Source organism: Rathayibacter sp. AC451, assembly GCF_979253095.1.
In genome coordinates this window covers 170,256-285,041 of record NZ_CEEDBD010000001.1, presented here as the reverse complement: position 1 = coordinate 285,041, position 114,786 = coordinate 170,256, and the positions used below count along the sequence as shown (strand labels likewise).

Below are 114,786 nucleotides of genomic sequence, written 5' to 3'. Positions count from 1 at the left end.
CCACGTGCCGGTTGGAGGCGTTCGCGACGACCATGAAGCGGTCCTCGCCCGTGCGGTAGACGACGAGGTCGTCGATGACGCCTCCGGTGCGGTCGAGCAGCAGGGTGTACTTCGCCCGGCCGACGGCGACGGCGCTCAGATCGCTCGCGAGGGCGTAGTCGAGCGCGTCCACCGCCTCGGGGCCGACGACCAGGATCTCGCCCATGTGGGAGAGGTCGAAGAGGCCGGCGGCGGTGCGCACCGCGTGGTGCTCGGCCAGATCGCCGGAGTAGCGCACCGGCATCCACCAGCCGGCGAAGTCGGTGAAGGAGGCGCCTGCCGCCGCGTGCACGTCGTGCAGCGGGGAGTAGCGCGGTTCGGGGGTCTCCGCGGGAGGGGTCGTTCGGTTCTCGGACATGAGTTCTCCAATTCGTCGCAGTGCTGCGCACGCGCCCGCACAGGTCGATGGTGCGAGGCACAGCAGTGCCGTGGGAACTCCCCCTCTGTCGGGATGCCTGAGAGGTTCACGTCGCTCGGAGCGGCGCTTTCACCGTGGGCTGCCTCGTCGGAGTGATCGCACCGCGCAGGCGGCTCGTCGCTCCGCGACGCATTTCCAGAGTGGCCAGTTCGACGCGGTACAAGACCTGAGAGATTGGCGGGGAGGCTTGCTCCTTCGGTGCCGACGGAGTCGGCTCTCCCGCGTCGCGTATGCGGCCCGGTATTCGGTTGTCCGCTCACCCTAGCGGGGTGCTGCTTGCGCTGTCCCCTCCCCCCCGAGATGCCACTCCGGTTCGGCTCCCTCGGCGTGTCCCGTTCCGGAGTGGCATCTCCCGGAGACCGACCTGGGGTTTGGTGTTCGGGTCGGAGTGACACTAAGCTCGGCGCAGCACTTACAGTCAGTGTGACTCTTAGTAGGGATCCGCCATGGATGCAGCCGTACCGCAGCTCGCGGTCTCGACCGTCATCTTCGCGCTGCGCCCGCATCCCGAGACCGGGGCGAGCACCGTCTGGATCCCGGTCGTCCGCCGGATCCGGGAGCCGTTCGAGGGCCTGTGGGCCCTGCCGGGCGGGCCGCTGCGCCCGGACGAGGACCTGGCCGAGGCCGCCCGTCGGACGCTCCGAGAGACCACCGGACTCGCTCCGCGCTACCTCGAGCAGCTCTACGCCGTGGGCGGGCCCGACCGCTCCCCCGGCGAGCGCCGAGTCGTCTCGATCGTCTACTGGGCGCTCGTGCGCACCTCAGAGGCCGACGAGGCGATCGTGGGCGAGAACGTCACCTGGCTGTGCACCGACCTGCCGCTCGAGCTGGCCTTCGATCACGGGCTGATCGTCGACTACGCCCTGTGGCGCCTGCGCAACAAGATGGAGTACTCCCGCATCGCGCAGGCCTTCCTCGGCGGGACCTTCACCCTCGCCCAGCTGCGCGAGGTGCACGAGGCCGTTCTGCAGAAGCCCCTCGATCCGGCGAACTTCCGCCGCTCGATCGAGGCGTCCAAGACCGTGGTACCCACCGAGCAGCGCCTGGCGGGCACCCGCCACCGCCCTCCGCGGCTGTACCGCTACGACGAGTCCGTGGCACTCGTCGACAACGGGCCGCTGCCGGTCTGAGCACCGGCACCGCCCGTCCGTCCGCACCATCCGAGGAGAGACACGTGACATCCGTCGACAGCACCATCCAGCTCATCGAGCGCGGAGCCCCGGGCGAGACCTGCGCCCCCGAGCTCGCCGACGCGCCCTGGTCGTTCGACCTCGGGTTCCCCGCCTACGGCCCCGGCGCGTCCCAGGCCGATCCGATCCCCGCCGAGGCTCCCGTCCAGGGCCGCCTGCCCGACGCGTACACCGCGGCGAGCGCCGACGAGCTGCACCACCGCATCCTCGCTGCGAAGCAGACGCTCGGCGAGCGGGTCGTCGTGCTGGGGCACTTCTACCAGCGCGACGAGGTCGTGCAGTACGCCGACTTCGTGGGCGACTCCTTCCAACTCGCGAAGGCGGTCGCGAGCCGTCCCGACGCTGAGGCGATCGTCTTCTGCGGCGTGCACTTCATGGCCGAGACCGCCGACATCCTGTCGCGGCCCGACCAGGCAGTGATCCTGCCGAACCTCGCTGCGGGCTGCTCGATGGCCGACATGGCCGACATCGACTCCGTCGAGGACGCGTGGGCCGAGCTCACCGAGCTCTACGGCACCGAGCCGGACGCCGATGGGCGCGTCCCGCTGATCCCGGTCACGTACATGAACTCCTCCGCCGCGCTCAAGGCGTTCTGCGGGCGCAACGGTGGAGTGGTCTGCACGTCCTCCAATGCGGCGACCGTGCTCGAGGACGCGTTCGCGCGCGGGCAGAGGGTGCTCTTCTTCCCCGACCAGCACCTCGGTCGCAACACGGCGAAGGCGATGGGGGTGCCGCTCGAACGCATGCCCATGTGGAACCCGCGGAAGGCGCAGGGCGGCTCGGACGTGCAGACCCTCCTGGACGCGCAGGTGATCCTCTGGCACGGCTTCTGCTCGGTGCACAAGCGCTTCACCGTCGGGCAGATCGAGAAGGCGCGCGCCGAGCACCCCGGTGTCCGTGTGATCGTGCACCCCGAGTGCCCGATGGCGGTCGTCGACGCCGCCGACGAGTACGGATCCACGGACTACATCGTGAAGGCGATCCAGGCGGCCCCCGCGGGAACGACCTTCGCGATCGGCACCGAGATCAACCTCGTGCAGCGCCTCGCCGCGCAGTACCCGCAGCACACGATCTTCTGCCTCGACGACGTCGTCTGCCCGTGCTCGACCATGTACCGCATCCACCCCGGCTACCTCGCCTGGGTGCTCGAGGGGCTGGTCGAGGGCACCGTCCACAACCGCATCTCGGTCGACGACTCGGTCCAGGCCGAGGCCAAGGTCGCCCTCGAGCGGATGCTCGCGGCCGTCCCGCCCACCGGCCCGACGGCTCCGACGGCGGCCTGACGTGTCGCGCGTCGTCGTCGTGGGCAGCGGCATCGCCGGGCTCGTGACCGCCCTGCTCGCCTCCCGCCGCCACGAGGTGGTCCTGGTCACCAAGGGCGCGATCGAGGAGTCGAGCACGCGCTGGGCGCAGGGCGGGATCGCCGCGGTCACAGCCGCGGACGACTCCGTCGCCCTGCACGTCGAGGACACCCTGACCGCCGGTGCCGGGCTCTGCTCGCGCTCGGCCGTCGAGGTGCTCTGCTCCGAGGGTCCCGCCGCCGTGGCCGCGCTGCTGGCCTGGGGGGTCGCGTTCGACCGCGACGGCGGCGACCTCGCGCGCGGACTCGAGGCGGCGCACTCGCGCTCGCGCATCCTCCACGCCGGCGGTGACGCGACCGGCGCCGCGATCGAGGGGGCGCTCGTGTCCGCGGTGCGCGCCGCCTCCGTCACGGTGATGGAGCGGACCGCGCTCGTGGATCTGGTGCGCCGGGGTGCCGCGATCGTAGGGGCCGACGTGCTGCGGGGCGGCTCCGTCGAGCGGATCGACGCCGACGCCGTCGTCCTCGCGACCGGCGGCGCGGGCCGGCTGTTCAGCCACACCACGAACCCCGAGGTCGCCACCGGCGACGGGCTCGCCGCCGCTCTGCGCGCGGGAGCCGAAGCCGCGGACCTGGAGTTCTACCAGTTCCACCCGACCGCCCTCGCGCTGCCCGGCGGCTTCCTCGTCTCGGAGGCCGTCCGCGGCGAGGGAGCGGTGCTGCGCGACGCCGCGGGCGAGCGCTTCATGACCGCCGTGCACCCCGACGCCGAGCTCGCTCCCCGCGACGTCGTCGCCCGGGCGATCGCCGAGCGGATGCGGCAGCAGGGCGGACTGCCCGTGCACCTCGACGCCCGGCACCTCGACCCCGCGGTGCTCGCGAAGCGGTTCCCGAGCATCTCGGCCGCCTGCCGGGCGAACGGCCTCTCGCTCGCCGAGGACCTCGTGCCCGTGACGCCTGCCGCGCACTACTGGATGGGCGGCATCGCGACCGATCTCGACGGACGCACGAGCCTCCCGGGGCTCTTCGCCGTCGGCGAGATCGCCTGCACCGGCGTCCACGGCGCGAACCGGCTGGCCTCGAACAGCCTGCTCGAGGGCGTGGTGTTCGCCCGGCGGGTGGCCCGGGCCCTGGACGCGCCCGCCCCGGCGACTGCTCCCGCGACGGAACCCCGCCCCGTCACTCCGCTCTCCCTCGACCGCTCGGCGCTGCAGGCGGCCCTGTGGGCGGGCGCCGGGGTGTCGCGCGACGCGGCGGGGCTCCTGGCGGCTCGCTCCGCGCTCGTCGGAGTCGCCGCCCCCCTCTCGCTCCGCACCCTCGAGGACGCGAACCTCGTCGAGTGCGGCCTGGCCCTGATCGACGCGGCCCTCGCGCGCTCGGAGTCCCGCGGCGCCCACCACCGCACCGACCACCCCGGAACCGAGGCGACCGCTTACCGCGTCGCCGGAAGAAGAAAGGTCGCCGTCCCGTGCTGACCCGTCAGAGCATCGAACGCCTCGTCACCCTCGCGCTGGAGGAGGACGCCCCCTGGGGCGACATCACGACCGAGACGCTGATCCCGGCCGACGCCACCGCCTCGGCGCGCCTGGTCGCGCGCGAGCCCGGCGTCTTCAGCGGCGGGGCCGTCCTCGTCGGCACGATGCTGCAGGCCGACTCCCGCATCCGGACGAGCGTCCTCGTCGAGGACGGGGCCTCGTTCACCGCCGGCGCCCTGCTCGCCGAGATCTCGGGCCCCGCCGCGGGCGTGCTGCGCGGCGAGCGCGTCGCGCTGAACCTGGTGCAGCGGATGAGCGGCATCGCCACCCTGACCGCCCAATACGTGAAGGCGGTCGAGGGCACGCGGGCGCGGATCGTCGACACCCGCAAGACCACCCCCGGGCTCCGTGCCCTCGAGCGGCACGCGGTGCGCAGCGGCGGCGGACGCAACCACCGGTTCTCCCTGTCGGACGCGATCCTCGCGAAGGACAACCACCTCGCGATCCTCGCCCAGCGCGGGATCGACCTCACCGCCGCGCTCCGGGCCGCCCGCGCGGCCGTGCCGCACACCACGCACATCGAGGTCGAGGTCGACCGCTTCGACCAGATCGAGCCGGCGCTGGCGGGCGGGGCGGACACGATCATGCTCGACAACTTCACCCCGGAGCAGCTCGCCCAGGGTGTCGCGCTGATCGGCGGCCGCGCGGTCGTCGAGGCCAGCGGCGGCGTGAACCTCGAGACGGTGCGCGCGATCGCCGAGTCCGGCGTCGACGTGATCTCGGTCGGTGCGCTGACCCACAGCGTCCGCTCGCTCGACCTGGGGCTCGACATCGAGGTCGAGGCGCCGCGTCCGTGATCTACCTCGACCACGCCGCCACGTCGCCGGTGCGCCGCGAGGTGCTCGAGGCGATGTGGCCGTTCCTGACCGGCGAGTTCGGCAACCCGTCCAGCAGCCACGCGCTGGGCGACGCCGCGGCGCGCGCGCTCGAGCAGGCGCGCGGCCGCGTCGCCCGGTTCCTCGGCGGGCGCGCCTCCGAGACGCTCTTCACCTCGGGCGGCACGGAGTCGATCAACACCGCGGTGAAGGGCATCGCCCTCGGCGATCCGCGCGGGCGGAGGATCGTGATCTCGGCGATCGAGCACGAGGCCACGGTGGAGTCGGCCGAATTCCTGCGCCGTCTGCACGGGTTCGAGGTCGCCGTCGCCCCTGTCGACTCCGACGGACGCCTCGATCTCGAGGCGCTCGCAGAGCTGCTGACGCCGGAGACGGCACTGGTGTCGGTCCTGGCGGCCAGCAACGAGATCGGGACCGTGCAGGACGTGCCGGCGGTCGCCGCGATCTGCCGCGAGCGGCGCATCCCGCTCCACGTCGACGCGGTGCAGGCGGCGGGCTGGGTCGACCTGCCCGCGATGGGAGCCGACGCGGTGTCGATCTCGGGGCACAAGCTCGGCGCCCCGAAGGGCGTCGGCGCGCTGATGCTGCGCAGCCGCCTCGCCTTCGAGCCGCTGGTGCACGGCGGGGGGCAGGAGCGCTCGCGGCGCTCCGGGACCGAGAACGTGGCGTCCGCCGTCGCGCTCGGCACGGCGGTGACGCTGCTCGATCCGCTCAGGTCCGAGCGCGTCGCCGCGGTGCGCGACGCGTTCGCCGGGCGCGTCGCCTCGCTCGTGCCGCGGGCAGTGCCGACGGGGTCGGTGCAGCACCGGCTGCCGTCCATCGCGTCCTACGTGGTGCCCGGTCGCAGCGGCGAGTCGATCCTGCTGGCGCTGGAGGAGCGCGGGGTGGTCGTGTCGAGCGGCTCGGCCTGCGCGGCGGGCCGCGACGAGCCGTCCGAGGTGCTGCTGGCGCTGGGGATCGAGCCCGCTGTCGCCCAGACGGCCGTGCGGTTCAGCTTCGGAGCGGAGTCGTCCGCCGAGGACGCCGAGCGGGCCGCATCGGCGTTCGCCGAGGTCGTCGAGCGGACCTGATCGCACGGATCCGCGACGGATGTCGCAGGATCGGGAATGTCGGGGGCACCTGGGAGAGTTCTGACACCTCGAACCTCCGCATCCGGTTCCGACGGCGCCGCCGCGATGCGTACCCGCTCCTGAGCCCTTCAGGAGCCTTCACGACACGACGCACGACCGGAGAACCGCCTGTGACCGAGCGCACCCTTCCCGAGACGCGGGAGTCCGCCGCACCCCGAGACCGCACGCCGGCGCCGTCGGCCGTGCTCGAGCCGCGCAGCCGCCTCGTCATCAGCCTGCTGCTGGTGTCGGCGTTCGTCGTGATCCTCAACGAGACGATCATGAGCGTGGCCCTGCCCGACCTCATGGCCGACTTCGGCGTCGAGGCGCACGTCGGCCAGTGGCTGTCGACGGCGTTCATGCTGACGATGGCCGTCGTGATCCCGATCACCGGCTACCTGATCCAGCGCCTGCACACCCGCACCCTCTTCGCGGCCGCGATGTCGCTCTTCAGCCTCGGCACGCTCAGCGCCGCGCTCGCCCCCACCTTCGAGGTGCTGCTCGCCGCCCGCGTCGTGCAGGCGAGCGGCACGGCGATCATGATGCCGCTGCTCATGACCACGGTGATGACGCTCGTCCCGCCGTCGATCCGCGGACGGATGATGGGCAACATCTCGATCGTCATCTCCGTCGCCCCCGCGGTCGGCCCGACCATCTCCGGCGTCATCCTCAACTTCCTCAGCTGGCGCTGGATGTTCTGGATCGTCCTCCCCATCGCCGTCGGCGCGCTGCTCCTGGGCCTCCGCAAGGTCGAGAACGTGACGGAGCCGAGGAAGATCCCGATCGACGGTCTCTCGATCGTGCTCTCGGTGCTCGGATTCGGCGGACTCGTCTACGGTCTCAGCTCGCTCGGCGAGGGCGGCGAGGCGGTCGTCGCTCCGTGGGTGCCGTTCGTCGTCGCGGCGATCGGCCTCGCGGGCTTCATCGCGCGCCAGCTCTCCCTGCAGAAGACCGATCGCGCGCTGCTCGATCTCCGCACCTTCACCTCCGGCGGCTTCACGATCGCGATCGTGATGATGGCCGTCAGCATGTCGGCGCTCTTCGGCACTCTGATCCTCCTGCCGCTCTACACTCAGAACGTCCTGGGCCTGACGCCGCTCGAGACCGGGCTGCTGCTGCTCCCGGGCGGCCTGCTGATGGGACTGCTCGCGCCGTTCGTCGGCCGCGGCTACGACCGCTTCGGCCCGCGCGTGCTGCTGGTGCCCGGCTCCGTGATCGTCGCCGCCGCGCTGTATGGCTTCACCGCCCTCGACGAGAACTCGTCGTCCTGGTTCATCCTGACGCTGCACATCGTCCTCAGCCTCGGACTCGCCTTCGTCTTCACTCCGCTGTTCACAGCGGGACTGGGCTCCGTGAAGCCCCGGTTCTACTCGCACGGCAGCGCCATCATCGGCACCGTGCAGCAGCTCGGAGGCGCGGCCGGCACGGCGCTGTTCGTCACGGTGCTCTCGATCCAGTCGGCCGCGCTCGCCCGCGAGGGCGCCGACCAGGTCGCCGCGTCGGCGGGCGGCATCCACGCGGCCTTCGTCTGCGGTGCGTCCATCGCCACCCTCGCGATCGTCGCGGCGTTCTTCGTCCGTCGTCCGACGGAGTCCGACGCGCCGCTGCCCGTCGGTCACTGATCCGCCTCCCCCGCCGTGCCCGGCGGCCGCCCGCACGCCGGGTCGGCTGCCGGGCACGACGTGTTCACCCGCCGGACACCCGGTGGTCCTACCGTGACGCCCCGGCCGTGGCGATCACTCCGCTCGGCCGGAACGGAGACCGGACGTGGAGACGACCCTCGCGCAGGACCACCTCGACGCCGGCGCCCTCGCGGCGCCGCCTCGGACGCTCATCGATGTCCTCCGCGAGACGGCCCGACTGCACCCCGACGCGTCCGCGCTCGAGGACGCGGCCGGAGCGCTCAGCTACCGGGAGCTCCTCGCCCGCGTCGTCGGCGCGGCCGGCGAGCTGACCGCGGCGGGAGTCCAGCGCGGCGACCGCGTCGGCGTCCGCATGCCGAGCGGATCGCGCGAGCTCTACCTCTCGATCCTGGCAATCCTCGCGGCCGGCGCCGCCTACGTCCCCGTCGACGCCGACGACCCCGAGGAGCGCGCGCAGCTGGTGTTCGGCGAGGCGCGCGTGCGGGGCGTCGTGACCAGATCCGGCCGCTTCGAGCGGATAGACGACGGCGTCGACGCACCGGCGCGCCTCTTCGCCCCCACCGCCCCGCACCCCAGCACCGCCTCGATCCCGCTGCTCCAGCCCCCCGCGCTCGAGGACGACGCGTGGATCATCTTCACCTCCGGCTCCACGGGCACTCCCAAGGGCGTCGCCGTCAGCCACCGCTCCGCCGCCGCGTTCGTCGACGCGGAGGCGCGGGTGTTCCTGCAGAAGGAGCCGCTGGGTCCGGGGGACCGAGTGCTCGCGGGCCTCTCGGTGGCGTTCGACGCCTCCTGCGAGGAGATGTGGCTGGCGTGGGGTCACGGGGCCTGCCTCGTGCCGGCTCCCCGGTCCCTCGTGCGCAGCGGCATGGACCTCGGCCCCTGGCTCACCACCCACGGCATCACCGTGGTCTCGACCGTGCCGACGCTCGCCGCGCTCTGGCCCGCCGAGTCGCTCGAGAACGTGCGCCTGCTCATCTTCGGCGGCGAGGCCTGCCCGCCCGAGCTCGCCGAGCGCCTGGCCGTCGACGGCCGCGAGGTGTGGAACACGTACGGGCCCACCGAGGCCACCGTCGTCGCCTGCGCGGCCCCGCTCGGCGGCCCGGGACCGGTGCGCATCGGCCTCCCGCTCGACGGCTGGCGGCTCGCGGTCGTCGACGCCGACGGCCACCGGGTGGAGGAGGGCGGCGTGGGCGAGCTCGTCATCGGCGGAGTCGGCCTCGCGCGCTACCTCGACGCCGCGAAGGACGCCGAGAAGTACGCTCCCGCGCCGCTGCTCGGCTGGGAGCGCGCCTACCGCTCGGGCGACCTCGTCCGCTACGAGGCCGAGGGCCTCGTCTTCCAGGGGCGCGCCGACGACCAGGTCAAGCTCGGCGGCCGTCGCATCGAGCTCGGCGAGGTCGAGGCCGCACTGCAGGGGCTCCCCGGCGTCTCCGGAGCGGCGGCGGCCGTCCGCACGACGTCGGCCGGCAACCAGGTCCTGGTCGGCTACCTCGCCCTGGCCGCGGGACGGCCGCTCGACCGCGATGCCGCCCTCGCCCGACTGCGCGAGGAGCTCCCGGCGGCGCTGGTGCCCCTCCTGGCCGTGGTCGACGAGCTGCCCACCCGCACGTCCGGCAAGGTCGACCGGGCAGCGCTGCCCTGGCCGCTCGAGGACACCGCACCGGCCGACGACGCGCTCGACCCCGAGACGGCCTGGCTCGCCACCCGCTGGCGCGAGGTCCTGGGCGTCCCGGTCGACGAGAGCGCCAATTTCTTCGACCTCGGCGGCGGTTCGCTGGCCGCCGCGCAGCTCGTCGCCCGGATCCGGGAGCGCGACCCGGAGTTCACCGTCGCCGACGTCTACGCCCACCCCCGTCTCGCTGCGATGGCGGCCGAGATCGCGAGCCGTGGTGCCGGCCCGGGTGCCGTGTCCGATCACCGCATCGCACCCGTCCCCCGGCGGATGCAGGTGCTGCAGACCGTGCTCGGCGCACCCCTCCTGATCCTCGGTGGCACGCGCTGGCTCGTCGCGCTGCTCACCGTCTGCTCCCTCCTCGACCTGCTCCCGGGCTTCGGGTTCCTGCCGACCGTCGAGCTGCCGGTGCTCGTGCCCGCGTTCGTGCTGTTCTGCACGCCGTTCGGACGGATGGGCCTCACGGTCGTCGCGGCACGCCTGCTCCTGCGCGGCGTCCGCGCGGGCGACCACCCGCGGGGCGGAGGGGTCCACCTGCGGCTGTGGCTCGCCGAGCAGGTCGCGCACCAGCTCGGCGCCGTCAGCCTCGCGGGCGCGCCCTGGGTGTCCTACTACGCCCGCGCGCTGGGCGCCCGCATCGCCGACGACGTCGACCTGCACTCCCTGCCCCCGCTCACCGGCATGCTCACGCTGGGCCGTGGCGCGGCGGTCGAGCCCGAGGTCGACCTCTCGGGCTACTGGATCGACGGCGACGTGGTGCGCATCGGCGCGGTGCGCGTCGGAGCCGGCAGCACCGTCGGTGCCCGCAGCACGCTCCTCCCCGGCGCGAGGATCGGCAAGAACGCGCAGATCGAGCCGGGCTCCGCCGTCTTCGGACGCGTGCCCGCCGGTCAGCGCTGGGGCGGCTCGCCCGCCCAGCGCCTGGGCAAGGCGAACGCCGGCTTCCCCGCCGAGCGCCCTCCGAAGGCGACCGGGTGGGTCTGGGCCTACGGACTGGCCGCCGTGGGTCTCGCGGCCGTCCCGATCCTCTCCTTCGGCGCGGGGGTCGGAGTGATCGCCGTCGCCGTGCAGGGCTCCCCGGGTCTGGGCGACGCCGTCGGGCGCGCGCTCGCCGCGCTGGTCCCCGCTGTCGCCCTCACGGGAGCAGCTCTCGCGGGTCTCGTGGTCCTCCTCGTCCGCCTGCTCGGCCGGGGCGTCGTGCCGGGCACGCACGCGGTCCGCGGACGGATCGGCTGGCAGGTCTGGTCGACGGAGCGCCTGCTCGATCAGGCCCGCACGCTGCTGTTCCCCCTCTACTCCGGCCTCTTCACCCCGGTCTGGCTCCGGCTGCTCGGTGCGCGGGTCGGCCGCGACGTGGAGGCGTCCACCGTGCTCCTCCTGCCCGCGATGACGACGATCCGCGACGGGGCGTTCCTCGCCGACGACACCCTCGTCGCCTCCTACACCCTCGGCCGCGGCTGGATGCGGCTCGCCCGCGCCGAGATCGGCGAGCGCGCGTTCCTCGGCAACTCCGGCATGGCCGCACCGGGGCACACAGTGCCGGCCGGCGGTCTCGTCGCGGTGCTCTCCTCGGCCCCGCGCAAGTCCAAGCCGGGGTCGTCCTGGCTCGGCTCGCCGCCCGTGCGGCTGCGGCGCACCGTCGTCGAGGCGGAGTCGGCGCGCACCTTCCGCCCGCCGACGCGGCTGCGGGTCGCGCGCATCGTCTGGGAGCTGTTCCGCTTCGTCCCCGTCGTCGTCTCGGTCGCGCTCGGCTTCGGCGTCGTCGTCGCCCTGCTCGCGCTGGTCGGGACGTTCGGCGCGATCGTCACCGCGCTGCTGAGCGGAGTCGTCCTGCTGGCCGCCGGCGCGGTCGCCGCCACCGTCAGCACCGCGGCGAAGTGGCTCCTGATCGGGCGCGTGCGCGCGGGCGATCATCCGCTCTGGTCGTCCTTCATCTGGCGCAGCGAGCTCGCCGACACGTTCACCGAGATGGTCGCGGCGCCCTGGTTCGCGCATGCGGCGGCGGGGACCCCGCGCTCGTCTGGTGGCTCCGGAGCCTCGGCGCCCGCATCGGGCGGGGCGTCTGGTGCGAGAGCTACTGGCTCCCCGAGGCGGATCTGGTGGATCTGGGCGACGGAGCGGCCGTCAACCGCGGGTGCGTCGTGCAGACCCACCTGTTCCATGATCGAATCATGAGCATGGATGCCGTCAGCCTGGACACCGGAGCGACCCTCGGACCGCACAGCGTGATCCTGCCCGCGGCCCGCATCGCCGCGCACGGCACGGTCGGCCCCTCCTCGCTCGTCATGCGCGGCGAGCTGGTGCCCGCAGGGAGCCGCTGGAGCGGCAATCCGATCGGCCCGTGGCGCGAGGTGCGCGTCGCCGATTACCACGCGCCCGTCGCGTGAGCCCCGCCCAGCTCGGTCTCGAGACCGCCGGCGACACCTACGTCCCCGGGATCGGGAACGGCGGCTACCGCGTCGAGTCCTACGAGCTCGAGCTCGACTACCGCGTGTCGAGCAACCGCCTGGCCGCACGCGCACTGATCCGCGCCGTCGCCCTCCAGCCGCTGCGCCGCTTCACCCTCGACCTCAGCCGGCTCAGGGTCGGCCGGGTCCGGGTCGACGGACGCCGGGCCCAGTACGCGCAGACGCCGCACAAACTCCGCGTCACCCCGGAGACCCTGCTGCGCCCCGGCGAGCCGTTCGTCGTCGAGGTCGAGTACAGCGGGCATCCCGGGCCCCGCGGGAGCCACTGGGGCGAGCTCGGCTGGGAGGAGCTCACCGACGGCGTGCTCGTGGCGTCGCAGCCGACCGGAGCGTCGACCTGGTTCCCCTGCAACGACGACCAGGCCGACAAGGCCGCGTACCTCGTCCGCGTCACGGCGGAGGAGGGCTACACGGTCGTCGCGAACGGGGTGCTGGTCGGGTCGAGTGCCCGGTCGGGCCGGCGCACCTGGGTGTACGAGCAGCGCGAGCCCACGGCGACCTACCTCGCGTCGGTGCAGATCGGGCGCTACGCCCTCGAGGATCTCGTGCTCGCCGGGGTGCCCGTGACCATCGCCCGTCCGGCCGCGCTCGCCACACGCGCCCGCCACGATTTCGCCCGGCTCGGCGCGATGCTGGAGCTCTTCGTGCGCCTCTTCGGCCCCTATCCGTTCGCGCGGTACTCCGTGGTCGTCACAGCCGATGTGCTCGAGATCCCACTCGAGGCGCAGGCCATGGCGGTGTTCGGCGCCAACCACGTCGACGGCCGCGGCGGCTCGGAGCGGCTGATCGCCCACGAGCTCGCGCACCAGTGGTTCGGCAACAGCGTCGGCGTCGCCCGCTGGCGGCACATCTGGCTCAACGAGGGCTTCGCCTGCTACGCCGAGTGGCTCTGGTCGGAGCACGCGGGCGGACCCTCCGCCGACTCGCTCGCCCGGCGCCACCACGCTCTGCTGCAGGTCCAGCCCGAGGACCTCGTCCTCGCCGACCCCGGTCCCGTGTCGCTCTTCGACGACCGCGTCTACAAGCGCGGTGCGCTCACGTTGCACGCGCTGCGGCTGAGGGTCGGCGACGACGCGTTCTTCGACCTCGTGCGCGAGTGGACCCGGCGGTTCGCCTCCGCCGCGGTCACCGACGAGGACTTCCGCGAGCTCTGCACCGAGCTGCTCGACGACCCGGTCGACGAGCTGCTCGACACGTGGCTCCTCGACGAGGAGCTGCCGGAGCTACCGGCCCGCTGAGACGAGGGACTCGGCGAGCGTGTCGGAGTGCTCGCGGCGCCAGCCGATGATGGGCCCGGTGCCACGACCCTGAACCGGACCGAGCGCGACGCTGACGCGGAACGCCGGGTCGAGCCGCGGCTCGGCGAGGCGGAACCGGACGCCGTCGAGGCGCGCCTCGGCGGCGATCCGCGACTCGTGGACGAGGACGCGGTGCGGATCGACCTCGAGGCCGCGCCCGTCGGCCTTCAGCACCGCCTCGATCCGGGTCCAGTGCAGGATCGGATCGGCGGGTCGCGCCGCGCCGACCCAGAAGGGCGCCCCGGCGACCCGGGTGATCTGCGCGCTGCGCTCTGCGGACCCGGCCGTCGGCTCGATGTCGACCCCGACCGTCCCCGCGGTGCTGGCCGCGACGACCACAGCGCCCGCGCAGTGCGCGATGCTGACCGACAGGCTCGCGAGGAGCGGATCCGCTCCCTCCAGCCGCGGGCGCCCGTGCGGACCGGAGCAGCCGGCGCAGTTCGCCACCACGTCGATCGCGGCCGCGTCGCCGCCGGTGAGCTCGGCCGCGAGCATCCGCAAAAGCACGCGTCCGAAGACGAAGCGCTCGGCGACGGACGCGGCCGGAGTGCTCGCGTAGCGCTCGCGCTCCGCTCCGGTGAGCAGCGGGAGCAGCCGCTCCGCGTCCAGGCTCTGCTCGTCGAGTGAGAGCCAGCGCAGATGCACTCCGGGCAGATCGTGCCCGCCGTCCCTCGTGGCCGCCCCCGGCGCCGTCCCCCGCACGCCCGTCCCCCTCAGAACCGTCTCGGGGCGGTGATGTGCTCGCCCCGCTCGTAGACCTCGCCCGCCGGGCCCACGATGAGCGGGTCCGGTCCGTGAGCGCCGACGACCTCGTCGTCGCGGCCGTCGTACTCGTGCAGGCTCAGCACGTGGCGCATCGCCTCGAGGCGGGCGCGCTTCTTGTCGTTGCTCTTCACGACCGTCCAGGGAGCGTCGTCGGTGTCGGTCGCTGCGAGCATCGCCTCCTTCGCCGCGGTGTAGTCGTCCCACTTGTCGAGCGAGGCGAGGTCCATCGGCGAGAGCTTCCACTGGCGCACCGGATCGATCATGCGGATCGTGAAGCGCGTGCGCTGCTCCTCCGCCGACACCGAGAACCAGAGCTTGACCAGGTCGATGCCGTCGCCGGTGAGCATGCTCTCGAAGAGCGGCGTCTGGCGGATGAACTCGTCGTACTGAGCCGGGGTGCAGAACCCCATCACGCGCTCGACTCCGGCGCGGTTGTACCAGGAGCGGTCGAACAGCACGATCTCGCCCGCGGCGGGCAGGTGCGAGACGTAGCGCTGGAAGTACCACTGCGACGCCTCGCGCTCGGTGGGCTTCTCCAGCGCGACCACGCGCGCGCCACGGGGGTTCAGGTGCTCCGTGAAGCGCTTGATCGTGCCGCCCTTGCCTGCGGCGTCGCGGCCCTCGAAGACGACGACCAGGCGGCGCCCGTGCTTCTTGATCCAGTTCTGCAGCTTCAGCAGCTCGATCTGCAGGAGGCGCTTGCCCGCCTCGTACTCCTCGCGCGACATCCGCTCGTCGTAGGGGTAGCCCTCGCGCCAGGTGTCGATGCGCGTGCCGTCGCGGCGCAGGAGCACCGGGTCGTCGTCGTCCTCGTCGAGCACCACGAGATCGCGGGCGTCGTCGGGGGTCAGGGTGCGGAGGAGCTCGGGGTCGACGCGAGCGGTCTCGGAGGCGGCGGTCACGCGCCGACGGTAGAGGGCTCGGGCGACGCGGGAGTGAACAGCCGGTGTCCTGGCGCGGGGCCCGTGCCGGACGTACCCTCGTCGCATGTGCCGGAACATCCACACGCTCCACAACTTCGAGCCCGCCGCCACCGACGACGAGGTCCAGGCCGCCGCGCTCCAGTACGTCCGCAAGATCAGCGGGACCACGAAGCCCTCGAAGGCCAATCAGGAGGCGTTCGACCACGCCGTCGCCGAGATCGCCCACATCACGGGGCACCTCCTCGAGGACCTCGTGTCGGCCGCTCCGCCGAAGGACCGCGAGGTCGAGGCGGCGAAGGCGCGCGAGCGCTCGGCGAAGCGGTTCGCGACGGCCTGAGAGTCAGGCGCCGAACGCGGCGGGCGGCAGGTCCGTCTCGCCCGACTCGAGCGCGTCCACGATCCGCTTCGCGACGGCGTCCGGAGCGAGCCCGGCCCCGAAGCGAGGGGCCTCGCCCGCCAGCGGATGCTGCGACAGCTCGGTCTCGGTGTGGCCAGGTCGTGCGTCCAGGAGCAGGATGCCCGCCTTCCTGTACTCGCGCGCGGAGGCCTTGACGAAGGAGTGCAGTGCCGCCTTGGACGCGGAGTACGCGGCGAGACCGGCGGTCGGCGCCTCGGCGACGACTCCGCTGATCGTGACGGCGAACGGCTCCCGGCCCTCGGAGGCCGAGGCCGCCAGCGGGGCGAAGGCGGCGGTCAGCACGCGGATCGGCGCCAGGGCGTTCACCTCCACGAGCTCCTCGAGCACGGTCTCGTCCAGTTCGGCCGACGGCCCGAAGGCGACGACGCCCGCGGCGATCACGACGCCGTCGAGACGCCCGTGGCGCTCGAGAGCCTCCGCGATCAGCCGGCGGGGCGCGTCCTCCCCGCGGAGATCGGCGACCAGCGGTCGCCCGCCCAGGGCGTCGGCGTCACGGCCGGACCGGACGGTGCGGGCTCCCCGGCTCTCGAGCTCGTCGGCGATCAGCCGGCCGAGCCCTCCCGAGGCGCCGAGGACGAGGACGACAGCGTCGTCGAATCTGCTCATGGCCGGAGCCTATCCGGGCGCTCTGGCGCGGATCGCTACTTCCGCGTCGACTCCCTCGCCCTTACCCTGGGCGCCATGCCGCGACCCGAGACACGTACCGTGCTGCGGAGCCTCGTCGACGTCCTCGAGGATCCCGCCCCGATCAACGCCGGCCACGCCCGCCACGTCGCGGAGCTGATCGAGGACGTCCTCGAGGAGTCCGTGCACACCGGCAGCACCCCCGTGGCTCTCGCCGCGATCGTCCTCGAGGACGAGTCCGCGGAGGACCCCGGGCGCTGAGCGCGGCGGCGCACCTGCACAGCTGAGGCTGCGAGCCGCGATGCACGGGCGAACTCCGCATTCCTGCCGCTGAGCCTCACTTCCGCGGGCCTCGCTCCGCAGACCCGCGCCGGCGGGCCTCTCCATCCCCGGGCCCTCCTCACCGCGCCGGTAGACTCGTCGGGCTGAGACGAGGGGGGCTCCGGTGCAGCAGGACTCGACGGCCGCGGCCGGCTGGTATCCCGACGGTGTCGGCGCGTTGCGCTGGTGGGACGGCGAGCGCTGGATCGGGGACCGGAAGTCGGCGAGCGACCACTCCCCCGCCCGGATCGTCGACGGAGAGGCACCCCGCTACCGGCTCCCGAACGCCGACGGCACTCCCATTGTCGACGTCGTCGGCGAGTCGGACCGCCTCGAGGAGATCGCTTCGCTCCTCGGCCGCGCCCTGAAGAAGGACGAGCGGCACGAGCAGCGGATCGACGTGCAGCTGGTGCCGGAGCCCGACCGCCCCGGCGACCCCACCTCCGTCTCCGTCCGCGCGCAGGGCCGTGTGATCGGCTACCTCCCCGACTCCGCGGCGTACCAGCCCGCTCTGGCCCGGATCACGGCCAGCGGCCTCGTGCCGACGACCGGCGCGCACCTCAGCGCGACGCGGACGACTCGCGGACTGCGCGCCTCCGTCCGCCTCGCGCTGGTCGACCCGGAGCTGCTGACCCCCGTCAACGCCCTGCCGACCGGCCCGTACTCGCTCATCCCCTGGGGCCGCGGCCTGCAGGTGCTGCGCGAGGACGAGCACTTCGCCCGGCTCGTCGACGTCCTGCCCGGCGGTGGCCGCGGACTCGTCATCGTGACGCTGCATGCTCTCGACGACCGCATCGAGGTGCTTCTGGACGGCGCCCGCGTCGGCGAGCTCTCCCCCGCCGTCTCGCAGCAGTTCGCGCCGACCGTGCGGCACCTGACGAGTCTCGGCCTGACCACGGCCGCGTACGCCGCGCTGCGCAGCTCCCCGCTGCAGGCCGAGCTGACCCTGCAGGCGGCTCGCGCCTCCGAGCTGCCCGAGCACTGGGTCGACGGGCCTCCCGTGACCCTTCCACCGCTGCTGCCGCGCACCTCCGCCTACGACCTGCCCGCCGCATACGTGAAGCCGCTTCGCCCCACTCCACTGACCTCGGAGGAGGCCGCACGCGCGACCCGGAGGCTGGTCGCGTGGATCGTCGTCGGCACCTCGCTGCTGGTAGGCCTCTCGAGCTGGATCCTCGGCGACCTGCTGAACTGAGGCGATTGGCCGCGTCATCGGCCAAGCTACAGCTACGACCGAAGCCGTCGCCGTTACGTCAATGTCCGAATGAGCGCGCGACCCTGAGAGAAGGACGGCCTTGCGTGCGGTGCCGTGCCGAGCGACATTAGGACCCGCACGAGTCGGACGTAAACGTTCTTCTAGGTCGCTAGCGTGGGCCGTAAGCGCGAGGTGGCGCGCTAAACCGCAGAACGGTCGAGCAATGCCGCATACCATTCCGCCCACTTGTTGTGAAATCTGCCCTCCGCATACCGCCGTCGGTAGCCTCAGGAGTCGGTCGCACCGTCGCCTCTTATTTGCTGACCCTGCGCGAGTCGGTAACGGTCGCCAGAGTGCGCGCTTCTTCGATCAGTCGAATCTTTATCGCCATCCTTTAACGGCGACGGAAGGACGGCACCTTGCCAAGCAAACGCGAACTGCCTCACGGCTTCGCCCGCAACACCAAGCAATGAGCCCGCTAGTCACGAATGGCGAGTCGGCCGGACTCTTTCAGAATGGCCCCAGGAGTTCCCATCGGCCCTCGATTAAAATAATCAAAATTGTCCTCCGTCTTTTCGAAAGCACGAAAATTGGTACATTCACGGAGCGGGTGACTAGGAAACGCTCTTGCAGCATATTCAAAGCAAAACTTCGACATCAGGGGCCCACGTTGGGCGCAGCGTTGACAGTCTTACTTGCCGTAAAATCTGATGCACGCCTTACGGCAGAGTCGCTCAACGTCCTAGTCCTGCCACACGGTACTGATTAGCCGACCTGGCGAATCCAGTCGCGCAGGTAAAGGGTAATCCGGCCGACTTCGTGCATTTCCAACAGGTTGTTGTGCGCTACTATATTCCGGCTCTTCTCCAACTCGTCGAATCGACTTACGACCCAATTGATATCGGGGAAAAGGTCCTCAAACTCCTCCCAATTGTTTCGGATGAGCGAGGCGAGGTCACCAAAGTCAGTGTAATAGATTTCAGTCGCACCACGACGCATGTGCCACCGGTCCTTGCCTTCCGCCTCCTGCCGCTTCTCGACCTTCGCTTTCAGTCCGCTGGTGGCGGAACGATCCCACCATTCGGACCCGCGCCGCTCGGACAGCCTCTCGCTAACGACCTCGCGAACCGAGTTCTCAAAAACAAAAAAAGCGAGGTACGCCGGGAGCGCCTTCATTGCCGAAGCGCGAAGCTCGGCAGAGTAGTCCTCCAAAGGCATCACCCGCTGAAGTGCCAGCGGATCGGTGGCGGCGCGAACTGCGATGCCGTCAGACTCGAGATCGTTCAGAGCGGACTCAACGGTGAGTCCCGCAAAAAGCCATTCTCTCAATGACGACTCGGTCACATCAATTCCGCCCTAATCGCTTGAAAGATTGCGCGATAAACGCTGACATCATTGGTTGGAGGAAGATGTATGTGGATGTCATGGTGCAATTGAAATGACTCGACACCAACCCCGTTCCCGATGCTACGACCTTGACCGATGAATTCGCCACCGCCGTTTCGATTTCCTCCGCTACCACTCTGATCGCCCGCATTCTCCGGCACCGCAGAGTCCTCAACTTCAACAGCTACGGGATCCTGGAGAGACGGGGCCCAGTCTGCTTTTGCCGCGAGAGCGTGAAATGTCGACGCCATTTTCGCCGCTACCGAGTCGCCCGCTCCTGTGAGGTTCTTGGCGATAGCTTGAATCTGCCCTTTAGATTTCTCGTACACCCGTTCGTCTGCAAGGAACAATTCCGGCCACCCGTCCCGCAGTCCCTGCGCCAATACTCTCCTAGGCTGTGTGCCCCGGTAATCGTTGTAGCGCTGAGTTGGCGATCCGTCAGCCGTCAGGAACCCGAGTTGCCGCAGAACTTTGATGAACGGTCGATCGTTTGACGACCCGAACCCGAGAGTCGACTTCAGGAAATCGTGCGTGAATTTAGGTGGAGTCCCAGCAGTCTGAATTTTGTCAAGAATTGCATTAACATTCACAACCGACGGCATGTACGGTATTTCGGCAGGCACTTGTTCCTCTTCGATTTTCGCAGGCGAGATGCATCAACTGTGCCAGACAACTTGCGAGGGCGGAAGGCTCGAAAATAGGTCGAGTCTTGATTGCGGCCCGTTGCGAACCGGTCCTCACGACGGCGACCCGTCATGCCGTGGGGTTGGTCGCGTGGGCGAGCGAGAGCAAAGTAGGGAGGACGCAGTCAGCTCTATGGTGGAAGATCGAGTAGCCCAGGGGCGATTTTTGCGCCCTCGCAAGCGGTCCTACCGAGGTCTCACGTTCGAGGTCACGTCCCGGCCGTACGCGACAGTCGCGGGAACCGGCACCCGCTGGCGACTCACGCTGGCATCTCTAAGTACCTGCGTAGGGGCTACAGATATCTTTCGCGTTGGCCCCAGACGGCGGCGACGTGAGTGACGCAGTTCATCCCGCCACGTCGGTAACCTCGCAGGGGTCTCGCCTCTACTGACGCCCGACGTCCGTTCGAGCCTGCTCGTGATGCAGCATTCGCCCGCACGACGGGCGAAATTGACCTGAACCACGACGAGCAGGACCGTAGTTGGCCGCGACAAGCATTGCCCACTGATCGCGGACCGACCAATCTACTGAGACCGGCGAACGCTCCTGAGACCGACGAACGGCCCTATCGGTAGCGCAAGTTCGCAAGCACGGACTCGAGCGTGGTTGACGACGCTCCCGCGCATGAAGTAGATTCCAAGAGCGCGCGTGGCACTCCGGCTGAGTGTAGGCCTTAGGTCTGGACGAGGACATCGCTCCTCTCCCTGGGTTCGACTCCCTCGCGTGAGTACTTACGGAGTTAGCGCCGTCGGTAGTCACGCGAGGGGGTCATCGACTACATTCGCCATTTCTCGAGGTAACACGTGATGAGCCGACCGAAACGCGGGAGCTTCCCTCGCTCCGAGGACTATTCTCGGCACTCGGAAAACCTCCGCGCCATCCGCGCGACCTGGCGGCAGCTAGACCGGCTGCACAAAGCCGCTATCCGACGCAATGCTCAACCCGAGATCCATGCACTGGCCGAATGTCAGTACCTTTACTTGGGTATCGAAGCCGAAGCGCGCTTGCGAAAGACCCTTTTCGACCCGACTGGATTCACTGAAGCGCAAAGACAATTGGTCCTCGGTGAAAAAACGCAAATAGATCGCTGGTTGCGCGCCGTAAAGGTCGCCTTTGGGATTCATTACCACAAAGCAGCTGTCGTAGAGTTCGACCGAAAACTGCTTGATTCGGTTGCTCAACATCGATACGACCAAATCGCAAGTATTTTGAATTCAGAACTTCGGCCCGTCATCGAAAATCGGAATAAGATCGCTCACGCTCAGAGCGTATGGCAATTGAAGTCGATGTCAGACGGAAATTTCAAAGCAGGAAGTACTCGGATAGACTTCGGCGACTATTGGGATCTGAAGAATCTCCGCAATGCCCTTGAGGCGATCGGAGAGATCGTCCTTACTTTGGTCGTGTCGCTTCCGACATTTGAACGCGATTTCGATAGTCACTACACCAGACTTACACTCGCCCGAGCGAACATAGACGCAAACTTGAATGGTTCCGAGTACCAAAAGTTTGCACTGGAGTTGGCCCGCACCATAGTGCGCACTGGCGCAGCCGACTAGCGCTCGAAATATCGGTATTGCAGCGACTCATCTAGTCGCGACGGGTGGAAATAGAAACTTCTCTACGGAAGTTGAGAACGATGACAGGCTCAGCGGACGTGTTGGCAGGAAAGATCGGGTATCCCCGGGATACCGATACAAGTCACACGTTGAAGCGGAACTCCACCACGTCGCCGTCCTGCATCACGTAGTCCTTGCCCTCGATGCGGGCCTTGCCCTTCGAGCGGGCTTCGGCGATCGAGCCGGTCTCGACCAGGTCGTCGAACGAGATGATCTCGGCCTTGATGAAGCCCTTCTGGAAGTCGGTGTGGATCACGCCGGCCGCCTGCGGAGCGGTCCAGCCCTTCCCGATCGTCCAGGCGCGGGTCTCCTTCGGGCCGGCCGTGAGGTAGGTCTGCAGGCCCAGCGTGTCGAAGCCGATGCGCGCGAGCTGGTTGAGGCCCGACTCCGTCTGACCGGTCGACTCGAGCATCTCGGCCGCGTCGGCCTCGTCGAGGTCGATCAGCTCGGACTCGATCTTGGCGTCGAGGAAGATCGCCTGAGCGGGAGCGACGAGTGCCGAGAGCTCGGCCTTACGGGCGTCGTCGGTGAGCACGGCCTCGTCGACGTTGAAGACGTAGATGAAGGGCTTGGCGGTCAGGAGCCCGAGCTCGCGGATCGGCTCGAGGTCGATCGTGGTCGCCGAGAGCGGCTTGCCGGAGTCGAGGAACTCGCGCGCCTTCTTCGCGGTCTCGAGCACGATCGGCTCGATCTTGCGGCCCTTGAGCTCCTTCTCGTACCGCGCCTCGGCCTTCTCGAGGGTCTGCAGATCGGCGAGGATCAGCTCGGTGTTGATCGTCTCCATGTCGCTCGCGGCGTCGACCTTGCCGTCGACGTGCACGACGTCCGAGTCCTCGAAGCCGCGGATGACCTGCGCGATCGCGTCGGCCTCGCGGATGTTGGCGAGGAACTTGTTGCCGAGACCCTCCCCCTCGGACGCGCCGCGGACGATGCCGGCGATGTCGACGAACGAGACGGGCGCGGGCAGGATGCGCTCCGAGCCGAAGATGCCGGCGAGCACCTCGAGGCGCGGGTCGGGCAGGTTCACGACTCCGACGTTCGGCTCGATCGTCGCGAACGGGTAGTTCGCCGCGAGCACCGTGTTCTTGGTCAGCGCGTTGAAGAGCGTCGACTTGCCGACGTTGGGGAGACCGACGATTGCGATAGTGAGAGCCACGGGCATCCATCCTACGGCGTGGCGGAGCGGGACCCGCGTGCCGCTCGCGGACGGCGTCGGAGGTGCGTGAGAGGGTGAAGAGGTGCCCATCGACTTCACCGCCATCGACTTCGAGACCGCCAACTCGCACGGAGCGTCCGCCTGCTCGGTCGGGCTCGTGAAGGTCCGCGACGGCCGGGTCGTCGACCGGGCGGGCTGGCTCATCCGCCCGCCGCTCGGCTACGACGACTTCCTCGAGTGGAACACCCGGATCCACGGCATCCGCAAGGCGGACGTGCGCGACGCACTCGGCTGGAGCGACCAGTTCGCCGATCTCGCCGCCTTCGCCGACGGCGACGTCTTCGTCGCGCACAACGCCGGCTTCGACATGGGCGTCATCCGCGCCGCCTGCGCCGCGACGGCGCTCGAGCACGCCGAGTACGACTACCTCTGCTCGCTGCAGCTCGCTCGCAGAACGTACGAGCTCGAGTCCTACCGCCTGCCGTTCGTCGCGCGGGCCGCCGGCTTCGACGAGTTTCGCCACCACGACGCGTCCGCCGATGCCGAGGCGTGCGCCGCGATCGTCGTGCACGCCGCCCGGCGCCACGGCGCGGGAAGCATGGCCGAACTCGGAGAGCTGGCCGGAGTCGCGCTCAAGCGCCTGCGCCCGGCCGCGCCCGTCGCCGCCTGACCGGGGTCAGGCCCCGGCACGCGGGTCGCCGAACCAGTTGCTGAACAGGCGCCAGAAGTTGCGGTTGCCGTACGCCGAGCACGCATCGCCCTCGCCGTACAGGTTCGCGAGCGCCGCCTCGTTCGGCTGGTAGGGCGTGTAGTAGTAGAGACCCGCCGTCGCCGCGTTCTCGATCAGCACCGGGGCGGTGCCGCACGAGGCGTCCGGCGAGTACTGCACCTCGCTCGTCTCCCCTACGGGGTACCAGTCGAAGCTACTGTCCGGGTTCGCGTAGCGCTGGAACTGCCACGCCGCTCCGTAGACCTGCCCGAAGAAGCCGAAGTAGTCGCTGTCGCAATCGGCCGTGTCGGGGCAGCCGTAGCCCGTGGCGCTGCGGAACTGCCGCTCACTCGGGGCGCTGTCCGTGACCAGCGACTGCTCCTTCTGCAGGAGCACCAGGAGCACTGCCGGGCTCACGTCGCAGGCGGCGGCGACACCGCCGATGATCTCGGCGGCGGACTGCGACGCTCCGCCCGCGTAGTCAGCGCACTGCTCGTCCGCGGCGAGGTCGCCCGTGTCCTCCGCGTAGTCGCGGAGACACGGCACGCTCTCACCCGCGCACTCGAGGACCCGGGCGTCGAGGAACGCCTGGATCGCGGTCGGCGCCAGCGCATCGCCGTCGAAGAAGACGGCGTCCGAGACGATCTCGCCCGGATCGAACCCCGATCCGTCGACTCCTCCCGAGAGGTCCGTCCACATCCGCACGCTCGCGGCCCGGACGGGCCCAGCGGCGCTCGCCCCGAGATCGCTGGACCCGGTCAGCAGCACCGCCGCGACGAGGGCCGCGAGGATCGCCGCCCCTCCCCGCCGACGTCGCACGTCGCGCGGGGAGGGATCGGCCGAGCTCATCCCTCCACGCTAGCGGGCACCCTCGACGCGCTCAGCCGCAGGACGTGAGGCGCGCCACGGAGTCGGAGAGCGTGCCGGGTCCGCCGAGCAGGACGACCTTCTTCGTGCCGAAGCGCGTGAGATCGTCGAGCACCGCCTGGGGCACGCAGTCCTTCCGGACCGCGAAGAGCGGGCTCGAGGTGTAACCGGCCGCGGTGGCGCCCGCGAGGGCGTCCGGGAAGTTCTCCCCCGTGGCGAAGTACACCGTGCGCGCGGTGCCGAAAGCGGCCCGGTTGAGCTTCTCGGAGGTGTCGTAGCGGTCGCTGCCGCCGATCCGCGTCGAGGCGATCGGGAGGGAGTTCTTGATCCCCTCGCTGACCGAGAGGGCGCTGCCCGCGATCGTGAGCGTCTTCACGCCGAGCCTCGTGATGAGGCTCTTCGTCGTCGCGTCCGCGGCGGGCAGGCCGCCGTTGACCAGGATCACCGGCGCCTTCGCCGAGCCGGCCGCGGCTCCGGCACTGAGAGCGTCGGGGAAATTCTCGCCCGTCGCCATCCACGCCTTCGACGAGCCCTGCGGGAAGGCGTACTCGATGATCTTCCGCGAGGTGTCGTAGCGGTCGCTGCCGCCGATGCGCTGGATCGAGCCGGTGTAGCGGGCGAGGTCGTTCTTGAGAGCCTCGCTCACGCTCAGCGGCGAGCCGACGACGACGATCTTCGCGGGCTTGAGGCGCGACAGCTCGTCGCGGACCGGCTGCGTCATGGAGTCGCGGTCGACCAGGAGCAGGGGGCCACCCTGCTTCGCGGCAGCGGGTCCCGCGCTCAGCGCGTCCGGCGCGGAGGCCCCGGTCGCGATGTAGACGACCGGGACTCCGGCCGCGAACGTGGACTGCGAGACCTTGACCGCCGTCTCCTGGCGGTCCTTGCCCGCGAGGCGGTCGACCTGGATCGAGCCCTGGCTGCTGGCCGTCGAGCAGCCGAGATCCTTCGAGCCGGGGCCGCGGGCGTCGCCCGTGCCCACCCAGCGGTTCCACTCCACGGAGGCCGCGCTGACGCAGACCGTGTACGTGCCGGCGGCCGACGCCGGTGCGCTGACGGTGAAGCCGTGGTTCGGACCGGCGGCGGGGTACTCGCCCGGGATGTCGCTGCGAGCACCGTTCGCCGTCGCCGTGCGGACCGTCTTCGACCCGTCGGGCGCGGTGATGGTGACGGTCGTCGCGAGGGCGGCGCGCTGGGTCGTGGGGTCGACGGTCCAGCCGGCGGCGGTGAGCACGCCGCCCGAGATGCGGGGCGTGTCGACGCGACCGGCGGGCGCGACTCCGGCGTTCGCGAGGGAGCCGTTCCAGTCGCTGAAGATGTACCAGAAGTTGATGTTGCCGTAGGTGGCGCAGGCCTGGTTGCCCGTGTTCGTCAGTGCGTAGTCGTTGGGCTGGTAGGGCGTGTAGTAATAGAGGTTCGCCGTGGCCTGGTTGCGGATGGCGACCTCCGTCGAGCCGCACGAGGTGTCGGGGTTGAACTGGATGCGGGGAGAGGTCCCCGCCGCGTAGGCGGTGAACCTCTGGTCCGAGCCGGGCGGGTTCGCGTACTTCTTGAACTGGCGCGCCGCTCCGTAGACCTGGGTGAAGAATCCGGCGGAGCCGTTGTCGCACCCGGTCCCGTCCGGGCAGTTGAAGCCGGTGGCGCGGTTGTAGAGGCGCTCCGTGGGGCTCGTGGTCGAGACGAGGCTCGTCTCCTTCTGCACGAGCACCGCGAGGACCAGCGGATTGATGCCGCAGGCCTCGCCGACGCGGACGAAGATCGTCGCCGCCGACTCGCGCGCGCTGCCGCGGTACTCCTTGCACATCGGGTCGGCGGCCTTCGTCGGCGTCGCCTGGCTGAACGCCTTCAGGCACGGGACCCCGTTGGGCGTGCCGGAGCAGTTGCGCCCCTTGTCGTCCAGCGTCGCCTGGATCTGCGCGACGGTCTTCGCGTCGCTGTCGAAGAAGTTCGCGTCGCTGAAGATGAAGCCCGCGCGGAAGCTCTTCGTGCTCTCGGCGGCGTACTGCACCTTCACGTCGCCCGGATCCTCGTCGGCGACCGCCACGGAGGCGTCGACCGTGCCGGGCTCGACGAGCACCGAGGCGGGAGGCAGGACGTCCTCCGCCGCGGAGGCCGCGGTGACCGGGACGAGAACGGTGCCGAGCCCGACGGCGACGGCGAGGACGGCGGTGAGCAGGCGCGATGGACGGCGGTGATTCCCCATGATTGCGAAGCCTATTGGCACCGGGAGGCCCCCTTTGGCCCTCGTCCGGGCGCCGCGCCGCTGACGTCCCGCTCGGATGTCGGACGTCCGTGGTGTCATCGCCGCATGGACACCTCCTTCCTCGTCGGGCTCGTCATCGGCGCCCTGCTGGCCGGTCTCGCCGTCGCCCTGTGGGCCCGCTCCCGCACGCCCGATCAGGCGATCGCCCTCGAGCTCGCCACCGCGAGCGCCCGGGCCGACGGCCTGGAGGAGCGCCACGAGGCCGTGGTGGAGCAGTACCGCGAGCAGCTGGGCGGCGCCCGCGACCAGGTGCGCGAGCTCCAGGAGCAGCTGCGCGCGGTCGCCGAGCGCGAGCGGCACGACGCCCGCATCCTGCAGACCCTCTCCCCCGTCGCCGAGAGCCTGCGCGGCATGCAGGAGGCGGTCCGCCGGCTCGAGAGCGAGCGGGCCGAGCAGTTCGGAGCGATCACCGAGCAGCTCGAGGGCCAGCGGGCGGCGGGCGAGCGGCTGCGCTCCACGACCGAGACCCTCGCGTCGGCCCTGCGCTCGAACTCCAGCCGGGGCGCCTGGGGCGAGACGCAGCTGCGCAACGTCGTCGAAGCGGCCGGTCTCGTGCAGCGGGTCGACTTCGACGTGCAGTTCGGCCTCGAGGGCGAGGCGGGCCGCGGCCGGGCCGACATGGTGGTGAGGCTCCCCGGGGGCAAGGCGATCGCCGTCGATGCGAAGGTGCCGTTCGACGCCTACCTCGAGGCGAGCGCGATCCCGGCGGGAGCCGGCGCCGACGAGGAGGCGCGCCGTGCCGCCCTCCTCCGGGCGCACGTGCGTGCGCTCCGGGGCCACGTCGACGCCCTCGCCGCGCGGTCCTACTGGTCGGGCCTGCCCGCCAGTCCCGAGTTCGTCATCGCCTTCGTGCCGAGCGAGCCCCTGCTCGCGAGCGCTCTCGACGCCGATCCGACCCTGCTCGAGTACGCGTTCCGCAAGCGGGTCGCCCTCGCCTCCCCCGTCACGCTCTGGTCGGTGCTCAAGACCGTCGCGTACACGTGGCAGCAGGACGTCCTGACGGACGACGCGAAGCGCCTGCTCGATCTCGGCAAGACGCTGTACTCGCGGCTGAGCACGCTCGCCGATCACGCGGAGGGACTGCGCCGCTCGATCGAGAAGACGGTCGACTCCTACAACGCCTTCGCCGGCTCCCTCGAGTCGCGCGTGCTCGTCACCGCCCGGCAGTTCGACTCCCTCGACGAGACGCGCGTGATCGCTCCCGCCCAGGGCGTGAGCTCCTCGCCCAGGCGCCTCACGGCCGTCGAGCTCGTCGAGTCGGAGAGCCTCTCGGACGAGCGCACCGCCTGAGGTCCGCACCGCGGACGACGGAGGGGCCCGGCGCCGCAGCGCCGAGCCCCTCCGGAGGGAACTGCCCCGAGTCCTAGATCCACTTCTCCGCGAGGTGCTGCGCGGTGACGCGGCGGATGGTGCCCGAGCGCGAGCGCAGGACGATCGACTCCGTCGTGATGACGTGGCCCTCCTTGCGCACGCCCTTCACGAGCCCGCCGTTGGTCACGCCCGTCGCCACGAAGTAGGTGTTGTCACTGCGGACGAGGTCGTTCGCGTGCAGGACGCGGTCGAGGTCGTGTCCGGCGTCGAGTGCGCGCTGGCGCTCGTCGTCGTCCTTCGGCCGCAGGATGCCCTGGATCACGCCGCCGAGAGCTCGGATGGCGCAGGCGGTGATGATGCCCTCCGGCGTCCCTCCGATGCCGACGCACATGTCCAGTCGCGAGTCGTGCCGGGCCGCATTGATGCCGCCCGCGACGTCGCCGTCGAGCAGCAGTCGCGTCCCCGCGCCCGCGGCGCGGATGTCCTCGATCAGCTTGGCGTGGCGCGGGCGATCGAGGACCGCGATGCGCATCTCGTCGACCGGCTTCCGCTTGGCGCGGGCCAGCGCCCGGATGTTCTCGCCGATCGGTCGCTCGATGTCGATGATCCCGACGCCCTCGGGCCCGGTGACGATCTTCTCCATGTAGAAGACGGCCGACGGATCGAACATGGCGCCGCGGTCGGCGACGGCGATCATCGAGAGCGCGTTCTGGCGGCCGGCCGCGGTGAGCGACGTGCCGTCGATCGGGTCGACGGCGATGTCGGCCGCCGGTCCCGAGCCGTTGCCCACGTGCTCGCCGTTGTAGAGCATGGGCGCGTTGTCCTTCTCGCCCTCGCCGATCACGACGACCCCGTCGAAGTTGACGGTTCCGAGGAAGGTGCGCATGGCGTCGACGGCGGCGCCGTCGGCGGCGTTCTTGTCGCCCTTGCCGATGAACGGCACGGCGCGGATGGCCGCGGCCTCGGTGGCCCGGACGAGCTCCATGCCGAGGTTGCGATCAGGGTGGAGGTAGAGCGAGTCGTTGTCGGTATCGGTCACAGCGCGGAGTCCTTCGCGTTCGATGTTCGTGCAGACGGCGTCGTCGCAGGACCCGCGAGAGCGGGTCCCCATCCCGCTCGAAGCCTAGCGGAGGCACCGCTCGGCGCCCCGGGGGAAGGCCCGCACCGGCCTCGCTAGACTCGACCGCGACGCGGGCCTCGCCCGACCCCCTCCCGTTCATCCGTCAAAGGAGATGCCATGCCCGTCGCTACCCCGGACCAGTACGCAGAGATGCTCGACAAGGCGAAGGCCGGCGGTTTCGCCTACCCCGCCTTCAACGTGTCGTCGTCGCAGACGATCAACTCGGTCCTGCAGGGCCTCACCGAGGCGGGCTCGGACGGCATCATCCAGGTCACCACGGGAGGCGCCGACTACTTCGCCGGCCACACCGTGAAGAACCGCGCGGCCGGAGCGATCGCCTTCGCGAAGTTCGCCACCGAGGTCGCCAAGAACTACCCGGTCACGGTGGCGCTGCACACCGACCACTGCCCGCAGAACGCGCTCGAGGGCTTCGTCTACCCGCTGATCGCCGCCTCCGAGGAGGAGGTCAAGGCCGGTCGCGAGCCCCTGTTCCAGTCGCACATGTGGGACGGATCGGCCGTGCCCCTCGACGAGAACCTGGCCATCGCCAAGGAGATCCTCCCCCGCGTGAAGAACATCAACGCGATCCTCGAGGTCGAGATCGGCGTCGTCGGCGGCGAGGAGGACGGCGTCTCCCACGACATCAACGAGCACCTGTACACCACGCTCGACGACGCGATCGCGACCGTCGAGGCGCTCGGCTTCGGCGAGCAGGGCCGCTACATGGCCGCTCTCACCTTTGGCAACGTGCACGGCGTCTACAAGCCCGGCAACGTGCGTCTGCGCCCCGAGCTCCTCCGCGAGATCCAGGACGGCCTGCAGGCGAAGTACGGCACCGCGGCCCTGCCGCTCGACCTCGTCTTCCACGGCGGGTCGGGCTCGACCGACGAGGAGATCGCCGAGGCGGTCCGCAACGGCGTCGTGAAGATGAACATCGACACCGACACCCAGTACGCCTTCAGCCGCTCGATCGCCGACACCGTGCTGAAGAACTACGACGGCTTCCTCAAGGTCGACGGCGAGGTGGGCAACAAGAAGATCTACGACCCGCGCGCCTGGGGCAAGATCGCCGAGACCGCCATGGCCGCCCGTGTCGCCGAGGCGACCCGTCAGCTCGGCTCCGCCGGCAACTCCGGGAAGTAGGACTCCGCTCCGTGACGAACGCACACGACCAGTCGGGCGGCTCCGAGCGCCCGAAGCCGCAGTACGGCGAGTACGCGCCTCCCGGCTGGTCGTGGAACCCTCCGGCCGACACGGTGGTCCCGGATCCCCGCGGCTCCGAGACCGAGCCCCGTCCCGCCACGGCTCCGTCCAAGCCCACGGCCGCGCACCCGGTCGACCGGCTGCTGACGATCGTCCTGCTGGCGCTCGGCGTCTTCTTCGCCGTGCCGACGCTGCTCGATCCCTCGAGCTTCGCCACGACGCTCGAGGACCTCTACACGAGTCAGGGCATCGGCACGTACGCGTCCCCGGATCTGGCCCGCACGCTCGGAGTGGCGATCGCGCTCGCGCAGTCGCTCATCGTGGCCTTCGCCGTCTGGATCTCGATCCGCCGTCTCCGCGCGGGCAAGCGCGCTGTACTCGTCCCGATCCTCGGGATCGTGGCCACGGTGGTCCTCTCGATGATCGTCGCCGGCATCGCGATCCTGGGCGACCCGACGTTCGCCGACTACGTCTCGCGCATGTCGAGCCAGGGCGCCGCCGGCCTCGACGCCTGAGCCCCGCGCACGGAAGAGGCCGCCCTCCCCTCGGGGAAGGCGGCCTCTCGTACGTGAGGGAGCGGTCAGCCGCGGACCGGCGCCGTGGTGCGGCCACCGATCGCACGGGCGTCGCGCTTGCCTGCGACGTCCTTCCGGAGCTCCTTGGGCAGCGAGAACATGAGGTCCTCCTCCGCCGTCTTGACCTCCTCGACGTCGCCGTAGCCCGCGGCCGCGAGGTCGTCGAGGACCTCGCGCACGAGGACCTCGGGCACCGAGGCGCCGCTGGTGACGCCGACGGTGCGGATGCCCTCGAGCCACTCCTGCTTGATCTCGCTCGCGTAGTCGACGCGGTACGCGGCCTTGGCGCCGTACTCGAGGGCGACCTCGACGAGGCGCACGGAGTTGGAGGAGTTGGCGGATCCGACGACGATCACGAGCTCGGCGTCGGCGGCGACCTTCTTGATCGCGACCTGGCGGTTCTGCGTGGCGTAGCAGATGTCGTCGCTCGGCGGGTCCTGCAGGTTCGGGAAGCGCTCGCGGAGGCGGCGGACCGTCTCCATCGTCTCGTCGACCGAGAGCGTTGTCTGCGAGAGCCAGACGACCTTGTCCGGGTCCTTCACGACGATGGTGTCGACCTCGTCGGGGCTGCCGACCAGGGTCACGTGATCGGGGGCCTCTCCGGCGGTGCCCTCGACCTCCTCGTGGCCCTCGTGGCCGATCAGGAGGATCTCGAAGTCGTCGCGGGCGAAGCGGACGGCCTCGCGGTGCACCTTGGTGACGAGCGGGCAGGTGGCGTCGATCGCCTGCAGACCGCGGTCGGCCGCTCCCTGCACGACGGCGGGCGACACCCCGTGCGCGCTGAAGACGATGTGGGAGCCCTCGGGGACCTCGTCGACCTCGTCGACGAAGATCGCCCCCTGGCTCTCGAGCGTCGAGACGACGTGCACGTTGTGCACGATCTGCTTGCGCACGTAGACCGGGGCGCCGTAGTGCTCGATGGCCTTCTCGACGGCGACGACCGCGCGGTCGACTCCGGCGCAGTAGCCGCGCGGAGCGGCGAGGAGCACGCGCTTCGCGCCGTCGACGGGGACGTCGCGGAGGCGCCCGGTGGCGCGGGGCATGCGCGGCATGGGCAGGCTGATCGAGACTTGACTCACCCCCTGATTCTATGCGCTCGCAGCTGAGCAGGGGCCGATGCGCTGTCGGAGGCATCCCGTACGGTGGTCGACGCGGGAGCGCCCCCGCTCCCCACCGCCCGCCCGAGCGAAGGCACCGATGACAGACGCCCCTCCCACCGCAGAGAACCCCTGGCCGGTCGGCCTGCTCGCGAGCAAGCTCAAGGGCTGGATCGAGCGCCTGGGCACGGCGTGGGTCGAGGGCGAGATCACCCAGTGGGGCGTCTCGGGCGGGAACGTCTACGGCAAGCTGAAGGACGTCTCGGGCGATGCCACTGTCGGCTTCACGATCTGGTCCTCCGTGCGCTCGCGCATCCCGGCCGATCTCGCGCAGGGTGCGCGCGTGATCGCGCTCGTCAAGCCGAACTACTGGCTCAAGGGCGGCACGCTCACCATGCAGGTGTTCGAGATGCGCCACGTCGGCCTCGGCGACCTGCTCGAGAAGCTCGAGCGCCTGCGCCGGCAGCTCGCCTCCGAGGGGCTGTTCGAGCCGGGGCGCAAGAAGCGGCTCCCCTTCCTCCCCCACGGCGTGGGCCTCATCACCGGCAAGGACTCGGACGCCGAGAAGGACGTGCTGCGGAACGCCCAGCTGCGCTGGCCCGCCGTCCGCTTCCGCGTCGTGCACGCGGCGGTGCAGGGCGAGCGCACGGTGGCCGAGGTCACCGCCGCTCTGCGCGTGCTCGACGCCGACGAGGGGATCGACGTCATCGTGATCGCCCGCGGCGGCGGCGATTTCCAGAACCTCCTCGGCTTCAGCGACGAGTCGCTCGTGCGGGCCGTCGCCGCCTGCGCGACCCCCGTCGTGAGCGCGATCGGCCACGAGGCCGACCGCCCGCTGCTGGACGACGTCGCCGACCTGCGCGCCTCCACGCCGACCGACGCGGCCAAGCGCGTGGTCCCGGACGTCTCCGACGAGCTCCTCCGGGTGCAGCAGGCGCGACTGCGGATGACCACCCGGGTGAGCGGTCTCGTCTCGCACGAGGTCGACCGGCTCTCGCAGCTGCGCTCCCGGCCCGTCCTCGCGAATCCCCGGGTCCTCGTGGACCAGCGCTCCGAGGAGCTCACCCGCTGGGTCGCCCGCGGGGCCGAGCTCGTGGAGCGGCGGATCGAGCGCGCCCACCTCGAGGTCGAGCGCCTGCACGGGCACCTGCGCGCCCTGTCGCCGCAGCACACGCTCGACCGCGGCTACGCGATCGTGCAGAACGCGTCTGGCCACGTCGTCCGGTCGCCCGGCGACGCCGAGGCGGGCCAGGCGCTCGTCCTGACCCTCGCCGAGGGAGCCGTCGCAGTCCGCTCGGAGGGCCCAGCGGACGATCCCGCCGGTCGCGGCTGACCCCTCGCCGACCTCCTGCACCGCGCCTCCCCCGCATGCCCCGATCGATAGGATCAACACCATGGCCGACGCCCGCACCGACTCCCCCGCTCCCGAGGGACTCGACTCCGACGTCTCCGAGTTCAGCTACGAGCAGGCCCGCGACGAGCTCGTGCGCGTCGTGTCCGAGCTCGAGCAGGGCAGTTCCACCCTGGAGCGCTCCCTGGCGCTCTGGGAGCGCGGCGAGGCTCTCGCGGCGCGGTGCGAGGAGTGGCTGATCGGCGCACGCGCCCGCCTCGAGGCCGCCCGCTCCGGATCGAGTGCCGGATGAGCCGCCGCAAGGAGCCGCGCGTCGTCGCCGAGCTCGGCCGTCCCGAGACGCCCGCCGAGATCGCCGCCCGCAAGGCCGAGAACTCCCGGCTCTACCGCCAGCGCAAGACGGTGAACAACCTCGTCTTCTCGCTTCTCGCCACCGTCGGAGTCGTCGCTCTGATCGTCCTGATCGTCCCGCGCGGCGACGGCACGGAGCGTCCGGCCATCGACGTCCCGCTCGTCGCCTCGCAGCTCCAGCTCGGCGAGACCGAGACGCTCGCCGTGCCCGACATGCCGGAGGGCTGGTCGGCCAACGCCGCCGAGCTCCGCACCGACGGCGGCATCGACTACTGGTACGTCGGCCTGCTGACCCCCGCTCCCGACTCCGGCTACATCGGCGTCAGCCAGGGCTTCGACGCCGACGAGGCGTGGGTCGCCCGCCAGCTCGACCGCGCCGGAGCGACCGGGGTCGAGCAGATCGACGGCCGGGAGTGGACGGTCTACGACCGCCGCGACTCCGGCCAGGACACCGGCAACACCCCGTACGCGCTCGAGACGACCGAGGGCGCCAGCACGTACCTCGTCTACGGCACGGCACCCGTGGAGCGCATCCGCGAGGTCGTCGACGCCGTCTCGCCCCAGATCGGCCAGGAGGAACAGTGACGAACCACGACGACAGCCTCGAGAGCGGCGCTCCGCAGACCATCCCGGTGCCGCGCGAGTCGCGCCCGCCCGCCTGGGTGTGGAAGGAGATGCTGCGCGGCAATCAGCGCTTCGTCGCCGGCGAGCCCCGTCACCCCCGCCAGGACGTCGAGCGCCGTGCGGAGCTCGCCTCCGAGCAGCGCCCGCTGGCCGCTCTCTTCGGCTGCAGCGACTCCCGCCTCGCAGCCGAGATCATCTTCGACCTCGGTCTCGGCGACCTCTTCGTCGTCCGCAACGCCGGCCAGGTCATCGCCGACTCGATCCTCGGCTCCCTCGAGTACGCGGTCGCCGTGCTCGGAGTGAAGCTGATCCTCGTCCTCGGGCACGACGAGTGCGGAGCGGTGAAGGCCGCGATCGAGTCGCAGGCACCGGGCGCCCAGCGCCTCCCCCCGCACATCGAGCACCTCATCGAGCCGATCATCCCCGCAGTGCGCCGCGTCGTCGGGCCGCAGCCCGACGGTCGCGTGCTCGTCGACCCCTCGGCCACCGACACCCTCGTGGTCGGCCGTGAGCACCTGCGCGACACGGTCGCCGAGATGCTGCAGCGCTCCCCCCTCATCGCCGATGCGGTCGCCACGGGCGCCCTGGCCGTGGTCGGAGCGAACTACCGGCTGTCGGACGGCACCGTCGTCTCGGACGTCGTGCTCGGCATCGACCCGCCGCAGTTGAGCCCCTACCTCTCGGAGCAGGAGCGAACGCTCAGCCCCCTCCAGTCCGCCGCGTCCTCCGACGCGGCGGTGCCCGGCGCCGAATGACCGGCTCCGGCGAACCGCACCGACGATCAGACAAGGACGAACACAGCGTGGTGGATCACCTCCCGACCGACTCCGGCGAATTCCGCATCGAGCACGACACGATGGGCGAGGTGCGCGTCCCGCGCGATGCCCTCTACGCCGCGCAGACCCAGCGCGCCGTCGAGAACTTCCCGATCTCGGGGGCCGGACTCGAGTCCGCCCAGATCAAGGCGCTCGCGCGGATCAAGAAGGCGGCGGCGCTCGCCAACGCCGAGCTGGGCGTGCTCGACGCGGACATCGCCCAGGCGATCGCCGAGGCGGCCGACCTGATCGTGGCCGGCGGCTACGACGAGCACTTCCCGATCGACGTCTACCAGACCGGCTCGGGCACGTCCTCGAACATGAACATGAACGAGGTGCTGAGCAGCCTCGCGACGACGGCGCTGGGCCGCCAGGTCCACCCGAACGACCACGTGAACGCCTCGCAGTCCTCGAACGACGTCTTCCCGACCTCGGTGCACGTCGCCGTCACCGGTGCGCTCATCGAGAGCCTCATCCCCTCGCTCGAGCACCTCGCCGAGGCGCTCGAGGCCAAGGCCGAGCTCTGGAGCGAAGCGGTCAAGTCCGGACGCACGCACCTGATGGACGCCACGCCCGTCACCCTCGGCCAGGAGTTCGGCGGCTACGCCGCGCAGATCCGCCTCGGCATCGAGCGGGTGCAGTCGGCACTCCCCCGCGTCGCGGAGGTCCCGCTCGGCGGCACCGCCGTCGGCACCGGCATCAACACGCCTGCCGGATTCCCGCAGAAGGTCATCGCGCGCCTCGCGGAGGAGACCGGGCTGCCCGTCACCGAGGCCCGCAACCACTTCGAGGCCCAGGGCGCCCGCGACTCGCTCGTCGAGGCGTCCGGCGCGCTGCGTGTGCTCGCCGTCAGCCTCACCAAGATCAACAACGACCTGCGCTGGATGGGCTCCGGACCCAACACCGGTCTCGGCGAGCTGCACATCCCCGACCTCCAGCCCGGCTCCTCGATCATGCCCGGGAAGGTGAACCCCGTGATCCCCGAGGCGGTGCTCATGGTCTGCGCCCGGGTCATCGGCAACGACGCCACCATCGCGTGGGCGGGCGCCTCGGGCGCCTTCGAGCTCAACGTCGCCATCCCCGTCATGGGCACGGCGCTCCTGGAATCGATCCGCCTGCTCTCCACGTCGTCCGTCCTGCTCGCGGACAAGACCGTCGACGGGCTCGAGGCGAACCTCGAGCGCGCTCGTGCCCTGGCCGAGTCGTCGCCGTCGATCGTCACTCCGCTGAACAAGGTGATCGGCTACGAGGCCGCCGCCAAGGTCGCGAAGAACTCCGTCGCCAAGGGCATCACGGTCCGCGAGTCCGTCGTCGACCTCGGCTTCGTCGAGCGCGGCGAGGTCACCGAGGAGCAGCTGGATGCGCTGCTGAACGTGATGAGCATGACCCACCCCGGCTGAGTTGTTTGGTCGGCTTTCCGAGGTGGGCGCGTTCCGTAGAGCGTCCTCCGTTCGGCTAGCGCGAAACGCTGGCACGCGCCGGCGTTCTCTTGGTCGTCCCGCGCCCGTGGCGCAGGACGACCCGCAGTCGGCCCTCCGAGGTGGCCGCGTTCCGTAGAGCGTCCTCCGTTCGGCTAGCGCGAAACGCTGGCACGCGTTCCGCACGTTCGCCTCGCGGACCGTCGGCTGGTCGTCCACTGATCTGGGGAATCAGTGGAGGGCGAGGACGAGCCAGAAGGCGGTGAGCTGGAAGGGGCCGAAGGGGATCCGGGAGGAGTCGCCGTGGAGCAGGAACGGCAGGGTCCAGGCGCCGGCCAGGAGGAACGGGAGCAGCACTCCTACGATGACCGCCTCCGGCGGGAGCGCGGAGAGAGGTAGCGCGAGTGCGCTCCCCAGCTTCACATCGCCCATACCCAGGCCGCCCCCCATGTGCAGGGCCCCGAGCACGACGGACGCCGTCAGAGCGGCGAGTGCCGACCGATCCCCGCGCCCCGACAGCATGTCCCCGACCACCGAGGCGGCACCCGCCGCGAGCAGCGGCAGGGTCAGCGCGTTCGGCAGGCGGTGCTCTCGGACATCCCCGAGGACGAGCGGGACCGAGATCGCCGCGATGAGCACCGCGACGGCGAGCGACCCCACGGGCAGAGGCGAGGTCACCGCGACCGCGATCAGCGCACTCGCTCCGAGGGCTGTCGCGGTGAGATCGCGCAGGGGAAGGGTCGCCGACAGCATCCGCAGACCGTAGCCGCCCGCGGACCGATCCCGTCGGCACTCTCCACAGGCGCCGGGTCACTCCGGCGCGGGCACCGGTCCGAGCCAGGCGTTCGCGAAGGTCGAGTGGGCGGACTCGTCGTCGGACGGGTGGAACAGCCCGGCGAGCACGTCCCGGTACAGGCGCGACAGCTCCGAGCTCCGCGAGTAGGCCGAGCCGCCCGCGACCCGCACGGCGCTCTCCACGATCCGCAGCGCTGCCTCCGTCGTGCGGATCTTCACGCCGACGAGGGAGGGTAACCACGCGGCACCGCGGTCGACGAGGGCGTCGACGTCGGCCGCGGCCGAGCGCAGCGGAGCATCCAGGCCGTCGAGCAGGATCGCCGCGTCCGCGATGCGCCAGCGGATGTCCGGGTCGTGCGCGAGGGCGCGTCCGCCCGCTTTCAGCGACGTGCGGCGGTGGGCCGCCTCGACGGCCAGGGCGAGCGCGCGCTGCGCGATGCCGAGGTAGACCGAGGCGATCAGCAGCTCGAACGCCGAGAAGATCGCGAACACCAGCGGATCCGCGTTCGGCCCGACGGGCAGCGAGCGCACCATCCGAGACGCCGGGATGCGCACCCCGTCCAGCACCGTGGTGCGGCTCTGGGTGGCCCGCATGCCGAGCGTGTCCCAGTCGTCGCGCACGCTCAGACCGGCGACGGGGTCCGACGGAGCGTCCCGGTCGATGAAGCCGTGCACGAGCCGGGGCTCGGCTCCGCTGTCGTCCCTGCCGAAGACCCCGAGTCGCGTCCACGCCGGCGAGAGGGAGGTGAAGATCTTGGTGCCCGTGAAGCGATATCCGCCGTCGGGCTGCCGATCCGCGCGGACGAGGGAGTCGAAGAGGACGAGGTCGTTGCCCGGCTCGCTGTTGCCGAAGGCGAAGACGTGCCCCGCGGCGGCGTCCGCGAGCACGTGCTCGAGGGAGGCATCGCCCCGATCGCGGAGAGCCTTCGCCACCCCGGTCCAGACGAGGTGCATGTTCACGGCGAGCGCCGTCGCCGGAGCGGCGGTCGCGAGCCGGGTCTGCTCGGCCGCCGCCTGCTCGAGGCCGAGGCCGCGCCCGCCCAGCTCCTCGGGCACGAGCAGCGCCAGGTAGCCGATCGCGCGGAGCTCCTCGAGGTCGTCGGCGAAGAAGACGTTGCGCTCGTCGTAGTCGGCGGCGCGTAGGCGGAAGCGCTCGAGGAGCGCGTCATCGAGGATGCTCACCCGGGCCACGCTACGCCCGTCGGCCGGCGCTCCCCTCCTCGTGTCGTCCTCGGCTCGCAGAACCGCGTCCGGCGCGCAGGAACCCGAGGATCCTGCGCGCCGGACGCGGCTGAGAGATCGGCTCCTACGCCAGCTCGTTCGACTCCAGCATCTCGGTCACCAGTGCCGCGATCGCCGAGCGCTCGGAGCGCGTGAGCGTGACGTGCGCGAACAGCGGGTGCCCCTTCAGCGTCTCGATCACCGACGCGACTCCGTCGTGCCGGCCGACCCGCAGGTTGTCGCGCTGGGCGACGTCGTGGGTCAACACGACCCGCGAGTTCTGCCCGACCCGCGAGAGGACTGTCAGCAGCACGTTCCGCTCGAGCGACTGGGCCTCGTCCACGATCACGAACGCGTCGTGCAGCGAACGACCGCGGATGTGCGTGAGCGGCAGCACCTCGAGCATCCCGCGCTCGATCACCTCGTCGAGCACGTTCTGCGAGACCAGCGCGCCGAGCGTGTCGAAGACCGCCTGCGCCCACGGGTTCATCTTCTCGGCGGCGTCGCCGGGCAGGAAGCCGAGGTCCTGGCCGCCGACCGCGTACAGCGGACGGAAGACCATGATCTTCTTGTGCTGGCGCTTCTCGAGCACCGCTTCCAGCCCGGCGCAGAGCGCGAGAGCCGACTTGCCGGTGCCGGCGCGGCCGCCGAGCGAGACGATCCCCACCTCCTGGTCGAGGAGCAGGTCGATCGCGAGCCGCTGCTCGGCCGAACGGCCGTGCAGCCCGAAGACGTCGCGGTCCCCGCGCACCAGCGTGATCTGCCGCTTGCCGGTCACCCGAGCGAGAGCGGAGCCCCGGTCCGAGTGGACCACCAGTCCCGTGTTGATGGGGATGCCCTCGACCGCGTCGGTGAAGAGGCGCTCCCGGTCGTAGAACTCGCTCATCGCACCGCCCTCGAGCGTGATGTCGTCCATCCCGGTCCAGCCCGACTCCGGCGCGAGCTCGGCGAGGTACTCCTCGGCGGCGAGACCGATCGACGCGGCCTTCACGCGCATCGGCATGTCCTTGGAGACGACGGTGACGGTCGAGCCCTCGTTCGCCAGGTTCATCGCGACGGCGAGGATCCGAGCGTCGTTGTCGCCCAGCTGCAGCCCGCTGGGCAGGACCGACATGTTCGAGTGGTTGAGCTCGACCCGCAGCGTGCCCCCGTTGCCGACGGCGATCGGGAAGTCGAGGCGCTCGTGCTTGACGCGCAGCTCGTCGAGGTGCCGCAGCGCCTGGCGGGCGAAGTAGCCGATCTCGGGATCGTGGCGCTTGCCCTCGAGCTCGCCGATCACGACGATCGGCAGGACGACCGCGTGCTCCGCGAAGCGGAACATGGCCATCGGGTCCGACAGCAGCACCGACGTGTCGAGCACGTACGTGCGCAGGAGCTGATCGGAGGAGCCGGCGGACCCGTGCTGCGCTCGGCGGTGGATGCCGCCCTGCGCTCCGGCCTGCTGGTCCATACCCTGGGGAACTGTCACGACGACTCTCCACACCCCGGGGGCTTCGACACCCCCGGCTCACTGTGCGAGCCGGCCATCGGTGCGTTCCCGCACCGCGCAGTTCCCTTCACTGGTCTGCGCGATATCGAGCCGTACTTGTGTGGCCGTCTCGACCAGGCGCTTCACCTGATGTCTCGAACATAACCCCGCGAATGACATCCGTGTGCTTCCCACCGCTACGAATGTGTAACCAGTGTGTGAACGCGCGGCTCCGCTCAGAACGCGGCGCCCGTGCCCGCCGAGACGAGAGCGGCCCGCAGTGCCGCGAGCGTCTCGTCGGTGGTGCCGGCGTGAGCGCTGAAGCGCACGGTTCCGGGGCGCAGCCGCGCCGTCACTCCGTGGACGTCGAGGGACGCGCTCAGGGGTGCGAGCTCCTCGGCGGCCGGCTCGACCACGACGATGCCCGCGCGCTCCCTCTCGTCTCGAGAGCTGATGAGGGCGAGCCCGAACTCGTCGGCGAGGTCGACGATCGCGCTGACCCGCTCGGCGATCCGCGCGGCGATGGCCGTCACTCCCACTGCGGCGATGTCCTCGAGCGCGCCGGCGAAACGCGCCTGGGCGATCGGATCGGGGTTGGTCACGCTGAACGCGCCCGCGCCGGATCGGGGCGGTGCCACCTCGTCCCACGGCTCGACGGCGTCCGCTCCGGTCCATCCGGAGAGCACCGGCGAGAGCCGCTCGAGCGCGCGCTCGCTCAGCGCGAGGAAGCCCGTGCCCCAGCCCGCCCGCACCCACTTCTGCCCGCCGGACACGACGACGTCGGCCGCGGACCAGGGTGCGTCGACGACGCCGAACCCCTGGATGGCGTCGACGATCAGGAGGCGATCGCCGATGACGTCGCGCAGGCCCTCGAGATCGGCGAGATGACCCGTGCGGGAGTCGACGAGGCTGACCGCGACCGCCGTCACCTCCGGGGTGAGGTGCTCGCGCACCGCGTCGGGAGTCACCCGGCCCGGCCCGCCCGGCAGCCACACCGGCGTCACGGCTCCCAGCGCCTGCTGGGCGCGCACCGCGGCGAAGGGCAGGCTCGGGAACTCCCCCGCCGACAGCAGCACTCCCCCGGTGGCGCCGAACATCGTGTGCAGAAGGCCCGTCGAGGTGTTCGGCTGGAAGACGATCTGCTCGGCCGGGAGGCCGACGAGTCCCGACACGGCGGAGCGGACGCGCGCGTCCTGTGCCGCCAGCTCGCCGAGCGCCCGCCCTGTCTGCAGCAGCCGGGTCGCGGCGTCCTGCTCGGCGACGGCGGTGGCCGAGATCGGACCGATGCGGGCGAAGTCGAGGTATCCCGTCTGCTCCGAGAAGGTGCCGAGGAAGTCGTCGATGCCCAGGGTGCTCGTCGTGCTCATGCCGGCCCTTCCGATGAGTGGTGCAGCGGTGATCAGCTGCCGAAGCGGCGGTGCCGCCCCGCGTAGTCGCGCAGAGCGCGGAGGAAGTCGACCTCGCGGATGTCGGGGCCGAGCGCCTCCATGAAGTAGAACTCGCTGTGCGCGCTCTGCCAGAGCATGAAGTCCGAGAGGCGCTGCTCCCCGGAGGTCCGGATCACGAGGTCCGGATCGGGCTGACCGCTGGTGTAGAGGTGCTCGCCGATGAGCTCGGGGGTGAGCAGCTCGGCGACGTCCTCGATGGAGGACCCGCGCTTGCCGTGCTCGTCGAGGATACTGCGCACGGCCTGGGCGATCTCGTGGCGACCGCCGTAGCCGACCGCGAGGTTCACGTGCAGGCCGGTGTGCCGCGCCGTCCGCTCCTCGGCCGTGTCGAGCGCGGTGATCAGCGACTCCGGCAGACCGTCGTCGGAGCCGACGTGCTGCACCCGCCAGTCGGGCTGCTGCGAGACCTCCTCGGCGAGATCGGCGATGATCGCGATCAGCTCGGTGAGCTCGGAGCTCTCACGGCCGACGAGGTTGTCCTGCGAGAGCAGGTAGAGGGTGACGTGCCGGATGCCGAGCTCGTCGCACCACTGCAGGAACTCGTGCACCTTCGCAGCCCCCGCGCGGTGCCCGTGCGCGGCGGTCTCGAGCGCCCGCTGACGTGCCCACCGACGGTTGCCGTCGATGATCATCGCGACGTGGTTCGGCAGCGTCCCAGGAACGAGGCTCGACCGCAGGCGCTTCTTGTAGACGCCGTAGAGGAGGTCCCTCCCCACAGGCAGTCTCGGCTTCGGCACATCGCTACGGTAGTCGATGCCCGGGGCGCCGAAGGGTCACCGCGTACCGAGCGGCGCTCGGCGGGGTCACCGGAGCGAGCCGTATCCTGAGCCGTATGAGCCACCGGCCGACGCCCCCCGCCCCCGATCCGGCTCGCCGGTCCTCGCCCGCCGGGGACGACGCGGTGGCGCGGGACGACGCCTCAGGACCGGATCTCCCGAACGTCCCGCTCGTCGACGACGAGATCGAGAACGGCGCGGTCCTCGACGCGAAGCCCACCTGGCGCGGCTGGATCCACGCGGGACTGTTCCCGCTCGCGATCGTCGCGGGCGCCGTCCTCGTCGGGGTGGCGGACGGCGCGGCGGCCAAGTGGGCGGCGGTCGTGTTCGCGACCTCCTCGCTGCTCCTCTTCGGGAACTCGGCGCTGTACCACCGCTTCGACTGGCGGCCGAGGACGAAGATGATCCTGAAGCGGATCGATCACGCCAACATCTTCCTGCTCATCGCGGGCACCTACACGCCGCTCGCCGTGCTCGCCCTGCCGCCCGAGCAGGGCACGCTGCTCCTCGTGCTCGTCTGGTCGGGCGCGCTGCTGGGGATCGGCTTCCGGGTCTTCTGGATCTCGGCACCGCGCTGGCTCTACGTGCCGCTCTACCTCCTCCTGGGCTGGGCGGCCGTGATGTACCTCGGACCCCTGCTCGAAGCGAGCGCGACGATGATGGTCCTCGTCATCGTCGGCGGGCTCTGCTACACGGTCGGAGCCGTCGTCTACGGGATCAAGCGGCCCAACCCCGTTCCCGGGGTCTTCGGCTTCCACGAGATCTTCCACGCTCTCACCGCGGTGGCGTTCCTGTGCCACTGGACCGCGGCGCTGCTGATCTCGATCGACCCCGCGTACAACGGGGGCTGAGTCCGCGTCAGCGGTCGGAGGAAGAGCCCTCGGGTCGCTCCCGGGCCGCTGCGGCGTCGCGCTCGCGCTCCTCGGCGTCGAGCCGCTCCGCCACCTGCTCGCGGTAGGTCGTCCGGCGCACGCGGCGCACCATGTCCAGGGCGAGGAGCACCGCGGCCACGGCGATCACGAGCATCGTGATGAAGCCGAAGAGACCGGGCGTCACCGTGTCCTCGTTGAAGTCCGGAGCCGGGGACGGGGTCGCGGCGGCGACGCGGGCCAGCGCGAGACCGGCCGCGTCGACGACGGTGGAGACGGCGGCGGGGATCATGCGGGTCCCTCCTTCTGCTCATCGACGGGGTAGGCGACGTCGACTCCGGCGAAGAGATCGGTCTCGGGGGTCGGCGCCTCCACGCGCGACTGCACGAGCTGGAAGTCGTCGGTGGGCCACGCGGCGTCGATCGCCTCGTGCGGGAGGAAGAAGAACGCGTTGTCGGGAGCGACCTGGCTGGCGTGCGCGCGCAGCGCGGCGTCCCTCCGGTCGTGGAACCCCGAGATCAACACCTGGGTCGTCGCGAGGTAGGGCGCGTCGTCCGTCCAGCGCTTCATCTCCTCGAAGGTCGCCAGGCGCGGGTCCTCGGGGTCGAGGGAGCGCAGGTGCTCGGCGATCGCCCGCAGCTTCTGACCGCTGAAGACGCGGTCGTAGTAGAGCTTCGCGACCGACCACGGCTCGCCGAGCCCCGGGTACTCGTCGGGCTCCCCGGCGGCGCGGAACGCCTCCATCGCGACCTGGTGCGCCCGGATGTGGTCCGGGTGCGGGTAGCCGCCGTTCTCGTCGTAGCTGATGATCACGTGCGGCTTGAAGCGGCGGACGAGTCGCACGAGCGGAGCGGACGCCGTCTCGAGCGGGAGCGCCGCGAAGCTCGACGGCGGCACGGAGCCGTCCTCCTCCATGCCGGAGTCGACGAAGCCGAGCCAGGTGTGCTGGACGCCGAGGATCCGCTGAGCCTCGGCCATCTCGAGGCGGCGCAGGCCGCCCATGTCCCGCTCGGCGTGCGCGCGGGCGGCGAGCGCCTCGTTGAGCACGGAGCCGGCCTCGCCCCCGGTGCAGGAGACGACCATCACCTCGGCGCCCCGGTCGGCGTAGGCCGCGAGGGTCGCGGCGCCCTTGCTCGACTCGTCGTCGGGGTGGGCGTGCACGGCGAGGAGGCGCGGGACCTCCCGCACCTCCGAATCGACGGAGACCTCGGCGGCCTGGGACACGATCGCTCGATTCCTCGGGGTTTAATGGGGTCGACGCGGCGGCTCTTCGAGCGCGCGTCGTCCGTCAAGAGTAGACGCAACATCCAGGGAGTTCCGTGGTCGCCCGCACGTCCGACAGCTCCGAGCGGAGCGACGAGATCGCGGAGGGCGCCGAGGGCACCGCTCCCGAGCCGGACGGGTTCCCCGAGGCCGGTCCCCTCGCCTCGCGTTACGGACGCACGCCCCGCACCCGCCGCGGAAACCGCTGGCTGTTCGGCGCCGTCGCTCTGGCCTTCGTCGCCGTCTTCGCCGCCTGGGTGGTCTGGGCGGGTCTGGACAGCGGACGCGACGGCGTCGACGTCCAGGACACGGCGCACCAGGTCGTCGACGACCGCACCGTGACCGTCTCCTTCGACCTCACCGCGCCGGTCGGCACGGAGGTCGCGTGCGCCGTCCAGGCGCTCAACGAGCAGTCCGCCGTAGTGGGCTGGCTCGTCGTCGAATACCCCGCCTCGGACGACCGCTTCCGCTCCTTCACCGAGACCGTGCGCACCACCGAGCTCGCGAACACAGGTTTGATCTCGTCCTGCTGGCTCCCGTAGGGTTGCCGGGTGCCCTGACGGACTCGTCGGGGCCTTGTCTTTTTCCCGCCGCCGCCGGGCGCCGGGCGGAACGGACGACGGGGTGCGAGCTCCTCGGCCCGCCGCTCGGACGCGCTGCACGCGGCAGTCACGTGAGGAGCCCACCATGGCCGACCAGCCTCAGGTCACCTGGATGACCCAGGAGTCGTACGACCGCCTCCAGGCGGAGCTGAACGAGCTGTCCACCGCCGGACGCGAGGAGATCGCGAAGCGGATCGAGGTCGCTCGCGAGGAGGGCGATCTCAAGGAGAACGGCGGCTACCACGCCGCCAAGGACGAGCAGGGCAAGATCGAGGCGCGCATCAGGCAGCTGACCTCGCTGCTGCGCGAGGCCGAGATCGGCACGCCCCCCGAGAGCCACGGAGTGGTCGAGGCCGGCACGATCATCACCGCCGAGATCGCGGGCGACGAGTCGCGCTTCCTGCTCGGCAACCGCGAGATGGCGGGCGAGAGCGACCTCGACGTCTACAGCCCCCAGAGCCCGCTCGGCTCGGCGATCATGGGCCTGAAGCTCGACGACTCGACCAGCTTCGAGGCTCCCAACGGCCGGACCATCACGGTCCGGATCGTGAACGTCGAGACCTGGAACGGCCACTGATCGTCCTCCGGTCGCCCGTCCGCGGTGTTGTCGTCCGTCGCCGTACCTGACGGTACGACTCCCTCCTCCGCCTCGCGGACGCGGTGTTGTCGTCGATCGCCGCACCTGACGGTACGACTCCCTCCTCCGCCTCGCGGACGCGGTGTTGTCGTCGATCGCCGCACCTGACGGTACGACTCCCTCCTCCGCCTCGCGGACGGACGACCGGGTAACGATCCGCCGACCGAGACGCCACCTGTGAGGCCCCGGAGGGGCCGGCGGGTGGCGTCTTCCGTCGGCGCAGGTCAGTTCTGAGACACCCTGGGCTCGTAGCCGGCGTCGCGGAGGACCTGGAGGACGCGCTCGGCGTGCTCGGGTCCGCGGGTCTCGACGCTGATCTCGAGCTCGACCTCGCTGATCTGCAGGCCCCGCCCGTGCCGGGTGTGCAGCACCTCGACGACGTTCGCGTTCGCCTCCGAGATCAGCTCCGAGATGCGGGCGAGCTGGCCCGGGCGGTCCGGCAGCCCGATGCTCATCTTGAGGTAGCGCTCCGACGCGGCGAGTCCGCGGCTGATCACGCGCTCCATCATGAGCGGGTCGATGTTGCCGCCCGAGAGGATCACGGCGGTCGGTCCAGCATCGCGGATCTTCCCGGTGAGGATCGCGGCGATGCCGACCGCGCCGGCGGGCTCGACGACGAGCTTCGCGCGCTCGAGCAGGACCAGAAGGGCGCGGGCGATGTCGTCGTCCTCGACCGTGACGACCTCGTCGACGACGTCGCGGATGATCTCGAAGTTGAGCGTCCCGGGCATCGCCACCGCGATGCCGTCCGCGATCGTCGGAGTGATCGTGATGAGCGTCGGCTCGCCGCTCGCGAGAGACAGCGGGTACGGGGCCGCGTTCGCCGCCTGCACCCCGATGACGCGCAGGGTGCGCCCCTCGCGGGCCGCCTTCTGCTTGGCGGCCGAGGCGACGCCCGCGATCAGACCGCCGCCTCCGATCGGCACGACGATCGTCTCGACGCCCGGAGCCTGCTCGAGGATCTCGAGGCCGATGGTCCCCTGCCCCGTGACGACGTCGGGGTGGTCGAACGGCGGGATGAAGACCGCTCCGGTGCGCTCGGCGAACTCGATCGCGGCCGCGAGGGCCTCGTTGAAGATGTGGCCGCTCAGCACGACGTCCGCGCCGTAGTCGCGGGTCGCGGCCAGCTTGGGCAGGGCGACTCCGATGGGCATGAAGATGGTGGCGTCGATGCCGAGCTCGCGGGCGGCGTAGGCCACGCCCTGCGCGTGATTGCCGGCCGAGGCCGCCACGACGCCGCGTGCGCGCTCCTCGGGCGAGAGGCGCGACATCCGGAACACCGCTCCGCGGATCTTATAGGAGCCCGTGCGCTGCAGGTTCTCGCACTTGAGGAAGACGGGCGAGCCCAGCACCTGGGCGAGGAAGGTGCTCGTCTCCATGGGGGTGTTCGCGATCACGGGGGCGATCACGCTGCGGGCCTCCTCGAACTCGAGGAGGGACGGTCCGACGACGCGGCTAGTCTGCATGCTCTGCGGCAACTTTCTCGGGGGTTCGGGTGGGCGAGCGCCAGGCACCGCTCGCGACGTAGTTGACCATGACGTTGAGGGTCGCGACGAAGGGGACCGCGAAGAAGGCACCGGCGATGCCCGCGACGATGGAGCCGCCGGCGACCGCGAGGACGACCGCCAGGGGGTGGATCTTGATCGCCGATCCCATCACGAGCGGCTGGAGGATGTGCCCCTCCAGCTGCTGCACGCCGAGGACGACGATCAGCAGGATCAGGGCGATGAGCGGACCGTTGTAGACGAGGGCGATGAAGACCGCGAGAGCTCCGGTCGCCACCGCGCCGATCACGGGCACGAAGGAGCCCAGGAACACGAGGACGCCGATCGGGATGGCCAGCGGCACCCCGAGGAGTGCGGCGCCGACGCCGATGCCGACGGCGTCGATGAACGCGACGAAGATCTGCACCTTCACGAAGTTGGTGAGGGTGACCCAGCCGGCGCGTCCCGCGCCGTCGACGGCGGGGCGCGCGCGGTGCGGGAAGAGGCGCACGACCCAGCGCCAGATGTTCGGGCCGTCGATGAGGATGAACAGGGTCGAGAAGAGGGTCAGCAGCACGCCGGTGAGCACGTGGCCGATCGTCGATCCGACGCTGAGGGCCCCGCTGACGAGCATCCCCGAGTCCTGCTGCAGAGCAGTGAGCGCCTGCTGCGCGTACTGGTTGATCTCGCCCTCGGTGAGGTGCAGCGGCGACTCGAGGAGCCAGGCCTTGAGGTCGTCGTAGGACTCGACCGTCTGGCGGCTGAGATCGTCGAAGCCCTGGTACACCTGCGTGACCACCAGGAAGAGCAGCCCGCCGATGATCACGATGATGCCGAGCTCGGCGACCGTGATCGCGAGCCACTTGGGCCACCGGTGCCGCTGGAGGAAGCCCGAGAACGGCACGAGGAGCGCGGCGATGACGATCGCGACCAGAAGCGGGATGACGATGAGACGCAGCTCGATGATCAGGAGCGCCAGCACCGCGAGGGCGGCGACGACCACGAGGACGCGCCACGCCCAAGCCCCGGCGATGCGCATCCCGTCGCTCACGAAGGCCGAGTCGGGACCCGGACGGGACGTCCCCGGCACGCGCTGAACGGGCGGCGGCGCGGTGTCGACGACGCGGGGGCCGGAGGAGCGGCGGGACCTGCCGAGTCTCATCTGCCCAGACTAGGCCCCGGTGCATTCCGGAGGCGGTATCGACTGCGAGGACTCAGGAGGAGGCCCTCACGGCCACCGGGCGGGACGGTGCGGAGTCGCCGTCGATCATGATCGGCCCCCGCGGCCCCGCGCCGGGAACCGGTGGGGAACGCCGGGCGGCGTCCGCAGACGATGTCGGAGGCCTTCGCTAGCGTGGTCGGACCATGACCGAGCAGCTCTCCCCCGCCCTCGCGCGCCGCATCGCCCTCGCCGCGCAGGGCTTCGAGCGCCGCGGCCGCCGCGCGTCGGCACGCGGCAGATCGTCCAGGCCGTCGACCGCATCCGGCCCCTGCAGCTCGACTCGGTCAACGTCTTCGAGCGGAGCCACTACCTGCCGCTGCTCGCGCGCCTGGGACCGTACGACCGGGCCCTGCTCGACGCCGTCGCCTTCACGCCGAGAGGGCACTACCTCGAGTACTGGGCGCACGAGGCCGCGCTGATCCGCCGGGCCGACGTCCCGCTCTACCGCTGGCGGATGGAGCACTACCGCCGCACCGCGCTCCCCGAGCACGAGGGGGTGGGCCGCCGAGAACAGGTCCACGCTCGACTGGCTGAGGGCGGCTCTGGCCGACGGGCCCCTGCGCGCCTCCGAGATCGAGCACGAGTCGAACACCCGCACGGGCCCGTGGTGGGGCTGGTCCGACATCAAGCGCGGCCTCGAGGTGCTCTTCCGCTGGGGCGAGGTGGTGAGCGCCGGCCGGACCCGGTTCGAGCGCTCCTACGCCCTCGCCGATCGGATGCTGCCGCGCGAGGTCCTCGAGACCGAGGTCTCCGAGCAGGACGCCGTCCGCGAGCTCGTGCGCCGCTCGGCCGTCGCCCACGGCATCGGCACGCTCGGCGACCTCGCCGACTACCACCGTCTGCGGCAGGCACCGGCGCTCGCCGCGGTCCGCGACCTCGTCGACTCCGGAGAGCTCGTCCCCGTGGAGGTGCGCGGGTGGGAGCGATCCGGTCGCCCGATGGCCCTCTGGCGCCACACCGCCGCCCGACGGCCGCGCACGCTGCGAGCCGACGCGCTGCTCTCCCCCTTCGATCCCCTCGTCTGGCATCGCCCGAGAGCCGAGCTGCTCTTCGGCTTCCACTACCGGATCGAGATCTACACGCCCGCCGAGAAGCGCGTGCACGGGTACTACGTCCTCCCGGTGCTGCTCGACGACGTCCTCGCCGCCCGGGTCGACCTCAAGAGCGACCGGCAGAGGAGGGTGCTGCGGGTGCAGGCCGCGTGGCTCGAGCCCGGCGCCCCCGCCGACACGGCCGAGCGGCTCGCCGTGCTCCTCGTCGAGGCCGCGGCCTGGCAGGGGCTCGAGGGCGTCGAGGTCGTCGAGCGGGGCACGCTCGCGACGGCGCTGCTCGCCGCGCTCCGCACCGGGCACGCGGATGTCCTAGCGTGAGCGGCATGGTGGACGAACGCTCCGGATCGATCGCGCTCGCCCTCTCCGAGAAGTGCGTGGGGCTCCTCCTCGAGCGCGGCACGGTGAAAGGCGTCAGCTCGATCGACCTCGCGCACGCCGCCGGCATCTCGCTCCGGACCTTCCACCGCTACCTCGGCGGCAAGGAGGACTGCGTGCGGCCCGTGCTCTACGCGGCCATCGCGGCGATGGGCCGCGAGCTCCTCGCGCGCCCCGCCGACGAGCCGCTGCACCGCGCCCTCGGCGCCGCCTTCGCCGCCGCCGCGTCCGGGCCGCAGCTCGATCGCACGCTCCGGCTGATCCCGCTGCTCACCGAGACCCCCGCCATGCGCGCGGTCTGGGCGCAGTCCCTCCACGACGGCGAGGCGGCCCTCACCCCCTCGATCGCCGAGCGGATGGGGATGGAGCCCGAGGAGACCCCCCGGGCGGCGGTCCTCGCCACGGTCGTGATGGCGCTGGTGCGCCGAGCGCTCGTCGACGCCGTCGCCACCGGAGTCGATCCCGCGCCCGTGTTCGACGAGTACCTGACGACGCTCGGCGGCGGACCGCTCGCCGCGCCGACCGGGCGCTGAGGCCGCCGCACGGCCCCGCTCAGGCGGCGGTCACCGGCCTCCGCATGGGGAGCTCAGAACTGGACGCGCGGCGGCTCCGAGATCGCGGCGAGGTTGTCCACCTCGAAGAAGTCCCGCTCCGAGAAGCCGAGCCGCCGCGAGAAGAGCGTGTTGGGGAACACCTTCACCTTGGTGTTCATCTCGCGCACGCCGCCGTTGTAGAACCGGCGGGCCGACTGGATCTTGTCCTCGGAATCGACGAGCTCGCCCTGGAGCTGGAGGAAGTTCTGGCTCGCCTGCAGCTGCGGGTACGCCTCCGCGACGGCGAAGATCGACTTGAGCGCCTTCTGCATGTGGTCCTCGGCGACGGACGCCTCCGCCGGCCCCTGGGCGGACAGCGTCTCGGCCCGGGCGCGCGTCACCTGCTCGAACACCTGGCGCTCGTGGGAGGCGTAGCCCTTCACCGAGTCGATGACGTTCGGGATCAGATCCGCGCGCCGCTTCAGCTGAACGGTGATGTCGCTCCACGCCTCGTCGACCCGGACATTCAGGGTGACCAGGGAGTTGTAGGTCGCCCAGAGGTAGATCCCGAGGATCACCACGAGGGCCACGACGACGATGAGCGGGACCAGCCATTCCATGCCGACAAGTGTAGGGAACACGGGTCGGCCGCTCTCACGGGCACGGCGCTTTCGCAGTGTCCGTGAGGACGTCTACTTCAGCGTCTTCTGCAGCAGCACCGTGCTGAGCCAGCGGTTGAACTTGAAGCCGACCCGGCCCATCCGCCCCACCTCGACGAAGCCGTACTGCGCGTGCATCGCCAGCGACGCCTCCGCGCCCTTGTCGGCGATCACGGCCATGATCTGCCGGATGCCCACGGCCTTCGCCCGCTCCAGGAGCTCGGTCATCAGCGCCTTGCCCAGGCCCTTGCCGGTGGAGGCCGCGCGGAGGTAGATCGAGTTCTCGACCGTGAAGCGGTACGCGCGCTTCGAGGACCACGGCGAGACCATCGCGTAGCCGAGGATCTGGCCCGACGGCGACACCGCGACGATGAAGGGCAGCCCGAGCTTCTGGTTCCTGGTGAACTTCGAGCGCCACTCCTGGATCGTGGAGTCGTCCTCGTCGAACGTCACGACGGTGTTGCGCACGTAGTGGTTGTAGATCTCGCGGATGTCGGGGAGGTCCTCCTCGCGCGCCTCGCGGATCTCGTACGAGAAGTCGGGCTCGGGCGGAGGCGTCCTCCGCAGGTGCGGCGGCAGGACGCGTCGCTGCTCGTACTCTTCCTCAAGCATGGGGGTCCCCTCCGTCGATCCGGGCCGCTCGCGCGGACAGCGTCCAGCGTATCGGCGCACCGCCCGGCCCTGCGGCGCGGCCGCTCACTCCGCCAGGCTCCAGTCGACCGGCTCGGCGCCGCGCTCGACGAGCAGCGCGTTCGCCCGGCTGAAGGGGCGCGAGCCGAAGAAGCCCCGCGAGGCCGACAGGGGGCTCGGATGGGCGCTCTCGACGATCCCCGCGTCGCCGAGGAGCGGGCGGAGGTTCGCCGCGTCCCTCCCCCAGAGGATCGCGACGAGGGGAGCGTCCCGTGCCGCGAGCGTCCGGATCGCGTGCTCGGTGACCGCCTCCCAGCCCTTCCCGCGGTGCGACGCGGGCGCACCGGGAGCGACGGTCAGGACGCGGTTGAGCAGCATCACGCCGCTGCTGGTCCAGGCGCCGAGGTCGCCGTGCTCGGGAGGAGCGACGCCGAGGTCGTCGCGCAGCTCGCGGTAGATGTTCTGAAGGCTCCGCGGCACCGGGCGGACGTGCCGCTCGACCGCGAAGGAGAGCCCGATCGGGTGCCCCGGCGTCGGGTACGGGTCCTGGCCGACGATGAGCACGCGCACGTCGGCGAGCGGTGCGCGGAAGGCCCGGAGCACGTCCGCCCCCGCGGGCAGGTAGTGCCGGCCTGCGGCCACCTCGGCGCGCAGGAAGTCGCCCATCGCGGCGATGTCGGGGCCCACCGGCGCCAGCGCCGATGCCCAGCCCGCGTCGATCAGGCCGGCGCCCGCCAGCTCCTGCAGATCCACGGGTCAGCTCGCGGCGAGCGTGGCCACGAGCACCCCGGTCTCGCCGGCGCTCGCGCGCCAGACGGACCCGGCACCCGAGACGCGCAGGGCTCCTGTGCCGACCGTCAGAGCGGTCGACTCGTCGATCGCGACCCCGCCGTCGACGAGGCCGGCCTCGACTGCGGCCACGAGGCGGCCGAGGGTGCCCCACTGCGCGGCGTGCACGTCGATCGAGACGTCGACCAGGCCGATGCCTTCGAGCACCGTCACCTCGTCGAGCTCCTCCGCGGCGTCCTCGGGCGCCACGACGACGCCGCCGATCCGGGATCCGCCGACGATCGCCCGGTCGGCCGCGATGGCGGCGCCGGCCGAGAACCCGGCGTAGGGAGTACCGGAGGAGACCAGGTCGCGCAGGCGCTCGAAGGAGTCCTCGAGGGCGTCGCGGTACGCGGGGGTGAGCCCGCCGCCGACGAAGATCCCGTCGACCTCGTCGAAGACGGACGGATCGATCCGGCCGCCCTCGGGCTTGAGCACGGCGACCGGCTCGATCGGGCCGACCGATGCGAGCGTCGCCGCGTATCCGGAGTAGGCCTCGGGCCCCAGACCGTCGTGCACCACGACGATCGCGATGCGCGGGCCCTCGATCCGACCGGCGTCGACGGCGCGGGCGCGCGCCTCCGCCAGGAAGGCGCCGTAGAGGTCGGAGTCGTGCTCCGGCCCGCCTCCGCCGCCGATGAGGTGGACGCTCATTCGCCGTCCTCCGCGAGAGCGCCGTCGACCGGAGGGAGGGCCGACCAGGGGAAGACGATCCAGCGCGGGGTGCGGCGCCAGAAGAAGTCCGGCTCGAGGACGGTGCGGGGCTTCGTGTAGAGCGTGACGGTGCGGACCTCGGCACCCATGGCCTCGATCAGCTTCACCGACAGGGCGAGCGTGTGGCCGGAGTCGGACACGTCGTCGACGAGCAGGACCCGCTTGCCGCGGACCGAGGCCTCGTCCAGGAGCGGAGGGAGCACGACGGGGGCGGCGAGCCGCGCCTCGACGCCGGTGTAGAACTCGACGTTCAGCGCCCCGCAGCTCTTGATGCCGAGGGCGTACGCCACGGCTCCGGCGAGCAGCAGACCGCCGCGGGCGATGGCGACGACCAGCTCGGGCCGATAGCCCGTGGCGACGACGTCGTCCGCGAGATGCCGCGCGGCGTCGCCGAACTCGAGCCAGCCGAGGACCTCCTTCTCCGTGGCGGCGAGGAGGGCGGCGGAGTCGTCGGCGTCGGAAACCATGAGGGACAGGCTAGAGCGTCGCGCGCCTCCGCGTCACATCGCCCGAGGGCGGGCGGACGCCCCCCGTCAGAGCTTCGGAGCCAGCGGACCTCGGACGACCTTGTGCGGCGCGGCCTGCGCGACGGGCTTGATCGTCACCAGATCCAGGTTCACGTGCGCGGGCAGCTCCACGGAGGAGACGATCGCTGCGGCCACGTCCTCGGCCACCAGGGGCGCGGCGACTCCGTCGTACACCTTGTCGGCCCGCTCCTTGTCACCGCCGAACCGCACCAGGGAGAACTCCTCGGTGTGCACCATGCCCGGGGCGATCTCGACGACCCGGATCGGCTCGCCCGCGAGTTCGAGGCGCAGGACGGCGACCAGCGCGTGGGCCGCGAACTTGGCCGCGTTGTACCCGCCGCCGCCCTCATAGGCGACGTGGCCGGCGATGGAGGTGACCGTGACGATGTCGGCCGAGCCCTCGGAGCCGGCGTCGGCGACACCGCGGCGCAGCAGCGGCAGGAGCGCGCTGGTGACCAGCTTCACCGAGAGCACGTTGATCTCGAACATCCGGGTCCAGTCGGCCGGGTCGGACGCCTCCACGGTGTCGAGTCCGAGCGCGCCGCCGGCGTTGTTGACGAGCGCGTGCACGGCGCCGGTCTCGGCGAGGTGGTCGCGCAGGGCGTCGACCTGGGCGGAGTCGGTCAGATCCGCGGTGAAGAAGGTCGCGCCCGTCTCGGCGGCGAGCGCCTCGAGCCTCTCCTGCCGACGAGCCACGGCCACGACGTCCCATCCGTGCTCCCGGAACAGGCGGACTGTCGCCGCACCGATCCCTGAACTCGCTCCTGTCACGACGACGCGTCGAACCACGCTCGTCCCCTTCCGTCAAGCCTCGGACACCACCGACTCCGTCGTCGCCCCCAACGCTAGTCTGACCCGGTGAACCCCGCCGACCCCGCACCCGCGACCGGCGGAGTCGGCGCTCCCCCAAGCGCCGCGTCCCGCTCTGGGACAACGCCCGCTTCGTCTGCGTGACCCTGGTGGTCATCGGGCACGGGATCCAGCGCCTCACCGCCAACTCCGACGTGTCGCTGATCGTCTACCTCACGGTCTACGCGTTCCACATGCCGGCGTTCGCCATCATCTCCGGCTACTTCTCGAAGGCCGGAGCGCCGAACGCGCGGGCGATGCGCCGGGTGATGACCGACATCCTGCTGCCCTACCTGATCATGGAGACGGTCTGGACGCTGGTGCAGCTGGCGGTCGAGGGCAAGACCGAGTTCAATCCGACCAAGCCCAGCTGGACGCTCTGGTTCCTGCTCGCGCTGGGCATCTTCCGTCTGGTTCTCCCCTACCTCGCGCTCCTGCGCTGGCCGCTGCTGATCAGCGTCGTCCTCGCGGTCGGGGTCAGCTACTACGACAACATCGACTCGACCTTCTCGCTGGCGCGCGCGATCGGGATCCTGCCCTTCTTCGTCTTCGGCTGGCGGCTGCGCGGATGGCGGGCAGGCTCTCAGCTCCTCGTCGACCGCTGGCTCGCTCTGCCGACGGTCAGAGTCCTCGCGGTGCGCGCCGTCGCCCTCGTCCTCTTCGCCGTCACGGCGCTCGTGATGACGGTGAACATCGACGCGTTCCGGGCGGCCGACCTTCGCTACTGGTTCTTCTACGACCGCCCCTACGACGCCCTCGGCGAGACGGAGTGGTGGGCCGGCCTGGTCCGCCTGGCGCTGATGCTCACCGCGGTCGTCCTCTCCCTCGCCCTCTTCACACTCATCCCGCGCGGGCGCACGGTGCTGACGCACTGGGGCCAGTCGACGATGTACGTCTACCTGCTGCACAGCTTCGTCCTCTACCCGCTGCGGGAGTCGGGGGTGCTGTCGGCCGCGGACAGCACGTTCGCTCTGGTGCTGATGATCGTGCTCTGCATCGCTGTCTCGGTGGTGCTCTCGCTCGGCTGGACGCGGACCGTCTTCCACAAGCTCGTCGAGCCGCGCGCCGCCTGGCTCTTCGCCCCGGTGCAGGACGAGCGGCCCGAGCGGCCGCGGCGCGCCGATCCGACGGGCTCCAAGCGCGATCCGCGCGCCGCGCCCGATCGCAGCACGCCCGACCGCACCGCACCCCGCTGAGGCTGTCTTCGTCGCGGGATGACCTCGTGTGTCGGCGGACCTCGCACCCGCCCGGCCGCCCGCCTAGGCTCGTCGCGGCGGAGAACGGACTCCGCCCCTCCGCCGTCACGACCCGATTGGACGCACCATGACCGACCCCGCCCAGTGGCAGTTCGAGACCAAGCAGATCCACTCGGGAGCGGCGCCGGATCCGGTCACCAAGGCGCGCGCCACGCCGATCTACCAGACGACCTCCTACGTCTTCGACAACGCGGAGCACGCGAAGAACCTCTTCGCCCTCGCCGAGTTCGGCAACATCTACACCCGCATCCAGAACCCGACACAGGCCGTCGTGGAGGAGCGCCTCGCCGCGCTCGAGGGCGGCTCCGGCGCCCTGCTCCTCGCCTCCGGCCAGGCGGCCGAGACCGCGGCGGTCCTCAACATCGCGCACGCCGGCGACCACATCGTCTCGTCGTCCTCGATCTACGGCGGCACCTACAACCTGTTCAAGTACACACTGGCCAAGCTCGGCATCGAGACGACGTTCGTCGAGAACCAGGACGACCAGGAGGAGTGGCGCCGCGCGGTGCGCCCGAACACCAAGCTCTTCTTCGCCGAGACCATCGGCAACCCCAAGATCAACATCCTCGACATCCGCTCCGTCGCCGACGTCGCCCACGCCTCGGGCGTGCCGCTGATCGTCGACAACACGATCGCGACGCCGTACCTGATCCGCCCGTTCGAGCACGGCGCCGACATCATCGTGCACTCGGCCACCAAGTTCCTCGGGGGGCACGGCACGGTCATCGGCGGCGCCATCGTCGACGGCGGCACCTTCCCGTGGACCGAGAACGCGGAGAAGTTCCCCGGCCTCACGACGCCGGACGAGTCGTACCACGGCGCGGTCTACACGGCCGCGGTCGGCGACTCCCTCGCCTACATCATCAAGGCCCGCGTGCAGCTGCTGCGCGACCTCGGTGCGTCCATCGCCCCGGCGAGCGCCTGGCAGCTGATCCAGGGCATCGAGACCCTGTCGCTGCGCATCGAGCGCCACGTCCAGAACGCGCAGGAGATCGCGGAGTACCTCGAGAACCACTCCGATATCGCGTCGGTGAACTACTCCGGTCTGCCCACCTCGCCCTGGTACGCGGCCGCGAACCACTACGCGCCGAAGGGCGTCGGAGCGGTGCTGTCGTTCGAGCTCAAGGGCGGAGTCGATGCCGGTCGCGCGTTCGTCGATTCGCTCACCCTGTTCTCGCACCTCGCGAACATCGGCGACGTCCGCTCGCTCGTCATCCACCCCGCCTCGACGACGCACTCGCAGCTCACCCCCGAGCAGCAGCTGACCGCGGGCGTGACACCCGGACTCGTCCGCCTCTCGGTGGGCCTGGAGAGCATCGACGACCTGCGCGCCGACCTCGCCCAGGCCCTGCGGGCGGCCCGCGCCGTGGTCGAGGCGTCGCGCGCGAACGCCTGACCCGGCCTCGCGACACGTCACCGGTCGCGAAGGAACGGACGAGACCCCCTGCCGCGGCGGGGGGTCGAGTCCGTTCCGGCAGGACGCCGGGGGGCGTCGCGAGCGCGCGCGGGGCGGCCCTTCGAAGGAGGGGCGTAACACACGACGGCGCGGGGGCGGCGCTCTGACACGATGGAGACCGCTATGGACTGGCAGCAGACACTCGAGGACACCGTCCCTTCGGCGTTCGTCACCGAGCGCCAGCTCCGCTCGGTGATCGGCAAGCCGCCCGCCACCGGGGCCTGGCGCGACGGCGATCATCCCGGCAACCGCCGCTTCGTCGACGTCGGCCCCTTCGACTTCGAATCGGGCGGGCACCTGCCGCACCTGCGGATGGCCTACGAGACCTGGGGCGAGCTCTCCCCCTCGGGCGACAACGCGATCCTCGTGCTCCACGCGCTGACCGGGGACTCGCACCTCGTCGGCCGCGGCGAGACCGGCCACGCGACGGACGGCTGGTGGTCGGGACTCGTCGGACCCGGCGAGGTCATCGACACCGATCGCTGGTTCGTGGTCGCCCCGAACATGCTCGGCGGCTGCCAGGGGACGACCGGGCCGGCCTCGCTCGCTCCCGACGGGCACGAGTGGGGCGCGCGGTTCCCGTACACGAGCATCCGCGACCAGGTCCGGGCGCAGGTCCTCTTCTCGGACCTGCTCGGGATCACGCGCTGGCACACGGTCATCGGCGGCTCGATGGGCGGGATGCAGGCGCTCGAGTGGGGCATCGACCATCCGGAGCGCGTGGCCCGGCTCGCCGTGCTCGCCGCTCCCCCGCGTGCGACCGCCGATCAGATCGCGCTCAACTTCGTGCAGCTCGAGGCGATCCGCAGCGACGCGAACTTCGCCGGCGGCGCCTACTACGACGCCGGCGACGGTCAGGGCCCGTACCACGGGCTCGCCCTGGCCCGCCGGATGGCGCTGCTGAACTACCGCAGCCCCTCGGAGCTCAACGACCGCTTCGAGCGCAGCTGGCAGTCGGGCCTCAGCCCGCTCGGCGGCGGAGGGCGATTCGCGGTCGAGTCCTACCTCGACTTCCACGGCAACAAGTTCACCCGCCGCTTCGACGCCAACAGCTACATCACGCTCGTCGAGGCGATGAACTCGCACGACGTCGGCCGCGGCCGCGGTGGCGAGGCGGAGGCGCTCTCCCGCATCACCAGCCCGACCCTCGTCCTCGGCATCGACAGCGATCGGCTCTTCCCCGTCGAGGGTCAGCGGATCATCGCCGCCCATGCGCCGGGCAACATCGATGGAGACGAGGTGGCAGTGATCAGCTCCCCTTCGGCCACGACGCCTTCCTGATCGAGGACGACGTGGTCGGCGGGCACCTCTCGCGCCTGCTCGCCGTGTGAGCCGCTCCCGACCCGGGCGCCGTCAGTGGCTATCGTGAGTCGGGGGCCCTTCCCCCGACGATCCGAGGGAGTCGCGCCGTGCCCATGATCCGCAGCGTGCGGGAGCGCGACCGCCTCCTGCAGCAGTCCGCGCGAGCAGTGGGTCTGCTGACGGACAGTGCGGCGCTCGTGCTGGTCCTCGTGCCGGGCACCCTCGACCCGCTGGCCCAGCCCTTCGCCGTCGCGCTGCTGCTCGGACTCGCCGTGGTGCACGTCCAACTCGGCCGGAGCGGCAACCGGCTCTGGCTGGTCGCCAGCGGGGTCGGCGGGCTCCTGCTGGGCGCGGGGATCGCCGTCGACGTGGCGGACTCCCCCGGTTTCGCGGCGTTCGTGCTCGCGAGCACCGTCAATGCGATCACGAGCACCGTCGCCGTGGTCGTCAGCACGTCGCCCCGCCGGGCACTGACGCTGCTCCCGATCCTGCTCGCGAGCCTCGTGCCGTCGATGCTCGCCGCCAGCACCGCGATGACCCTGAACGTCGCGATCCTCAGCCTGCTGCCGTGGGGCTGCCTCTGCGCTTTCGCCCTCTGGATCAGCACCGCGGTGCCGCGGGTGGTGCGGCGGATCGACAGCATCGGCAACGCGCACCGCGTCGAACGGCAGGCCAGCGAGACGGAGGCGCAGCGTCGCCAGGGTGCCCGGCTCCTGCACGACACGGTGCTCGCCACGCTGACCCTGCTCGCCCACTCCGGGGTCGGCGTCTCCGTCGACGCCCTCCGCCAGCAGGCGGCCGAGGACGCGCAGCTCCTGCGGCAGCTGCGGCTCGGCGGCACGCCCACCCCGAGCGCCTCCGGCTCGTACCAGCTGACGAGCGTCACGAGCGCGCCCGCCGCGCACACCCTCGAGGGTGTCAAGAACCGCTTCGGACGCATGGGCCTGGACGTCATCTGGCACGGCTCCGGCCAGATCGTGCTCAGCGGCGCCGCGCTCGACTCGTTCCTCATGGCCCTCGCCGAGTGCCTCGGAGAACGTGCGGCGGCACTCCGGGGTCAACTCGGCCGATGTCACGATCACCGAGGACGACGGCACGGTGCGGGCGATGGTGACCGATGCAGGGGTCGGCTTCGACATCGGAACGGTCCCCGCCGCCAAGCTCGGCTTCAAGGAGTCGGTGGTGGCCCGGCTCGCGGATGTGGGCGGACGCACGCGCCTCTTCAGCGCGCCCGGCGCCGGCACGACCGTCGTCCTGGAAGTGCCGAAGTGACCGAGCCCGTCGCCCCGCTGCTCAACGGAGCTCCCCGCCGCCGGGGGCGCCCCTCGCGCGCGGCGTCCTCGGCCAAGCAGCAGCACGAGGGGCTCGGCACGAGCTATCTCGGCAGCGGCCTCACCGGCATCGCCCTCGCGATCATGGGGTACGAGCTCCTCGTCTTCCTCGGCAGCCTCGACGAGTACTCGATGCCGGGTCTCGGAGCAGCGGCGTGGCTGCTGCTCGGAGCGACCTTCGGAGCGACAGTGCTCGCCATCCGCCTCGCCGGTCAGAGCCTGCCCTCCTGGGCCTACGCGGCGTTCCTCGCCGGGGCGTCGGCCGCCGTCGTGCTCGATCTGGCCGCCGTGCTGGGAGCGGGCTCGCAAGCGGCCCCCACCGCCGCCGTGGCCGCAGCGGTCGCGCACACCGCCCTCATCGTGCACCGGCGCGGAGTCGAGATCATCGCCGTCGCGCTGGTCATCACGGCCGCCGAGCTCGCGGTCTTCGCCGCAATGGGGTGGGGCGACGCCGACGCGGTCTCGGTCCGCGTGAGCGCCCTCGTGCTCACCCTGACGCCCGCCGTGGTCGTCGTCGTGATGATGCGCGGCTTCCGGCGCATGGTGCAGCTCGAGATCGACCGGGCCCTGGTGCAGAGCACGACCGCCGGACCGCGCTACGCGGTCGGCATGCTCGCCTCGGAGGAACTCGCCCGCCTCGACCTGGCCGCGGAGCGCCTGCTCGCCGAGGTCGGCGACGCGAGCACGCCGCTGCCCCTCGACGCCGACCGGGCCGCGCACGCGGCGTCCCTCGCGACGCAGCTGCGTCTGCACCTCATCGAGGGCCGCCGCGAGACCTGGCTGCACCACGCGATCCTCGAATCCGAGTTCCTCGCTCCGCTCGTCCATCTCGACGATCCCGACGGCACGGCCGGGCTGCTCGGCCAGGCCCAGCGCGACGGCCTGCTCTCGGCCATCTGGCTCATCCTCGACGGCGCCGTCGGCACTCCCGCAGCCCTCCACGTCGAGGCCGGATCGCCCCCGTGAGCCCGCCCCGGACGCGCCCGCGCGCACTCTCCTCGTCCCGATCGCACTCCGATGCGAGGGTGTGCCACTGCGCGGAGTGGATCCCGCGACGTGGGAGGCTATCGCTCAGGTCGGCGCCTCGCGCACTCCGTCCCGCGACAGTGAGCTGCGGATCGAGATCGACTGCCTGGTCGAGAACCCGGTCGACCGATGACCGGCGGCCGCGAGACGCCGATGAGCCAGAGCCCCCAGACCCCGGGACCCCCCGAACCGCAGACGCCCCGAACAGCCGAAGGACTCCGATGACCCACTCCGCCGAGCCGAAGATCACCCTCGCCGTCGTCGACGACCACAAGATGCTCCTGGGCGCCCTCACCGAGTGGATCAGAGGAGCCGCCTCCGACATCCAGCTGGTCGCCGCCGTCGCCTCCTGGCCGGAGCTGCTCACGCACCCGGAGTTCCCCGTCGACGTGGTCCTGCTCGATCTCGACCTCAAGGACAACATCCCGATCTCGGTGAAGCTCTCGACGTTGAAGACCACCGGGGTGAAGACGGTGCTCATGAGCACCTACTCCGAGCCCGCCGTCGTCCGCGAGGCCCTGGCGTCAGGAGCCCTCGGCTACCTCGTCAAGACCGAGGACGCCGACATGATCGTCGAGGCGATCCGCGCGGCGAAGGACGGCCACTCCTACATCTCGCACGAGCTCGACATGGCACTGTCCACCGGTGACTCCGACGGCGCGCCCAAGCTCAGCGCGCAGGAGCGCCGCGTCATGGCCCTCTACGGAGGAGGCGAGCCCGTGAAGTCCGTCGCCTTCGAGCTCGGCATCTCGGAGGAGACGGCGAAGTCGTACCTCAAGCGCATCCGCGAGAAGTACCGCGTCGTCGGCATCGACGTGGGCACCAAGGTCGCTCTGCGCAAGCGCGCCATCCACGACGGGATCCTGATCGAGACGGATTGAGCTTGTCTGCCCGGCGGTCCCCGCCCGCCGGGCCGCAGTCGGCTTCTCCACGGGATGAGTACCGCAGAGCGGCTTGCGGCGCCCTGCGTGAATCCGCTGGCACGCGGATTCACGTCGCGGGGCTCGGACGGTGTCGTCCTGCACGGCGGTCCCCGCCCGCCGTGCCGCAGTCGGCTTCTGCACGGGGTGAGTACCGCAGAGCGTCCTGCGGCGCCCTGCGTGAATCCGCTGGCACGCGGATTCACGTCGCGGGGCTGCACCCTTCGCACGGCGGTCCCCGCCCGCCGTGTCGCAGTCGGCTTTCCGACGAGGGCGCGGACCGCAGAGCGGCCTGCGGCGCCCTGCGTGAATCCGCTGGCACGCGGATTCGCGTCGCAGGGCTCGCGCCGGGGTCGAGCCGCGATGCGGGAGCATTCTGCTGGTCGAGTAGCCGGCCGGAGGGCGGCGTATCGAGACCCACGTCCTCCCGCGGCTCCGGCGGAAGAACGCCGCTGCGCGCGCTGGGGCACAGCTCGCGAGCCTGCGGGGCACGCAGCCGGGGCGCAGGGCGGCACATCGCGGTGCACCGCCCCTCCTCTCGCCAGTGTCGCGAGCTGCGAGACGCCGCCCGGCGTCCGCTACAGGGCGTTGATGGGGACGCTGCCGGTGCCGGGGGCGGCGGGCTCGCGCGGGGCGGGGTAGGCCGTGCCGCGGGCGCGGTCGATCGCGAGGCTGCCGAGGGCGAGGAGGATGCCCGCGGCAGTGAGGACCACGCCCACCCAGATGGGTGAGAGGTAGCCGAGTCCGGCCGCGATCGCGACGCCGCCGAGTGCGGCGCCGACGGAGTTGCCGATGTTGAGCGCGGAGTGGTTGAGCGCGGCGGCGATCGTCTGACTGTCGCGCGCGACATCCATCAGACGGGTCTGGATCGCGGGCGAGGCACCGGCCGAGAACCCGGCCGCGAGGAACGCGAACACCAAAAGACCCACCGGCGTCGTGGCCGTGAGCGCGAGACCGACGAGCGAGACGCCCACCCCCGCGAACAGCACGATCAGAGCGAGCCGCACGTTCTTGTCCGCCGCCCAGCCGCCCGCGAGGTTGCCGACGGTCATGCCCAGTCCGATGACGACCAGGACCCACGGAACGGCGCCCAGCGGCAGACCGGTGACCTCGGTCGAGAGCGGGGTGATGTAGCTGTACATGGCGAAGAGACCGCCGAAGCCGATCGCGCCGATGGCGAGCGTCATCCAGACCTGCAGGCGTCCGAAGGCCTTGAGCTCGTTGCGCATCGTCGCTGCAGGGTTCCCCGGCTGGTGCGGCACCAGGAGGGAGACCGCGACGACGGTGGCGGCGAAGATGGCCGCCACCACCAGGTAGGCGGAGCGCCAGCCCGCGTTCTGTCCCACCCAGGTGATCGCGGGAACCCCCACCACGTTGGCGATCGTGAGACCGGACAGCACGAAGGCGACGCCCTTGCCGCGGCTGCCCGGCCCCATCAGATCGGCGGCGACGAGGGAGGCGATGCCGAAGTAGGCGCCGTGCGGGAGCGCCGCGACGAACCGGGCGACCAGCACGAGCTCGAAGGTCGGCAGCAGCGCCGAGGCGATGGTGCCCAGCGTGAAGGCGACGAGCAGACCGAGCAGCAGGCGCTTGCGCGGCCACCGGGCGGCGGCCGCAGCGATCGTGGGCGCTCCGACGACCACCCCGAGCGCGTACGCCGAGATCAGCATCCCGGCCTGCGAGTTCGCGAGCTCCGTGTCGGTCGCCCAGACGCCGGGGAGCAGATCGGCGGCGAGCTGGGGCAGCAGTCCCATCGCCACGAACTCCGTGGAGCCGATGCCGAAACCGCCCATCGCGAGGGCGAGGAGGGCGAGACGGGTCCGGGCGGGCGAGAGAGTCACCGGACCAGGGTACGGGCATTCCGAGCGGTGTCGAAACGATTCGAGCGGGAGAGCGCTCCCGCTCGGCTCACTCCCCCAGCGCCTGCCCCAGCCGCTCGATCTTGGCGTCGATCTCGCCGGAGTAGCCGGGCCGGATGTCGGCCTTCAGCACGAGCGAGACGCGCGAGCCGAACGTGCCGACCGCCTCCGTCGCCCGCTTGACGACGTCGAACACCTCGTCCCACTCCCCCTCGATCTCGGTGAACATCGAGGTGGTGCGGTTCGGCAGACCGGAGTCGCGCACGATGCGCACCGCTGCGGCGACCGCGTCGTGGACGGAGGCGTCGGGGCCTTCGCCGCCCGAGGGAGCGACCGAGAACGCGACGAGCATGATGACCTCCTGCAGCGCGGCCGCCGGTCGGCCGCTGGGTCCGAGCCTACGAGCCCGGAGGGGATCAGCGCGCGAGGGCGGAGGCTCCGAGGGGGACGTCCTCGAAGCGGGTGACGACTCCGCGCGATCCCGAGCGCCAGAGCTCGCGCACGACCCAGCCGAGCAGCATCAGCAGCAGCACGTTCCGGACCGACAGCACGAGCACCATCCACCAGTGCGACCAGAGCAGGAAGAGGTACAGGTACGGGTAGACGAGCTGCGTGAACGCCGCGACCCACAGGGTCAGCTTCGCGGGGATGCGGAAGGCGTCGCGGTCGACGACCAGCCCGGCGATCACCGGTGGGGCGAGCCAGACGACGTACTGCGGCGAGAGCACCTTGTTGACGTCGATGAACACCACGACGAAGGCCAGCGCCAGCAGCGGGAGCAGGCGGGCGGCCGAGGCGCCGGAGCGCAGGGCGCGAAGACCCAGACCCGCGACGACCAGCATGGCCGCCGCGAGCAGCGGGGTCATCAGATCGGCCGCGACGTCCGTCCCCGGTCCGTGCATCTCGAAGGTGTTGATGTCGGCCGCGTACCAGACGTAGCTGCCGGAGCCCGGGAGCACCGAGAGCCACATCCACGGCGTGCTCACCACCGCTTCGATCTGCAGCCCCCGGGTGGTCTGGTCCGAGACGAAGCTGAAGACCTGCTCGCCCCCGCCGACCAGCACGACTCCGAGCACGATGACGGCGGAGGCGAGGACCGGCACGACGATGCGCCGCACTCGGCCCCGCAGCACCAGCACGGCGGCGGCGAGCACCGCGGCGGGCCAGACCTTGACCCAGGTGGCGATCGTCAGCAGGAGCGCGGAGGCTCCCGGCCGCGTGCCGACCCACAGCATTCCGGCGATCACCGGCGGAGCGGTGAACGCGTCGATCCGCCCGACCGCGATGGGGCCGAGCAGGACGAGGAACAGCAGCCACCAGCGTGCAGCGGCCAGTCGCGCCGACCGGCGGCCGTGCAGGAGGAGACCGAATGCCGCCGCGTCGGCGAGAGCGACGAGGACGAGCCAGACGACGTCGTACCCGGCGGCACCGAAGAGCCACGAGGCCGCGATCGGCGCCCAAGCGAGGATCGGGTAGACCCAGCCCGTGTCGATCCCGGCGACGCCGCCTCCCTCGACCGCCGTCTGCATCCACTGCTTGTAGACGATGCTGACGTCGCCCATCGGCAGTCCGGGCGCGAACAGCGCCAGCACCGCCAGCAGCAGGTGCACCAGGGCGAAGCCGCCCCAGAGCACGGCGGCCGAGTCGCGGTTCTCGCGCAGCCAGACCGTGGGGCGGGTCCTCGCCGGGGTTCCTGGGGTCGTCACGGCGTCATCATAGAGCGGCTGTCGAACGGCATCCTGGCAGGCGCGGAGCGCCGGAGCACCGGTCAGTAGCCGGCGAACGCATCGGTGCGGACCCGCTTCGCCCCGGCCCCGCGGAGGGCGCCGCGCACCGAGTCGACGAAGGTCGGCGAGCCCGAGACGTAGCCGACGCGGCGGGGCGCGTCCGGGACCAGATCGGCGAGCGAGGCGGCCGTCAGTCGGACCGACGAGTGGGCCCAGCCGTCGGGGAGCGCACGCGGCGCGTCGGGCGACAGGAGCACGACCCGCGCTCCCGACGCCTGCAGCAGCTCACGGTACGCGGCGTCCTCGAGCGTCGCCGCCGCGTAGACCACCACGACATCGCGCGCGGGGCCGTCCGCGAGGGCCCGCAGCTGGCTGGCGAACGGAGTGATGCCGATGCCGCCCGCGACGAGCAGCAGCGGCACGGAGGGATCCGACGGCAGGACGAAGTCGCCGCCGACGCCCGTTGCCCGCACGACGGCGCCCGGCTCGAGGTCGGCGAGGGCGCGCTTGAAGCTGCTCGCCTTCTCGGGCACGCGCATCGCGATCGCGATCTCTCCGTCCCGGGGAGTGGAAGCGATCGAGAAGGTGCGACGGCTCCCCCTCGCATCGGAGCGGTGCGGCAGATCGAGCTCGATCCACTGCCCGGGCTCGAAGCGCAGCGGCGAGGCCGACCGGAAGCGGTACTCGGTGATGCCCGGCGCGATCGACTCCGCGGAGCGCAGCTCCAGCGGCAGGCGTCGACGCTGGCGGAACGCGAAGGCGAACGCGAGGGCGTTGCCGACCACGAGGCCCAGCTCGGGGCTCGAGTAGAGGATCCCCCAGTGGAACGGCACGCTGGTCAGCAGCGCCGCCACCACCGCCACGACGAGCTGCTGCGAGCGGCGGGGCGCCAGCGTCAGCGGCTCCGTGAGCATGAAGGCGCCCGCGAAGACGAACGGGTAGGCCGTGAGGACCGACAGTGCGGCCGCCCCGACCTCCTGGCCGGCGAGGACCGACTGGGCGACGGACACGGATCCGGCGACCAGCACGAAGACGAGGAAGATCGACCAGCGGCGCACGCGCGCCACGATCAGCAGCGCGGCGACGAGCACCCAGGGCCACAGAGCGCCCGTCGGCAGCACCCAGGCGGCCGCGGTCAGCGACCCCTCCGCCGGGGTGCCCTCGAGCAGCCCCTGGGCGAGGGCGACGAGCAGGACCGCCACCGCGGCCGGGTTGAACACGTGGCGCCCCCGCCAGGCGAGGACGTACTTCGACGCCGCCGCGATCGCGCCCACCAGCGCGACGACGAGCAGGGCGTCCGGTTCCGCGGTGGGGAAGAGCAGGAAGGCGATCAGGAGCCCGGTGACGAGCGAGGACTCGAGGTGCGCGGGCGAGGCGCACCGCCTTCGCGAGCAGCCAGGTCACCGCGGTCGTGGACGCGACGGCGACCACCGCGGTGGCGGCGATCTCGAGCGGTCGGAAGAAGATCAGCCCCGCCGCGGAGTAGCCGAGCGCGACCGCGAGGAGCGCGGCGAGCGTCATCCAGACCAGGCGGTACATGGTGATGCGCCCGAGGGCGCGATCGAGGGTGCCGATCATCGGAAGACCTCTCCGGGGAAGCGGGGCGAGTGGTGGAGGGTGCCGTCGCTGAACACGCGGACGAACTCGAAGTCGAAGCGTTCGGCGAGAGTCTCGGGAGGGCTGACGAACAGCGCCGTGGCGAGTCCGTCGGCGAGCAGAGCCGTGTCGGCGATCACCCAGGTCGCGACCACGGTGTCGACGGGTCGGCCGGTGCGCCCGTCGAGGACGTGGTGGAGACCGTCGCCCCAGGCGCGGCGGTTGCTGGCGGAGGCGCAGAGCGCACGCTCGCCGGGGACCGCCACTCCGATCGCCCGCGCCGGGTCGTAGGGGTGCTCGAGAGCGACGCGGAAGGGACCGGCGCTGCGGGCTCGGAGGTCCCCTCCGGCGTCGACCACCGAGTGCTCGACACCCGCGGCGTCGAGCTCGGCCAGGACGAGATCGACGAGCTGGCCCTTCCCCGCTGCGCCGACGTCGAGGACCACCGCCCGTGACGTCGACACGACGCGACCCCCTGCCGCGCGGGCGTCGGACCAGGAGGGCGGAGCGGAGACGGGTTCGCGCGCGACGAGCGTGTAGTCGGCGTCGTACCCCAGCTGCTCGAGGGCGTCGCCCACGAAAGGCGTCACGGCGCCGTCGGTGAGCCCGTGAAGGGCGTCGTAGAGGGCGAAGAGCGCGTCCGCCTCCTCCGGGAAGACGTGCTCGCCCGGCTCGGTGCGCAGGCGTGACACCGCCGAGTCGTCGCGGAATCGCGACCAGGTGCGGTCGTACTCCCCGATGCGCGCCTCGACGCGGGAGCGCACGCCCGCGCCGAGGGCGTCACCGGAGTCGATGCGCCAGACGGTCCCGATCGCGTCGAACCGCCAGACGTGCTCGAGCACGTGCCGGTCGTCAGGCCGCGGCATCGGCCTTGATGGTCTCGACAGCATCGTTGAAGCCGCCGGAGGTGAGGGAGGACCCCGAGACGACGCTCACGTCGAGCTCGTCGAGGGAGACCCCGACGACCTCGCCGGAGATACCGCTCGCGAAGCGCTCCTGGTACTGCTCGCCGGTGGGGTTCTCGGACTGCGGGGTCACCGTGACGGCGGTGACGACGCCGCCCTCGAGCGTGAGCTCGACGCCGACGGTCTCGTTGCCCCCGGGCGAGGTGTACGCACCCTCGGCGTCGTAGGTGCCGTCGGCGTACGCGCTGTCGCCGGCGGCGGCGTCACCCGCGGCGGCGTCGGTCGAGGTGGTCGCAGGCTCCGACGCGGCGGAGCTCGGGGCCGTCGTCTCCTCGGCGGAGTCGGTGCCGGCGGTGGCCGTGCTGGAGCAGGCGGCGAGGGCGGCGAGGGTTCCCGCGCCGGCCAGGAGGGTCAGGGCGTAGCGGACGGGGAGTCGTGGTCTTCGCGGTCATGTCTGTTCTCCTGAGTGGGGGGCGGACGCGGCTGTCGCTCCCGACCGTAGGGACGGGAGTTGTGGGGTTCCGATGAGGCACCCGTGCGGCTCCAGTGACAGACCCGCGCCGAGCGCTTCTCCCGGGACAACGACCCGGCGGCGGCATCGGTTCAGTGTCGCCGACCCATAGCTTGGCTGTCCTTCTCCCCGGTCAGTCCAGGAGGCTCGCGACGACCCGCGGGAGGTGCTCGGCGATGTCGAGGGCGGCGATCGGCCCCCCGCTCGACGCGGACTCGCCCGCACGGGCGTGCAGCACGGAGGCGGCCGCCGCGACGGACACGAGCTCCCGGTCGCCGAGGGCCGTCCCTCTCGCCTCGGCGTCGGCGGCGCTCCCCGCGAGCAGGGCGCCGAGCACTCCCCCGAGCACGTCGCCGCTGCCGGCTGTCGCGAGCCACGGAGTCGATCCGCTCACGTCGAGCGCGACGTCGCCCGCCACCACGTGGGTCGTGCTGCCCTTGAGCAGCACGCAGACCTCGAACCGCTCGGAGGCGCGGCGCGCCCATCCGGCCGCGTCCGCCGCGATCGACGTGGCGTCGACGTCGACTCCGGCCCGCTGGAGCATGCCGGCGAGCTCGCGGAAGTGGGGCGTCACGATCACCGGTCCGTCGACCTCGCCGATCAGGTCGAGCGCCCCCGCGTCGAGCACGACGGGCACTCCCGAGTGCAGCTGCTCGAGCAGCACTCCCCGCTCGGAGTCGGAGCGGTCGTCGGCGCTGGTCCCGGACCCCACGAGCCAGGCCTGCACGCGCCCCGCACCGGTCACCACTTCGGGCCGCCGAGCGAGCACGAGCCCCGTGGGCCGCTCGGGGCCCAGGTACCGCACCATGCCGACCCCCGTCCGCACGGCCGCCTCCACCCCGAGCACCGCCGCCCCCGGATACCTCTCGGACCCGGTCGCGACCCCCAGCACCCCCTGCTGTACTTGTCGTCCTCGGCCCGCGGCCGCCTGACCACGCGCCCCGCATCCTCCGCCGTGAACCTCGTCATCTCCCCACCCTAGATCGCCCCACTGCACCCCTCCTGCCCGCGCACGACGTCCCTCGCCCCGCTGCCTCGCGCACTCAGCGCGCGCCTCCCCGCACCGGCCCGCGCGCCCCGCGCACGGCCACCCCGCACCGGCTCGTGCGCCCCGCGCACGGCCCCTCCCCCTCCGGCTCGTGCGCGCGGCGCACGGCCCTCCCCCTCCGGCTCGTGCGCGCAGCGCACGGCCCTCCCCCCAACCGGAGTTGCGCGCGGGGCGTGGGTGGTGCAGTCGCAAGGCGGAGGAGGAAGCGATACCGGCGGTATCGCGCCCGACGACAACGCCGCGAATGCGCCGCCCACGCCCCGCGCTCACCGGCGGGTGGCGTCGTCCACTTCGCCGACGAGCTCCTCGATGATGTCCTCCAGGAACAGCACCCCCGTGGCCGTCCCCTGCTCGTCGAAGGAGCGGGCGAGGTGCGCTCCGGTGCGGCGCATGATCGCGAGGGCGTCCTCGAGGTCGGTGGCCTCGAAGATCGAGGCGAGCTGCCGGATCCGCTTGGCCGGGATGGGCAGGCGGAACTTCGCTCCCTCGGTGTCGCCGTCGAGGTCGAGGACGTCCTTGAGGTGGATGTAGCCCTCGGGTGCTCCGTCGGTGCCGAGGACGACGTAGCGCGAGAAGCCGTGCTTGGCGACGGCGCGCTCGACGTCGGCCGGTGTCGCGCCGGCGGGGAGGCTGACGATGCCGTCGAGCGGGAGTGCGACGTCGTGCACCTTCTTCTCGGTGAACTCGAACGCGGCGAGGAGGGTGCTGGAGTCGCGCAGCGTGCCCTCCCGGGTCGACTGGTCGACGATCGTCTGCACCTCCTCGAGGGTGAAGGTGCTGTTCGCCTCGTCCTTCGGGTCGACCCGGAACAGGCGGAGCACGCCGTTGGAGATCGCGTTGAGCGCGACGATCAGGGGGCGGATCACCCGGGCGATGGCGACGAGCGGGGGCGCGAGCAGCAGCACCGCCTTGTCGGGCATCGAGAACGAGATGTTCTTGGGCACCATCTCGCCCAGCACGACGTGCAGGAACGACACGATCAGCAGGGTGATGACGAAGGCGACGGTCCCGGTCAGCTCCTCCGGCAGTCCGACGGCGTGTAGCGGGATCTCGAGCAGGTGGTGGATCGCCGGCTCGCTGACGTTCAGGATCAGCAACGAGCAGACGGTGATGCCCAGCTGCGTGGTCGCCAGCATGAGCGTCGCGTGCTCCATGGCGGCGAGGGCGGTGATCGCGCTGCGGCGGCCGCTCTCGGCGAGGGGCTCGATCTGGGAGCGGCGCGCCGAGATGACGGCGAACTCCGCTCCGACGAAGAAGGCGTTCGCGGCGAGCAGCACCACGAGCCACGCTATTCCGGCCCAGTCACTCATCGCCGGCCTCCTTGCGTGCTCGGTGGGACCGTCCCGCGTCGGCCAGCGGGTCCGGCAGGGTGTCGGGCTCGGCGTCGGGGTCGGGGGTGAAGCGGATGCGGTCGATCCGGCGCCCGTCGAGGCGCTCGACGCGGAGCGAGCCGCCATCGACGGCCACCTCGTCGCCGGCCTCGGGCAGTCGTCCGAGCTCGCTCATGATGTAGCCCGCGACGGTCTCGTAGGGGCCGTCCTCGGGGATGGCGACGCCGACGCGGTCGCGGACCTCGTCGGGGCGGAGCATGCCGGGGAACGTGGTGGAGCCCGGCAGCTTCACGACGTCGGGACGGGAGCGGTCGTGCTCGTCCGCCACCTCGCCGACGAGCTCCTCGACCAGGTCCTCGAGCGTCGCGACGCCCGCGGTTCCGCCGTACTCGTCGACGACGACCGCGAGCTGGAAGCCGCGTCCGCGCAGCTCCGTCAGCAGGACGTCGAGCTTCATCGTCTCCGGCACGCGCAGCGGCTCGGAGCGCAACGCCGTGACGGGCACCTCGGACCTCTTGCCGCGCGGGACGGCCACGGCCTGCTTCACGTGCACGACTCCGACGATGTCGTCGATGTCGTCGTCCGTGATCGGGAAGCGCGAGAGCCCCGTGGTGCGGGCGAGGTCGAGGACGTCCTGCGCCGTGCTCGAGCGCTCGACGGTGGAGAGTCGGAGCCGGGGGGTCATCACGTCGCCGGCGCTGAGGGCCGAGAAGCGGAGGGTGCGCCCGAGCAGGTCGGCCGTGTCCTCCTCGAGCAGCCCGGCGCTCGCGGAGTGCCGGACGAGGCTCGAGAGTTCCTCGGCGCTTCGCGCCCCCGAGAGCTCCTCCTTCGGCTCGATGCCCATGAGGCGCAGGAGCGCGTTGGCGCTGCCGTTCAGCAGGGCGACAGCGGGACGGAAGACCGTGGTGAACGCCGTCTGCAGCGGGACGACCAGCTTGGCGGTCGCGCGGGGCAGAGCGAGGGCGAAGTTCTTCGGGACGAGCTCGCCGAGGATCATCGAGAGCAGCGTGGCGATGACGATCGCCACCACGGTCGTGATCGGCGAGACCGCCGCCTCGGGCAGCCCGAGGCCGAGGAAGGGCTGCTCGAGCAGCGTCGACAGGGCCGGCTCCATCGTGTAGCCGGTGAGGAGCGTGGTGAGCGTGATGCCCAGCTGCGCGCTCGAGAGGTGGGTCGACGTGACCTTCAGCGCCGCGATCGTCATGCCGAGCCGCGTCTCGCCGCGGTCGCGGCGGGCCTCCAGGTCGGCCCGGTCGAGGTTCACCAGGGCGAACTCGCTCGCGACGAAGACGCCGGTGCCGAGGGTCAGGAGGAGACCGACACCGAGCAGGAGCCACTCAGCACCCATGGAGGGCACCTCCGCTCGACGTGCGGAGGATCCGACCGGCGCTGTTCAGCGCGGCGGGGAGATCGGGGTGCGGGGGCCGGACGGTGCGGTCCGACGGCGGATGAGCAGAGGGAGGGTCGTCCATTGTGCTGCCGAGTCTACCGGCGGCACCGCCGCCGACGGGGCGCACTCCCGAGGATCAGAGCCACTTCTTCGCCTTGAACACCGCGTAGAGCCCGACGCCGAACACGACCATCAGCCCGAGCGCCCAGGGGTAGCCGAACTCCCAGTGCAGCTCGGGCATCTCGTCGAAGTTCATCCCGTACACGCCCGCGATCAGGGTCGGGGCGAAGAGGATCGCCGCCCAGGACGAGATCTTGCGCACGACGTCGTTCTGCGCGAGCCCGGTCTCGGTCTGGCGACGCGAGACGAGCGTCGAGTGCACGGTGAGCGCCTTGTCGAGGATCGCGCGCAGGGCGTCGACCGCCTCCGTCACCCGGATCGTGTGGTCGAGGACGTCGCGGAGCGAGCGGTGCAGCTCCACGTGGTCCGGCGACGCCCCCTCGGCCGGCGTCTCCTCGGCGAGCGCCCGGAGCAGCGCGGTCAGCGGCTGGACGGAGCGCTGGAAGTGGATGACCTCGCGCGAGAGCCGGTAGATGCGCTCCGAGAGCCTGTCGTCCGAGTCGGCCCCGAAGAGCTGGTCCTCGATCTCGTCCACGTCGCCCTGCACTCCCGCGACGACCGGGGCGTACTCGTCCACCACCTGATCGAGGATCGCGTACAGCACCGCCTCCGGCCCCCGGGCCAGCAGCGCCGGGTCCTCCTCCAGCCGACGGCGCACCCGCGCCAGATCCGGGGAGTCGGCGTGCCGGATGGTCACCACGAAGTCCGGCCCGACGAAGACGTGCAGCTCGCCGAAGACGACCGTCTCGTCGGCGTCGAGGTACCGCGCGGGGCGCAGCACCACGAAGAGCCCGTCGTCGTAGCGCTCGAGCTTCGCGCGCTGATGCCCGCTCAGCGCGTCCTCGACGGCGAGCGGATGCAGCCCGAACTCGTGGGCGACGGCCTCGACCTCCTCGCGGGACGGCCGGAACAGGCCGATCCAGGCCATGCCGTTCTCCTCGCGCATCAGCTCGAACGTGTCCTCGAGGGAGTCCGGGTTGCGGATGCGGTGGCCGCCGACGTACACGGCGTTGTCGACGATGGTCATGCGCTCGGTTCTAGCAGACCCGCGCCGGGCTCCCGCTGACGGGCGGGACTCCGGCTCTCAGGTCACCAGCTGACCGGCAGCGCCTTGCCCTCCTCGTAGCCCGATGCTGACTGCAGCCCGACGACGGCGCGCTCGTGGAACTCCGGGACGCTGCGCGCTCCGGCGTAGGTGAACGACGAGCGGACGCCGGACGTGATCATGTCGAGGAGGTCCTCGATCGACGGGCGCAGCGGGTCGAGGTAGATCGTCGACGACGAGATCCCCTCGGCGAAGAGGCGCTTGCGGGCGAGCTCGTACGCGTCCAGGCGCCCGAAGCGCTCCTGCACGGCCTTGGCCGAGGCCATCCCCCAGCTCTCCTTGTAGACGCGGCCCGCGGCATCCGTCCGCAGCTCGCCCGGCGCCTCGATCGTCCCCGCGAACCAGGAGCCGACCATGACGGAGGCGGCGCCCGCCGCGAGGGCGAGGGCGACGTCGCGCGGGTAGCGCACTCCCCCGTCGGCCCAGACGTGCGCACCGAGCTCGCGGGCCCGCTCCGCCGTCTCGAGCACGGCCGAGAACTGGGGCCGGCCGACCGCGGTCATCATGCGGGTCGTGCACATCGCTCCGGGCCCCACTCCGACCTTCAGGATGTCGGCGCCCGCCTCGACGAGGTCGTGCACCGCCTCGGCGGTGACGATGTTGCCCGCGGCGATCGGCACCCCGAGGTCCAGCGCCGAGACCGTGCGCAGCGCCCGCAGCATCGCTTCCTGGTGCCCGTGCGCGGTGTCGAGCACGAGGACGTCGACGCCCGCCGCGACGAGTGCGCGCGCCTTCGCAGCCACGTCGCCGTTGATGCCCACGGCCGCCGCGACGCGCAGACGCCCGTCGGCGTCCAGGGCGGGGTCGTAGATCGTCGAGCGCAGCGCGCCGGTGCGCGAGAGGGTCCCGACGAGGGCGCCGTGGTGCAGCACCGGGGCGAAGTCGAGATCGGCCGCGACCATCAGGTCGAACGCCGCCCGGCCGGTGGTCACGTCGTCCGCGTCGAGGGAGGGGGCTGCGTGGTGCACGAGATCGCCGAGCCTGGCGTCGGACAGGGCCGTCGCGAGGCGCGAAGCGGGGACGCAGCCCCTGACCGTCCCGTCCTCCTCCTGCACGACGAAGCCGTGCCCCTCGACCGCGGGCAGGATCGCGAGCGCCTGCTCGACCGTGGTGGCCGGATCGGCGGTCAGGGCGCCCGAGAAGGCCACCGGCTGGTCCTTCACCCAGCGGATCGCGGCGTCGAGCGACTGGAGGGGCATGTCCTGCGGGAGGACGCCGAGACCTCCGCGACGGGCCAGGCCCGCCGCCAGCCGCGGCCCGGTCACGGAGTTCATGTTCGAGGAGACGAGCGGGATCGTCGCACCCGTGCCGTCGCCCGGTGCGAGCGAGACGTCGAGCCGGCTCGTGACCGAGGAGCGGCCCGGCACGAGGAAGACGTCGGAGTAGGTGAGATCGCCTGTGGGGGTTCCGCCGGAGAAACGCATGCCTCGAACGGTACTCCGACCCGCCCGCGGGGCTGCCGACCGAGATCCGGGATAGGCTTGACGACCGGGACGGGACCAGGCGACGAGGCCGGTCCTCACGGGCGAGGACGACGTTCTCGCAGGTGAGGTGCAGGCATCGAGGGATGCGCGGGCCCGTCCGGATGATCGAGGACGAATCAACGGAGAGAGTGGGCGATCGGCTGTGTCGAGCCAGTTGACCGGAGTGGGAACAGACCAGGGCGCGGAGGACTTCGGGGCCAACGAGTGGCTCGTGGAGGAGCTGTACGAGCAGTACAGCGCCGACAGGGCCTCCGTGGACGAGTCCTGGTGGCCGATCCTGGAGCGCTACGGTCAGCAGCTGGCGGCGAAGTCGCCCGCCGCGGCAGCGCCTGCGGCCCCGGCCGCCCGGCCCCCCGCCGAGAAGCCCGCCGCGGCCGGCCCGTCGACGAGCGCAGGCGGTGCGGTGACCCATCCCGTCACCTCGCAGCAGCCGGGCGCCGCCCCCGTGTCGCGCACCACGTCCCAGGAGCCCAAGAAGGCCCCGATCCCCGCCGATGCACCCGTGGGCACGCCCGCCGCGGCCGAGGCGGAGGCGCAGGAGGAGGACGTCGTCACTCCCCTGCGCGGCATGGCGAAGAGCCTCGCGACCAACATGGACGCGAGCCTCACCATTCCCACCGCCACGAGCGTGCGCACGATCCCGGCGAAGCTGATGATCGACAACCGCATCGTGATCAACAACCACCTGCGCCGCACGCGCGGCGGCAAGGTCTCGTTCACCCACCTGATCGGCTGGGCGCTCATCCGCGCGCTCAAGGACTTCCCGAGCCAGAACGTCTACTACGACGAGCCCGGCGGCAAGCCCTCGGTCGTCGCGCCGGCGCACGTCAACCTCGGCATCGCGATCGACATGCCCAAGCCCGACGGCACCCGCGCGCTGCTCGTCCCGAGCATCAAGCGCGCCGACACCCTGAGCTTCACCGCCTACCTGTCGGCCTACGAGGACCTCGTCAAGCGCGCCCGCGGCAACAAGCTCGTCGCCGGCGACTTCGCCGGGACCACCCTGTCGCTGACCAACCCGGGCGGCATCGGCACGGTCCACTCCGTGCCCCGCCTGATGAAGGGCCAGGGCTGCATCATCGGCGCCGGCGCGCTGGAGTACCCGGCCGAGTTCCAGGGCTCGTCCGAGAAGACGCTCATCGAGCTGGGCATCGGCAAGACGATCACGCTCACCTCGACCTACGACCACCGCGTCATCCAGGGCGCGGGATCCGGCGAGTTCCTCAAGATCGTGCACGAGCTGCTCCTCGGCGGCCGCGGCTTCTACGAGGACATCTTCGCGGCGCTGCGCATCCCCTACGACCCGATCCACTGGTCGACCGACATCGCCGTCGACCTCGCGGAGCGCGTCTCGAAGACCTCGCGCGTGCAGGAGCTCGATCAACTCGTTCCGCGTCCGCGGCCACCTCATGGCCGACGTCGACCCGCTCGAGTACGTGCAGCGCTCGCACCCCGACCTCGCCATCGAGAGCCACGGGCTCACCTTCTGGGACCTCGACCGCGAGTTCGTGACCGACGGCTTCGGCGGCAAGCGCCAGCTCAAGCTGCGCGACATCCTCGGCATCCTGCGCGACTCCTACTGCCGCACCGTCGGCGTCGAGTACATGCATATCCAGGATCCGGAGCAGCGGGCCTGGATGCAGCAGAAGCTCGAGCGCGGCTACGAGAAGCCCGGCCACGACGAGCAGCTGCGCATCCTCGGCCGCCTCAACGAGGCCGAGGCGTTCGAGACCTTCCTGCAGACGAAGTACGTCGGCCAGAAGCGCTTCTCGCTCGAGGGCGGCGAGTCGCTCATCGCCCTTTTGGACGCCGTCCTGCAGGGCGCCGCCGACGAGAAGCTGGACGAGGTCGCGATCGGCATGGCGCACCGCGGTCGACTGAACGTGCTGACCAACATCGCCGGCAAGACCTACGGCCAGATCTTCCGCGAGTTCGAGGGGACCCAGGACCCCAAGACGGTCCAGGGCTCCGGAGACGTGAAGTACCACCTCGGCACCGAGGGCACCTTCCGCGGCGCCGGCGGCGAGGAGATCCCCGTCTACCTGGCGGCGAACCCCTCCCACCTCGAGGCCGTCAACGGCGTGCTCGAGGGTGTGGTCCGCGCCAAGCAGGACCGCAAGCCCATCGGCACCTTCACCACCCTGCCGATCCTCGTCCACGGGGACGCGGCGATGGCGGGCCAGGGCGTGGTCGTCGAGACGCTGCAGATGTCGCAGCTGCGGGCCTACCGCACCGGCGGCACCATCCACATCAACATCAACAACCAGGTCGGCTTCACCACGCCTCCTCACGAGGCGCGAACCTCCATCTACTCCACCGACGGAGCGAAGACGATCCAGGCGCCGATCTTCCACGTGAACGGGGACGACCCCGAGGCCGTGGTGCACGTCGGCCAGCTCGCCTTCGAGTACCGCCAGCGGTTCCACCGTGACGTGGTCATCGACCTCATCTGCTACCGCCGCCGCGGTCACAACGAGGGAGACGACCCCTCGATGACGCAGCCGCTGATGTACAGCCTGATCGAGGCCAAGCGCTCGGTGCGCAAGCTCTACACCGAGGCTCTCATCGGGCGCGGCGACATCAGCCAGGAGGAGTACGACCGCTCGCACCAGGACTTCCAGGACCGCCTCGAGCGCGCCTTCGCCGAGACCCACGCGGCGCAGACCGGGGCGATCCCGGTGATCTCGCCCGACGGCGACTCCGTCGCCGACCTCGAGCTGCCGGACGCGCAGCAGGGCGAGGACTACCCGGGCGAGCCCGAGAGCACCGGCGTGAAGGAGGAGGTCGTCCGCCTGATCGGCGACGCCTTCAACAACCCGCCCGAGGGCTTCACCGTGCACCCCAAGCTCCAGCAGCTGCTGGCCAAGCGCCAGGAGATGAGCCGCTCCGGCTCCATCGACTGGGCGTTCGGCGAGCTGCTCGCGCTCGGCTCGCTCCTGATCGAGGACACTCCGGTGCGCCTCGTCGGCCAGGACACCCGCCGCGGCACCTTCGTGCAGCGCCACGCGGTGCTGCACGACCGCGGCAACGGCCAGGAGTGGCTGCCGCTGATGAACCTGTCCGAGCAGCAGGCACGCCTGTGGATCTACGACTCGCTGCTGTCGGAGTACGCGGCGATGGCGTTCGAGTACGGCTACTCGGTCGAGCGCCCCGACTCCCTCGTTCTGTGGGAGGCGCAGTTCGGCGACTTCGCCAACGGCGCTCAGATCGTGATCGACGAGTTCATCTCGTCGGCCGAGCAGAAGTGGGGCCAGCGCTCGTCGCTCGTCCTGCTGCTGCCGCACGGCTACGAGGGTCAGGGTCCCGACCACTCCTCCGCCCGCATCGAGCGCTACCTGCAGATGTGCGCCGAGAACAACATGACGGTCGCCCGCCCCTCGACCCCGGCGTCGTACTTCCACCTGCTGCGCCGTCAGGCCTACTCGCGCCCGCGCCGGCCCCTGATCGTCTTCACTCCGAAAGCGATGCTGCGACTGCGCGGAGCGTCGAGCGCCGTCGAGGACTTCACCTCGGGCCGCTTCGAGCCGGTGCTGGACGACGCGCGGGTGCAGGACGCCTCCGCCGTCAAGCGCGTGCTGCTGCACGCCGGCAAGGTGCACTACGACCTCAAGGCGGAGCTCGAGAAGAAGCCGGACGACGGCATCGCCCTCGTGCGCCTCGAGCAGTACTACCCGGCTCCGATCGAGGGGCTGCGCGCGATCGCGGAGCGCTACCCCGACGCGGAGCTGGTGTGGGTGCAGGACGAGCCCGAGAACCAGGGCGCCTGGCCGTTCATCGCGCTCGAGGTCGCTCCGCAGCTCGGCCGCCCGATCCGGGTCGTGTCGCGTCCGTCGGCGGCGTCCCCCGCCGCCGGATCGGCCAAGCGCCACGCCTCGGAGCAGGCCGACCTGCTGTCGAGGGCCCTCACCCGCTGAGCTCCGGCTCGTGAAACGACGTTCGGCTCGTCAGAACCTCAAGTTCTGACGAGCCGAACGTCTTTCTGTGAGCCGAATGCTGCGAGACGGAGTGTGCGCGCCGAGGGCCGAGCGCCGAGGGGCGGCGAGCCCAGCGGAAACGTCTTTCCGCGCCGGACGCGCGAGCGCGCCGGCCTGGAGGGTGCCGGCTACGCGCTGACGGACGCCGTCGAGTGCGTCGCCTGCGCGTCGCGCAGCATGCCGAGCACCTGGGCGCGGAGGTCCTCCGGCGCCGTCTCCTTGCACGCGCGCTGGACCGCGACGGTCAGCACGACGCCGACCTTCGCCTCGCCGGAGCAGTCCGGGCAGTTCGCCATGTGCTCGCGGATGTCGGCGGCGTCCTCCTTGCACAGCTCGTTGTGCAGGTACTCCTCGAGTTCTGCCTTCGCCTTGGTGCAACCGCAGTCGGTCATTTCGTGCTCCCGGAAGTGAAAGCGGCGCGGAACCCGCGCTCGCGTGCGTAGTCGGTGAGTCGTTCGCGCAGCATGCGGCGGCCGCGGTGCAGCCGGCTCATGACGGTCCCGACGGGGGTCTTCATGATGTCCGCGATCTCCTGGTAGGAGAATCCCTCGACGTCGGCGAAATACACGGCGAGCCGGAAGTCCTCCGGGATCGCCTGCAGGGCCTCCTTGACGGCGGTGTCGGGGAGGTGGTCGATCGCCTCGGCCTCGGCCGAGCGGCTGGAGGTGGCGGTCGTCGACTCGGCGCCGCCCAGCTGCCAGTCCTCGAGCTCGTCGATGGCGCTCTGGTACGGCTCGCGCTGCTTCTTGCGGTACGAGTTGATGAAGGTGTTGGTGAGGATCCGGTAGAGCCACGCCTTGAGGTTCGTGCCCTGCTCGAACTGGCGGAACGCTCCGAAAGCCTTGGCGAACGTCTCCTGGACGAGGTCCTGGGCGTCCGAGGGGTTCTTCGTCATCCGCAGACCGGCCGCGTAGAGCTGGTCGATGAAGGGGAGAGCCTGCTGCTCGAAGAGCGCGCGGAGATCGACGGGGGCGTCGGGCTCGACGGTCGCGGCGTCGTCGAGGGACTCCTCGACGGTCTCCTCGATCGTCTGCTCCGCCTCGTCGGGCGCCGGCGCCTCGGCGGCGGTGCGGGGGCGTGTGGTGTCGTCGCGTGTCATCACAAGCGATCCTAAGCCGCGGGGGCTCGCGAGCACCGGGGTTGCCACTGCGCTCGGGAGTCGCGGGGGACGCTCGAGGACCGCTTCCGCTGATGCTGACGCCATGCTCCGCCTCCGTTCCTCCGCTGCCGACTATCCTGATAACCGATGGTCTTCTCGCGTTATTCCGCTCCCGAGTTCGATCCGTACGGCGACGCCCGCGCGCTCCCCGGAGAGGACGACTGGTCGGCGCCCACGGCACCCGGTGCGCTCGACGCGGTCGTCGAGCTCCCCGGCTCCAAGTCGCTGACGAACCGCGAGCTCGTGCTGTCGGCGCTCGCCTCGGCTCCGTCGACGCTCCGCGCACCGCTGCACTCCCGCGACAGCGCACTGATGATCGAGGCGCTCCGCTCGCTCGGCACCGGAGTGAGCGAGTCGGGCGCGACCGGCGCGTTCGGCGCCGACCTCGTCGTCGATCCCGCCGACGAGCTGCTGGGCTCCACGACGATCGACTGCGGACTCGCGGGCACGGTCATGCGCTTCGTCCCGCCGCTGGCGGGACTGGCGCTGGGTCCGACCACCTTCGACGGCGACGCGTACGCCTACAAGCGGCCGATGGGCGCGACGATCGCGTCCCTCCGCTCCCTCGGTGTCGATGTGGCCGACGACGGCCGCGGCTCCCTCCCCTTCACGGTGCACGGCTCCGGCTCGGTGCGCGGCGGCGACGTCACGGTCGACGCCTCCCGCTCGAGCCAGTTCGTCTCGGCGCTGCTGCTCGCGGGCGCCCGCTTCGACGAGGGCCTGCACCTGCGCCACGTCGGCGACCGCCTCCCCAGCCAGCCGCACATCGACATGACGATCGCGTCCCTCGCGGCGCGCGGCGTCGTCGTCGGCACCCCCGCTCCCGGCGAGTGGACGGTCGAGCCCCAGCAGATCTCGGGTGCCGACGTCCTGCTCGAGCCCGACCTCTCCAACGCCGCGCCCTTCCTCGCCGCGGCCCTCGTGACCGGCGGCCGGGTGCGGCTGCGCAACTGGCCCGAGACCACGACGCAGGTCGGCGCCCACCTCGAGCGCTTCCTCCCCCTGTTCGGTGCGAGCGTCGCGCGGGACGGCGGCGATCTCGTCGTCACGGGCGGCGCCGAGATCCTCGGAGTCGACCTCGACCTGTCGGAGGGGGGCGAGCTCGCTCCGGCCCTGGCCGCACTGGCCGCACTCGCCTCGACTCCGAGCACGCTCACCGGCATCGGTCACATCCGGCACCACGAGACCGACCGCCTCGCCGCCCTCGCGGCCGAGATCACCGGCCTCGGCGGCTCCGTCACCGAGCTCGAGGACGGCCTGCGGATCGAGCCCGCCCCGCTCCACGGCGGTCGCTGGCGCACCTACTCCGACCACCGCATGGCCCACGCCGGAGCGATCATCGGACTGGTCGTGCCCGGAGTGGCGATCGAGGACATCGCGACGACGTCGAAGACCCTCCCGCAGTTCCCCGAGCTGTGGCGCGCACTGGCGGGATCGGTCTAGCCGTGTCCTGGTGGACCGACAGCGGCCTGGACGCCGACGGAGTGCTCGACGACTTCGACGGCTACGACGAATCGGATGCGCGGGTCCGGCCGAACCCCAAGGGCACCAAGCCGCGGACCAAGAACCGGCCCAGCTACGAGGACGCCGAGATCGCGATGGTCCTGGGCGTCGATCGCGGCCGCTACACGGTGATGATCGGCGACGGCACCCCGGAGGAGCACGAGTTCACCGCGGCCAGGGCTCGGGAGCTCCGCCGCCAGGCGATCGTCGCGGGCGACCGGGTGGACGTCGTCGGCGACACCACGGGCGACGAGGGCACCCTCGCCCGGATCGTGCGGATCCGCGAGCGCTCGACGCTGCTGCGCCGCAGCGCCGACGACACCGACGCGATCGAGCGCGTCATCGTCGCGAACGCGGACCAGATGCTCTGCGTCGTCGCCGCCGCCGACCCCGAGCCGCGCACGAGGCTCGTCGACCGCTACCTCGTCGCCGCGTTCGACGCCGGCATCACGCCGATGCTCTGCATCACCAAGACCGACCTGGCCGACCCCGCCCCGTTCCTGAAGAACTTCGAGGGCCTGGACCTGCGCGTGTTCCTCTCGAGCCAGGACGAGCCCCCGGTCGACGAGATCGCCGAGGCGCTGCTCGGCCACGAGACGGTCGTCGTGGGCCACTCCGGCGTCGGCAAGTCCACGCTCGTGAACAAGCTGGTCCCGGATGCGCACCGCGCCACCGGCCACGTGAACACGGTGACCGGACGGGGCCGCCACACGTCCTCCTCCACCGTCTCGCTCCGCGTGGAGCGCGGCGACCGGCGCGGCTGGGTGATCGACACCCCCGGTGTCCGCTCGTTCGGACTCGGCCACGTGAACACCGACAACATCCTCGGGGCCTTCACCACCCTCGCCGTCCTGGCCGAGGACTGCCCTCGCGGCTGCACGCACCTCCCGGACTCCCCCGACTGCGCGATCGTCGAGGCCGTCGAGAAGGGCCTGCTCGGCGCGAGCGGTCCCGAGCGCCTCGACTCGCTGCAGCGGCTCCTGACCACCTTCGCCCCCTCCGACGGAAGCAGACGATGACCGGTACGACCCTCCCCCCCGATCCCCGCCGACGAGAGGCTCGCCGTCGGCGACACCGCTCCCGACGTCACCCTCCCCGACCAGGACGGGAAGCCCGTCGCCCTGGCCGACCTCCGCGGCACGCGCGTGATCCTCTTCTTCTACCCGCAAGCGGACACCCCCGGCTGCACCACCGAGGCGTGCGACTTCCGCGACAGCGTGTCGTCGCTCCGCTCGCACGGCTACGAGGTCCTCGGGATCTCACGGGACACCCCGGAGGCGCTGCGCCGCTGGGCGGACGAGCAGCACCTGGACTACCCGCTGCTGAGCGATCCCGACATGGCCGTCCACCGCGCCTACGGCGTCTGGGGCGAGAAGAACTCCTACGGCAAGACCGTCGTCGGCGTGCTGCGCTCGACCTTCGTGGTGGGCCCCGAGGGCGAGCTCGAGTTCGCGCAGTACAACGTGCGCGCGACGGGCCACGTGCAGGCGCTGCGCAAGAAGCTCAAGCTCGTGTGACGGTCGGCCGTCGGGCGCTCGGCCGTCAGAAGCCCTCGTTGAAGCGCGGGGCGTAGTCGGCGCCGAGCGCCGTCAGCTCGTCGGCGGTCAGCTCGAGCTCGACCGAGGCCACCGCGTCCTCGAGGTGGTGCATCTTCGTCGCTCCGACGATGGGCGCCGTGACGGCCTCCTGCTGCCGCACCCAGGCGAGGGCGACCTGAGCTCGGGGCACGCCGCGCTCCTCGGCGATCCGGGCGACGGTGGCGGCCGTCGCCCGGTCCGCCTCCTCCTGCTGGTGGTAGAGCGTCTTGCCGTACAGGTCCGTCTCGGTGCGCCCGGTCGTCTCGTCCCAGTCGCGGGTCAGACGACCGCGGGCGAGCGGCGACCACGGGATCACACCGACGCCCTGGTCCACGCAGAACGGGTGCAGCTCGCGCTCGTCCTCGCGCTGGATCAGGTTGTACTGGTCCTGCATCGACACGAAGCGCGTCCAGCCGCCGAGGTCGGCCGTGTACTGGGCCTTCGCGAACTGCCATGCCCACATGCTCGAGGCACCGATGTAGCGCGCCTTGCCCGAGCGCACGACGTCGTGGAGCGTCTCCATCGTCTCCTCGATGGGCGTCTTGGGGTCCCAGCGGTGGATCTGGTAGAGGTCGACGTAGTCGGTGCCGAGCCGGCGCAGGCTGTCGTCGATCGCGCTCAGGATGTGCCGACGCGAGAGTCCACCGCCGTTGGGCCCCGGGCGCATCCGTCCGTGGACCTTCGTGGCGATGACGACCTCCTCGCGGACCGCGAAGTCGGCGAGCGCGCGCCCGACGATCTCCTCGCTCGTGCCGTCGGAGTAGATGTCCGCCGTGTCGAAGGTCGTGATGCCGAGCTCGAGCGCGCGGCGCAGGAAGGGCCGCGACTCCTCCTCGCCCATGCTCCAGGCGTGCGCCCCCCGGTCCGAGACGCCGTAGCTCATGCAGCCGAGGATGATGGAGGAGACCTGGAGACCGCTGGAGCCGAGTCGGGTGTGCTGCATGGAGGAGCCTTCGTGTCGGGGACAGGACTCCTCAGCCTGACACCGCCGGGCGCCCGGCGCTAGGCGGGGTCGCGGCGGGTCGCGGCCACGACGCTCGGGAGGAAGATCATCGCGGTGGCGGCGAGGGCGGGAGCCAGCAGCGCCCAGCCGATGTCGGGTGCGGCGTACTGCCCCTGGAAGGCGCCGAGCGCGACGGCCATCTGCACGAGCTGCATCGTCAGGGCGGAGCCGCGCATCCAGCTGCGTCGGCGGATCGCACCGAGGGTGGTCGCCGCGGCCCAGCCCAGGGCGATCAGACCGAGCACCACGATGGCGATGCCGCCGCCCGGCGTGTCCGGACGGGTGGTGAGCAGCTCGAGCAGGAGCCACCCCGAGAGCAGAGCGACCGCGAGCGTCTCGAGGCCGAGGATCGCGATGAGCACCAGGAGCCCGAGAGGACGCCCAGCGCTCTTCGAGCCGGTCGGAGTGCCGTTCCCATCAGTGATCACAGCCACATCCCATCCAGGACTCTTGATTCGGGTGAGCCACCATGAGAGGCTACTTGAGTTCGTTTCACCGCTCACAGGGTCGTGGGTTTCCGCAGATGTGAACAACCCGATCCTGTCGAGCCGCGAGGCCCGATCGCGACACGGGTGAGCTCGTCCGGATGAATCGAGCGCCACCCCGTCCACCACCCCGAACCGCCTTGCGCAGCCGCGTGAGGCCTCGTGGCGTGCGCCGGTGAGTGCGCTCGTGCCGTCCGCCTCCGAGGTCGATCGTCGGCGTGACTCGATCATCTCACCCGAACACTGCGTGGTTCCTCCACGCACGCCTTCACACAAGGAGCACCTGCATGGACTGGCGCGACAAGGCCGCTTGCCTCACCGCTGACCCCGAGCTTTTCTTCCCCGTCGGGAACACCGGACCCGCGGTCGACCAGATCGAGAAGGCGAAGTCGGTGTGCGCCCGGTGCACCGTCACCGAGGTCTGCCTCCAGTACGCGCTCGAGACCGGACAGGACTCGGGCGTGTGGGGCGGCCTCAGCGAGGACGAGCGCCGCGCCCTCAAGCGCCGCGCCGCCCGCGCCCGCCGCGCCTCCTAGGCGCCCCGGCCGCCCGGCGGCCCGCAGCTCCCGACCCCCGCTCGCCCCTGGCGACGGGGGTCGCTCTGCTTCCCGGGCCGACGCGTCAGTCGCGGGAGCGGGCCAGCCAGCGCAGCGGCACCTCGATCGTGACCTCGGTGCCGCGGCCGACCAGCGTGTGCCAGTCGATCGTGCCGCCGAGCTCGCCCTGGATGAGGGTGCGCACGATCTGCGTGCCGAGGCCCGAGCCCACCTTCCCCTCGGGCAGGCCCACCCCCGTGTCGCGGACCTTGACCGTGAGCACGTCGTCGTTGCGCGTCGCGACGATCTCGACGTCGCCCTCGCGTCCGGCGAGACCGTGCTCGACCGCGTTCGTGACGAGCTCTGTCAGCGCCAGGGCGAGCGGAGTCGCGTACTCGCTCGGCAGGTTGCCGAAGCTCCCGCTGAGCTTGGGGTGCACGGTCGTGTTGTGCGTCGAGGCGACCTCGGCGATGAGCATCAGGACGCGGTCGAACACCGCGTCGAAGTCGACGTCCTGGTTGAGACCCTCCGACAGGGTGTCGTGCACGACGGCGATGGCGGCGACGCGGCGCATGGCCTGCGTGAGCGCCTCGCGTGCGAGATCGGAGTGGGTCCGGCGCGCCTGGATCCGCAGCAGCGACGCGACGGTCTGCAGGTTGTTCTTGACCCGGTGGTGGATCTCGCGGATCGTCGCGTCCTTGGTGATGAGCTCGCGCTCCTGGTGGCGCAGCTCGGTGACGTCGCGGCAGAGGACGACGGCACCGACCCGCTCGCCGCGATCGCGGATGGGGATGGCGCGCAGCGACACCGTCACTCCGCGGGCCTCGATGTCGGTGCGCCACGGCGCGCGCCCGGTGACGACGAGGGGCAGGGACTCGTCGATGACGAGCTTCCCCTGGATGAGGCCGGTCGTCACCTCGGCGAGGGACTCCCCCTCGAGCTCGTCGACGAAGCCGATGCGGTTGAACGCCGAGAGGGCGTTGGGGCTCGCGAACGTCGTGATGCCGTCGACGTCGAGGCGGATGAGCCCGTCGGAGGCGCGCGGCGCGCCTCGGCGGGGGCCGGTCGGGGCGCCCAGATCGGGGAAGTCGCCCGACGCGATCATCGAGAACAGGTCGTTCGCGCAGTCGTTGAACGTCAGCTCCTGACGGCTGGGGGTGCGCGTCTCGCTGAGGTTCGTGTGGCGGGTGACGACGGCGATCGGCCGCTCGGTGGTCTCGGGGTTCGACGCGCCCAGGCGGCGGATGACCGGCACGGCCCGCACGCGGGTCGGGGTCTCCTCGAACCAGTCGGGAGCGGAGGTGTCGACGATGCGCGCGGACTCGAACGCCTCGACGACCTGCGCGCGCCACTCCGACTTGATCCGCTGGCCGACGAAGTCGCGGTAGAACAGCGTCGCCGCGCTGGAGGGGCGCGCGTGCGCGACCGCGACGAAGCTGTCGTCCGCGGTGGGCACCCACAGCACGATGTCGGCGAAGGCCAGGTCGGCGAGCAGCTGGGCGTCGCCGACCAGGAGGTGGAGCCATTCGACGTCCGCGTCCGTGGAGCGGCCGTGGGCGAGGACGAGATCACTGAGGGTCGACACGACGACCAGCCTAGGCGCTCGGAGTCGGGCGTCCGGGCGGTCTGGAGGGGCCGCCGCCACCGTTGCGCCGCCCGCGGATCCGAGCCGTGGCGACGACGCCCCGCGGAGTCCTCGCGGAGTCAGACCCCCCGGCCGGCGGGAGTCGCGGGGAGGACGACGCGGACGCCCTTCTCCCTGAGCGCCTCCGCGAGCTCGGGCGGCGGAGGCGCATCCGTGACGAGGTAGTCCGCCCGCTCCAGCGCGGCCACCTGCGCGAAGAGGGTCCGGCCGAACTTGGTCTGGTCGGCCAGGATCGCGACGCGCTCGCACCGCGCGATCATCTCGCTCATCATCACGCCCTCGGCCAGGTTGCTCGTCGAGTAGCCGCTCTCGGCCGAGACGGCGCCGACCGAGATGAGGCCGATGTCGCAGTGGAGATCGACCGAGCTGCCGGAGTCGGAGTGCGCGAAGCCGACGGGGCCGACGGTGGACTGCCCGCCGAGCCGGACGGCCCCTCCGAACACGAACAGATCGCGGCAGACCTTCGACCCGATCTCGGCGGGGACGCGCAGGTTGTTGGTCGCGATCGTCAGCTCGCGGTGGTCGTGGAGGTGCCGGACGACCGCGAGCGACGTCGTGCCGGCGTTGATCATGACGACGGATCCGTTGTCGACCAGTCCGGCGGCCAGGGACCCGATCCGCTCCTTGGCCCCGCGCTGCAGACTCAGGCGCACATCGAGGCGCTTCTCCGTCGCCGGCATCACCGACAGGCTGACGGCACCGCCGTGGGTGCGGACGAGGTAGCCGTCGGCGTCGAGCTGGTCGAGATCGCGGCGCACCGTGTCGGCCGAGACCGAGAACCGGCGGGCGAGCGCGGCCACGGTCACCTCTCCCGCCTCTGCCACGTACGCCGCCAGATCGGCCTTCCTCCCGGCGGGGAGCCGGAGGGGCTGGTCGGTGACCAAGGACGAGTCGTCGGTGTCGGGCATGGGGGTTGTCTAACACCGGGCGCAGGAACACGCAACTTCGGGCGCCCCCGTCCGCGGTGTCCCGCCTTTGCTCGGCATCTGTGGCGCATCGAGGAGTTTCCTGCATGTTCTTGCGTTCCTTAGCGGCACTGGTTACCTTCGCAGAAGACAAGCGCATGAATGCGCACACAACAGCAGACAACTGCAGAGTTGCAGGGGAGTGACATGAGCAAAGGTGCTCGCATCAGAAGAGCCGTCGTCTTCACCGTCAGCGCGGCGTTCGCCGCGACGATGATCACCGGCTGCAGCCAGGGCGGCGGTGCCTCCGAGTCGGGAGGCGACGTGACCCTCGAATTCGCGCAGTGGTGGGAGCCCGAGCTGTCGGACGGCGCCCTCCGCGGACTCATGGACGAGTTCGAGGCGGCGAACCCCGGCATCACGGTCGACCTGCTGAGCGGCCCCTACGCCTCGACGAAGGAGCAGCTCTTCGCCGGAGCCGCCGCCGGCACCATGTCGGACGTCGTGGGGCTGGACGGTGCGTGGATCAGCGACTTCGCCAAGCAGGGCGCTCTCGCGGATCTCAGCCCGCTCCTCTCCGACGCGGGCTTCGACGAGAGCGAGCTCTCCTCGACGGTCGTCGTCGACGGGAAGACCGCCATGGTCCCGGTCGTCAACTTCGTCTACCCGCTCTTCACCAACGACGCTCTCCTCGCCGAGGCGGGCGTCACCGCTCCCCCGTCGACCCGGAGCGAGTTCGAGGCGGCGGCGAAGGCGATCACCGCCCTCGGCGGCACCACGAGCGGCTGGGTGCTGCCGCTCTCGAGCGATGCGCCCAACGGCATCCAGAACGATGTCATGTCGTGGGTCTGGGCCTCCGGCGGGAGCATGCTGGCCGACGGGAAGCCCGATCTGACCAACGCCGACGTCACCAGCGCGATCGAGTACATCGCCGGCCTCGACGAGGCGGGCGTGATCGCTCCGGGAGCCGCCACGATGAAGGAGCAGGACAAGGTCGAGGAGTTCACGAACGGACGCGTCGGCATGATGATCGACTCCCTCTCGCACATCGCCACCATCCGGGAGTCCAACCCCGACCTGAAGTTCAGCATCTCCGCCATCCCGGCGGAGGACGGCTTCAGCGGCGAGCGCGGCATCCCCTACGCCTCCTGGGGCATCGGGGTCTCGGCCAGCAGCGAGCACCCGGCCGAGGCCGCGAAGCTCGTGTCGTTCCTGATGAGCGCCGACACCAACTCCGAGCTGTCGACGCTGGCGAACGCCTTCCCCGGCAACACCGCCTCGACGCCCGACTTCTCGGACAGCGACCCGCTGTACCAGCAGGCGTTCGACATCTACTCGGCCGGCTACCCGGCGAACGAGTTCGTCGGGCTCCCCGTCGCCGAGCAGCTGATGCGCGAGTTCGACGAGCAGCTGCAAGCAGCCCTCAACGGCGATCAGAGCGTCGACGAAGCGCTGGAGAAGTCCCAGGAAGCCTGGCTCGGCGAGTTCTGAGCCGTGCCGCATCCGACACCGGTCGTGCCGCGGGGGTCCCACCCCGCGGCACGACCGCCCCTCACCCCGCCGCAGACAGAAGGAGGAGCGCCGTGGTCTCCCTGCTGAGCACTCCCCCGCGTCCCGCCGCGGGCACGCCCGCCCCCGCTCCGGCCGGGCGCCGGTCCCTGCGCGGCCTCGCGCCGTACCTGTACCTCTCGCCCACGGCGATCGTGATGCTGGTCCTCATGCTCGTGCCGGTGCTGCTGGTGATCGGCTACTCGTTCTTCGACAACGTGATCACGAATCCGAAGCCCGTGTTCGTCGGGATCGCGAACTACGTCGAGGTACTCGGCGATCCGAAGTTCCGCACGGCCACCGGCAACACCATCGTCTTCGTCGGCGTGAGCGTCGCCGCCCACCTCGTCCTCGGACTCGGGTTCGCGATGCTGCTGAACTCGCCGCTCGTCCCGACCCTGGCGAAGTCGCTGTTCCGGGTCGTCTACGTGCTGCCGTGGCTCTTCACCGTCGCGATCATCGCGGTGCTCTGGCGGCTCCTGCTCAACCCCAACGGCGTCCTCAACTACGCGCTCATCTCGCTCGGGCTGACCGACACGGGTGTCGAATGGCTCGCCTCCCCCGCGACCGCGCTGCTCTCGGTGACGTTCATCAACATCTGGGCGGGCTACTCCTTCTACATGATCACGCTCCTGGCGGGACTGCAGGGCATCCCGCACGACCTCTACGAGGCGGCGAAGGTCGACGGAGCGAGCTCCTGGCAGCGCTTCTGGAACGTCACCATCCCTCAGCTCAAGCCGATCATCATCAGCATGTCGGTCCTGGACATCATCTGGACCTCTCAGCAGTTCGCCCTGATCTGGATGACCACGGGCGGCGGACCGATCGACGCGACCGAGATGCTCAGCACTTACACCTACAAGCTCGCGTTCAGCCGGTACGAGTTCTCGGTGGCCTCGGCCAGCGCCGTCCTGATCCTCCTCCTCACCATGGTGCTCGCCGTCTTCTACGTGCGGAACCAGAAAGCCAGGGACTGACGTGACCGCCACCGCACCGCGACCGCCCGTGCGCACGCCGAAGCTGATCGCCGCCAAGGCCGGAGTCTGGATACTCCTCCTGATCGGTGCCGCCTTCGCCGGGCTGCCCATCCTCTGGATGGCCGCGAGCTCGTTCAAATCGAACACCGAGATCTTCGAGTACCCGCCCCGGCTCATCACCGACACGTTCTCCTTCTCGGCCTACGCGGGGATCCTCGGCGATCCGACCAAGGTGCGCTTCTTCGTCAACAGCTACGTCGTCGCACTCGCGGTCGTCGTCGTGACGCTCGTCGTCGCGATCCTGGCCTCCTACGCGTTCAGCCGGTACGAGTTCCGCTTCAAGCGGCCGATCAACGTCGTCATCGTCAGCATCCAGGCGGTGCCGCCTATCACGCTGCTGATCCCGTTCTTCGGGCTGATGGTGACGCTGCGCCTCTACAACACCTACCAGGGGCTGATCCTCACCTACCTGGTCTTCACCCTGCCCTACGCGATCATCATGCTGACCGGCTACTTCAACACCCTCCCGCGCGACCTCGACGAGGCGGCGCGCATGGACGGGGCGGGTCCCATGACCGTGCTCTGGCGGATCCTGGTGCCGATCGCGATCCCCGGGATCGTCTCGGTCGGCATCTACACCTTCATGATCGCGTGGAACGAGTACCTCTTCGCGCTCACCCTCACCAGGACCGACGACATGCGCACGGTGCCCATCGGCATCCAGCTGCTCATGGGCCAGAACTCCTACGAGTGGAACGAGATGATGGCGATGAGCATCCTCGGATGCGTTCCCGTCCTCCTCCTCTTCCTCTTCTTCCAGCGGTACTTCATCGGCGGCATGACCGCCGGGGCCGTCAAGAGCTGAGTCGCGCGACCGCGCGTCCGGAACCCATCACCACCCTCACGAGAAGGACTGTCAGAGAATGCTTGTATCCGGAAAAGATCTGCTGGACGTCGCGAACGCGAACGGGTTCGCCGTCCCGGCGTTCAACGTCAGCGACTACGCCATGATGACCGGGCTCTTCGAGATCAGCGAGGAGAAGGAGTCGCCCCTGCTCATCGCGATCCACCCCGATGAGCTCAGCCACACCGGAGTGGACATCCTGCACTCGATCATCGCCCGCGCGCACCGCTCCAGCGTCCCCGTCACGATCCACCTCGACCACGGTGCGACCTACGAGCAGGTGCTGCTCGCGATCAAGTCGGGCTTCACCTCCGTCATGATCGACGGCTCGATGCTGCCGTACGACGAGAACGTGGCGATCACCAAGCGCGTCGTCGACGCCGCGCACGCGGTGGGAGTGTCGGTCGAGGGCGAGCTCGGCACGATCGGCAAGACCGACAACGAGGCGGAGGACGGCGCCGCGAACATCATCTACACCGAGCCGGACGAAGCGGTCGACTTCGTGGCGTCGACCGGGGTCGACAGCCTGGCCATCGCCATCGGCACGAGCCACGGGCTGTACCCGGCCTCGATGAAGCCGGCGCTCAAGCTCGACCTCCTCGCCGAGATCAAGAAGCGGGTCGCCGTGCCGCTCGTCCTGCACGGCGGGTCGAACAACCCGGACGCCGAGATCGCCGAGTCGGTGAAGCGCGGGGTGAACAAGATCAACATCTCGAGCGACATCAAGGCCGCGTACCACAAGCGGATGCGCGAGGTCCTGGCCGATCCCTCGGTCCGCGAGCCCAACACCATCCAGCCGCCGTCCATCGCCGCCATGAAGGAGACCGCGGCCGAGAAGATCGACCTGTTCGGCTCCGCCGGCAAGGCCTCGCTCTACTAGGCCGGAGGGGACAGCGTGAACGAGAGGATCGTGCTCGGCCTCGGCGGGACCGTCGACTACGAGATCGACTGGGACGACTCCGTCGTCCAGGCGCTCGTGGACGACTACGGGATCCGCCGGGACGAGCTGACCAGGACCGCGGAGATCGCCTCCGAGCGGGACCTGGTCGTCACGATCCTCGCGTTCCTCGCCGACGGTGCGGGAGGGGAGAGATTCGCCTCCTCCTCCCGCATCGTCGAGGAGTTCGCACGACGGTTCCCCTTCCGGACCACTCTCGGCGGCACGGGGATCCGCGCCGGCTACGCCCTCGCGGTGCACGGGCTCGTGGCGACCCAGCACCTCGTCAGCATCGACGACGAGGTGCGCCGACTCCTGCCGGCGGGCAACGACTCCGTCTCGAGCGCCGTCGAGGACAGCACGGATCCGCACCTCATCGTGCAGTTCCCGCGCGGAGCGACGGTGCGGCTGGGGACGGACGTGCTCGAGGCACCGCATCCGAACCGGGTGATCGTCTCGAACGACCCGCCGAACCGGGAGCTGCGGATCGCCGAGGGGCTCGGCGAGGTCCTGACGGACGCGCAGGTGCTCCTGATCTCGGGATTCAACAGCATCCAGGACATGGCCGTTCTCGACGAGCGCCTGCGCACGATCGTCCGCCATCTCGAGGCGCTCCCGCGCGACGCCGTGGTGATCTACGAGGACGCCGGGTTCCACCTGCCCGCGCTCCAGCAGCGGGCGCGAGCGGCTCTGCTGCGCCGCGTGGACGTGGTGAGCATGAACGAGGACGAGCTGCAGGCACTGCTCGGGCGGCCCCTCGACCTCCTCGACCCGGAGGCGGTGGTCTCCGCCCTCTCCGTCGCCTCCTCCGCACTCGGCTCCCGTGACCGGGAGGGTCCCGTGCTCGTCGTGCACACCCGGCACTGGTCGGCCGCCGTCGGGGTCGGCGCCGAGCGCTATCGAGGGGCCCTCGCGGGTGGCGTGCGGATGGCGAGCACGCGCTACCTCCTCGGCGACGCGATCACGGTGGAGGACTACGACCGGATGTCGCGCCTGCCCGTCCAACCGGGCGGTGAGCGGGTCTGCGCGCTCGTCGAGACCCGACTCGACGCCTGCTGCCTCCCGGCCCTCGTCCTCGAGACGGACAGGCCCACCACGATCGGCCTCGGCGACTCCTTCGCCGGCGGATTCGTGTCGGCGCTCGTGCGAGGTGCCGCGGCCTGACTCCGGGTGCTGCGCGCGGCGCTCCCGGCGGATGCGCGAGCGGGTCCATCGAGGCCGGGTGCTGACCGCCGGCCTCCCGGGCGACCGGAGCCGAGGAGCGCGGACGCCGACGGGAGCGACTCATCCGGGCGCCGGTGGTCTCGATCCGGCCCACGGGGCGCTCCTGGTCACCGCACCTGCGCCGTTGCGCGCCTGGTTATCCACAGTGGCGCGTCGGCACAGGAGGTGAGCATCGCTCGACTGCTTCGATGGGGCGTCCCCTCGCGCCTGACCCTGAGCGCGATCCGCACCGCCCGAGCAGAAAGGTGACCCGACCCATGGATCGCTCGTTCCACCTCCGGAGCACTCCGCATGAGCCGCCCCTCGCACGCCTTCGACTACCGCTCCCTCCCCCTGGAGCCCCTCACCCCGTCCACCCCGACGGCGGTGTTCTTCGCCGCCCAGCCGGCGACGCGGGCCGAGCTCCCCGATCCGGAGCCGATCCTGTCGAGGCTGACCCTGCTGGTCGTCGAGATCCTCGCGGGCTCCCGTGACATCGACCAGATCGCGCGCTGGCTGACGGACGACGTCTACCGGCATCTGCAGAAGCGCGTCGTCCTGGCCGCGCGCGCCCGGAGCCTCCAGGGCCGTCCGGCGCACCGCATCCCGTTCACCGTCGGGAGGGTGGTGATGTCGGAGCCACGCGACGGAGTGGTCGAAGCGGTGATCCTCGTGCACAACCGAGTGCGCACCCGCGCCGTCGCCATCCGTCTCGAGGGCATGGACGCCCGGTGGCGTGCGACCGCCGTCAACGTGCTCTGAGGACGACCGCCGAAGACACCGCAGGCCCCGCCCGCCGCACGAGCGGGGACGGGGCCTGCGGCGCGGGCCTCAGCGGCGCTTGGACTGCGCGCGGCGCTCCTGGCGGTTGGCGGGGGTGTCGTCGTCCGGCGGGGTCTGCTGACCGAACGCGCCGGTGGTCGCCGCGTCCTCGGCCTCGCCCTCGGGCAGTGCCGCGCGGGCCTCGGCCGCGCGCGCCTTGGCGGTGGCCGCCTGCTGCACCTTGCCGCGCTGGTCGCGCACCTCGACTCCGCCCGAGTCGCTCGGAGCCGAGTAGCTCAGCTTCTCGACCGGGGCGACGGGCTCGGCGAGCCCCTTCGCCGCGACTCCGGCGACCTCGCCCTGCTTCTGCGTCACCTCGACCTCCAGGTTGAACAGGAAGCCGACGGTCTCCTCGCGGATCTGCCCCATCATCTGCTGGAACAGGGCGAAGCCCTCGCGCTGGTACTCGACCAGCGGGTCGCGCTGCGCCATGGCACGCAGGCCGATGCCGTCCTTGAGGTAGTCCATCTCGTAGAGGTGGTCGCGCCAGCGGCGGTCGATCACCGAGAGCACGACGCGGCGCTCGAGCTCGCGCATGGCCGGCGAGCCCAGCTGGTCCTCGCGGCGCTGGTAGGCGAGCTTGGCGTCCGAGAGGATCTCGCGGCGCATGAACTCCTTGTTGATGCGCCCTCGGCTGCCCGCCTCCTGCACGACCTCGTCGATCGTGAGGCTGATCGGGTAGAGGGTCTTGAGCTCGGTCCAGAGGGCGTCGAAGTCCCAGTCGTCGCCGTTGCCCTGGCCGGTGTGCACCTCGAGGATCTCGTCGATCACGTCGACGAGGAACTTCTGGGTGCGCTCGTGCAGGTCGTCGCCCTCGAGGATGTGGCGGCGGTCGGAGTAGATCGCCTCGCGCTGGCGGTTCAGGACGTCGTCGTACTTGAGGACGTTCTTGCGGATCTCGGCGTTGCGCGCCTCGACCTGCGACTGCGCGCTGCGGATGGCGCGCGACACGACCTTCGACTCGATGGCGATGTCGTCCGGGACGTTGCCGCGGCCCATGAGCGCCTCGGCCGCGCCGGAGTTGAACAGGCGCATGAGATCGTCGGTGAGCGAGAGGTAGAAGCGGCTCTCCCCCGGGTCGCCCTGACGGCCGGAGCGGCCGCGAAGCTGGTTGTCGATGCGGCGCGACTCGTGGCGCTCGGTGCCGAGGACGTAGAGGCCGCCGGCGGCCTGGACCTTCTCGGCCTCCTCGGCGACCTTCGCCTTGACGCCCTTGAAGACGTCGTCCCACGCCGCCTCGTAGTCGTCCGGGGTGTCGACGGGGCTGAGGCCCTTGGCGGTCATCTCGGCGACGGCCAGGAACTCGGCGTTCCCGCCGAGCATGACGTCGGTGCCGCGGCCGGCCATGTTGGTGGCGACCGTGACGGCGCCGAGGCGACCCGCCTGGGCGACGATGGCCGCCTCCCGCGCGTGGTTCTTCGCGTTCAGCACCTCGTGCCGCACGCCCTTCTTGGCGAGCAGGCGCGAGAGGTACTCGCTCTTCTCGACGCTCGTGGTGCCCACGAGGACGGGCTGGCCCTTCGCGTGGCGCTCGACGATGTCCTCGACGACCTGCTCGAACTTGACCTGCTCGTTCTTGTAGACGAGGTCCGGGTTGTCGATGCGCTGCATCTTGCGGTTCGTCGGGATCGGGACGACACCGAGCTTGTACGTCGCCATGAACTCGGACGCCTCGGTCTCGGCGGTTCCGGTCATCCCCGAGAGCTTGGAGTAGAGGCGGAAGTAGTTCTGCAGCGTGACGGTCGCGAGGGTCTGGTTCTCGGCCTTGACCTGCACGCCCTCCTTCGCCTCGATCGCCTGGTGGATGCCCTCGTTGTAGCGGCGGCCGGCGAGGATGCGCCCGGTGTGCTCGTCGACGATCATGACCTCGCCGTTCAGCACGACGTAGTCCTTGTCCTTCTTGAACAGGGCTCGGGCCTTGATCGAGTTGTTGAGGAAGGAGATGAGCGGGGTGTTGGCCGACTCGTAGAGGTTGTCGATGCCGAGGTAGTCCTCGACCTTCTCGATGCCGGGCTCGAGCACGCCCACGGTGCGCTTCTTCTCGTCGACCTCGTAGTCCTCGCCCTCGACGAGGCGCTTGGCGAGCCCCGCGAACTCCGAGAACCAGCGGTTCGCCTCGCCCGACGCGGGGCCGGAGATGATCAGCGGGGTGCGCGCCTCGTCGATCAGGATCGAGTCGACCTCGTCGACGATCGCGTAGAAGTGCCCGCGCTGGACCATGTCCTGCGCCTGCCACGCCATGTTGTCGCGCAGGTAGTCGAAGCCGAACTCGTTGTTCGTGCCGTAGGTGATGTCGGCGGCGTACTGCTCGCGGCGCTGCTCGGGGGTCTGGCCCGCCAGGATGACGCCGGTCGTCATGCCGAGGGCGCGGAAGACGCGCCCCATCAGCTCCGACTGGTACGACGCGAGGAAGTCGTTGACCGTGACGATGTGGACGCCCCGGCTGGCGATGGCGTTGAGGTACGCCGGGAGGGTCGCGACGAGGGTCTTGCCCTCGCCGGTCTTCATCTCGGCGATGTTGCCGAGGTGCAGGCCCGCCCCGCCCATGAGCTGGACGTCGAAGTGGCGCAGGCCCAGGGTGCGCCGGGACGCCTCGCGGACGGCGGCGAACGCCTCCGGCAGCAGGTCGTCGAGGGACTCGCCGTTCGAGTAGCGCTCGCGCAGCTCGACGGTCTCGTTCTTCAACTCCTCGTCGCTGAGGTGCGTGAAGTCCTCTTCGAGGGCGTTGACGGCTTTCGCGTAGTTCTCGAGGCGGCGGATGATCCGCCCCTCCCCGACGCGAAGGACCTTTTCGAGAACTGAGGCCACGGGGTACTCCAAAACGTAGAAGACAGGCGCCCGGCGCCAGAGCGCGGACCGCGACCAGCCTAGTCGCGGAGCGCTGGACGCGGACGGAGGACGCGTCCGCCCTCGGCGGACGCACGGACCGGCGGACGAGGACGGGCCCCGGTGCTGCGCACCGGGGCCCGTCCGAGGAAGGTGCGACTCAGCCCGCGGCCTGCTGCGCGAGCTCGTCCGCCTCGTCGCCGAGGGAGATCACTCCGTAGTCCCAGCCCTTGCGGCGGTAGACGACGCTCGGCCGACCCGAGTCCGAGTCGATGAAGAGGTAGAAGTCGTGCCCGACGAGCTCCATGTAGTCGACGGCGTCGTCGACGCTCATCGAGACGGAGGCGAAGACCTTCTTGCGGATGACGACGGGGCAGTACGGCTCCTCCTCGACGTCGTCGACCGCCTCCGCGGGCGGGCTCTGCACCGGGATCACCCCGGTGCTCACGGCCTCGAGGACGGCGGCGTCGGCCGGCTGGATGCCGACTCCGCTGAAGTCGGCGGCAGCGGCGTCCCGCAGGGACGTGGGGCGATGCTGGCCCCGATGGACCTTCTTCCGATCCTTGGCTCGTCGCACGCGTTCCAGCAGCCGACCGAGGGCCACGTCGAACGCCGCGTACTTGTCCGCGCCGTCGGCCTCCGCCCGGACGACCGGGCCCTTGCCGATCAGCGTCAGCTCGACGCGGTCGCCACCGCTCGCGCCCTTGGACTCGCTGTGACGGCTCGCCCTGATCTCGAGCGCGAGCGCCCGATCGGCGAGGTGCGCCACCTTCTCCGACTTCTCCGTCGCGTACGCGCGGAAGCGATCGGTGATGCCCAAGTTGCGTCCTGTGATGTCGATGTCCATGACAACCTCCCAGTCGAGTACGGCGTGCCGCCTTTCTCCGGGCGGACCGTTCACGCCGTGCACCCGAGCGTAGACCCCGGTCACCGAAGTGTCACCGGAAGTTCACCGCACCGCGCCTCGGAGTCGCCGGGAGTCGTCTGCGGATCGGATGCTCGAGCGCAGTGGCGTCGCCGCCAGCGCCGCAGCGGCGCGTACGGTTCCGCCCGCGGCCTCGACCGCGCGCCGGATCTCGAGCAGCGTCGCGCCGGAGGTGACCACGTCGTCGACGAGGACCACCTCCTCGCCGACGAGGGACCGCCCCGCCCGGAACGCGCCGTCGAGGTTGCCTCTGCGCTCGATCCGGTCGAGCCCGACCTGGTCCACGGATCGGCGGACGCGGCGGACCGGATGCGCAGCGCGTCCGCCGCAGGCGCGCACCAGCAGGTCGACCGGGTCGTAGCCGCGCTTCACGCGGCGGCCGTGCGATCCCGGCGGAGCGACGAGCGGCGCCGGCCGGCCGGCCAGCGCGAGGGCGAGCGCCGGACGCAGGCGGGCGGCGAGCGGGTGCGCCGCGTCGGTGCGCCCCTCCTCCTTCAGCGCGACGACCAGGCGGCGAGCGGTGCCCTCGTACGGCACTCCCGCGAAGACCGCGAGCGGCCGCCCCGCGGGACCGATCAGTCGCGGAGGCGGCATCGGCAGCCGGGCGAGGGCGAGGGTGCACTCGGGGCAGGGGGCTGTCGTCGCCGCCCGACCGCATGCAGGGCAGTCGACGGGGAGCACGACGGCCAGCGCGTCGAGGAGCCGGGAGCGGAGCATCCGCCGAGGATGCCGCCTCGGCGACGGACGCCACGCGCCACCGGGTCCGCTCCGTCGTGGAACGTCCTGGGGAGGAGCGCTCAGGACCCCATGCCGGTCTGCGTCGCCAGGAGGCGGACGTCGGTCGCGATCGTCTGCCAGGCGGATCCGCGCTGCTGCCGCAGCTCGCCGCCCTCGGCCAGGATGCGGATCTGCGTGGTCGCGTTGCCCGCGGCGATCTGGCGCGCACCGGTCGTGGTGCCCAGCGGCGTCGATCCGCCGCCGAGCTGGTGCAGCGTGACGGCGTCCTCGCCCGTGGACGCGCGCACCACCGACACGACGTCGAGCTCGTCCGTCCAGCCCGCGGTGACCGCGGTGCCGAGCGTCGAGGAGAGGACGACGGGCTCGCCGACCGCCACGGGATCCCCGTTCGCCGACCGCGTGATGCCCGCGACGAGAATGGAGGCCTGCTGCCCGTCCTGGACGAGGGCGAGCATCCGGCTGCCGTCGCGCGACACCGACAGCGAGGCGAGGGTCTCGACCTCGGACCAGGCCGTCGCCACCTGGAAGGAGCCGGCGCCGTCGGGGGCGTAGGCCACCAGCTGGTTCGGCGCGGCCGAGGGCACGGACCACACGTAGCCGAACGGGTCGATGGCGGGCGCCGTCAGCCCCGCGCGGGCGTCCAGCAGGACGTCCGGCTGCTCGGGGGCCACGAGCGAGACCCCGGCCGCGGAGAGCACCGCCGCCGCGGCCTCGGAGTCGGCACCCCGCTGCTCCCCCAGCGCGACGGCCGACGGCGACAGCGCGCGCACCCGGTCCGAGACCGCGGTCTCGGTGAGGCCCGCCGATCCGAGGAAGCCGAACGCGTCGTCGGTGAGCACGAGGGGGCGCGTGTCGACGCGGGGGCTGATCGGCAGCCCGCTCACCTCGGCGGGCACCTCGATCGGGTTCTGCTCGACCGAGAGCGCCACTCCGGTGACGTTCGAGACGGAGCCGAGGCTGCGGCTGAGCTGCAGGCGCATGAGCCGCCACTGGCGCTCGTCGGCCTCGAGCGCCGCCGGGTTCAGGTCGACGACAGCCTGCTGCGCCTCGACCGGCACGGTCTCGGCGGCGAGGGAGGTGCCGGTCGGGAAGGCGGACACGACCGCGCCGGAATCGCTCAGCCAGGGCGTGGGGCCGCGGAGCAGCTCGGTGACGATCGTGGTGCTGGTCGAGCTGTCGGCCCGCGAGGCGAACCAGCGCAGGTCGGGCACGAGGTAGGTGTAGGAGGGGTCGAAGAAGTAGAGCGCGTGGGTCGAGAAGACCTGCTCGAACGTGGTGCGGTCGATCACGACACCGCTCGGCGGCGAGCTGATCCGCCACTCCCCGTCCTCCTGCACGAAGCCGTAGTCGAGGCTCAGCGCGGTCGTGGAGGCGACCTCGGTGTACACGCCGGTCGCGTCGATCTCGGCCACCGGAGTGATCGAGAGGGTGAGGGTCGAGGAGGACTGCTGCGTCGGCGAGCGCTGCCCCTCGTCGACGGTGACGTGCTCGCTCGGCGTCCAGTCGGCTCCGGCCGACAGGAACTCGCGCGCGATCTTGTAGTTGCTCTGCGGACTGGAGGCGGCGTCGATGAACCCGGTGAGGATCTCGCGCTGGGACGCGCCCTCCGCCGGACCGGAGGGCAGGAAGTCGTACTGCAGGTCCTGCGGCGCGGAGTCGGCGCGCCCGACGCCCACGTCGCCGTCGCGCGGGATGCCGGCGCAGCCGACCAGCGCGAGCAGCACCGCCGCCGTTCCTGCGAGCGCGTGCAGGGCGCGCCGGCTCACGAGACGGCCTCGGGCAGGGGCGGCATGACGATCGGGCCGGTGAAGGCCTGCTCCCCCGCGTCGACGGGAGGCAGCGGGAGCGGCGAGGACTCGATGCGCTCGCCCCGGCGCCGGGGGATGGTCAGGCGGAAGCACGCACCGCGGTCCGGCATCGACCACACCTGCAGCCAGCCGTGGTGCAGGGCGGTGTCCTCCTGGGCGATCGACATGCCCAGCCCGGTGCCGCCGAGCGTGCGCTTGCGGGAGGGATCGGCGCGCCAGAACCGGTCGAAGACGCGCACCACCTCCTCCGAGCTCATGCCGTGCCCGTAGTCGCGGACGGCGAGCGCCACGGCCGTCGCGTTGCTGTCGACGGTGACCACGATCTCGCGGCCGTCGCCGTGCTCGATGGCGTTGCCGAGGAGGTTGCGGACGATGCGGCGGATGCGGCGCGCGTCCATGTCGGCGTCGAAGTAGCCGCCGGGCGCGGAGAGGGTGAGCACCGACCCGTTCGCCTCCGCGATCCCGCGCATCCCGTCGATCTCGTCGCCGGCGAGGCGGACCAGGTTCACCGGCTCCAGCTCGAGCTCCGCCGATCCGGCGTCGTGCCGGGAGATCTCGAGCAGATCGGCGAGCAGGCTCTCGAAGCGGGCGATCTGCCCGTGCAGCAGCTCGACCGTGCGCTCGGCCACGGGCGGGAAGCCCTCGCGCTGGTCGTAGAGGACGTCGCCCGCGAGCTTCATCGTGGTCAGCGGGGTGCGCAGCTCGTGCGAGACGTCCGAGACGAAGCGCTGCTGCACGCGGCTGAGGGTCGCGAGCTCGCTGATCTGCTCCTGCAGGCTGTCGGCCATGCCGTTGAAGGAGCGGGCGAGCGTCGCGATCACGTCCTCGCCCTTCTCCGGGATCCGCACGTCGACGTCCCCCGCTGCCAGGCGCTGGCTGGTCTCGGCGGCGACGCGCACCGGGGCCACGACGATGCGCACGACGACCCAGCTGACGGCTCCGATGAGCAGGATCAGCAGGAGCCCGGCGACGTTCAGCACCTGCTGGACGAACTGGAGCGTGCGCTCGGCGTCGGCCAGCGAGTAGCCGATGTAGAGCTCGTACCGCCCGGCGGAGCTCGGCAGCTCGAGGGTCGAGCCGACGAGGATGCCGGGCTGCTCGTCGCCGTCGGCGTCGAGGGTCACCGACTGCCAGTACTGCCCCTCCGACCCCGCCTGCACGCGCTGGCGGAGCTCGTCGCTGATGATGCCGTCCTGCAGCTCGCGGTTGTAGATGTCCTGCGGGGCGAGCGAGGACGCCTCCTGGTCGGGAGAGCGGACGATCGCGATGAGAGCGGAGGAGGACGCGTCGCGGATGGCGGTGCGGACCGAGCTCATCACCTCCTCCATGTCCTGACGGGTGGAGACGGTGGCCGCGTCGAGGTAGCCCTGCGCCGCGCGGGTCGCCCGCGAGGTGTCGCCGGTGACCTGCGTGAGTCGCGACTGGAAGAGGTTGTCGCTGATGCTGTACGAGAGGTACGCGCCGGTCGATCCGATCGCGATCCCGCTGAGCAGCACGGTGATGGCGACGGCGCGGAACTGCAGCGAGCGCCGCCAGACGCGGAGGACCCGACCGGGCCAGCGCCGGACGCCGGCCGTGGGGAAGCGGCGCGCGGACGACACGGTCAGCCGGGGACGACGGCGCCCGCGCGGTAGCCCACGCCGCGCACGGTCATCACGATGCGGGGGTCGTCCGGGTCCTTCTCGACCTTGGCGCGCAAGCGCTGGACGTGGACGTTCACCAACCGGGTGTCGGCCTTGTAGTGGTAGCCCCAGACCTGCTCGAGCAGCATCTCCCGCGTGAACACCTGCTGCGGCTTCGAGGCGAGCGCGAGGAGCAGGTCGAACTCGAGCGGGGTGAGGCCGATGCGGGTGTCGCCGCGGCGCACCTCGTGCCCGGCGACGTCGAGGCTGAGGTCGCCGACCTGCAGCACGGCGTTGGCGGCGACCTGCGCGGGGCGCAGCCGGGTCTTGATCCGCGCGACGAGCTCCTTGGGATCGAAGGGCTTCACCATGTAGTCGTCGGCGCCCGACTCGAGCCCCTGCACGACGTCGGAGGTGTCGGACTTCGCCGTGAGCATGATGATGGGGACGCCCGACTCGGCGCGCACCTCGCGGCACACCTCGATGCCGTCCATCCCCGGCAGCATCAGGTCGAGCAGGAGGAGATCGGGGCGGGACCTGCGGAAGGCCTCCAGAGCACCCGAGCCGTCGGCGCAGAACGAGACGTCGTAGTCCTCGGCCCGCAGGACGATGCCGATCATCTCGGCGAGGGCCGCGTCGTCGTCGACCACCAGAATGCGCGCGCTCATGAGCCTGTCTTCCTCGTTCCTCCCGCGCCGGCCCCCCTGGGCGCGCGCGGATGTGCTCCAGGCTAACCGAGTCCGCTCGACGTTCGGCGGGACGCGGGAGAGGAGCCTCGGACACGCCTGTGCCAGCATGGGAGCGATGACCGACGCAGCTCACTGGCCACCGCCCTCCGGTCCCTCGGACGAGGCGGGCGCGCAGGACCGCCCGCCCGTCGCAGCCGACGCGCCGCGCCCTCCCGCTCCCGTCGCCCCGAGCGCCTGGTCACCCTCGAGCCCCTGGCACTCCACCGCGCCCACGGTCGCTGCGAGCGGGTGGACGCCGCCCCCGCGCCCCGGTCTGGTGCCGCTGCGTCCCCTCGGCTTCGGCACGCTGCTCGGCGCTCCGTTCCAGGTGCTGCGCCGCAGCCCCCGGACGACCCTCGGACCGGCCCTGCTGATCCAGGGGGTCGGCTCGGTGCTCGCCCTCGTGATCTACGGAGTCGTCGCCGTCCTCGCCCTCGGCCGCATCGACCAGGCGGAGGCGGCCGACCGCGACGCCGTGGGTGCGGGCTCGATCGCGATCGTGATCCTCGCCGCCCTCATCCCCCTGGGCGTCTCGCTCGCCACAGGCGCCCTGGTGCAGGGCCTCGTGGTGCTCGAGGTCTCGCGGGCGGTGCTCGGAGAGAGGCCGACGCTCAGGCAGCTCCTCGCCCGGCTCCGCGGTCGCTTCTGGGCGCTGGTCGGCTGGACGGTCCTCCAGGGCATCGGGCTCTCCCTGCTCGTCCTCGTCGCCGTGGCCGTCGCGGTCCCCCTCTTCGTCGTGGGCGCGCAGGACGCGGGTGCGGGCGCGATCGTCGGCGGCGTCCTCGTGCTGCTCGTCGCGGCGGCATCGGCGACGGCGCTGGGCGCCTGGATCGGGACGAAGCTCGCCCTCGTGCCGAGCCTCCTGGTCATCGAGCGCCAGCCGCTCCGCCGTGCCGTGGCGCGCTCGTGGGCGCTGGTCGCCGGCGGGTTCTGGCGCACCTTCGGCGCCCTGGCCCTGATGCTCGTCATCGTGCAGGTCGCGGGACAGGTCGTCGCCACTCCCCTGAGCCTGCTCGTGCCGATCGGCGGTGCTCTGATCGCGCCCACCGACCCGGAGGCGCAGATCGCCGCCTCGCTGGTCGTCACCCTGCTCTCGCTGGCCGTCGGACTCGTGATCGGCGCGGTCGGCACGGTCCTGCAGGCCGCCGTCACCGGACTCGCCTACCTCGACCGCCGGATGCGCCGCGAGGGCTTCGACCTCGTCCTCCTGCGGCACGTCGAGGACCGCGCGGCGGGCCTGGACTCCCCCGACCCGTTCCCGGCCCCGGAGCGGACGCCGCGGTGATCCGCGCCCTGGCCCCCGCGACCGCACTGGACCCCGACGCCGAGGAGGCCCGGCGCCTCCTGCTCGAGGAGCTCGCCGACCCGCGCTACCGGGCGGCGGAGCCGAGCTGGTTCGACCGGGCGGTGCAGGCCGTCCGCGACTGGTTCTCGTCCCTCACCGTGCCGACGGACGGCCCGGCCGTCCCGATCGCCGCGGTGATCGGGGTCCTCGTCGTCGTCGCGCTCGTCGTCACCGCGCTGCTGATCGCGGGTCGGCCGAGCCTGCGCCGCCGCAGCGCGCTCCGCGGGTCGGTGCTGGCCGCGGACGACGGGCGCTCGTCGGCCGACCTCCGGGCACTCGCCGAGGCCGCCGCGGCGCGCGGGGACTGGAGCGAGGCCGTGATCGAGCGGTTCCGCGCGCTGGTCCGCTCCCTCGACGAGCGGACGCTGGTCCGCGCCTCCCCGGGCACGACCGCGCACGGCTTCGCCCGCCGCGCCCAGGCCGTGTTCCCCGGATCGGCCGCCGATCTCGGGCGCACCGCCGACGACTTCGATGCAGTGCGGTACCTCGACCGACCGGGCGGACTCGAGGAGTACTCCCGCGTCCGCGCACTCGACGACGCACTCGCGGTCGCGGACCCGACGCTCCCGCTCTCCGCGGATCCGCTCTCCGGGGGCCCCCGATGACGGCGCGGACCGATGCCGTCTCCACCCCGACCCTCGGTGCGCTGCTGCGCCGTGGGCGCGTGTGGGCGGCGCTCCTCGCGCTCGTCGCCGTGGGCACCGTGCTGCTGACCGTCGCCACGGGGGCGCCGGCGCTCGCGCCCGACCTCGACGTCGACAGCGCCGCCCCGGACGGGTCCCGCGCCGTCGCGCAGGTGCTGCGCGAGGAGGGCGTGACCGTCGACCGCGCCGACGACCTCGACACGGCGCTCGGGGCCGCGGACTCCGGCGCGGTGCTCCTGGTCGACGACGCCGACGCCGTGCTCGACGAGCAGCAGTACGCCGACCTCGAGGACGCTTTCGGCTCGATCGTGCTCGTCCGCCCGACCGCCACCGCGCTCGACGCCCTGCTCCCCGGGGTGGCGTCCGCGGGCGTCCCGCTCGCGGACGGGTCGCTCGACGCCGACTGCGCCGTCCGGGCCGCCGCGCGCGCGGGGGCGATCCCCGCGGGCGGTCGGGCCTACCGCATCGTCGAGGGCGAGGCGACGGGCTGCTTCCCCACCGGGGACGACGCCTTCGCGCTCGTCACGGGCACGAGCCCCGGAGGCGCGGACGTCGCGGTCCTCGGCGACGCCGACGTGCTCCGCAACGGGACGATCGACGAGCAGGGGCGCGCCGCCCTCGCCCTGAATCTGCTCGGCGCCCAGGAGCGCCTCGTCTGGTACCGCGTCGGCTTCGACGATCTGCGCGGCGAGGGCGCCGTCGATCCGGCCGATCTCGCTCCCGGCTGGGTCACGCCCGTGATCCTCCTGCTGCTGGCCGTCGGAGTGGCCTCGGCCGTCTGGCGGGGACGCCGCTTCGGTCCGCTCGCCGTCGAGCCGCTGCCCGTCGTCGTGCACGCGAGCGAGACCGCCCGCGGCCGCGCGCGCCTCTACGCGCGAGGGAGCACCCGCGTCCGCGCCCTCGACGCGCTGCGCATCGGCACTCTCCGCCGCGTCGCCTCGATGCTCGGCCTGTCCGCCTCCGCGGGGGTCGACGAGATCGTGAGCGGCGCATCCGAACTGCTCGGCGGCGACCCGGTCGCCCTGCGCCGGCTCCTCGTCGAGGACGAGCCCGCCGACGACGCGTCGCTCGTGCGCGCGTCCGACGACCTCCTCCGCCTCGAGAGCGCCGTCCGCGCCGCCCTCGCCCCGACTCCGCACCCCGTCCGACGACAGGAAGGCACCCTCCGATGACCGACTCCCCCCTCCCGCCGATCGCCGAGGACGGGCTGCGCGCAGAGCTCGACCGCGTCCGCACCGAGGTCGGCCGCGCCGTCGTCGGGCAGGACGGCGCGGTCTCCGGCCTCCTCATCGCCCTCCTCGCCGGCGGGCACGTCCTGCTCGAGGGCGTCCCCGGAGTCGCGAAAACTCTCCTCGTGCGCGCCCTGTCGCTCTCGCTCGGGCTCGACACCCGCCGCGTGCAGTTCACCCCGGACCTCATGCCCGGCGACATCACCGGCTCGCTCGTCTACGACGCGTCCACCTCCGGCTTCTCCTTCCGGGAGGGCCCGGTCTTCACGAACCTGCTGCTCGCGGACGAGATCAACCGCACCCCGCCGAAGACCCAGGCGGCGCTGCTCGAGGCGATGGAGGAGCGGCAGGTCAGCGTCGACGGGCGCACCCTCGCCCTCCCCGATCCGTTCCTCGTGGCCGCCACGCAGAACCCGGTGGAGTACGAGGGCACCTACGCGCTGCCGGAGGCGCAGCTGGACCGCTTCCTCCTCAAGCTCGTGCTCGAGATCCCGCCGCGCGACGTCGAGGTCGAGGTGCTGTCGCGCCACGCGGCCGGCTTCGATCCGCGCGATCTCCAGGCGGCGGGGGTGCACCCGGTGCTCGACGCGGGGCGGCTCCGGGCCGCTCAGGACTCCGTCCGCCGGGTCGGAGCCGGAGCCGACGTCCTCGGCTACATCGTCGACATCGCCCGCGCCACGCGCGAGAGCCCGAGCGTGAAGCTCGGCGCGAGCCCCCGCGGCTCGACGGCCCTGCTGGCCGCCTCACGGGCGTGGGCCTGGCTGAACGGCTACGGCTCGATCACTCCGGACCACGTGCAGGCCATGGTCCTGCCCGTCCTGCGGCACCGCCTCCAGCTCCAGCCGGAGGCGGAGCTCGAGGGCGTCCGGACGGAGGCCGTCCTCGGCGGCGTCCTGCAGCAGGTCCGCGTCCCGGTCTGATCCGTGCACCTCTCCGGACGCTCCGTCCTCGTCCTCCTCGTCGGCCTCGTCCCCGTCGTCCTGCTCGGCGGGCGGGCGCAGGTCGCCTTCGCCGTGCTCGCGCTCTGGCTGCTCGTCTGGGCCGTCCTCGTCGGCGTCGATCTGGCGGTCGCCGGCTCGCCGCGCGCCGTCCTCCTCGAGCGCATCGTGCCCGATCGCGTCCGTCTCGGCGAGCGCGCGGAGGCGGAGCTGCTGATCACGAGCACCGGGCGCCGCCGCGTCCGCGGAGTCGTCCGCGACGCGTGGGAGCCGTCGGCGGGGGCGCTGCGCACCCGCACGGCACTGGACCTCCCCTCCGGAGAGCGCCGAGCCGTCAGGACGGTGCTGGAGCCGCGCCGGCGCGGCGAGCGGCACGCCCTCCATGTGACGATCCGGTCGGACGGACCCCTGGGGCTCGCCGGGCGGCAGGCGACGCGGTCGGCTCCCGCGACGGTGCGGGTGCTCCCGCCGTTCCGCTCCCGCCGGCACCTGCCCTCCCGGCTCGCCCGGCTGCGCGAGCTGGAGGGCCGCACGAGCGTCATGATCCGAGGGCAGGGCACCGAGTTCGACAGCCTCCGGGAGTACGTCCGCGGCGACGACGTGCGCTCGCTCGACTGGCGGGCGACGGCGCGGCGCCGTGAGCCCGTCGTCCGCACCTGGCGCCCGGAACGGGACCGGCGCGTGGTCGTCGTCCTCGACACCGGGCGCACCTCTGCCGCCCGCATCGCGGACGAGCCCCGGCTGGACACGGCGATCGAGGCGGCTCTGCTGCTCTCGGCCCTCGCGGCGAGCGCGGGCGACCGGATCGACGTGCTCGCCTTCGACCGCGCCCGACGCGCCCGCGTCCACAGCGCCTCCGGGAGCGAGGTCCTCGGCCGGGTCGTCGACGCCCTCGCTCCGGTGCAGCCGCAGCTCGTCGAGACCGACTGGTCGGCCGTGCCCGCGCAGGTGCGGGCCCTCGTCCCGCAGCGCTCCCTGGTCGTCCTCCTCACAGCCCTCGACTCGGTCGGCGCCTCGGAGGGGCTGCTGGCGGTGCTCCCCCAGCTGACCCGCACGCACACGGTCGTCGTGGCGTGCTCGCTGGATCCCGAGCTCGTCGAGATGGCGGCCGACCGGAGCGACCGCGCGACCGTCTACACTGCGGCAGCCGCGGAGCGCTCGCTCGGCGACGCGGACCGGCTGGCGGCGGCCGTGCGCCGGCTCGGCGGCGACGTCGTCCTCGCGACGCCCGAGAAGCTGCCGCCGGCCCTCGCCGACCGCTACATCGCCCTGAAGGCGGCCGGCCGGCTCTGATCAGGCGTCGGCGATGCTGCGGGAGCCGCGCGCGAAGCGGTCGAGGTCGCCGGTCTCCCCCGCCCGGGCGGCCCGGCCGCCGAGCACGATCATGTAGGCGAGGAACGCGAGCAGCGCCACCGACCCGATCCCGATCTTCACGAACCACGGCCACGGCGCCGGCGTGACGAAGCCCTCGATGATCCCGGCGACGAACAGCACGAACACGAGCCCGATCGCCACGGTGAACAGACTCCGGGCGTCCTCCGCGAGCGCCTGGCCGCGGGTGCGCGCTCCCGGCGCGATCCAGGCCCAGAAGATCCGCAGTCCCGCCGCGGCCGCCACGAACACGGCCGTCAGCTCGAGCTGCCCGTGCGGGGCGATGTAGAGGAAGAACGTGTCGCCCTCGCCGTAGTGGAACATCACGGCGATCGAGGTGCCGAGGTTCTGCGCGTTCTGCAGCAGGATGTACGGCACGTAGACGCCGACGATGCCGAAGGCGACGCACTGCGCGGCGATCCAGGCGTTGTTGGTCCAGACCTGGCCGGCGAAGGACGCGGCCGGGTTCTCGGAGTAGTAGTCGACGAAGTCCTCCTGGGCGAAGCGTCGCAGCTGCTCGTCGTCGCCGAGCGAGGCGAGCAGGCGGGCGTCCCCCAGGATCCACACCGCGAACAGCGTCGACACGAGCGCGGTGGCCAGGGCGACGGCGAGCGTGAGCCAGCGGAGGCGGTGCAGCGCGGCCGGCAGCGTCACGACGGCGAACCGCGCGATCGCCGCGAGCGGCTCCTCCCCGGTGCCGGTGAGCCGGCCGCGCGCCCGCGAGAGCGAGACGGCGAGCCGGGCGCCGACGGCGGTCGATCCCGCCGTCGAGGCGATCGCGGCCAGATCGGCGGACGCCGACTGGTAGCGCTCGACGAGCTCGTCCGCCTCGTCGCCGGTGAGCCGGCGCTTGCGCGAGAGCTCGTCCAGGCGGCGCCACTGCGCGTCGCGCGCGGCCGAGAGAGCGTCGATGTCCATCTGTTTAGATGATAGCCATGGGCATCGATCGGCTGGACGAGGGCGAGGACGACAGCCTGATCACGGGTGAGGCGATCGCCCTCGAGGTCCCTGTGACCTCCTTCGTCCTCCGGGCCTGCGGGGCGGTCATCGACCTCGTCGCCGAGATCCTCCTGGCCCTCGCGCTGTTCTACCTGGTCTCCGTCCTCGCCGGAGGGGACGGCCTCGACCCGTCCGCCGCGGCGGCCGTCGGCATCGCCGCTCTCGTCACCTCCCTCGTGCTCGTCCCGGTCGCCGTCGAGACGGCCACGCGCGGACGCTCGCTCGGGAAGCTAGCGGTCGGAGCCCGGGTCGTCCGGGACGACGGCGGAGCGATCTCCTTCCGTCACGCGCTGGTGCGCGGGATGACCGCGGTCCTCGAGATCGTGATGACGGCCGGCGGGCTCGCCGCCGTCGTCGGGCTGCTGTCCCGCCGCTCCCGACGGCTCGGCGACGTCCTCGCCGGGACTCACAGTCAGCTCGAGCGCGTCCCGTCGGTCGTGGAGCTCCGCGCCGAGGTGCCGGAGCCGCTGCTCGGCTGGGCGGCCACCGCCGATGTCGCGCGGCTCCCCGATGCTCTGGCCCGCCGGCTCGCGCAGTTCCTGCGGAACCGGACCGGGATGACCGAGCCCTCCCGCTCGCAGCTGGCCGCGTCGCTCGCGCACGAGGTGTTGGCCTCGGTGTCCCCGGTGCCCTCCGCGCCGGCGGAGGACTTCCTCCTGGCCGTCTCGGCGCTGCGCCGGGTGCGCGAGGAGCGCGCCCTGCGGCTCGCCGCCGACCGCCTCGACCGGCTCGCGCCGGTCCTGGCCGGCGCGCCGCGCGGTTTCCCCGACCGCTCGGGTCACTCCTCGGCGGACGGCTCCCGGTAGCGGATCGTCGTCCAGCCCTGCGGGACCGAGAGTCGGGCGTCGTGCGCCTCGCAGAGGTCGTAGCCGTGCGGGTCGGGCGCGGGGCTCAGCGGGCCGACGGCGACGACCGAGTCGCGGTAGTCGTAGGTCAGAGTGACGGCGGCCGGAGCCCGGCAGCCCGTCCGCGAGCACTGCCGTCCGGTCATCGCGCCCACAGTAGCAATAGGCTGGGGGCATGCCCCGTGCTCGTCGCTCCACCGCTCGTCAGGCGGCATCGGTGCGGGGCGGCTCGAGGGACAGGCACGGTCGCGGCATCCGCGGCCCCGTCACCGGGCCCCACCTGCCCCTGCTGCAGACCCGCACCGACTTCTTCGAGATGACGGTCGGATCCGCCATCGACTACCTCCGCGGCGCCTGGCCCGACGAGCTGGCGGGCATCCGCGTCGACATCGCGGCGACTCCGGACGTCGATCCTGCGCGGCTGCGGGCCACGGGCATCGCCCGCTGGCGGGTGGACCACGCCGAGCGCCGCATCACGCTCTACCGGGTGCCGATCCAGCGCCTCGCCAAGCTGCACCGTCGCGACGAGTTCCACGAGCGGATGCTCATCGAGAGCCACGTGTTCCGCGCGGTCGCCGAGCTCCTCGGCCGCGACCCGTGGGACATCTCCCCGGACCGCTTCCGCCACCTCTGACGCCCAGGGCGCCGCCGCTCAGTGCGAGTAGACCGTGATCGGCGACGAGAGCGGACCGGGCGGGACGATCGGGTAGGCCGCGAGGCGCCCGTCGCTCGCGATCGACACCGACGCCTGCACCGGCTGATCGCTCGTGACCACGAGCGGGTCGACCCCGGGGTCGACGGTCGCGGAGGCGAAGGGGCCGATCTCGACGGTGCGCGAGCCCGAGGCGGAGTCGAGCACCACGGAGGCGGTCGTGTCGCTGCCGTTCGCGAGGTGCAGGCGGGCCCCGGGCTCGCCCGTGCTGGCCACGCCGAAGGGCGTCGAGGTGGACGTGCCGGAGGCGAACCAGGCGTAGTCGGTGCCGGCGGAGCCGGTCGACGTCGTGCGTCCCGCCGCGACGACGGGCTCGTCCGAGGTGAGCGTGATGCGGTAGGAGCCCTCGGCGAGTCCCGACAGCGGGACCTCGCCGACCCGGCCGGCCGGCACGACGACCTGCGTCGACGTCCCCGCGCCGCTCGGGTCCTCGTTCGCGACCTCGATCGAGACGGTGCTGTCGGCCTCGCCGGGCGCCAGGATCCTCAGCACGGGGCTGCCGGCTCCGCCCGTGCCGTCGTCGCTGGACGTCTCGGCGGGAGGGGTCGAGATCCGGTAGCCGGAGACGACGGTCAGGGTCGACGGGGCCGCCGACGGAGCGGTCGTCTCGACGCCCACGGGGGTGAGGCCTGCGATGGCGGTGCTCTGGAGGCTCGCCGCGATCTCGCCGCCGCGCGCGGTCATCCGCACGACCGGCTGCACGACGTCGGGCGCGAGTCCTGCGAGGGGCAGTGCGCGGACGGTCCCGGGCGGCACGACGATGCCCGTCGATCCGGTGGCGGCGATCGGCCCGTTCTCGCCGTAGAGCGACAGGTCGACGGTGGCCGCCACCTCGCTCGCATTGGCGAGGACGAGGACGGAGGTCGAGCCGACGTCCGTCGAGCCGCCGACGATCCAGCTGTCGGCCGAGGGCTCGGCGCACCCCAGCGCGCTCAGACCGGAGACGGTCTCGGTCGCGATCGACTGCGTCGTCGCGCCTCCCGGCGTCGGGTCGGCGCCGGCGGGCACGACCAGGCGCGCGATCCCGCTGCCGGGCGCGGCCACGTCCGGCTCGTCGAGGACGGCGGAGTCGGTCGCGACGCCGTCCGGCCAGACGGCCGAGCGCGATCCCTCGAGGGCGCGGAGCTCCTCCGGATCGGTCGCGTCGAGGAGGTCTCCCCCGCAGACGAGAGCGCTGTCGGCGGCGACGGGGGTGACGGAGACGCCCTCCGCGGCCCGGGTCGCCGCGGGGAGCGGGAGCAGCTGGGGCAGGACGACAGCGGTGGCGGCGAGCACGACACCGACCGCGCCGACCGCGGTCCGCATCGCGTTGCGGCGGCGACGGGCGGCGGAGGCGCGCCGGTCGCGCGGAGGCTTCGGCGGGACGGTGGCGACGGAGTCCGTGCCGGCCGCCGCGCTCCGCTCCTTCGAGAGTGCACGCGCGGCTCTCCGCTCGGCGCGCGTCGGATCGACCGGGGGCGGGGGGACCGCGGGCATCTTCTTCTCCTGGTCGCGGGGATCAGACATCGTCGGTCCCGTCGTCGAACTGGCCGGTGGCCTCGCCCGGCTCGTCGTCCATGCCCGCGACGGCGGCACCCGACCGGGCGCGTTCGAGCGACATCCCCGTGGGGACGGCCAGCAGGACCGCGACGAGGAACACGAGCAGCAGAGCGGTCGTGTAGGCGATGCCGAAGGGGCCGACCACGTCCTCGGGAGCGGCCTCCACGCGCTGGTCGTCGGGGTCGACGGCGCTCCAGAGGAGGCCGTAGTTCGTGTCGCCGACCGCCGAGAACGCGGGGTTGCCGTCGAGCGAGACCGCGGCACGGGCCTGCACGGCCGACGCCGCGTCGCCCGCCTGCGTGTCGTCGGCGTCGGTGAGCACCACGAAGCGGACGCCGAGCTCGTCGAGCGCCCCCTCGACGTCGTAGCCGGAGCGCGACACGAGGTTCCCGGCGAGCTCGTCGATCTCGTCGGTCCTCTCGGCACCGGTCGCGGCGAGGGTCGACTGCTGGTCCAGCGTCGCTCCCGCGCCGCGCTCGAGACGGGCGAGGATCCCGCCGTCGTCCTGCGGCACCAGAACGATCGTGCCGACGCGCGGGTCGTTCTGCGCCTCGGCCGCGACGTACGCGGGGAGCGATCGATCGGAGGTGCTCGCGATGGACGAGCCGTCGGAGGCGGGGAACGCCAGCGCGAAGGGACCGACCGCGAGAGCGGCGGTGATCGTGACGACGAGGGCGGTCACCAGGCGCAGCGAGGGCAGAGCACCGAGCGACAGCGAGAAGCCGATCACCAGGCCGAGCCAGTAGAGGCTGAGCCCGGTACCGCTCCACACGGCCACCGACTCGGAGCCGGCGGTCGCGACCTGGATCCCCTGGGCGAGGGAGGCGGTGAGCAGGCCGGCGGCCGCGACTCCCACTCCGCCCAGGGCGGGGAGGTTGTTCGGCAGCAGGAGGGATCCGAGGGCGGCGACGATCAGCGGGAGCACGAGCACGAGGGTCGCGAGCGGAGCGGCCGCCTCGGCGATGCCGAGCCGGTCCGAGAGGAAGCCGGTCCAGTCGCCCGGCAGCCCCGCCGGGACGCCCGCGAGGAGCGAGAAGAAGTCCGCCCGGACGGAGGGCAGAGGCACTCCCGGGTCGGCGAGGACGGCCAACCAGTTCCCGCGGGGCGCATGGGCGACGACCAGGGGGAACAGCAGGGCGAACGCGGGGATCGGCAGGCCGGCGAAGCGGCCGAGGCGGCGTCCGGAGGTCGCGAGGATGACGAGCCACACCACCAGCAGCGGCAGCGACAGGATCGGAGCGCAGGCGACGACGGCGGCGGCGAGGAGCGACGCGGTGGCGGAGGCGGACCACGAGCGGTACGCGCCGAAGCCGGCGAAGAACAGCCACGGCAGCAGCACGTGCACCAGGATCGGGCCCGGCCGCCCGTCGGCCTGCGCTGCGTAGAACGCGGGGGCCAGGATCCACGCGATGGCGCCGAACGCCCGGGCGAGGGGTCGCGGCGTGATCCGCGCGACCATCAGCCAGGCGCCCATCGCGGCGAGCGGGAGCGCCGTCAGGTAGAGCAGCACCATCGCGTAGCTCGGCGACCAGAAGGTGATCGACCCCAGCACCGCGAGCACGGCGGCGAAGGGATCGGCCGCTCCGATGAAGCCGGAGCCGAGGTCGCGCCATCCGTAGGCCGCGTTGCGCCACAGCTCGGCGACCGTGGGCGAGAGGGTCAGCAGGCCGCCCCCGCTCAGGGCGGGTGCCGCGATCAGGGGCGTGTAGATGATGAGACCCGCGAGCGCTGCCGCGAGAACGACCCAGATCCCTCCGCTCTGGAAGAAGTGCAGGGGGTGCCGCTCGCGGCTCGCCTGGACCCGGACGGCGTCGTGCCGCACGGAGCGCAGCTGGCGGACGGTGTCCAGCGGGATCCGCAGCGGCGCGATCGCCTTCCAGCCCACGTTCTTCGAGGAGCGCAGGATCTTCCGCGCCCGCAGCACCTTCGTGGCGCCGAAGGCGACGACGACCGCGGCGAGCAGCTCGCCGCCGACGAGTCCCGGCTGCTTGCGGAGCAGGCGGACGACCGCGCGCCCGACGGCGAGCGGCACGAGCGAGAGCCAGTGCAGGACGAGCAGCGCCACGGGCGCGTACGCGAGGCGGCGGTGCAGCTGCGCGGTGCGGTGCTGCCTCGCGCGGCGGCGCTCCCCTCCGTCGATGCGCCGGCCGTCGGGGCGCTGCAGGCCAATGCGGGCGGTCGTGACCCGCGCGTCCGGCACCCGGCTGACGCGGTGCCCGGCCAGGCGGGTGCGGATCGAGAAGTCGAGGGCGTCGTCGACCACGGGCAGACCGGGGTCGAACCCGCCGAGCTCCTCCCACAGGGAGTGGCGCACGAGCATGCCGCCCGCGGCGACCGCGAGGACGTCGGGAGTGGCGTCGTGCTGCCCCTGGTCGAGCTCGTCCTCGACGAGGTGGACCGTGGTGCCGTAGTTCGTGATCGATTCGCCGTAGCTGCGGATGTAGCCGGACCGGGTCCAGTCCATGACCTTCGGGCCGGCGACCGCGACGGAGGGGGCGACCTCGACGGCGCCGAGTAGCGCGGCGAGCGCCCCGGGCTCGGGAGCGGAGTCCTGCGCGAGCAGCCAGAGCCACTCGTCCTCGCCCCGCGGAGGCTGCATCACGCGCACCGCGCGCGCGACGGCCTGGCCGAAGGGCAGGTTCTCGGAGACCTGGACCAGCTGGGACGGACCCCACCCCGCGAGCAGCTCGCCCGTGGCGTCCTTCGAGCCCCCGTCG

At 71.6% G+C, this 114,786-nt stretch carries 98 protein-coding genes, 5 pseudogenes and 1 riboswitch (2 of these 104 running past the window's edge); of the genes and pseudogenes, 50 read left to right on the top strand and 53 right to left on the bottom strand.

The features are described from left to right. A protein-coding gene (gene gcvT, locus AC0CID_RS01320; RefSeq protein ID WP_465225522.1) for a glycine cleavage system aminomethyltransferase GcvT crosses the window boundary here: on the bottom strand, positions 1–397 show its 5' end (the start). It extends 797 nt beyond the left edge of the window; 397 of the gene's 1,194 nt are visible here — the first part of the coding sequence; its start codon is at positions 395–397; its stop codon lies beyond the left edge, outside the window. 205 nt (positions 398–602) lie between these two features. After that, a riboswitch (glycine riboswitch) is annotated at positions 603–689 on the bottom strand. 214 nt (positions 690–903) lie between these two features. On the opposite strand from gcvT, the gene AC0CID_RS01315 reads away from it, so the two are divergent. The 8 genes and pseudogenes from AC0CID_RS01315 (at position 904) to AC0CID_RS01280 (ending at position 13,451) form a co-directional block, all read left to right on the top strand. After that, entirely contained in the window at positions 904–1,587 is a 684-nt protein-coding gene (locus tag AC0CID_RS01315) for an NUDIX hydrolase (RefSeq protein WP_207403024.1), read from the top strand. A gap of 44 nt (positions 1,588–1,631) precedes the next feature. Further along, positions 1,632–2,930 carry a quinolinate synthase NadA gene (nadA, locus tag AC0CID_RS01310; protein WP_465225521.1) on the top strand — a complete coding sequence of 433 codons (1,299 nt, stop codon included), beginning with the start codon at positions 1,632–1,634 and terminating at the stop codon, positions 2,928–2,930. Position 2,931: 1 nt separating this feature from the next. Continuing rightward, entirely contained in the window at positions 2,932–4,422 is a 1,491-nt protein-coding gene (nadB, locus tag AC0CID_RS01305) for an L-aspartate oxidase (protein ID WP_465225520.1), read from the top strand. Next, positions 4,416–5,279 carry a carboxylating nicotinate-nucleotide diphosphorylase gene (nadC, locus tag AC0CID_RS01300; protein ID WP_465225519.1) on the top strand — a complete coding sequence of 288 codons (864 nt, stop codon included), beginning with the start codon at positions 4,416–4,418 and terminating at the stop codon, positions 5,277–5,279. The genes nadB and nadC overlap by 7 nt, the downstream gene beginning before the upstream one ends. Beyond that, the gene (locus AC0CID_RS01295; protein ID WP_465225518.1) at positions 5,276–6,388 is read left to right on the top strand and encodes a cysteine desulfurase family protein; all 1,113 of its coding nucleotides are present in this window, start codon (positions 5,276–5,278) and stop codon (positions 6,386–6,388) included. Before nadC ends, AC0CID_RS01295 begins: the two co-directional genes overlap by 4 nt. A gap of 170 nt (positions 6,389–6,558) precedes the next feature. Continuing rightward, complete coding sequence (locus AC0CID_RS01290) at positions 6,559–8,049, top strand: DHA2 family efflux MFS transporter permease subunit (RefSeq protein ID WP_465225517.1); 1,491 nt, start codon at positions 6,559–6,561, stop codon at positions 8,047–8,049. A 145-nt stretch (positions 8,050–8,194) separates the two neighbouring features. Continuing rightward, positions 8,195–12,132, top strand: a pseudogene (locus AC0CID_RS01285) (Pls/PosA family non-ribosomal peptide synthetase). Continuing rightward, on the top strand, positions 12,129–13,451 hold the full coding sequence (locus tag AC0CID_RS01280) for a M1 family metallopeptidase (protein ID WP_465225516.1): 1,323 nt from the start codon (positions 12,129–12,131) through the stop codon (positions 13,449–13,451). Before AC0CID_RS01285 ends, AC0CID_RS01280 begins: the two are co-directional and overlap by 4 nt. Here AC0CID_RS01280 and AC0CID_RS01275 read toward each other — a convergent pair. Then, entirely contained in the window at positions 13,437–14,156 is a 720-nt protein-coding gene (locus tag AC0CID_RS01275; protein WP_465225515.1) for a 4'-phosphopantetheinyl transferase family protein, read from the bottom strand. The two genes, AC0CID_RS01280 and AC0CID_RS01275, sit on opposite strands and share 15 nt — an antisense overlap. A 68-nt stretch (positions 14,157–14,224) precedes the next feature. Next, complete coding sequence (gene ppk2 / locus AC0CID_RS01270; RefSeq protein ID WP_465225514.1) at positions 14,225–15,178, bottom strand: polyphosphate kinase 2; 954 nt, start codon at positions 15,176–15,178, stop codon at positions 14,225–14,227. A gap of 85 nt (positions 15,179–15,263) precedes the next feature. On the opposite strand from ppk2, the gene AC0CID_RS01265 reads away from it, so the two are divergent. Next, positions 15,264–15,536, top strand: a complete 273-nt coding sequence (locus tag AC0CID_RS01265) for a DUF2277 domain-containing protein (protein WP_465225513.1) — start codon at positions 15,264–15,266, stop codon at positions 15,534–15,536. A 3-nt stretch (positions 15,537–15,539) separates the two neighbouring features. On the opposite strand, the gene AC0CID_RS01260 is transcribed toward AC0CID_RS01265, so the two are convergent. Continuing rightward, positions 15,540–16,223: an SDR family NAD(P)-dependent oxidoreductase gene (locus AC0CID_RS01260; RefSeq protein WP_465225512.1), complete on the bottom strand. Its 684-nt coding sequence runs from the start codon at positions 16,221–16,223 to the stop codon at positions 15,540–15,542. A 75-nt stretch (positions 16,224–16,298) separates the two neighbouring features. Between AC0CID_RS01260 and AC0CID_RS01255 the strand changes: the two genes are divergently transcribed. After that, positions 16,299–16,502 carry a hypothetical protein gene (locus tag AC0CID_RS01255; RefSeq protein WP_465225511.1) on the top strand — a complete coding sequence of 68 codons (204 nt, stop codon included), beginning with the start codon at positions 16,299–16,301 and terminating at the stop codon, positions 16,500–16,502. Between the two features lie 184 nt (positions 16,503–16,686). Continuing rightward, on the top strand, positions 16,687–17,757 hold the full coding sequence (locus AC0CID_RS01250; protein ID WP_465225510.1) for a DUF2510 domain-containing protein: 1,071 nt from the start codon (positions 16,687–16,689) through the stop codon (positions 17,755–17,757). Between the two features lie 765 nt (positions 17,758–18,522). Here the strand turns inward: AC0CID_RS01250 and AC0CID_RS01245 are convergent. Both AC0CID_RS01245 and AC0CID_RS01240 read right to left on the bottom strand, forming a co-directional pair. Next, on the bottom strand, positions 18,523–19,101 hold the full coding sequence (locus tag AC0CID_RS01245; protein WP_465225509.1) for a Swt1 family HEPN domain-containing protein: 579 nt from the start codon (positions 19,099–19,101) through the stop codon (positions 18,523–18,525). After that, positions 19,098–19,745 carry a DUF5343 domain-containing protein gene (locus tag AC0CID_RS01240; RefSeq protein WP_465228023.1) on the bottom strand — a complete coding sequence of 216 codons (648 nt, stop codon included), beginning with the start codon at positions 19,743–19,745 and terminating at the stop codon, positions 19,098–19,100. Before AC0CID_RS01240 ends, AC0CID_RS01245 begins: the two co-directional genes overlap by 4 nt. A gap of 888 nt (positions 19,746–20,633) precedes the next feature. On the opposite strand from AC0CID_RS01240, the gene AC0CID_RS01235 reads away from it, so the two are divergent. Then, positions 20,634–21,386 (top strand): hypothetical protein, encoded by a 753-nt coding sequence (locus AC0CID_RS01235; protein WP_465225508.1) that lies wholly within the window; start codon positions 20,634–20,636, stop codon positions 21,384–21,386. Between the two features lie 142 nt (positions 21,387–21,528). Here the strand turns inward: AC0CID_RS01235 and ychF are convergent, their stop codons facing one another. Continuing rightward, positions 21,529–22,602, bottom strand: coding sequence for a redox-regulated ATPase YchF (gene ychF / locus AC0CID_RS01230; RefSeq protein ID WP_077221952.1), 1,074 nt, complete (start codon positions 22,600–22,602; stop codon positions 21,529–21,531). Positions 22,603–22,684: 82 nt separating this feature from the next. Here ychF and AC0CID_RS01225 point away from each other — a divergent pair, with 82 nt between their 5' ends. Beyond that, a complete protein-coding gene (locus AC0CID_RS01225) occupies positions 22,685–23,272 on the top strand; it encodes an exonuclease domain-containing protein (RefSeq protein WP_465225507.1) in 588 nt (195 codons plus the stop codon). A gap of 6 nt (positions 23,273–23,278) precedes the next feature. Here AC0CID_RS01225 and AC0CID_RS01220 read toward each other — a convergent pair whose 3' ends face one another. Further along, positions 23,279–24,160 carry a hypothetical protein gene (locus AC0CID_RS01220; RefSeq protein ID WP_465225506.1) on the bottom strand — a complete coding sequence of 294 codons (882 nt, stop codon included), beginning with the start codon at positions 24,158–24,160 and terminating at the stop codon, positions 23,279–23,281. Between the two features lie 31 nt (positions 24,161–24,191). Continuing rightward, a complete protein-coding gene (locus AC0CID_RS01215) occupies positions 24,192–26,378 on the bottom strand; it encodes a cell wall-binding repeat-containing protein (protein ID WP_465225505.1) in 2,187 nt (728 codons plus the stop codon). Positions 26,379–26,483: 105 nt separating this feature from the next. Here AC0CID_RS01215 and AC0CID_RS01210 point away from each other — a divergent pair, with 105 nt between their 5' ends. Beyond that, the gene (locus AC0CID_RS01210) at positions 26,484–27,728 is read left to right on the top strand and encodes a DNA recombination protein RmuC (RefSeq protein ID WP_465225504.1); all 1,245 of its coding nucleotides are present in this window, start codon (positions 26,484–26,486) and stop codon (positions 27,726–27,728) included. Positions 27,729–27,801: 73 nt separating this feature from the next. Here AC0CID_RS01210 and glpX read toward each other — a convergent pair whose 3' ends face one another. Further along, positions 27,802–28,734 (bottom strand): class II fructose-bisphosphatase, encoded by a 933-nt coding sequence (glpX, locus tag AC0CID_RS01205; protein ID WP_242683115.1) that lies wholly within the window; start codon positions 28,732–28,734, stop codon positions 27,802–27,804. 252 nt (positions 28,735–28,986) lie between these two features. Between glpX and fbaA the strand changes: the two genes are divergently transcribed. Next, a complete protein-coding gene (gene fbaA / locus AC0CID_RS01200) occupies positions 28,987–30,012 on the top strand; it encodes a class II fructose-bisphosphate aldolase (RefSeq protein ID WP_207404834.1) in 1,026 nt (341 codons plus the stop codon). Between the two features lie 11 nt (positions 30,013–30,023). Next, on the top strand, positions 30,024–30,587 hold the full coding sequence (locus AC0CID_RS01195; RefSeq protein WP_465225503.1) for a DUF6264 family protein: 564 nt from the start codon (positions 30,024–30,026) through the stop codon (positions 30,585–30,587). Between the two features lie 65 nt (positions 30,588–30,652). Here AC0CID_RS01195 and AC0CID_RS01190 read toward each other — a convergent pair whose 3' ends face one another. Continuing rightward, positions 30,653–31,699, bottom strand: a complete 1,047-nt coding sequence (locus tag AC0CID_RS01190) for a 4-hydroxy-3-methylbut-2-enyl diphosphate reductase (protein WP_207404909.1) — start codon at positions 31,697–31,699, stop codon at positions 30,653–30,655. 145 nt (positions 31,700–31,844) lie between these two features. On the opposite strand from AC0CID_RS01190, the gene xseA reads away from it, so the two are divergent. The 5 genes from xseA (at position 31,845) to AC0CID_RS01165 (ending at position 36,285) form a co-directional block, all read left to right on the top strand. Continuing rightward, a complete protein-coding gene (gene xseA / locus AC0CID_RS01185) occupies positions 31,845–33,077 on the top strand; it encodes an exodeoxyribonuclease VII large subunit (protein ID WP_465225502.1) in 1,233 nt (410 codons plus the stop codon). Positions 33,078–33,138: 61 nt separating this feature from the next. Further along, positions 33,139–33,387, top strand: coding sequence for an exodeoxyribonuclease VII small subunit (locus AC0CID_RS01180; protein ID WP_207404841.1), 249 nt, complete (start codon positions 33,139–33,141; stop codon positions 33,385–33,387). Beyond that, positions 33,384–34,031 carry a DUF4245 domain-containing protein gene (locus tag AC0CID_RS01175; RefSeq protein ID WP_465225501.1) on the top strand — a complete coding sequence of 216 codons (648 nt, stop codon included), beginning with the start codon at positions 33,384–33,386 and terminating at the stop codon, positions 34,029–34,031. Before AC0CID_RS01180 ends, AC0CID_RS01175 begins: the two co-directional genes overlap by 4 nt. A gap of 89 nt (positions 34,032–34,120) precedes the next feature. Then, complete coding sequence (locus AC0CID_RS01170) at positions 34,121–34,825, top strand: carbonic anhydrase (protein WP_207404911.1); 705 nt, start codon at positions 34,121–34,123, stop codon at positions 34,823–34,825. Between the two features lie 47 nt (positions 34,826–34,872). Further along, positions 34,873–36,285 carry a class II fumarate hydratase gene (locus tag AC0CID_RS01165; protein ID WP_465225500.1) on the top strand — a complete coding sequence of 471 codons (1,413 nt, stop codon included), beginning with the start codon at positions 34,873–34,875 and terminating at the stop codon, positions 36,283–36,285. A 249-nt stretch (positions 36,286–36,534) separates the two neighbouring features. Here the strand turns inward: AC0CID_RS01165 and AC0CID_RS01160 are convergent, their stop codons facing one another. The 5 genes from AC0CID_RS01160 to AC0CID_RS01140 all read right to left on the bottom strand — a co-directional run bounded on the left by AC0CID_RS01160 (position 36,535) and on the right by AC0CID_RS01140 (position 41,951). Then, a complete protein-coding gene (locus AC0CID_RS01160) occupies positions 36,535–37,056 on the bottom strand; it encodes a prepilin peptidase (RefSeq protein ID WP_465225499.1) in 522 nt (173 codons plus the stop codon). A gap of 57 nt (positions 37,057–37,113) precedes the next feature. Further along, positions 37,114–38,289 carry an acyl-CoA dehydrogenase family protein gene (locus AC0CID_RS01155; RefSeq protein ID WP_465225498.1) on the bottom strand — a complete coding sequence of 392 codons (1,176 nt, stop codon included), beginning with the start codon at positions 38,287–38,289 and terminating at the stop codon, positions 37,114–37,116. Between the two features lie 115 nt (positions 38,290–38,404). Further along, positions 38,405–39,769: a PhoH family protein gene (locus AC0CID_RS01150; protein ID WP_465228022.1), complete on the bottom strand. Its 1,365-nt coding sequence runs from the start codon at positions 39,767–39,769 to the stop codon at positions 38,405–38,407. A 254-nt stretch (positions 39,770–40,023) separates the two neighbouring features. After that, the gene (locus AC0CID_RS01145) at positions 40,024–41,154 is read right to left on the bottom strand and encodes an aminotransferase class V-fold PLP-dependent enzyme (protein ID WP_465225497.1); all 1,131 of its coding nucleotides are present in this window, start codon (positions 41,152–41,154) and stop codon (positions 40,024–40,026) included. A 32-nt stretch (positions 41,155–41,186) separates the two neighbouring features. Next, complete coding sequence (locus AC0CID_RS01140) at positions 41,187–41,951, bottom strand: isoprenyl transferase (protein ID WP_307786127.1); 765 nt, start codon at positions 41,949–41,951, stop codon at positions 41,187–41,189. Positions 41,952–42,067: 116 nt separating this feature from the next. On the opposite strand from AC0CID_RS01140, the gene trhA reads away from it, so the two are divergent. Next, positions 42,068–42,862: a PAQR family membrane homeostasis protein TrhA gene (gene trhA / locus AC0CID_RS01135; RefSeq protein ID WP_465225496.1), complete on the top strand. Its 795-nt coding sequence runs from the start codon at positions 42,068–42,070 to the stop codon at positions 42,860–42,862. 7 nt (positions 42,863–42,869) lie between these two features. On the opposite strand, the gene AC0CID_RS01130 is transcribed toward trhA, so the two are convergent. Then, positions 42,870–43,172, bottom strand: a complete 303-nt coding sequence (locus AC0CID_RS01130; RefSeq protein ID WP_465225495.1) for a hypothetical protein — start codon at positions 43,170–43,172, stop codon at positions 42,870–42,872. Continuing rightward, on the bottom strand, positions 43,169–44,104 hold the full coding sequence (mca, locus tag AC0CID_RS01125) for a mycothiol conjugate amidase Mca (protein WP_465225494.1): 936 nt from the start codon (positions 44,102–44,104) through the stop codon (positions 43,169–43,171). Before mca ends, AC0CID_RS01130 begins: the two co-directional genes overlap by 4 nt. A gap of 95 nt (positions 44,105–44,199) precedes the next feature. On the opposite strand from mca, the gene AC0CID_RS01120 reads away from it, so the two are divergent. Beyond that, positions 44,200–44,685 (top strand): DUF4307 domain-containing protein, encoded by a 486-nt coding sequence (locus tag AC0CID_RS01120; protein ID WP_465225493.1) that lies wholly within the window; start codon positions 44,200–44,202, stop codon positions 44,683–44,685. Between the two features lie 145 nt (positions 44,686–44,830). Next, complete coding sequence (greA, locus tag AC0CID_RS01115; protein WP_207404859.1) at positions 44,831–45,322, top strand: transcription elongation factor GreA; 492 nt, start codon at positions 44,831–44,833, stop codon at positions 45,320–45,322. Between the two features lie 284 nt (positions 45,323–45,606). On the opposite strand, the gene ilvA is transcribed toward greA, so the two are convergent. Further along, positions 45,607–46,848 (bottom strand): threonine ammonia-lyase, encoded by a 1,242-nt coding sequence (ilvA, locus tag AC0CID_RS01110; RefSeq protein WP_207404861.1) that lies wholly within the window; start codon positions 46,846–46,848, stop codon positions 45,607–45,609. After that, on the bottom strand, positions 46,838–48,028 hold the full coding sequence (locus AC0CID_RS01105; RefSeq protein ID WP_465225492.1) for an AI-2E family transporter: 1,191 nt from the start codon (positions 48,026–48,028) through the stop codon (positions 46,838–46,840). Before AC0CID_RS01105 ends, ilvA begins: the two co-directional genes overlap by 11 nt. A gap of 560 nt (positions 48,029–48,588) precedes the next feature. Here AC0CID_RS01105 and AC0CID_RS01100 point away from each other — a divergent pair. Continuing rightward, positions 48,589–49,458 (top strand): annotated as a pseudogene (locus AC0CID_RS01100) (winged helix-turn-helix domain-containing protein); the annotation flags it as partial. 5 nt (positions 49,459–49,463) lie between these two features. Continuing rightward, a complete protein-coding gene (locus AC0CID_RS01095) occupies positions 49,464–50,048 on the top strand; it encodes a TetR/AcrR family transcriptional regulator (RefSeq protein ID WP_465225491.1) in 585 nt (194 codons plus the stop codon). A 53-nt stretch (positions 50,049–50,101) separates the two neighbouring features. Here the strand turns inward: AC0CID_RS01095 and AC0CID_RS01090 are convergent, their stop codons facing one another. From AC0CID_RS01090 to AC0CID_RS01065, 6 genes are all read right to left on the bottom strand, one after another. After that, entirely contained in the window at positions 50,102–50,668 is a 567-nt protein-coding gene (locus tag AC0CID_RS01090) for a LemA family protein (RefSeq protein WP_465225490.1), read from the bottom strand. 72 nt (positions 50,669–50,740) lie between these two features. Beyond that, the gene (locus AC0CID_RS01085; protein ID WP_465225489.1) at positions 50,741–51,319 is read right to left on the bottom strand and encodes an N-acetyltransferase family protein; all 579 of its coding nucleotides are present in this window, start codon (positions 51,317–51,319) and stop codon (positions 50,741–50,743) included. Positions 51,320–51,403: 84 nt separating this feature from the next. Beyond that, a complete protein-coding gene (locus AC0CID_RS01080) occupies positions 51,404–52,090 on the bottom strand; it encodes a uracil-DNA glycosylase (RefSeq protein WP_465225488.1) in 687 nt (228 codons plus the stop codon). A 3-nt stretch (positions 52,091–52,093) separates the two neighbouring features. Beyond that, positions 52,094–52,819, bottom strand: a complete 726-nt coding sequence (locus AC0CID_RS01075; protein WP_465225487.1) for a Type 1 glutamine amidotransferase-like domain-containing protein — start codon at positions 52,817–52,819, stop codon at positions 52,094–52,096. After that, positions 52,816–53,346, bottom strand: a complete 531-nt coding sequence (locus AC0CID_RS01070; RefSeq protein WP_207404886.1) for a phosphoribosyltransferase — start codon at positions 53,344–53,346, stop codon at positions 52,816–52,818. Before AC0CID_RS01070 ends, AC0CID_RS01075 begins: the two co-directional genes overlap by 4 nt. Positions 53,347–53,412: 66 nt before the next feature. Further along, the gene (locus tag AC0CID_RS01065) at positions 53,413–54,195 is read right to left on the bottom strand and encodes an SDR family NAD(P)-dependent oxidoreductase (RefSeq protein WP_465225486.1); all 783 of its coding nucleotides are present in this window, start codon (positions 54,193–54,195) and stop codon (positions 53,413–53,415) included. 161 nt (positions 54,196–54,356) lie between these two features. On the opposite strand from AC0CID_RS01065, the gene AC0CID_RS01060 reads away from it, so the two are divergent. The 5 genes and pseudogenes from AC0CID_RS01060 (at position 54,357) to AC0CID_RS01040 (ending at position 61,507) form a co-directional block, all read left to right on the top strand. After that, on the top strand, positions 54,357–55,451 hold the full coding sequence (locus AC0CID_RS01060) for an acyltransferase family protein (RefSeq protein ID WP_465225485.1): 1,095 nt from the start codon (positions 54,357–54,359) through the stop codon (positions 55,449–55,451). A gap of 127 nt (positions 55,452–55,578) precedes the next feature. Next, the gene (locus tag AC0CID_RS01055) at positions 55,579–56,907 is read left to right on the top strand and encodes a bifunctional o-acetylhomoserine/o-acetylserine sulfhydrylase (protein ID WP_465225484.1); all 1,329 of its coding nucleotides are present in this window, start codon (positions 55,579–55,581) and stop codon (positions 56,905–56,907) included. Positions 56,908–57,090: 183 nt separating this feature from the next. After that, a pseudogene (gene metX / locus AC0CID_RS01050) lies at positions 57,091–58,298 on the top strand (homoserine O-acetyltransferase MetX). Positions 58,299–58,376: 78 nt separating this feature from the next. After that, the gene (locus tag AC0CID_RS01045) at positions 58,377–60,566 is read left to right on the top strand and encodes a hypothetical protein (RefSeq protein WP_465225483.1); all 2,190 of its coding nucleotides are present in this window, start codon (positions 58,377–58,379) and stop codon (positions 60,564–60,566) included. 281 nt (positions 60,567–60,847) lie between these two features. Further along, positions 60,848–61,507 (top strand): response regulator, encoded by a 660-nt coding sequence (locus AC0CID_RS01040; protein WP_207404896.1) that lies wholly within the window; start codon positions 60,848–60,850, stop codon positions 61,505–61,507. Between the two features lie 617 nt (positions 61,508–62,124). Here the strand turns inward: AC0CID_RS01040 and AC0CID_RS01035 are convergent. The 11 genes from AC0CID_RS01035 to guaB1 form a co-directional block, all read right to left on the bottom strand. Then, positions 62,125–63,387: an MFS transporter gene (locus AC0CID_RS01035; RefSeq protein ID WP_465225482.1), complete on the bottom strand. Its 1,263-nt coding sequence runs from the start codon at positions 63,385–63,387 to the stop codon at positions 62,125–62,127. Positions 63,388–63,454: 67 nt separating this feature from the next. Further along, positions 63,455–63,757 (bottom strand): thiamine-binding protein, encoded by a 303-nt coding sequence (locus AC0CID_RS01030; RefSeq protein WP_207404898.1) that lies wholly within the window; start codon positions 63,755–63,757, stop codon positions 63,455–63,457. Positions 63,758–63,821: 64 nt separating this feature from the next. After that, complete coding sequence (locus AC0CID_RS01025; RefSeq protein ID WP_465225481.1) at positions 63,822–65,111, bottom strand: glycosyltransferase 87 family protein; 1,290 nt, start codon at positions 65,109–65,111, stop codon at positions 63,822–63,824. 62 nt (positions 65,112–65,173) lie between these two features. After that, positions 65,174–66,406: an FAD-dependent oxidoreductase gene (locus tag AC0CID_RS01020; RefSeq protein ID WP_465225480.1), complete on the bottom strand. Its 1,233-nt coding sequence runs from the start codon at positions 66,404–66,406 to the stop codon at positions 65,174–65,176. 300 nt (positions 66,407–66,706) lie between these two features. Beyond that, a complete protein-coding gene (locus tag AC0CID_RS01015; protein WP_465225479.1) occupies positions 66,707–67,594 on the bottom strand; it encodes an FAD:protein FMN transferase in 888 nt (295 codons plus the stop codon). Beyond that, a complete protein-coding gene (locus tag AC0CID_RS01010; RefSeq protein ID WP_465228021.1) occupies positions 67,581–68,039 on the bottom strand; it encodes an FMN-binding protein in 459 nt (152 codons plus the stop codon). The genes AC0CID_RS01015 and AC0CID_RS01010 overlap by 14 nt, the downstream gene beginning before the upstream one ends. Before the next feature lie 238 nt (positions 68,040–68,277). After that, the gene (locus AC0CID_RS01005; protein ID WP_465225478.1) at positions 68,278–68,970 is read right to left on the bottom strand and encodes an ADP-dependent NAD(P)H-hydrate dehydratase; all 693 of its coding nucleotides are present in this window, start codon (positions 68,968–68,970) and stop codon (positions 68,278–68,280) included. Positions 68,971–69,458: 488 nt separating this feature from the next. Next, positions 69,459–70,502, bottom strand: coding sequence for a hemolysin family protein (locus AC0CID_RS01000; protein WP_465225477.1), 1,044 nt, complete (start codon positions 70,500–70,502; stop codon positions 69,459–69,461). Beyond that, positions 70,495–71,871 carry a hemolysin family protein gene (locus AC0CID_RS00995; RefSeq protein ID WP_465225476.1) on the bottom strand — a complete coding sequence of 459 codons (1,377 nt, stop codon included), beginning with the start codon at positions 71,869–71,871 and terminating at the stop codon, positions 70,495–70,497. The genes AC0CID_RS01000 and AC0CID_RS00995 overlap by 8 nt, the downstream gene beginning before the upstream one ends. Before the next feature lie 178 nt (positions 71,872–72,049). After that, positions 72,050–73,060 carry a magnesium/cobalt transporter CorA gene (corA, locus tag AC0CID_RS00990; protein WP_465225475.1) on the bottom strand — a complete coding sequence of 337 codons (1,011 nt, stop codon included), beginning with the start codon at positions 73,058–73,060 and terminating at the stop codon, positions 72,050–72,052. A gap of 62 nt (positions 73,061–73,122) precedes the next feature. Further along, entirely contained in the window at positions 73,123–74,562 is a 1,440-nt protein-coding gene (gene guaB1, locus AC0CID_RS00985) for a GMP reductase (RefSeq protein WP_465225474.1), read from the bottom strand. Positions 74,563–74,689: 127 nt separating this feature from the next. Here guaB1 and AC0CID_RS00980 point away from each other — a divergent pair. Together AC0CID_RS00980 and AC0CID_RS00975 are read left to right on the top strand one after the other, a co-directional pair. Further along, positions 74,690–75,808, top strand: a pseudogene (locus AC0CID_RS00980) (2-oxo acid dehydrogenase subunit E2); the annotation flags it as partial. A gap of 172 nt (positions 75,809–75,980) precedes the next feature. Beyond that, a pseudogene (locus tag AC0CID_RS00975) lies at positions 75,981–78,536 on the top strand (multifunctional oxoglutarate decarboxylase/oxoglutarate dehydrogenase thiamine pyrophosphate-binding subunit/dihydrolipoyllysine-residue succinyltransferase subunit); the annotation flags it as partial. A 188-nt stretch (positions 78,537–78,724) separates the two neighbouring features. On the opposite strand, the gene AC0CID_RS00970 reads toward AC0CID_RS00975, so the two are convergent. Further along, a complete protein-coding gene (locus AC0CID_RS00970) occupies positions 78,725–78,988 on the bottom strand; it encodes a zf-HC2 domain-containing protein (protein WP_207406439.1) in 264 nt (87 codons plus the stop codon). Continuing rightward, on the bottom strand, positions 78,985–79,695 hold the full coding sequence (locus tag AC0CID_RS00965) for a sigma-70 family RNA polymerase sigma factor (protein WP_207406441.1): 711 nt from the start codon (positions 79,693–79,695) through the stop codon (positions 78,985–78,987). Before AC0CID_RS00965 ends, AC0CID_RS00970 begins: the two co-directional genes overlap by 4 nt. A gap of 147 nt (positions 79,696–79,842) precedes the next feature. Here AC0CID_RS00965 and aroA point away from each other — a divergent pair, with 147 nt between their 5' ends. From aroA to bcp, 3 genes are read left to right on the top strand one after another with little or no spacing between them, the layout of a single operon-like run. After that, positions 79,843–81,198, top strand: a complete 1,356-nt coding sequence (gene aroA / locus AC0CID_RS00960) for a 3-phosphoshikimate 1-carboxyvinyltransferase (protein ID WP_465225473.1) — start codon at positions 79,843–79,845, stop codon at positions 81,196–81,198. A 2-nt stretch (positions 81,199–81,200) separates the two neighbouring features. After that, positions 81,201–82,277 (top strand): ribosome small subunit-dependent GTPase A, encoded by a 1,077-nt coding sequence (gene rsgA, locus AC0CID_RS00955; protein ID WP_465225472.1) that lies wholly within the window; start codon positions 81,201–81,203, stop codon positions 82,275–82,277. 21 nt (positions 82,278–82,298) lie between these two features. Further along, positions 82,299–82,775 (top strand): thioredoxin-dependent thiol peroxidase, encoded by a 477-nt coding sequence (gene bcp, locus AC0CID_RS00950; protein WP_465228020.1) that lies wholly within the window; start codon positions 82,299–82,301, stop codon positions 82,773–82,775. Between the two features lie 25 nt (positions 82,776–82,800). On the opposite strand, the gene AC0CID_RS00945 is transcribed toward bcp, so the two are convergent. After that, positions 82,801–83,778: an aldo/keto reductase gene (locus tag AC0CID_RS00945; protein ID WP_465225471.1), complete on the bottom strand. Its 978-nt coding sequence runs from the start codon at positions 83,776–83,778 to the stop codon at positions 82,801–82,803. A gap of 59 nt (positions 83,779–83,837) precedes the next feature. Beyond that, positions 83,838–84,266, bottom strand: a complete 429-nt coding sequence (locus AC0CID_RS00940) for a hypothetical protein (protein ID WP_465225470.1) — start codon at positions 84,264–84,266, stop codon at positions 83,838–83,840. Between the two features lie 344 nt (positions 84,267–84,610). Here AC0CID_RS00940 and AC0CID_RS00935 point away from each other — a divergent pair, with 344 nt between their 5' ends. Next, positions 84,611–84,859, top strand: a complete 249-nt coding sequence (locus AC0CID_RS00935) for a WhiB family transcriptional regulator (protein WP_055788231.1) — start codon at positions 84,611–84,613, stop codon at positions 84,857–84,859. Between the two features lie 85 nt (positions 84,860–84,944). Here the strand turns inward: AC0CID_RS00935 and AC0CID_RS00930 are convergent, their stop codons facing one another. Then, positions 84,945–86,444 (bottom strand): sensor histidine kinase, encoded by a 1,500-nt coding sequence (locus AC0CID_RS00930; protein ID WP_465225469.1) that lies wholly within the window; start codon positions 86,442–86,444, stop codon positions 84,945–84,947. Positions 86,445–86,563: 119 nt separating this feature from the next. Next, positions 86,564–87,412, bottom strand: a complete 849-nt coding sequence (locus AC0CID_RS00925) for a DeoR/GlpR family DNA-binding transcription regulator (RefSeq protein WP_465225468.1) — start codon at positions 87,410–87,412, stop codon at positions 86,564–86,566. Positions 87,413–87,616: 204 nt separating this feature from the next. Between AC0CID_RS00925 and AC0CID_RS00920 the strand changes: the two genes are divergently transcribed. The 6 genes from AC0CID_RS00920 to AC0CID_RS00895 all read left to right on the top strand — a co-directional run bounded on the left by AC0CID_RS00920 (position 87,617) and on the right by AC0CID_RS00895 (position 93,740). Continuing rightward, complete coding sequence (locus tag AC0CID_RS00920) at positions 87,617–88,900, top strand: ABC transporter substrate-binding protein (protein ID WP_465225467.1); 1,284 nt, start codon at positions 87,617–87,619, stop codon at positions 88,898–88,900. A gap of 92 nt (positions 88,901–88,992) precedes the next feature. Further along, the gene (locus tag AC0CID_RS00915) at positions 88,993–89,934 is read left to right on the top strand and encodes a carbohydrate ABC transporter permease (protein ID WP_465225466.1); all 942 of its coding nucleotides are present in this window, start codon (positions 88,993–88,995) and stop codon (positions 89,932–89,934) included. 1 nt (position 89,935) lies between these two features. Then, complete coding sequence (locus AC0CID_RS00910) at positions 89,936–90,799, top strand: carbohydrate ABC transporter permease (protein ID WP_465225465.1); 864 nt, start codon at positions 89,936–89,938, stop codon at positions 90,797–90,799. A 58-nt stretch (positions 90,800–90,857) separates the two neighbouring features. Further along, positions 90,858–91,718, top strand: a complete 861-nt coding sequence (locus tag AC0CID_RS00905) for a ketose-bisphosphate aldolase (RefSeq protein ID WP_207406453.1) — start codon at positions 90,858–90,860, stop codon at positions 91,716–91,718. Between the two features lie 15 nt (positions 91,719–91,733). After that, entirely contained in the window at positions 91,734–92,939 is a 1,206-nt protein-coding gene (locus AC0CID_RS00900; RefSeq protein ID WP_465225464.1) for an ADP-dependent glucokinase/phosphofructokinase, read from the top strand. Between the two features lie 351 nt (positions 92,940–93,290). Beyond that, complete coding sequence (locus AC0CID_RS00895) at positions 93,291–93,740, top strand: Rv3235 family protein (RefSeq protein WP_242683322.1); 450 nt, start codon at positions 93,291–93,293, stop codon at positions 93,738–93,740. Positions 93,741–93,809: 69 nt separating this feature from the next. Here AC0CID_RS00895 and secA read toward each other — a convergent pair whose 3' ends face one another. From secA to mtrA, 6 genes are all read right to left on the bottom strand, one after another. Continuing rightward, positions 93,810–96,608, bottom strand: coding sequence for a preprotein translocase subunit SecA (gene secA, locus AC0CID_RS00890; protein WP_465225463.1), 2,799 nt, complete (start codon positions 96,606–96,608; stop codon positions 93,810–93,812). 178 nt (positions 96,609–96,786) lie between these two features. Further along, complete coding sequence (gene hpf / locus AC0CID_RS00885; protein ID WP_465225462.1) at positions 96,787–97,473, bottom strand: ribosome hibernation-promoting factor, HPF/YfiA family; 687 nt, start codon at positions 97,471–97,473, stop codon at positions 96,787–96,789. 102 nt (positions 97,474–97,575) lie between these two features. Then, a complete protein-coding gene (locus tag AC0CID_RS00880) occupies positions 97,576–98,268 on the bottom strand; it encodes a ComF family protein (RefSeq protein ID WP_465225461.1) in 693 nt (230 codons plus the stop codon). An 80-nt stretch (positions 98,269–98,348) separates the two neighbouring features. After that, the gene (locus AC0CID_RS00875; protein ID WP_207406460.1) at positions 98,349–100,055 is read right to left on the bottom strand and encodes a GerMN domain-containing protein; all 1,707 of its coding nucleotides are present in this window, start codon (positions 100,053–100,055) and stop codon (positions 98,349–98,351) included. After that, complete coding sequence (gene mtrB / locus AC0CID_RS00870; RefSeq protein WP_207406462.1) at positions 100,052–101,698, bottom strand: MtrAB system histidine kinase MtrB; 1,647 nt, start codon at positions 101,696–101,698, stop codon at positions 100,052–100,054. Before mtrB ends, AC0CID_RS00875 begins: the two co-directional genes overlap by 4 nt. 2 nt (positions 101,699–101,700) lie before the next feature. Beyond that, positions 101,701–102,387: an MtrAB system response regulator MtrA gene (gene mtrA / locus AC0CID_RS00865; RefSeq protein WP_207406464.1), complete on the bottom strand. Its 687-nt coding sequence runs from the start codon at positions 102,385–102,387 to the stop codon at positions 101,701–101,703. A gap of 136 nt (positions 102,388–102,523) precedes the next feature. Between mtrA and AC0CID_RS00860 the strand changes: the two genes are divergently transcribed. Genes AC0CID_RS00860 through AC0CID_RS00840 form a run of 5 tightly spaced genes read left to right on the top strand, consistent with a single transcriptional unit; the run spans position 102,524 to position 107,896 of the window. Further along, the gene (locus tag AC0CID_RS00860) at positions 102,524–103,732 is read left to right on the top strand and encodes a hypothetical protein (protein ID WP_465225460.1); all 1,209 of its coding nucleotides are present in this window, start codon (positions 102,524–102,526) and stop codon (positions 103,730–103,732) included. Beyond that, positions 103,729–104,397, top strand: coding sequence for a DUF4129 domain-containing protein (locus AC0CID_RS00855; protein WP_465225459.1), 669 nt, complete (start codon positions 103,729–103,731; stop codon positions 104,395–104,397). The genes AC0CID_RS00860 and AC0CID_RS00855 overlap by 4 nt, the downstream gene beginning before the upstream one ends. Next, on the top strand, positions 104,394–105,608 hold the full coding sequence (locus AC0CID_RS00850) for a DUF4350 domain-containing protein (RefSeq protein WP_465225458.1): 1,215 nt from the start codon (positions 104,394–104,396) through the stop codon (positions 105,606–105,608). The genes AC0CID_RS00855 and AC0CID_RS00850 overlap by 4 nt, the downstream gene beginning before the upstream one ends. Then, complete coding sequence (locus AC0CID_RS00845; protein ID WP_465225457.1) at positions 105,605–106,585, top strand: AAA family ATPase; 981 nt, start codon at positions 105,605–105,607, stop codon at positions 106,583–106,585. Before AC0CID_RS00850 ends, AC0CID_RS00845 begins: the two co-directional genes overlap by 4 nt. 3 nt (positions 106,586–106,588) lie before the next feature. Beyond that, positions 106,589–107,896: a DUF58 domain-containing protein gene (locus tag AC0CID_RS00840; protein ID WP_465225456.1), complete on the top strand. Its 1,308-nt coding sequence runs from the start codon at positions 106,589–106,591 to the stop codon at positions 107,894–107,896. On the opposite strand, the gene AC0CID_RS00835 is transcribed toward AC0CID_RS00840, so the two are convergent. Then, positions 107,897–108,892 (bottom strand): stage II sporulation protein M, encoded by a 996-nt coding sequence (locus tag AC0CID_RS00835; protein ID WP_465225455.1) that lies wholly within the window; start codon positions 108,890–108,892, stop codon positions 107,897–107,899. Between the two features lie 17 nt (positions 108,893–108,909). Between AC0CID_RS00835 and AC0CID_RS00830 the strand changes: the two genes are divergently transcribed. Further along, a complete protein-coding gene (locus AC0CID_RS00830) occupies positions 108,910–109,779 on the top strand; it encodes an RDD family protein (protein ID WP_465225454.1) in 870 nt (289 codons plus the stop codon). On the opposite strand, the gene AC0CID_RS00825 is transcribed toward AC0CID_RS00830, so the two are convergent. Beyond that, positions 109,752–109,964: a DUF3499 family protein gene (locus AC0CID_RS00825; protein ID WP_465225453.1), complete on the bottom strand. Its 213-nt coding sequence runs from the start codon at positions 109,962–109,964 to the stop codon at positions 109,752–109,754. The two genes, AC0CID_RS00830 and AC0CID_RS00825, sit on opposite strands and share 28 nt — an antisense overlap. Positions 109,965–109,993: 29 nt before the next feature. On the opposite strand from AC0CID_RS00825, the gene AC0CID_RS00820 reads away from it, so the two are divergent. Beyond that, positions 109,994–110,452, top strand: a complete 459-nt coding sequence (locus AC0CID_RS00820) for a metallopeptidase family protein (protein WP_465225452.1) — start codon at positions 109,994–109,996, stop codon at positions 110,450–110,452. An 18-nt stretch (positions 110,453–110,470) separates the two neighbouring features. On the opposite strand, the gene AC0CID_RS00815 is transcribed toward AC0CID_RS00820, so the two are convergent. Continuing rightward, positions 110,471–112,006 carry a DUF5719 family protein gene (locus tag AC0CID_RS00815; RefSeq protein ID WP_465225451.1) on the bottom strand — a complete coding sequence of 512 codons (1,536 nt, stop codon included), beginning with the start codon at positions 112,004–112,006 and terminating at the stop codon, positions 110,471–110,473. A gap of 22 nt (positions 112,007–112,028) precedes the next feature. After that, positions 112,029–114,786 carry the 3' portion of a glycosyltransferase gene (locus AC0CID_RS00810; protein ID WP_465225450.1) on the bottom strand. 113 nt of this gene lie beyond the right edge of the window, so the window shows 2,758 of its 2,871 coding nt (coding positions 114–2,871); the start codon falls outside the window, past its right edge; it ends in the stop codon at positions 112,029–112,031.

What these genes read in the sequence shown, in the direction of transcription:
- AC0CID_RS01000 (WP_465225477.1), bottom strand. Translation starts at nt 70,502, where the DNA reads ATGAGTGACTGGGCCGGAATAGCGTGGCTCGTGGTGCTGCTCGCCGCG.
- AC0CID_RS01150 (WP_465228022.1), bottom strand. Translation starts at nt 39,769, where the DNA reads ATGGACCAGCAGGCCGGAGCGCAGGGCGGCATCCACCGCCGAGCGCAG.
- aroA (WP_465225473.1), top strand. Translation starts at nt 79,843, where the DNA reads ATGGTCTTCTCGCGTTATTCCGCTCCCGAGTTCGATCCGTACGGCGAC.
- xseA (WP_465225502.1), top strand. Translation starts at nt 31,845, where the DNA reads ATGACAGACGCCCCTCCCACCGCAGAGAACCCCTGGCCGGTCGGCCTG.
- AC0CID_RS00820 (WP_465225452.1), top strand. Translation starts at nt 109,994, where the DNA reads ATGCCCCGTGCTCGTCGCTCCACCGCTCGTCAGGCGGCATCGGTGCGG.
- AC0CID_RS01095 (WP_465225491.1), top strand. Translation starts at nt 49,464, where the DNA reads ATGGTGGACGAACGCTCCGGATCGATCGCGCTCGCCCTCTCCGAGAAG.
- guaB1 (WP_465225474.1), bottom strand. Translation starts at nt 74,562, where the DNA reads ATGCGTTTCTCCGGCGGAACCCCCACAGGCGATCTCACCTACTCCGAC.
- AC0CID_RS01015 (WP_465225479.1), bottom strand. Translation starts at nt 67,594, where the DNA reads ATGCCGCGGCCTGACGACCGGCACGTGCTCGAGCACGTCTGGCGGTTC.
- hpf (WP_465225462.1), bottom strand. Translation starts at nt 97,473, where the DNA reads ATGGACATCGACATCACAGGACGCAACTTGGGCATCACCGATCGCTTC.
- AC0CID_RS00905 (WP_207406453.1), top strand. Translation starts at nt 90,858, where the DNA reads ATGCTTGTATCCGGAAAAGATCTGCTGGACGTCGCGAACGCGAACGGG.
- AC0CID_RS00925 (WP_465225468.1), bottom strand. Translation starts at nt 87,412, where the DNA reads ATGCCCGACACCGACGACTCGTCCTTGGTCACCGACCAGCCCCTCCGG.
- AC0CID_RS00920 (WP_465225467.1), top strand. Translation starts at nt 87,617, where the DNA reads ATGAGCAAAGGTGCTCGCATCAGAAGAGCCGTCGTCTTCACCGTCAGC.
- AC0CID_RS01085 (WP_465225489.1), bottom strand. Translation starts at nt 51,319, where the DNA reads ATGCTTGAGGAAGAGTACGAGCAGCGACGCGTCCTGCCGCCGCACCTG.
- AC0CID_RS01090 (WP_465225490.1), bottom strand. Translation starts at nt 50,668, where the DNA reads ATGGAATGGCTGGTCCCGCTCATCGTCGTCGTGGCCCTCGTGGTGATC.
- AC0CID_RS01105 (WP_465225492.1), bottom strand. Translation starts at nt 48,028, where the DNA reads ATGAGACTCGGCAGGTCCCGCCGCTCCTCCGGCCCCCGCGTCGTCGAC.
- AC0CID_RS00880 (WP_465225461.1), bottom strand. Translation starts at nt 98,268, where the DNA reads ATGCTCCGCTCCCGGCTCCTCGACGCGCTGGCCGTCGTGCTCCCCGTC.
- AC0CID_RS01030 (WP_207404898.1), bottom strand. Translation starts at nt 63,757, where the DNA reads ATGCTCGTCGCGTTCTCGGTCGCTCCCTCGGGCGGCGAAGGCCCCGAC.
- mtrA (WP_207406464.1), bottom strand. Translation starts at nt 102,387, where the DNA reads ATGAGCGCGCGCATTCTGGTGGTCGACGACGACGCGGCCCTCGCCGAG.
- AC0CID_RS01145 (WP_465225497.1), bottom strand. Translation starts at nt 41,154, where the DNA reads ATGAGCACGACGAGCACCCTGGGCATCGACGACTTCCTCGGCACCTTC.
- AC0CID_RS00830 (WP_465225454.1), top strand. Translation starts at nt 108,910, where the DNA reads ATGGGCATCGATCGGCTGGACGAGGGCGAGGACGACAGCCTGATCACG.
- glpX (WP_242683115.1), bottom strand. Translation starts at nt 28,734, where the DNA reads ATGGAGCTCGTCCGGGCCACCGAGGCCGCGGCCATCCGCGCCGTGCCG.
- AC0CID_RS01175 (WP_465225501.1), top strand. Translation starts at nt 33,384, where the DNA reads ATGAGCCGCCGCAAGGAGCCGCGCGTCGTCGCCGAGCTCGGCCGTCCC.
- AC0CID_RS01070 (WP_207404886.1), bottom strand. Translation starts at nt 53,346, where the DNA reads ATGGTTTCCGACGCCGACGACTCCGCCGCCCTCCTCGCCGCCACGGAG.
- AC0CID_RS00815 (WP_465225451.1), bottom strand. Translation starts at nt 112,006, where the DNA reads ATGCCCGCGGTCCCCCCGCCCCCGGTCGATCCGACGCGCGCCGAGCGG.
- AC0CID_RS01215 (WP_465225505.1), bottom strand. Translation starts at nt 26,378, where the DNA reads ATGGGGAATCACCGCCGTCCATCGCGCCTGCTCACCGCCGTCCTCGCC.
- AC0CID_RS01170 (WP_207404911.1), top strand. Translation starts at nt 34,121, where the DNA reads ATGCTGCGCGGCAATCAGCGCTTCGTCGCCGGCGAGCCCCGTCACCCC.
- corA (WP_465225475.1), bottom strand. Translation starts at nt 73,060, where the DNA reads ATGACCATCGTCGACAACGCCGTGTACGTCGGCGGCCACCGCATCCGC.
- AC0CID_RS00965 (WP_207406441.1), bottom strand. Translation starts at nt 79,695, where the DNA reads ATGACACGCGACGACACCACACGCCCCCGCACCGCCGCCGAGGCGCCG.
- trhA (WP_465225496.1), top strand. Translation starts at nt 42,068, where the DNA reads ATGAGCCACCGGCCGACGCCCCCCGCCCCCGATCCGGCTCGCCGGTCC.
- AC0CID_RS01160 (WP_465225499.1), bottom strand. Translation starts at nt 37,056, where the DNA reads ATGCTGTCGGCGACCCTTCCCCTGCGCGATCTCACCGCGACAGCCCTC.
- AC0CID_RS00825 (WP_465225453.1), bottom strand. Translation starts at nt 109,964, where the DNA reads ATGACCGGACGGCAGTGCTCGCGGACGGGCTGCCGGGCTCCGGCCGCC.
- AC0CID_RS01180 (WP_207404841.1), top strand. Translation starts at nt 33,139, where the DNA reads ATGGCCGACGCCCGCACCGACTCCCCCGCTCCCGAGGGACTCGACTCC.
- AC0CID_RS01235 (WP_465225508.1), top strand. Translation starts at nt 20,634, where the DNA reads ATGAGCCGACCGAAACGCGGGAGCTTCCCTCGCTCCGAGGACTATTCT.
- AC0CID_RS00850 (WP_465225458.1), top strand. Translation starts at nt 104,394, where the DNA reads ATGACGGCGCGGACCGATGCCGTCTCCACCCCGACCCTCGGTGCGCTG.
- AC0CID_RS01265 (WP_465225513.1), top strand. Translation starts at nt 15,264, where the DNA reads ATGTGCCGGAACATCCACACGCTCCACAACTTCGAGCCCGCCGCCACC.
- AC0CID_RS01220 (WP_465225506.1), bottom strand. Translation starts at nt 24,160, where the DNA reads ATGAGCTCGGCCGATCCCTCCCCGCGCGACGTGCGACGTCGGCGGGGA.
- AC0CID_RS00935 (WP_055788231.1), top strand. Translation starts at nt 84,611, where the DNA reads ATGGACTGGCGCGACAAGGCCGCTTGCCTCACCGCTGACCCCGAGCTT.
- AC0CID_RS00845 (WP_465225457.1), top strand. Translation starts at nt 105,605, where the DNA reads ATGACCGACTCCCCCCTCCCGCCGATCGCCGAGGACGGGCTGCGCGCA.
- AC0CID_RS01130 (WP_465225495.1), bottom strand. Translation starts at nt 43,172, where the DNA reads ATGATCCCCGCCGCCGTCTCCACCGTCGTCGACGCGGCCGGTCTCGCG.
- AC0CID_RS01190 (WP_207404909.1), bottom strand. Translation starts at nt 31,699, where the DNA reads ATGCCGCGCATGCCCCGCGCCACCGGGCGCCTCCGCGACGTCCCCGTC.
- AC0CID_RS00860 (WP_465225460.1), top strand. Translation starts at nt 102,524, where the DNA reads ATGACCGACGCAGCTCACTGGCCACCGCCCTCCGGTCCCTCGGACGAG.
- AC0CID_RS01040 (WP_207404896.1), top strand. Translation starts at nt 60,848, where the DNA reads ATGACCCACTCCGCCGAGCCGAAGATCACCCTCGCCGTCGTCGACGAC.
- greA (WP_207404859.1), top strand. Translation starts at nt 44,831, where the DNA reads ATGGCCGACCAGCCTCAGGTCACCTGGATGACCCAGGAGTCGTACGAC.
- fbaA (WP_207404834.1), top strand. Translation starts at nt 28,987, where the DNA reads ATGCCCGTCGCTACCCCGGACCAGTACGCAGAGATGCTCGACAAGGCG.
- AC0CID_RS01075 (WP_465225487.1), bottom strand. Translation starts at nt 52,819, where the DNA reads ATGAGCGTCCACCTCATCGGCGGCGGAGGCGGGCCGGAGCACGACTCC.
- AC0CID_RS00895 (WP_242683322.1), top strand. Translation starts at nt 93,291, where the DNA reads ATGAGCCGCCCCTCGCACGCCTTCGACTACCGCTCCCTCCCCCTGGAG.
- AC0CID_RS01260 (WP_465225512.1), bottom strand. Translation starts at nt 16,223, where the DNA reads ATGAGCAGATTCGACGACGCTGTCGTCCTCGTCCTCGGCGCCTCGGGA.
- AC0CID_RS01240 (WP_465228023.1), bottom strand. Translation starts at nt 19,745, where the DNA reads ATGCCGTCGGTTGTGAATGTTAATGCAATTCTTGACAAAATTCAGACT.
- AC0CID_RS01055 (WP_465225484.1), top strand. Translation starts at nt 55,579, where the DNA reads ATGACCGACCCCGCCCAGTGGCAGTTCGAGACCAAGCAGATCCACTCG.
- ilvA (WP_207404861.1), bottom strand. Translation starts at nt 46,848, where the DNA reads ATGCAGACTAGCCGCGTCGTCGGACCGTCCCTCCTCGAGTTCGAGGAG.
- AC0CID_RS00995 (WP_465225476.1), bottom strand. Translation starts at nt 71,871, where the DNA reads ATGGGTGCTGAGTGGCTCCTGCTCGGTGTCGGTCTCCTCCTGACCCTC.
- AC0CID_RS01255 (WP_465225511.1), top strand. Translation starts at nt 16,299, where the DNA reads ATGCCGCGACCCGAGACACGTACCGTGCTGCGGAGCCTCGTCGACGTC.
- AC0CID_RS00970 (WP_207406439.1), bottom strand. Translation starts at nt 78,988, where the DNA reads ATGACCGACTGCGGTTGCACCAAGGCGAAGGCAGAACTCGAGGAGTAC.
- AC0CID_RS01315 (WP_207403024.1), top strand. Translation starts at nt 904, where the DNA reads ATGGATGCAGCCGTACCGCAGCTCGCGGTCTCGACCGTCATCTTCGCG.
- AC0CID_RS01210 (WP_465225504.1), top strand. Translation starts at nt 26,484, where the DNA reads ATGGACACCTCCTTCCTCGTCGGGCTCGTCATCGGCGCCCTGCTGGCC.
- AC0CID_RS00945 (WP_465225471.1), bottom strand. Translation starts at nt 83,778, where the DNA reads ATGCAGCACACCCGACTCGGCTCCAGCGGTCTCCAGGTCTCCTCCATC.
- AC0CID_RS00835 (WP_465225455.1), bottom strand. Translation starts at nt 108,892, where the DNA reads ATGGACATCGACGCTCTCTCGGCCGCGCGCGACGCGCAGTGGCGCCGC.